We start from the raw sequence: 115,343 nt of genomic DNA on the forward strand, positions 1-115,343 counted from the left end.
TGCTGGCTTAAAAACCGTCAACTTATTCTAGGACGGGACAAATTTTGGGTGCTTAACTTGCCACTATAAGTTTGTTATACATTTTACATTTTCTAAAAAACGGTTTTGCCCAGTCTGATTGTGTCTAATCATACATTGGCCATTGTTGAGAAATAAAGTGAAGGAATCTATTGCAGCTATTTCACGGCCATTTAGTACCTTATTTGAGTTTGGGGCTGATTGTCGGCGTTCTACAGTCAGGCTACTCTTTTTACTGAATACAGTATCAGCTAGTTTTATAGGGCGGCCTTTTAACATTTCTCCAATTAACACTTCTATAGCTTGACGGGACTCTATACTTGGTTGCTCTAACAAAGCTTCTGATAATAGGCCAGTGTCTTTTGTCAAACAGCCGCATAACATCCAAGCTATGACACTGGTTCCTATTATCAAAGTATTAAGTTTCATATTATCAATTTCCAGTATCGGGTTCTTGAATAGGCTCGGTGATCAGTTTGTTTTCAAAGACAATAGACTCTAGGACAGCGTTTGGAGTTTTTATGGAAATACCGCCACCTTCAATGGTTCTTAATCGGCTTGTGACAAGTTGAGTTGATACTGGACATTCGCTCGTTTCTGAGTAATTTAAAGCTGCGGCTAATAGGCTTTCAGACTCATCCCCTAAAAGTTTGCTAAAGTCATCTGATACGCTACAGCCTGGCAGTTCGTCGTCGAAAATTGGAGTTGCAGTAGGTTTGAAGCCATCAGAATATTCTCCAAACTCTTTGGCATTAACCCCTTGAAATTGAATAGTGAAGTAAGTGGTACTGCAGTTGTCTTGTGGATAAAAGCCATACGGTTTGCCGCAGGTTGTGTCACCAATTAATACCACCTCTACATCAACCCCCCTAAGCCCATTAATAACAGCCTCACTTGCTGAACATGTGTTCCCTGTTGTTAATACAAATATCCGAGTTAAATCTAGTGACGGCAAGGTCTCATTCGTAAACTGATAAGTATCCCAGTCAATTTCTCGGGTATAAAAAGGGGTGGCTTGAACTGTGTCACCTGTAACAGGGTTGGTGGTACCAGATTTATCATTGAACTGGGTGGTTTCAAATATTTGGTTATTGGTTTGCGACGCCCCAGCTACCATGTAGGCTAGTTGTGAAGCCATTGCCAATAAGCCACCGCCGTTGTAGCGCATGTCAAGTACTAGCTCATTAACATTGTTGTCTACGAACTCCTGAAAACCATCGATTAGGCCTTGCTGTCCTGAGCTAATAAAAGAATTGAACTGCAGATAACCGATATTTCCCATTGGTGAATCAATAACCTTTACATTCTGCACCGGCTGTAATTCAACGTTAGCTGAGGTTATGTCAACGTTATAGGATTCACCATTTAAAGTAGTAAAAACAAAGTTGTAAGTTTCACCAGAATCTGATGGAAATAAAGCCGCATTTATATCGTCCACTTCCGCTTCTGTGTTTGCGTTTATAAAGTCTATATTATCGATCATTTCTAGTTCATCACCTCTAACAACCCCTGCTAATGCCGCAGGTGAATTAGGCTCCGTATATCTTACAATGAGTCTGCGAGGACTACTGGTCGCTACAAATTCCCAGCTAATACCGTACCCTGATGATACGCCACTTTGGGTTCTTAAATTGTACTCTTCTGTTGATTGAGAGAAGTGAAAGTTATCTTTAAACGAACCGGAAGCGGTTAACTGTTCGGTTCTTAATTGGGTGAAAAATGCATCTACTGTGAATAATGAAGGGTCATTGTCATCCACTTCGTCATACCAGAGATAGGTTTGATTCGTCCAAGACCGTAGCCACATTTTTTCATGCATGCTTGTACCTAATACATCATCAAAGGTATCACCATTACTGTCTGGGCCAGTTCTTGGTGATTCACATAGGTCTTTATATTCAGAGTCATCTAGAAATTGACCGGCTACCCAAGTTGGCTCGTTTGTATCTGAAGTTGCAGTTGAGTTACTCCCCCCACAAGATATAAGGACAACACTGGTGGTAATTGCAATTATAAAAAGTCGCAAACTTTCAAGTTTATTAATCACGTACAAACCTCTCATTGATTATTTTTTGTCTAGTTAGTTATGTTCGCCATATCTATTTTTTGTAACTTTTGGGTAGCCTGCTTACTAGCAGATAAACTTAACTGGGTTGCTAATAATGACAATAAGCAGTATCCAGTAAAATAGTAAAATCCGTCTCCAATTGCTGATAGTGTTTGGCTACTGATGTCTAGTGCGATGCTAAAACCAAATACTGTGAATTGTTCATTTGTTGAGGTGTCTGCATGGTTAGTTGACATAACAGCTAGAAAAATCGCCACCACAAAAACATCTGCCATTGACCATTTACCAATAGCAGCAACCAATCCTAATAATTTTTTTTCTAGCCCAGCATGTTTTACAAAGTAAGCGATGCTAACAAGTAATGTTTTTAGAAGCGGAATGCAGACTGAGAACGCAAAGATCAATGAGGCTACCAAGACTCTGTCGTCTTCCCAAAGTTCTTGTATGCTGGTTGCAATTGACAATTCTTTATCAATTAATGATGAAGTCAGATCTGAGGCTCCAAGGTTAACCATCATTTCCATATTGAATGAAAACATAGTTAACAATACCCCAGGAAAAAACAGCCCAAGTGCAGCAAGGTTCAAGGCAAACCCAAGGTGCTTTCTAATCAAATCTAATACTCTTTAATGCTTTTAGATAGGTATCCTACACTGAAATAAAAATAATTTGCATCAGTATTGTACCTTTAACAGTTAGCTATATTGTTCCAGGTGGTGTGAGGTGTAAATAGGGTGAATAAGTTGTAAGAAAAAGAAATGGCGAACCTGTAGTTACAGAGCTCGCCATTTTTAAGTTGTTTAGAATCTTAATTCTGATTCGATTATTTGGTTACCGGAAAACCGCGGTCACGCATCAAGGCTTCAACTTTTGCATCTCTGCCTCTAAACAAACGATAAGCTTCTTCTGGTGCCATAGCGTTGCGGATAGAGAATAAGTATTTTACTAACTTGTCGCTGACTTCTTTATCGTAAAATCCGCCTGGAGCTTCTGCAAAGGCTTCTGCTGCATCAGAAGTTAATACTTCTGCCCACATATAACCGTAGTAACCAGATGAATAACCCTCGCTAGAAAAAACATGGCCGAATTGTGTACTACGGTGACGCATTACCACCTCTTCAGGCATACCTAATTTAGTTAGTTGCTCTTTTTCAAAAGCCTGAGGTTCAATGGATGCAGGATCTGTGGTGTGATATAGCAAGTCCATTATGGCTGATGCCATATACTCAGTGGTTTTAAAGCCTTCGTTAAAGGTGGCTGCTTTTTTGATCTTTGCAACCAGCTCGGTAGGGATTGGTTTACCTGTTTTATAGTGTACTAAGTAGTTATTGATAACTTCATCTGTGGTTAACCAACGCTCTAACAACTGAGATTGAAATTCGGTGTAGTCGCGGACGCCAGAGTGCGAAGTTGGGTAGGCTACCGTTGCAGATAAAAAGTGTAAAGCATGACCAAACTCATGGAAGTAGGTTTCTGCATCATCCCAAGATATAAGTGTTGGTTCACCCTCTGAGCCTTTTACAAAGTTAGAGTTATTTGATGACAATACCGTTTTATTACCATCAAAAGTAGTATGGCTTCTGTAAGTGGTGGCCCAAGCTCCAGAACGTTTCCCTGGTCTACCAAATGGGTCTAAATACCATAAACCAATATGCTCACCAGTTGTTTTGTCTTTTACTTCCCACACTTTAACGTCTGGATGGAATACAGGCACCGAGCCTTCAGGCACAGCCGTAAATTCAAAGTTAAATAGTCTTCCGGCAACATAAAACATAGCTTCACGGAGTTTATCTAATTGTAAGTATTGTTTAACTTCATCTGAATCTAAGGCGTATTTGGCTTTACGTACTTTTTCAGCGTAATAGCGATAATCCCAAGGTGCGATTTTGATATTTGCACCTTCTGCATCTGCAATCGCTTGCATGTCTGCTACTTCTTCATCAACTCGGGCGATAGCTGCAGGCCAAACTTTTTGCATTAATGCCATGGCATTCTCAGGGTTTTTAGCCATGCGATCTTCTAAGCGCCACTGGGAATAATTATCGTAACCAAGTAGAGCCACACGCTCGTCTCTAAGGGTGAGAATTTTTTTGATGAGTTCATTGTTATCAAACTCATCGCCATTGTTGCCGCGACTGTAATAGGTGCGCCAAACTTTCTCTCTTAACTCTCTTTCGTCTGAATAGGTTAAAAATGGATCCATAGATGAACGAGAATTGGTAATAGCATATTGACCTTCTTTACCACGGTTTGTGGCGGCACTTGCAGCTGCAGAAACTAATGATTCTGATAAACCTGATAGCTGATCTTTTGTTAAATATAAAACATATTTCTCTTCGTCAGCTAATACGTTGTTGGCAAATTGGGTTTGTAACCCCGCCAACTCTTGGTTAATGGCTGCATAACGTAACTTTGCTTCACCTTTTAATGTCGCTCCATTTCTGGCAAAACTACTATAAGTAAGTAAAGTAACTCTTTGTTCTTCTGAGGTGAGAGCTTTTAATTCGTCGCTTTCAAATACAGTTTTTACTCGGGCAAACAATGCCTCATTACCAGTAATCTTAGATCTGAATGCTGACAATACAGGAACCATCTCTTTTTGGATCTTACGAAACTCCGGGCTGTTTAAATTTGAGCTCCAAATCCCCCAATACCTAAATACTCGGCTTAACTCTGAACCTGCCTTTTCTAAAGGAATTATGGTGTTTGTAAAGGTTGCGGGTGCTGGATTATTAACAATGGCGTCTATCTCAGTAAGGTTCAGCGCCATGCCTTCTTCAAGTGCAGGCTTAAGATAAGATAAATCCATTTTGTCAAAAGCCGGTACACCGCCATAAGGGCCTGAGAATTCTGCAAGTAACGGATTGTCGTCTTTGGGGGGCGCTACTTCTACTGTGGTCTTTTTACTACAGGCACTGAGAGCAATTAATACTGCAGCACATGCTAATTTAGTTAGAGGTTTATTCATTATTTTCTGCCGTTTTTAAAATTATAATTGCACCACCGTTATTGTATGAATAATAGAAAAGGTGACGCTTTTTTACGATTTCAGTTTAAGTAAACTCACGCCAAACTACTAGTTAATCGATCTCAGTAAAATGTAGCTGAGCGATTTAAGGTGTGATTATCTGTACTTAAGGTACGCAAAACATACTGTAATTTATTTTAGCTAACTTAAAGTGGATGAAAGTTGAACAATAATTTGGGTGCTACCATGAAAACAGTATTGTTTTGTATCTTTGTGCTAATACCTAAATTGTGTTTTGCAAATATTGAAATGCTTGAACCTACAATTGAGTGGCTATCGGGTTTTGATTCAGAAAACATAGAACTTGGAGTCGATAAGTCAGCAATAAAATTTGCGGGGTGTAATCAAGTTACCTATTCTGCATCGTTCAACCAAGCACTCACTAAAAGTGCATCTCTGGAAATGAGCTTAGGCTATGCCAAAGGTCGACATTCTTGGGGGGTATTCAATCAGAGAGTATCTTTTAAAGAGCTTTCAATCATTCCAAGGTATCAATTTAACCATGATGTTAGTATAGGGGCAGGGGTGACCCTACAAACTTCTACTGAATTTAAGAGCGCTCAGGGTGTACAGCTAGATTTGCCTAAAAACTCAGAATGGTTACTTAATGCAAGAATGAATGGGATGCATAGCAGCCATTATTGGGAAGTGGCCATTGCCAGTCAAACATGGAATGGAAATCAAACCCTTAGTTCAATATTCGACAAAAAAGTCACCAACAACAAGCTAGAATTGCAATATAAAGGATATTTTTAAGCTTGGCGTGAAACTGTTATACCGCGCCGCTAGCCGTGGTTTGAGTAGATAAATGACTAATATCACACAGACTCAACACTGTTAAAACTTTTCCCATCTCTATCTTAGTCACACAGGTATTATGATAGTCAGATAAATATTTAAAAGCTGGATCCTTCTCTAAGTGAGTATTTACTATTTCTCGTAGCACCAAACCATGTGTCATGACTAATATGTCTCCTGAGTGTTCTGCAGAGAACTTGACTATACACTCCCAAGCTTTTGCTACGCGTTCAACAAATTGTTGTTTGGTTTCACCGTTTGGTGGAGCGTAATCTTCAGCGAAAAAATCATCTTCAACGTCGTCATAGGCTTTACCTCGAATGTCACCAAAACTTCGCTCTTGCAGCAGTGGTTCGTAGGTGACTTTGTGAGACTGCAGCTTGAGTAAAGGCTCAATAGTTTGTTTAGTACGTAAGTAGTCACTACATAAAATAGCTTCTATTGGCGTGTCTTTATAAGCTATGGCAAACTCTTGTGCCTGTTGCTGCCCCAAAGTGGAAAGTGGCGTGTCTGGGGTTTGTAAAATTCTATTACGGTTACCGTCAGTTTCACCATGTCGCACAAGATAGATAGCCATAATTTAAGCGAACACCACGGTTTTGTTATCGTGAATAATTACTCTGTCTTCCAAGTGGTAACGTACACCATTAGCTAGGGCTGTTTTTTCACAGTTCTTACCTTTACGCACCATATCTGCAGCCGTATCGCTATGGCTAATACGCATCACTTCTTGCTCAATGATCGGGCCTTCATCTAGATCACTGGTGACATAATGACAGGTAGCCCCTATCAGTTTAACGCCTCGGTTATAGGCTTGCTGATAAGGTTTTGCACCAGCAAATGATGGTAAAAAGCTGTGATGAATATTAATAGCTTTACCTGCTAATTTTTTACATAAGTGATCTGGAATGATTTGCATAAAGCGCGCAAGCACTGTTAAGTCGGCTTTATATGCTTCAATTAAATTTTCTACTTCGGCAAAGGCCGCTTCTTTAGATTGATTTTTGAAGTCTACCCAATGAAAAGGGATATTGTGCCAGTCAGCAAACTGTTTCATTTGCGGATGGTTAGCAATAATGCAAGGTATATCACATTGTAGCTCACCACTATGCCAGCGATGCAAAATATCCATCAAGCAGTGTGATTCATGGCTGGCTAACAACACCACTTTTTGTTTTTGATGTGAATCGGCTATTTTCCAATTCATATTGAATTTTTCAGCGATAGGGGCAAATGCTTGTTTGACACTATCGATACTCATATTAATAGAGTCCGCTTTGATCTCGTGACGCATGAAGAACCGACTGGTTTGTTGGTCGGTGTGATGATTCGCTTCAACTATGGTAGCGTTTTGCTGGGCTAAAAATTGACTTACTGCTGCCACTAACCCCACCTGATCCGGGCAATCAATGACTAATCTAAATGTTTGTTGCATAACTCTTAAAAACCTCGACTTTCTTAACCTGCTATTGTCGCCTGCTATTACTCAGGGGGTAAAGAACAAAAACAGCTATATGAGAATAAATTCAGACTCAGGCCTTAGTTATGTTTGATATCATCCGTCCTAACCTGAGTTTTAGCCTTTCATTATTAATCAAAGAGATGTCACTTGTTGCCTGTTGAACATATTTTACCTGCCTTACATCAGCAATTGATAACAGGTGATGCCATAGTAGTGGCCCCGCCCGGTGCGGGAAAGTCCACTTGCTTACCTTTGTCGTTGCTTAAACTTGAGCAATGTAAAGATAAAAAAATTATCTTGCTACAACCTAGGCGTATTGCCGTTAGAACTATTGCAGCTTATCTGTCTAGCCAATTGGGTGAGGCTGTGGGGCAAACTGTGGGGTATCGGATTCGCGGTGATGTGAAGGTGTCTTCGAATACTCGCCTTGAAATTGTCACCGAAGGTATTTTAACCCGCTTGTTGCAAAGCCAGCCGGAGTTGCCAGATATTGGTTTGATTATATTTGATGAGTTTCATGAACGCAGTGTTCACGCTGATTTCTCGTTAGCTTTGTGTATCGAGGTGCAGCAAGCATTAAGAGATGACTTACGGTTGTTAGTGATGTCGGCTACCCTTGATGTGGCGGCCTTAAATAAATTGCTACCTGAGGCTAAATTGCTGGAGTCTCAAGGTAAAAGTTACCCTGTAGACGTGGTCTATCGAGCAGACAATACTAAGCAACCTTTGTTTGAGAAAATTAGCCGCTTAGTAATAGAGGTTACTCCAAAACACGATTTTGATTGCTTAGTCTTTTTGCCTGGGGTGGCAGATATTAATCAAGCGGCAGCAAAATTACGGAGTCACTTTGGTGCTGAAATAGAGGTATTAACTTTATACTCTGAGTTGCCTAAACAAGAACAGCAAAAGGCCCTGCAGCCCCATCCTGATGACAAGCGTAAAATTATACTCGCCACTAATATTGCTGAAACCAGTTTGACCATCGAGGGCATTCAGGTTGTGGTTGATAGCGGTGTTGAGAAAAAGGCAGTATTTCAGCTTAGCCGTGGCATTACCCACTTACAAAATCAAAACATATCACAGGCCTCGGCAACACAAAGGGCTGGTCGGGCAGGCCGCTTAACTGCGGGCACATGTTATCGATTGTGGAGTAGAGAGTTACACGACAGGTTACCGAAACAATCTACACCAGATATTTTGGTTACTGATATGAGCCAGTTTATTTTAGAAAGTGCCATTTGGGGCAGTACGATTCAAGAATTAGGATTAATCGACCAACCAAGTGAGGCTCAAATAAAGCAGGGCACCGACTTATTGCTGCATTTAGGTGCCCTTGATGCAGGCCTACGGGTGACAGGCCTAGGCAAAGATATACACAAATTAGGCTGTCATGCTGGTGTGGCTAACATGCTACTCAAAAGTGCTGATATTAGTGCATCTCATCAAAGCTTAGCTTGTGCTATTGCTGCTCTTTTAGAGAGTAAAGACCCGCTAAGAGGAGAGACCAGTGCTCAAGTTAGTCAGCGTATTGAATTTATTCACAGGAATCGCTCCCATGCCATATGGCAAACCATTAAGTATTGGCATAAACGAGTAGCTTGCCGAATTGATAATACTTGGCCGTTTTATGATATTGGCTTATTGCTTAGCTTCGCCTTTCCTCAGTGGATTGGCTTTCGTACCAGTGATAAACGCTACTTACTGGCCAATGGCGCAGGTGTACAGCTAAGGGAAGGTGACATTTTAACTAGCCATAAATGGATAGTATTAGGCAGCATGTTTAGTACCGATAAAACTACAGGGGATGCAAAAATCTCTCTAGCTGAAGGCATTTCTTTTGAGCAAATCAAACAACACCATGGCGATCTAATACAGTGGACTGAAAAAGTTACTTGGAATGAGAGCCGAAGCTCTATTGTGGCTGAAAGAATTCAGACTTTAGGTGCCATCACTATTACTAAGCAAAACTTGCCAAAGCCTTCACCTCCAGAGGTCTTAGCCATTTGGAAAGAGGTTATTCAATTAAAAGGGGTGATGAGCCTGCCCTTTGATGACTATGCCCTGCAATTAATACAAAGAGTAAAGCTAGCTAAGAAGGTTATGCCAAAAGTCGATTGGCCAGACTTTACTGAAGAGGGGCTAACTGCATCTCTTCAATCTTGGCTGTTACCTTACATTTCAGAGGTCTATACCTGGCAGCAACTTGGTAAACAAAAGTTTAATGAAATGTTATCATCTATGATGGGTTGGACAACTTTAAATACCCTTAAACAGCTCATGCCTGAAAGATACAAAGTGCCAAGCGGAAGTCATATTCAACTCAATTATTTGACTGATGGTCAAGTGAAAATCTCAGTGCGTATGCAAGAAGTGTATGGTTTGGCAGACACACCTAAAATTGGAAATGGAAGAATCCCGTTAAATCTAGAGCTGTTATCGCCCGCAGGCCGCCCATTACAAACAACACAAGACTTGGCAGGTTTTTGGCAAGGGAGCTACAGAGAAGTACAGAAAGAAATGAAGGGTAGATACCAAAAACATTTTTGGCCAGATGACCCAGCTAATTCCCAAGCGACTACTCGAACAAAAAAGAAAATGAATAATTTAAATTAAGTGCGTTTGGTCTAATTCGAAGCTTAAAAGTGCCTCGATACAAGATTTTATGTATGAATTAAGAGGCTCAGTTTAATGCATGTTTTTATGAAATTTTACCATAGTATAAATCATCGTCTTCAGCAGCTACTTGCTGTGTTCGTCACGAGTTCACTATTAAGTTTTAGTGTTGATGCTTCAGTATTTGATGACGATAGTATCTCCATAGCTGACATGCAAGTGGTTGAGTTTGGCGAGTTTGTTGCTCGGGACGGTGAGCAGTTTGCACTATCGGTTAATGTCTATGGCCAGAATTACATTTTTTTATTAACTGAAAATGAATCTTTAAATCGGCAGACTATTTATCGTAAAAATGCCACTGAGGTGGTGCCCTACTCAGGCAATATAGAGGGGGTAAGTGGTTCATGGGTGAGATTAACTAAAGTTGCTGGTAACTATATTGGCGCGTTTTATGACGGTAATGAACTTTTTTTAATTGATGATGCAGTTAAAGCCAGTGAAATAACAAACAGTAAGGCCCTTTCTAGTCAAGGGTCAGTCGCTTTTATGGCTTCTTCTGTGAGTAACATTGGGCACTGTGATATGGATTTAAGCAAAAATAACGGTGCATTTGATTACTCTGAAATAATGAGCCTTGTTGATGAGGCAGAGCTCGCGAGTGCCACCTTAGCCAGCAGAGAAATACCAATAACCATAGTTGCTGATACCGAGTATGTAGCTACTAGTGGTTCAGATGTTGAAGGTAATATCATTGCGCAAATGAATGTGGTTGATGGCATTTTTAGTGACCAGTTAGGTTTAAGTATGGCTGTCACTGATATTATTATGTTGTCATCTAATGGAACCTTGACCTCCAATAATGCTAGTACCTTAATTGGGAGTTTTAGATCATACGTGGCCAGTGATATTGGTAATCAAGGGCTTACACATTTGTTTACCGGAAAAGAACTTGAGGGTAGTACTGTTGGTATTGCTTATGTAGGTGGAGTTTGTGGGAGTTATGGTGTTGGGGTGACCCAAGCAGGGAGTATGAGCAGTATTGCTTCTTTGGTTGCAGCCCATGAGTTTGGGCATAATTTTAGTGCTCCCCATGATAACGAAAGCGGTTCTGCTTGTGCTGCTACGTCGGGCACGTATTTAATGAACCCTACAATTAATGGTAACGATCAATTTTCAGACTGCAGTTTAGGTATTATTCAGCCCATTGTGGAAGGTGCAAGTTGCATTGTTGATATTACTCCTGTTGCAGATACTCCTCCCACAATTACCTCTAGTGCGAACACCAGTGCCACAATTAATAGTGCCTATGAATATGATAATGATGGACAGTTAGAGTCTATTGGCACCGAGACTATTAGTTATCTGTTAGATTTTGGGCCAGTAGGCATGACTGTGGATCCCAGTGGTTTGGTCAGTTGGACACCTCAAAGTGACCAAGAAGGTGTGCACTCAGTACAAATTACTGCAAGTAACCCATATGGTTCGGGTTCGCAAAATTTTGATGTGGAAGTTGTCGCTCCAGCTGATACTTCGGTAATCAATTTTAATGAGTTTTCTTTGGCTGCATATGGAGGAAATCAAGATATTACTGGGACTGTTTCGGTAACAGACGGTGGTGCAACTCTTATTATGCAAGGCAATAAATGGCAGAAAATTGATATGCCCTATATTGTCACGCAAGACACAATTTTAGAATTTGATTTTCAAAGTACCCAAGAAGGTGAAATTCATGGAATTGGGTTTGATAATAATATCAGCTTAAATGAAAACCAAATTTTCAGGGTATATGGTAGCCAAGACTACGGTAATGTTACATACCAGTACAGTGGTAGTGGGGATATTGAGCACTTTGTGATACCCGTTGGCGATTACTATACTGGCTCAATGACTAATCTTTTCTTTGCCATGGATCATGACGTAAGCAGTCCAACTGGCAATAGTTATTTTAGTAATATTCAAGTATATGAAGCGGGGGAAACCCCCGTTATTGTAGCTCCTAGCATTACCTCTACTCCAAATCTTAGCGCAACCGTAAATACTGCTTACGCTTATGACGAAGACAACACCCTTAGTGCCGATGGTACCGCGATTATTTCTTATGAATTGATAAATGGGCCTAACGGTATGTCTATTAGCCAAGAAGGCTTATTAGTATGGACACCAGATGAAACGCAAGAAGGCCAGCAAGTTGTAGAGGTTAGAGCATCTAACGCCGCAGGAACAGATACTCAAAGCTTTGTGGTGACTGTTCAAGCCGCCCCTGATGAGTCAATTCTTAACTTTAACGACTATCAAATATTAAGTTATGGTGGTAATCAAGATGTAGTGGGTACTGCTTCTTTAGAAGATGGTGGAGCAACACTTAAACTCGAAGGCAACACTTGGAAAAGGATAGATCTAGATGTCCTCTTAACTTCAGATACTGTGTTGGCCTTTGATTTTAAAAGTACCTCACAAGGAGAGCTACATGGTTTTGGTTTTGATAATAATCTTAAGCTTACCGAAAATAGAGTGTTCACTTTATTTGGCACGCAAGATTATGGTTATACCAATTACACCTATACAGGAGATGGCGAATATCAGCATTTCGAAATCCCGGTTGGTGCTTTTTATCGCGGTAACTTTAGTAACCTTTTCTTCATGATGGACCATGATGTTAACAACCCTGATGGCGATAGTTACTTTAAAAATGTGCAATTGATCGATTAGTTACCTTGTGGATATGAGCCTGTTACTTACTTTGAAAGTTAGTAACAGGCTATTTTAATTTGTCACTTATAGGGTGAATTAAAGCAGCAATTTTTTAATAATTTGGATAAGCTAACCACCAAAATTTGTTTTAACTTTTACAAGACCCCTTTCGTAGCAAATGACTAAAACCTCCCAAGCAAAGCCTAAAAAAGCGAGTAAACCTAGAAAACCGGCCATTTCTGTATGGCGAAAACTCAATCCATTTAGGTGGTTTTTTCGGCACTGGGGTAAATTGGTGTTAATTTTTGTGCTGATTATCGGTACTTATGGGGTGTATTTAGACGCGCAAATTAGGCATACCTTTGCGGGGAATAAATGGCAGGTACCAGCGCAAATATATGCTCGTCCTATGCACTTAGCATTGAAGCAAGAAATTAGCATTAAAGAGATTGAAGAAGAATTAAAATTACTTGGCTATCGCAGAGTGACAAGGGCGGATAGCTCTGGTGAGTATCAGATTTTAGGGCAAAAAATTCGCATTCAAAGGCGTATGTTTGATTTCCCCCATGGCACTGAATTTTTACGCAATATCGAAGTTACACTCAATAACGAGCGCATCAGCAAAATTCAAGACTTAGATAGTGGTCGTGCTATCAGCGACTTTTATTTGGAGCCTTGGTTAGTTACTCGATTGGTGAGTAGTGGTCGTGAAGACCGCATGTTAGTGCAAATAGATAATGTCCCGCCTATTCTCACTCAGGCGCTAGTGGCCGTTGAAGATAAAGACTTCTATAAACATTTTGGGGTTGCGCCTTTATCAATTATGCGGGCATTATTGGCTAATATTTCTGCTGGTCGTACGGTACAAGGGGGCAGTACCCTAACTCAACAACTGGTTAAAAACTTGTTTTTGACCCGAGAGCAAACCATTACCCGTAAGATTAAAGAAGCGCTGATGGCGGTTATTATCGATGCCCGTTATAGCAAGGAAGTGATCCTGGAAGCGTATTTGAATGAAGTGTTTTTGGGGCAAAACGGTGATACTGGGGTATATGGATTTGGACTAGCAAGTTACTTTTACTACGATCGCCCATTAAATGAATTAAGTGTTGATGAAGTGGCAACCCTAGTGGGAATTATTAAAGGGCCGTCTTATTACAACCCACGTAAATACCCTGAGCGGGCTGCAGAAAGACGAAATGTTGTATTGAGATTGATGTTAGACGACAACCTCTTGTCTCCAAATGAATATCAAACAGCATTAGATTTACCCATTAATTTAGCGTCCGGAGCAAGTTTAAAGAAAGATAAACACCCAGCATTTATGGATCAAGTTCGAAGAGAGCTTAGACAGGTATTAGATAACCCAGATATTCGCCAATCTGGCTTGAAAGTATTTACAACATTAGACTCAAATGCCCAAGTTAAAGCAGAATTGGCTGTTTCTAAAGGTGTTGCCATTCAAGAAAAGCGCATAGGAAAACGTGATTTTGAAGCTGCTATGGTGGTGTCAGACATCGATACAGGTGAAATTCGCTCAATTGTAGGGGGACGTAATACGGATTATGCGGGTTTTAATCGAGCCTTAGATGCCAAGCGAGCTATAGGCTCTTTGATTAAACCAGTGATTTATTTAACGGCTTTAGAGCTACCCGAAACTTATAATTTAGCGACCCATTTAGCAGACGAGCCCATAAAGTTGAAAAGTACCCATGGTAAAATGTGGGAGCCACAAAATTACGATAAAACGTTCCGAGGACAAGTCCCTTTAGTCACAGCGTTAAGTCGATCCTTAAATGTACCTACAGTGATTTTAGGGATGGAACTAGGATTAGGCACTATTGCCGATACTATATGGCGATTAGGCGTAGAAGAAGAGCTAGACCTCTACCCGGCTTTAACATTGGGCGCAGTTAATTTTTCACCTTTTCAAGTCAACCAAATGTATCAGACCATGGCTAATAATGGGCAATACATACCACTGCATTCTATTACCTCTATTATGTCTCCTAAAAATGATTTACTTTGGAGTTTCGACATCACACCGGAACAAAGGGTAGATGAAAAGGCCACCTACTTACTAAATTATGCATTACATAAAGTGACCTTAGAAGGCACTGCAAAGTCAATTCGAGCTGATTTCCCTAATGTTAATATGGCAGGTAAAACCGGTACTACAGATGACTATCGTGATAGCTGGTTTAGTGGTTTCGATAAAAATATTTTAGTTACCAGCTGGATTGGAAAAGACAACAATGAACCCGTTAACCTAAGTGGCTCAAGTGGGGCCATGCAATTGTTTATTGCTTATCAAAAGCAACAAGAACCTAAATCTTTAGTGAGGCGTTTCCCCAAAGGGCTAGGTATTGCACATTTTGATAAAGAAACTGGAAATTTAAGTCGCGCAGGGTGTACCGATACCTTTAGCGTGCCAGCCATTACAGAGGCATTACCAGCCATCCCTAAAAAGTGTACCGGAGAATCAAGAGTGCCCGAAAAACCAAAAACGCTATGGGAAAAGATCTTTGGAAAATAGCCTACTTGCTAACTTAGACTCGGAATATCAAAAGCTTATGATTAAAAGTTTAGGTTACTTGTCTTGCACCACTATAGATTTAGTCAAGTCGGTTTGACTTTTTTGAATGTCAGAGTGCCTAGGTAAATCCTGAGTTTTGTTGAGGCGTTTTTGAATATAGCCATCTATTGGTGGCGGTTTAGAACATTCTATATTTCCGCCCATAAAACCAAGTATTAAAGCTGCAGTGCCTTTGGTTGCGCCTCCGCAATCAGCTCTCACTTTCAGGCTTTCTTGAAGTTTTTCATCTTCTGTCATAAAGGGGTCTTTCTCTTCAGTATTTATGAAGGGAGAGTTTTTAGATTCTTGATAATTTCGAGAGGCTTGTTCTGCCATTCGCTGATGTTGTTGCTGCTGAAAGTTTCCTAGATGCCTTCTCGCCATGCTAGTAACAGGTTTACTAATTGTGGCTTTAGTTGAATCATTTTTTACTGGGGCAGTCTCTGCTGCTGGCACATTAGTCGTTTCGTTTTTTTCAGGCTTAGTTGCAGGCTCAACTTCTGCTTGTGGCGTTTCAATAACCGGTTCAGGCTTTGGAGCTGAAGGTGGTGGCACTTCTGCTTCTACAATTTTTTCTACATCTCGGGAGTTAACTTTTAGTTGAGAATCTGCGTTTACTGACGGCTTTTCTGCTGATACCGGTAACGGCTCATCAATAGGGGGCTCTTCTACGATAGCGTCAGGCGCAATATCAAATATTATTCTGGCTTGTATAGGTTGAACTTCTGTAATGTTTACTGGTGGGGGAGAAGAAAACATCGCAGACCGTGCAATAATAAAAATTAATATCACATGGGCCAATAGAGAGAAGATTAAAAAGCGGTTTTTCTTCAACACGGTAGGTGCTTTATTTCCTTGAAGTATAATATGAAACCATTGAGCCAATAATAGAGTCGCAAAAGGGTGATTAAGTTCAATTACTTTAGCAAGATCACCTAGCTACAATATGTAGCTAGGGTGAATTTAGGTTATCGACTATTAAATAAAAGTGATGCGAGCAAATTTACGTTTGCCAACTTGAAGTACAACTTGAGCGGCGGCTATAAATCTATGTTTAGTGTCTGCCACCTTTTCACCGTCCATTTTAACTGCGCCTTGCTTAATCATACGCATGGCGTCAGAGGTAGAGCTTACTAATTTGGCATCTTTGAGGGTATTTGCAATCGCTAGACCTTCTGAGCCTAGTTCAAATTCAAATTCTGGCATCTCATCTGGAATAGCATTCTTTTGAAAGCGCTGAATAAATTCATTATGGGCAGCAGCTGCCGCTTCATCGCTATGAAAGCGGGCTATAATCTCTTTCGCCAAGTCAATTTTAATATCTCTAGGATTGGTACCATCAGCGACTTGTTGTTTTAGAGCATCAACTTCTGGTTTAGGTTTGAAGCTAAGCAAATCGTAGTAGCGCCACATTAACACGTCTGAAATTGACATGATTTTTCCAAACATCTCGCTAGGGGCATCGGTGATTCCAATATAATTTCCTAAGGACTTAGACATTTTCTGAACGCCATCTAAACCTTCTAAGAGAGGCATCATCAATACGGTTTGAGGCCTTTGACCTTCTGATTTCTGTAATTCACGGCCCATCAATAGGTTAAACCTTTGATCGGTACCACCAAGTTCTACATCAGATTGTAATGCTACAGAATCCCAACCTTGAACTAACGGGTATAAAAATTCATGTATAGCAATAGGTTGGCCGCCTGCATAGCGTTTTTTAAAGTCATCTCGCTCAAGCATTCGAGCAACCGTTTGGTTTGCAGCTAGCTTAATCATGCCTGCTGCACCTAATTGCTCCATCCATTCTGAGTTAAAGCGAATAGTAGTTTTTGCTGGGTCTAGAATTTTGAAAACTTGTTCTTTATAGGTTTCTGCGTTTGCTAAAACGTCTTCTTTGGTGAGTGGCTTACGGGTGACGTTTTTGCCTGTTGGATCACCAATCATGCCAGTGAAGTCACCAATCAAAAATATCACCTCGTGCCCTAACTGCTGAAAGGTACGTAGTTTGTTGATTAAAACCGTATGACCTAAATGTAAATCTGGTGCTGTGGGATCAAACCCTGCTTTAATTTTTAAAGGCTTGCCTTCTTTTAATTTGGCACTGAGTTCGTCTTCTAATAATATTTCTTCTGCACCGCGCTGGATTTCAACCATTGCATTCTGCCAATCTGACATTTTTGTAACCTTGTAAAGTAATCGGGTGTTTATCTAATCGGTATTTTACTTGTCAAGCCTTAGCAATGAAAGGGCTATAGGTATTATTGCAAATAACATCTTTGTTTTAGAGATATTCTACAATTGAGTAAAATCGAGACTAGCGCTGGAAAATCCAATGTAATCCATATATTCTGTGGTTAAGCTTAAACTGAAATCTTGTCTCTGTGATCACTAAGTCTTTTAAAAATATACCAAAACCCCATAAATGGATGATCTCTTCCATTGCTGCCTTTTTGTGTTTTTTGTTTCTATTTCCATCAGAACCGGTGAGTGCATATAGAAATACTGCATCCACCTTAGAGGTAGGTAAACGTTACGATCTTGCCGTTAATTTTGATAATTTGCCCATCAATGAATTCTCAGGACTTGAAGAGTTAAACGAAGTTCGCTCTTTTACGGTTAAAAAAGGTGACAATCTTGCCATTATCTTTAAGAGAGCTGGGTTAACCCCCCAAGATACCTATCACGTTAGTAAAGCTGGAGATGATGCAAGTAAACTTTTAAGAATGAAACCAGGGCAAAATTTAGATTTAGAAATTGATAAATCAGGAAAGCTGATCTCATTAAAATACCCATATTCAACTACTGACACGCTAGTTATAGAACATGACGCAAATGATAACTTTGTAAGTAAGGTGCAAAGTAAAAAAGTAGATACAAGATTAAATTATGCTCAAGGTGAGATTGTTAGTAGTTTTTGGAATGCTGGCCGTGAAGCGAATTTAAGTGATAATCAGATTATGAGCTTGGCTGGTATTTTTGGCTGGGACATAGATTTTGCTCTAGGTATTAGAGCGGGCGACCAATTTTATGTGACCTTTGAAGAGCATTACATAGATGGTGAGTTTATTGAGAATGGCAATATTGTTGCGGCTCAATTTGTAAATCAAGGTGACTCCTATACCGCAGTGAGATATACCGATGGAAATTATTACACAGCTGAAGGACGTAGTATGCGTAAGAGCTTTTTACGGGCTCCGGTGAACTTTAGGTATATCAGTTCTAATTTTAATCCAAAACGTTTTCACCCTATTCAAAAACGTGTGAGACCTCACAATGGTACCGATTATAGAGCAAGTACTGGCACCCCAGTTGTTGCCTCAGGTGATGGAAAGGTCACGCATTCAGCCTATAACAAGTACAATGGCAATTATGTTTTTATTCAACATCCAAACGGAATCGTCACTAAATATTTGCACTTCTCAAAGCGAAAGGTGAAAAAAGGGCAACGAGTAAAACAAGGACAAGTCATTGGTTTAGTTGGATCAACTGGCATGTCACAAGCTCCGCATTTACATTATGAATTTTTGGTTGCTGGGGTACATAGAAACCCCCGTACAGTGAGCTTGCCAAAAGCCGAACCTATAGCTGCGAAAGAAAAATCAAAGTTTATGGTATTAGCTAACCAAGCTATGACTCAGTTAGACAATAACAAGCGTATTATGCTGTCTATGACCTACTAGAGATTGTTTTTGGTAGTTAGTTTTTGTTAAGTAAGGTGATGGGATTTCGATATTAAAACTGACGGTTATAATTCAAAGTATTCAGTAAAGCATTTATAAAGTTGTGTTCCGCTCAATACTGAAGCCGAAGGAAAGTGTAAAATAGGAATTAAATCGCAAGGGGCCAAAATATCATGTGTTGCTTGGTCATTGTCTAAATTATCTACGTTTAAAACCTTAGCCAATACTTGGCCTTTTGTTATCACTTCTCCTGGTTTTGCCATATACTCCACTATTCCCCCAGCTTGCGTATAGAGTATTTTATAGTCTTTTAAATATACGGCTTTGCGAACAATAGTTTCAGGGGTGCTGGTATCAGCAGGTAAGCAATTTTTAGCGGTTAAGAAAGCCAGAATACTTTTGGCGTCGTATTTCCCTTCTGTAAAATTAACCACCTCTTGGCTTCCCATTTCTAAGGTAAACGCTTCGATTTCAAAGTTAATTGCTTGTTGCCGTTTAGCACTGACTAAATCGGATAATAACCACCAGGGACAAAATGTGGCTTCGTCTAATGCTCCTGAAAAGACCTGAGGGATTAAAATGACGTGTGGGATATTAAATAGTCTTGCAGACTCTTTGGCATATTCAGGCACATAAATATGGCGAGTGGCCACAGGCCCATTATGTAAATCTAATACGTAGTCGGCGTCGAAGGCGAGTTGCTGTAGCTTGAGGTTAAGTCGCTGCGCTAAACCAATTCCCCATGTCTCATTGAGTTTATTTTGTAATTGTTGCTTTATTTGGGAGCGAAACCGTTCTTTAATAGATTGGACTGGTTCCTCGTCATCAATACTCGCTGCAAACTCCTGTATTAACGCTTGGTCGTAGAAGTATCCTCGGTTCCAGTTAGTGCCATTTACGGGATCAAAGCGGCCTAAGGTATACTCCCCAGCCTTAATATTGCTACCTACTGGATTACAATTTGGGACCAATACTATTTCACCATTTAACGGTATGTGTTTGAGGAATTGAATCAGTTGATAAATAACCACATTGCCCTGAACTTCAGCGCCATGAATTGAACTTTGAATATAAACCTTTGGGCCGGGTTGTTCGCCAAGAAAACGATATAAAGGGACGTTCATATTGCGGCCGGAAGCATTTTGTGCCACAACAATATGTTCTTTAATCATTTTATTCATGGGTGATAACTGCTTTGTAGGACTTAATCCAGTAGCTGATAAGTTAAAGTTAAGGTTTTGATTCAGGGAAGTGAGGTGAAATTGAGTTGCGCACACCATTGCCCCACAAAATAGCTTCGTTAAATAGACTGTGTAATAACTTTTGATCAATTTCGAGAATTTTTGAAAGACGAATGACTTTTAACCAGTTTCCACTTTCGAATGCTTTCACTAACAATAAATAAAGCGATAGATCATTTTGACTGCCACATAGGGCATCTTTGACTTCATCTATTAGAGGTAACTTGTCGAGCAATAACTTCATATCTTGGTCAAGCAGTGCATCTATAAGTGAAAATAAGCCTACTAAAAAAGCCGTCGGTGGGTTGTTACCAATATTTTTTTCAATTCCCACTAAATCACAAAATTTAGCGCGAACTAAAGATAAGTGGATAAGCTCAATGGGTTTGTCGTCTGATAGATTGGTTAAGGCTAATAACGCGATGAATTTCTTGATCTCTACTTCGCCCATATAATTTAAAGCGTGGCGTAACGAAGTGATTTTATAACGCTTATTTATCATTGGGTTATTGATAAATCTGAGTAGCATATATGACAGACCTACATCGTGCTCTACTACGCTATTAATACTTTCTATATCGAATGACTCGCTAGAACTTGCCCCCATTAATTCTACTAAGGTAAGTTTTGAAGTTGGGAGGTGTCCTTGTGATACGGATTCTGGACGAGAAAAAAAGTAGCCTTGAAAATAATCGAATCCAATATCTTTATAAATATTGAAGCTTTCTTGGGTTTCTACTTTGTCAGCAATGAGTTGTACGTTCTTGTCTATGAGTTGATGCACATTGCTAGCCAATTTATCGTAATCACCTTGATGGGTATTTATCTTGACCATATCAACAAACTTTAGATAATCCTGGGACTTACTGTCCAACTGATAACCATCTAAAGCGATCTTATAGCCCAAATTTTTTACGTGCTTGCATAGTTCTATCAAACTATCAGATTTATGGCTATTAGCTGCGAGTTCTACCACGACATTTTCGGGATCTAGCGATTTGGGTAGTCCATTAAATAGGGTTTCGGATTGGAAATTGATAAAGGATTTTTTATTACAAGAAATATCATCTAAATCAAGGGTTTGGTATCTTTTGGCTATAAGCTTGTTGGTTGATTCATCTCTTTCTAAATGGGGATAGTAATTATTCTTACCATCCCTAAATAAAAGCTCATAGGCGAAAACACTTTTTTCTTTATCAAGTATTGGTTGTCGAGCTACAAAGGCAAACATGTCGTTCCTATTTGTTTTTATTTTCTATATGAAGCATATTCGATGCTTCTTTAGTAAAAGATTGATCGCAATCATTTTACAAGTAAAAAATTAATTAATACAGTAGCCATTGGTCTTATCGAGAGTATATTTGATCTTAATTATTCTGAGGTACGTAAGTTAAATTGTTATTCTAACTGGGTTAAATTTTAAATGTTTTTAGTTTTCAGTGGGTCGATATAGTGTTTTGTCGACTGGGAAGTTACTTTAGAATTTCTCCGGCATTGGAATTTTTTACGAATTTAACGGTCTATTTACGCGAGCCCTGAAATTAATGATGTAATTGACTATGATTTCAGTCGCAGGGGGCTTTTTTTTTTGATAAAATCGCGAGCTATTGTGCAATTGGAGGTCACTATGAGTACAGATTTACGGGCATTGACATTAACTGTCCCTCAAACAGGTAGTATTGAAACTTACGTTCAAGCGGTAAGTGGTATTAATATGCTATCGGCCGAGGATGAACGTAGTCTTGCTGAGCGTTTACAAGAAGATGGCGACTTACAAGCTGCTAGAAAGCTTATTATGTCTCATCTACGATTTGTGGTGCACATAGCTAAATCTTATTCCGGATATGGGTTGCCACAGGCAGATTTGATTCAAGAAGGTAATATCGGCTTAATGAAAGCGGTTAAACGCTTTGATCCTACTGTAGGTGTCAGGTTGGTATCTTTTGCTGTGCATTGGATCAAAGCTGAAATACACGAATTTGTGTTACGTAACTGGCGTATAGTTAAAGTTGCAACTACTAAAGCACAGCGTAAACTTTTCTTTAACCTACGTAAGAACAAAAAACGTTTAGGTTGGTTTACTCATGCTGAAGTACAAAAGGTAGCTGAAGAGTTAGGTGTGAGCACTAAAGAAGTGCTCCAAATGGAAGCGCGCATGAGCAGCCAAGACCAAGCATTTGACTTGTCAGCTGATGATGACGAAAGCGGAAGTTTTGCTCCGGTTCAGTTTTTAGAAGATAAATCTGCCGATGTAGAAACCGACGTTATTAATGCGGATTGGGATTCTAATGCTTCTGGTAGATTATATGCTGCGATTAAAACTTTAGACGAGCGTAGTCAGCATATCATTCAAACTCGCTGGCTATCTGATGACAAAACCACATTGCAAGATTTAGCTGATAAATACCAAGTATCGGCGGAACGTGTTCGTCAAATAGAAAAGAATGCAATGAAAAAGTTACAAAATGCTATGGCAGCCTAAGCCAAGTATTCAAACATAGCAAAAAGCTCTAATTAATTAGGGCTTTTTTTTACGTTTTTTTTAATATTGCTTATTCAGAAGTAACAGGTTTAGTCGCTACAGGTAAGACCCAAAAGTCACCTATAAATTCTGCCACCGCCTTGTCTCCGTCTAATATTGCTACACTTAATTGTATATGGCATTTCTTGTTTTTAAGTAAGGTTTCAAACCTTCCAGACAAAGATTCAATGTTGCATATGGCTCTAGGCTGCATAGTGATGGGTTTATGATAATGAATATTGCCATCACCTAATACGATTTCACCTTCTAAAGCCTTTTCTTTTAGTTGTAAAAAAATCATACCCCAGCCTGTTAAGGTGGCTAAAGAAAAAATGCTGCCAGCGAACATAGTTCCGTGTAGATTTATATTTTTATTTAGCGATGCTCGGCTTTCTAAAGTACGGCCCGTGTATTGGTGTAACTTGATCCCCATCTGTTCACTAATAGGAATAGTGTCGTGCCAAGTTTCTTGAAGTAATTTACACCACTTAGGGTGTAAGGTGAGTATATTTGGATCAATCAGGCGCTTGACCATTTGTTGCCGCTGCTGCTCTCCTAATTCTTTTGGGGTTTCGCTTTCTATCTCAAAGCCAACGCTTTGAAAAAATGGAATAGAAACCTGAGTGCTATTTGTGACTATACGAACGGCACCTTCAGCTCTTGCTACAGACTCTAATGAAGACACCAGCATACTTGCGAGCCCTTTACCTTGATAGTCTTTTTCAACAGCTACATGCCTCACTTGTGCCTCTTCTGCTGTATTCATATGTACACGTCCAATAGCAATAACCTCTCCCTGACTATTGCGAATTAGTCTGTGCTCACTGACTTGCTCGTATTCGTCTTTTTCTGAGCCTTTTGGGAAATTCCAAGGGGCTCGTAACATTTTCCAACGGAAAGCAAAATACTCTTCGTAGTCCTGTTCGCTAGTGGGGTCTTCAATTTTATACATTTAAGGTTTCCGAGTTTGAGTACCTAAATTTAGGTACCTGATACTAAATGCCAGTCAAGATGCATTCTCTAAACCAGTGGACCATTAAAGCGCAAAAGCTAGCAGGCGGCAAACTATACTTGTAACTGAAATGTTACAGGGCCATCGTTTACTAGCGAAACCTGCATATCAGCTCCAAACTTACCGGTTTCAAATTTGATCTCACTTTGTTTGCACTTATTTACAAAATAATTGTAAAGCTCGAGGCCTCTTTCTGGCGTTGCACCTTTTGAAAAGCTGGGCCGATTGCCACTTTTGGTGTCTGCGACTAAGGTAAATTGAGAGACAATTAGTAACTCGCCTTTTACTTGTTGAATATTTAGGTTCATTTTTCCGTTTTCATCTGAAAACATTCGATAATTCATAACTTTATTAAGAAGTTTGTCTGCTTTATTTTGGTCATCGTCTTTTTCAACGCCTAGTAACACTAGGCTACCCGTACCTATTTCTCCTACAACTTTGCTATCTACTTCAACTTTGGCATGTTTAACTCTTTGAATTAAGGCAATCATGACTGCTCCTTACAAAACTTGAGCATATCTCTGGTTGCTCGACATAACGCTTTTGTGGTGTTTTTCTCGCCAGCGCTATGACCCGCTTCAGGAATAATTGAAAGTTTACTGTTATCTAATGCCTGATGTAGTGAGTAAGCGGACTCTACTTTGCAAACCGTATCGTAGCGACCATGTATGATGTTTATAGGTAGGTCTTTAATTTTAACTGTATTATTTAATATGTGATTTTCAGGAATGAAGCATTGGTGCTTTATGTAATGGCACTCTAACAAGGCTAAGCTAATTGCCCTATGAACGTCGGGTATTAACTGCTCTTCGTTAATTTGGATATGTAATCTACTTATGCGAGCTTCCCACAAAAACCAAGCTTTGATGGCTGCCATCTTTCGTACTTCGTTATTGCTAGTGAAAATATCATAATAAGCATCAGCAATAGATTGGCCGGTTAGCTGTGACTTAATAGGCTTTAAAAATTCATTGTAGAACTCTGGAAATAACTGGGCCGCTCCACCTTTTTTATCCAAGTACCAGCTGTAGTCTTCTTCTCGAGCTAGAAAAATCCCCCTTAATATCAAGCCGATTATGTTTTGAGGTTGTTCGATTGCCACAAGTAAAGCTAATGTTGACCCCCAAGAACCGCCAAATAGCACCCACTTACCTATCTTCAAGTGGCTCTGAATTGCCAGAACATCCTGTACTAATAGTTGACTTGTATTGTGCTCTAAACTGCCAAATGGTAGAGATTTACCGCACCCTCTTTGGTCAAACCCAATGATTCTGTAATGTTCAGGATCAAAAAACTGCCGATAAGTCGCAGATATACCGGCACCTGGGCCACCGTGTAGAAACAAAATAGGGATACCATCGGGGTTTCCTGTTTGTTCGAGGTACAATTGGTGCCCATCAGATACGTCAAACATTTCAGTTTTGTAGGGGGATATTGCTGGAAAAAGTTGCATTGTCTTACATATCTCATTTGTTAATTGCCTGACTTTGCTTTAATTTACTACTTAATTGATAGAATCGTTATTATTTTTATAGGAGTTTTAAAATGGCGGGACAAGGTTCGGGCGGTAATGTTATCGCAGCAATTTGCAATGTGTTTATCGCAGGCTTAGGGCAATTGGTACAAGGTAGAATATTAGCAGCCATCGTTTTTTTCTTATTGGTATGGGTTAATTATGCGCTAGCAGCAACCGGTATTTTGTTTTTTATGGCAGTGTTTGGGTTTATCTTCCATGTTTGGGCAATTATAGACGCAGCGAAATATAAAGGGTGATTATGAAAAAGTTACTTATAGTTCCAATAATATTGACCTTAGCCGCATGTCAAACTGCGCAAAAAGCTTATTATTCGGCTTGGGAAACTGTGGGAGTAGAGAAGCGAGATATTCTTGTCGATCGTGTTGAAGATGCTAAAGAGTCTCAAGAAGACGCACAACAACAGTTTAGCTCTGCATTAGATGAATTCAGCCAGTTAATTAACTTTGACGGTGGCGAGTTTCAGAGCGTTTATGAACAGTTAAAAGATCAATATGAAGCCAGCGAAGAATCGGCAGAAGCGGTTACTAGCCGTATAGATAAAGTTGAAAGTGTTGCTGAAGCACTGTTTGATGAGTGGCTAGAGGAGTTAGAAACCTACACTAACCAAACTTTAAAGCGTGACAGCCAGATGAAGCTTAAAGAAACACAGCGTAATTATAAGTCTTTAGTGAGTGCAATGCGTAAAGCTGAAAGCAAAATGGCTCCTGTTTTGTCTGCATTGAAAGACAATGTTTTGTATCTAAAACATAACTTAAACGCCAGCGCGATAGGTGCTTTGCAAGGTGAGTTTAGTGGGATAAAAAAAGAGATTAATCAATTAGTATCAGAAATGAACACTGCCATTTCTGAATCTAATAAATTTATATCAAGTATTCAGGGAGAGTAGCGCTATCCTATGTTGGGGAAACAGAAGTTTCCTCATCATCTTCAGAGAATTTATCCTCAGACTCTTCACCTAAAAATAATTCTAATACCCTTGTAAATTCAGCCCCGACTAAAATTACTATCCAAGATAGATACACCCATAAAAATAGGATTGGGATTACAGCTAATGCGCCATAAATCACCTGATATGACGGAAAACTAGTGATATAAAACGCAAAGCCCTTTTTACTTAGCTCAAATAAACTAGCTGCCACAAACGCTCCAGCTAGAGCGTGTTTGGCTTCAATTTTCTTGTTCGGTACCAACATATACAAAATAAAAAAAGCACTAATAGACATCAAAAACGGTACAAATTTTAATAAGAAGGTTGTGAACCCAAAGGTGTATTCTTCTGCATAATTAGCTAAACCCACTAAATACGAGCTCACGGCAACACTCGCTCCCATAAGCAGAGGACCTAGGGTAAGCACCATCCAGTAAATGGCTAGTGTGAATACTATAGGTCTCTCACTTTTTGACTGCCAGATGCGATTTAGGGTTTTATCTATATTAGAGATCAACATTAAAGCTACTACCATTAAAGATAAAATCCCTATTGCACCCATGCCAGAAGCATTATTGATGAATTCTGTCATGTAAGTGCTAACTTGGCTTCCAGCTGAGGGAATAAAGCTTTCGAAAATCAGTTCTTCTATCTCACCTCTTGTTTCTGCAAAAGCTGGGAAAGCAGATAAAATAGTAAAAAACACCATGATAAAGGGCACTAAAGACAATAAAGACACATAAGCTAGATGCCCCGCTGACACGGTAATATTGTCTTGTTTAACATGGTTAATAAATAGAGATAAAAATGCCTTACACTGATTGAATAAGGCAATAATATTTGTCTTTGAAATAAAAGTACTAGGCATGATTGGGCTAATCGTTACAGGAATTAACTGTTAGTCTGCTCTAACGCCCAACATATGGCAAATGGCATAACTCAATTCACTACGATTTAATGTATAGAAATGGAAGTTTCGAATGCCTTCTTTAGCTAGTACCTTCACCATATCCATGGCTATACTTGCACCCATTAGGTTACGAGTAGTTTGATCATCTTTATCTAAGCCACCATACATTTTGTGTAACCATTGGGGTACGTGCACATTCGTAAATCCAGCAAAACGTTGTAAGGTTTGATAGTTAGTGACGGGCAAAATGCCTGGCACTATATCTAAATCAATGCCTGCTGCTGCTGCTCGGTCACGAAAACGTAAAAATACTTCTGCATCAAAAAAGAACTGGCTGATAGCTTCGGTGGCTCCGGCATCCGCTTTGCGTTTTAAATTTAGTAAGTCAAATTGTGCATTAGGTGCTTCTGGGTGTTTCTCAGGATAAGCAGCAACAGCAATATCAAAATCAGCGACATCTTTTAGCAAAGTGACTAAATCAGATGCATAAGATTGAGGTTTAGCTATACCTTCTGGTAAGTCTCCTCGAAGAGCAACAATTTTTCGAATACCGCTGTCCCAATAATCTTTAGCTATTTGAATTAGCTCTTCCCGCGAAGCATCAACACAGGTTAAGTGGGGGACCGATTTGATACCTGTTTCTGATTGAATACGCTTTACCACATCATGGGTTCTGTCTCGCTCACCACTATTGGCTCCATAGGTAACCGACATATAGGCAGGCTTTAGAGGCGCTAAACGTTCCACTGACTTCCACAGTGTTTGCTCCATAGATTCAGTTTTAGGAGGGAAGAATTCAAAAGACACATCTATATCTTTTACTTCTGATAATGATTGATTTAATGCATCTATGCCGCGTGCGTACGATACCATTGAGGTACTCCAAATAAATTTAGCCGTTTAGACGTCTAAAGTAAGCTTTGTATGTAAAGCCGTCAAGATGTTTAGCAGTCTATCGTTGACCTTTTCTGCGTAATGTTTAGAATTTCCCCGTATAAGAAAGATAAAACTTGGTAAATTTTAGTAATGGCAGATCCAACAAAGTGGAATGGAGAGTATATCCATCCTTACGCTGAGCATGGAAAAAAAAGTGAATTGGTTAAGAAAGTCACGGTTTCTATTCCTCTCAAAGTACTGAAAGTATTAACCGATGAGCGCACCAGACGTCAGGTGAATAACCTACGGCATGCAACTAACTCTGAGTTATTGTGTGAGGCATTTTTGCATGCCTTTACTGGGCAGCCATTACCCGATGATGAAGATCTTGAGAAAGACAACGCTCAGCGTATTCCGAGAGAGGCAAGGCGTCTAATGCAGGAAATGGGATTGGAGATAGACACTGATAACGATACCGAAGAAGAGTAATACATTGAACAATGTAAAACCTCATTCCACATAAATTTTAAAGTACTGCCTACCTGTGGTGGGTAGTAAGCTTATGCTTGGTAGACTTTACCCATAGTCATATTGTCCTCCTTTAATTAAAGCCTGTTGATAGGCACTGCGAGCGTGAATGGCTTTTACAAAACGGGTTACGTTTGGTAAATCAGCAGCTGCACCTCTTGCTACTGCAGCCTCTAGAGGAAAGCTCATTTGAATATCTGCTCCAGTTAGTTTTTCTCCTGCAAACCATTTGTTTTTAGCCAAATGCTGTTCAATAAACTGCATATTTGTTTTGATTATAGGGCCGTAATAAGCGTCCATAAGCTTATCAGCTATTTTATTGGCTATAATTTTCACAAACCAAGGTTTGGCTTTTTCACGGGCTTTATCAAGTACCAGTTTTGCCACAAGAGGTGGCATTAAGGTACCTTCTGCAAAGTGTAGCCAGTAAATGAATTGCCAGTGTGAAGATGTGCCTGCTGTGGGGTGAGTAAGTTGTTCTTCATCTAATTTTGAACCGTAAGTTGAGATTAGATATTCAATAATCGCCCCTGATTCGGCTACTGTGATGTTGCCATCGGTAATGATGGGGGATTTGCCTAAAGGGTGAACTGATTTTAAAGATGCCGGTGCTAAATTTGTTTCACTGTCTCTCTTATACTGCTGAATTTTATAGTCTAGGTTGAGCTCTTCTAACAACCATAAAATCCGCTGTGAGCGGGAGTTATTTAGATGGTGCAAAGTGATCATTTTAGTTTCCAGTTTAGGCATAGGTTCGTTGTTTATTGCTATGTATACGTACTAAAACTATTTAGGACCAATTTTCCCTAAAAATTGTTATCTATTATTAGGCTTTATGTGTGGCGCTAAGAGTTTAAGAAAACTATTTAAGTCTTACTCCAGCGTTTGTGCCTTTTTTTATCACTTGTTCTTTTACCCATTGCCAAAGTATGGGGTTGGCATCTCCAATGGCACTATTTTTTGCTAATATTTGCTCTATGGTTACATCATGTTCAAGCCAGCTTTGACAGCCATTGTGAATATTTTGAATTACAGGCATGAGTCTATCTATGGCTTTGGCAAATTTAGCTTCTGGAGTGTTTGTATGTTCAAACTCAATCCATAGGTCTAGGTAGGCGGCTCCTTGTTGCTTGGGTAATATTGCAAAGATGCGCTTTGCTGCGGCTAATTCATTTTCGTAGTCATCATGATTTGCATCGTATGCAAATTTGTCACCTGTATCAATCTCTACAATATCGTGTAACAGTAACATTGTGACTACTGTCAAAGCGTCAGTTTTTTGCTCGGCATAAGGCAGTAAAGTTAACGCGAGTAGCGCTATCTGCCAGCTGTGTTCTGCACTATTTTCATAACGATTAACCCCAACAGGCTTTATCTTTCTATCTACATTTTTTAATTGTTCAATTTCAATAATGAAGTGGGTAATTTTTTGAAAGTCTTCTGTCATAGTAGGCTCATTGTGTCCCTTAATAGCTTGGGATTATGCCATTAAATTGGCTGGGTGTTATTTTCCTGATGGATCTAAACTCGTAAATTAAGTCGCAATATGATCTATGTTTGTATTGCTTATGTCACCACTTCAGGGGCCACTATCATATTTTAATGTTCAACATATCGGGGTGAATAATACTTGCTGTACCTCAGATTACTCCGATACCAAGGAACTTACTGCACCTGTTTGTTATGTCAAGCTAAGGTTACCGAAAAATGGTTTTTATAAATAGTGAACTAGACATTGGAAGACTACTTGAAATTAGTCATGAATTTATTCTTAACCTAAAGTTAATCCAAAATAAAACAACAATATGAGGAAATGCTTGTTTATGGTAAATATAGTAAACCTACTCCAAGTTGGGGTGGCTGTTTTGATGTTTCATTTGGTAGTTAAACTTGTACCTTAAGCATTCAATGCAATAAAAAAGCAATAAGGCGCTAGATGTTAAGTATGAAGATAAGGTTGTTAAATCAATTGATTATTAGATTTTTTGTAGTTCTCTTTTGGCTAATCAGTAGCGCTCAAGCTGAAGAAGTGTTTTTTGACGATGAAGTTAACCACATTGACCTTATGAAGAAAATAACTTGGTTGCAGACAGATAAATACGTGCAGTTATCTGATGTTCAAGGTCTTGACAATTGGCAGCAGAATGCAATGCCAAACAAACTGAAAGAAGATAAAAGCTTGTGGGGTACAATTGATTTATACCGCTCTATTTCAAGCGATGAACCCTTTGTTTTTAAAATTGGTAACCCTTTACTTGATTATGTTGACGTATATTTACTGGATGATAAAAATCGAATTTTAAGCTCCTATTTAATGGGAGCAAAACGTGAGTTCTCTAAACGGCCCATTGAACATAGATTGTTCATGGTTCCTATTGACCCTCGTCAGCCGGTTATTAAAGTGTTCTTCAAGGTACGTGACGATGGGCCCATTGTATTTCCGGTAACTCTAAATAAACAATCCAATTTAATTGTTAACGAGCAGCTTTTGTTGTTAGCAACTGGCTTTGTGTGTGGTGGCTTAGCATTATTGGGTGGCTATTTTTTCGCAACCTATATATTTTTACGTAGTCCTGTACGCTATTGGTTTGCTGTATCCAATGCTGTTTTCTTTTTGTTTTTTTTAAACATCAAAGGCATGTTGGGTCAATTTACCGGTTTCACAACTTATATCTCAAATATAAATGCAGCATTATTTGGGGTTTTGTTGATTACTATTGCTAAGGTTACCTTCTCCATCTTAGAAGTCGTACCTACAATATGGCGCCATTCTTTTTATGCTCTTGGGTTTGTGACTGTTGCAATGGCATTTTCGGCAGATACCAATAGTCAAATTATTTTCGCAGTATTAATGTCAGCATTATCTTGTCTGATTATTTTAATTATGGCGTTTATTTATAACAAAAGTGATAAAAAAGTCGCTAATTTAGCTTGTTTGGGGGGGCTTTCGCTTATCGCAATTAGTGGCTTTACTCGCGTTAGTATGTACCTAGCTACCGTACCAATATTTGAATCAGTTTCATTTGTTTTTACCGTATTTATCATACTAGGTATGATATTAATTGCTTTGTCGATAGAAGCGCACGAACGTGTAATCATAAAGCGACATCACTTAAAGCAACAAACAGCTATAACCGATTTGCATCATTACTACGATTTGTTTCAAAATTCTGCAGAAGGCTTGTATGCCTCTAAAGTGGATGGACAACTTGTATCTGTGAACCCTGCAATGTGTAGTTTATTTGGTTATAAAAACTCTAAAGAAATGCTGCTTCGGGTGAACAATGCCGATGAGTTTTATGCTGATTCTTCAGACCGTGAGCTAATACTGGGTGAAATTCATAAAAACGGAAAAGTGATTGGTAAAGAAATTAAAGGTATTCGCAAAGATGGCAGTGAGTTTTGGTTTTCAATATCAGGGCAAATAAAAGAACAAAATGATGAACGTTATTTATTTGGTTCTATCTTTGATGTTACAGCACGTAAACAATCAAATATGAGCCTTAAATATTTAGCCTCACATGATTCGTTAACTGGAGTATTTAATCGTCGCGAGTTCGATACTCGATTACAGAGTGCCTTGCATCAAGCTAGAAGCCATAATACAGATCTAACCTTACTTTATTTAGATTTGGAGCAGATTAAGCAAGTAAATGATACCTGTGGCCATAAAGCAGGTGATCTATTAATTAAGCAGTTGTCTTTAAAGTTGGGCTCTGTGGTTTCAGGCAAAGGCATGTTTGCAAGAGTGGGGGGGGATGAGTTTGCGGTGTTATTAGAAGGTGATGAAGCACCTATGGCCTATTTACTAGCTAATGAACTTCTAAATGTTGTAAAAGAGTTTCGTTTTACTTGGGAAAATAAAGTATTCACGCTAGGGGGGAGTGTGGGGCAAGCACCTTGGCAGCCAAACATTAATACTCCTGAAGAGTTAATGAGTATGGCCGATTCTGCATGTTTTCTAGCCAAGAAGAAGGGTCGTAATCACATTCATACATTCTCTGCTGATGATAAACATATGCAAAGGTACGATAAGGAGTTGTCTTGGGTTTCCAAAATAAACGAGGCCTTACAAAATGAACAGTTTGAATTGTATTACCAGCACTACTTGCCTTTAAGTAAAAAGAACACTGGTCATCAATATGAACTATTACTTAGAATGACCCAATTAGATGGAAAAGCTATTTTACCGGAAGCTTTCTTACCAGCGGCTGAGCGTTATAGTTTGTCTGCTAAAATAGACCGATGGGTAATTGAGTATTATTTCAATTGGCTAACAAAACATCCTGTACACCTAGATGAATTAACCCAAGTTAGTATTAATATAAGTGGTCATTCTATAGGTGATAAGGAATTTAAGTTATTTATTTTAAATGCATTTGAAAAGCATAGTATTCCCTACCATAAAGTAAGCTTCGAAATTACTGAAAGCATGGCCATTGTTAGGATGGAAGAAACCATAGAGTTCATCAATACGTTTCAGAAGTTAGGTTGCGTATTTGCCTTGGATGATTTTGGTAGCGGCATAACGTCATACAATTATTTAAAAAGCTTGCCCATTGACCAAGTAAAAATTAACGGAAGTCTTGTGAAAAATATTTTGGTGGATCCCATTGATTTGGCTATGGTGAATTCTATTCACGACATTACTAAAGCTATGGGTATGGAAACTGTGGCTAAGTTTGTAGAGTCTACTGAGGTGATGGTGGCATTAGGCAAGGCTGGAATTGATTTTGCCCAAGGGTATGGCATTGCTAAGCCTATGCCTCTTTTAGAATTTCAGCAGTACTAATTCTGGCATCATAAAAGTAAAGCTCTTGTAAACAAAGTAATAGTGCCCATATAGACTGGTACTTTTATGCGTGTCATTGACTGATCTATATTGAATACAATTGGATAGATTACATAGAAGTGTAAGTACTGGTTGGTTTATACAAGGTCTAGCCTTTTTGGCGAATATTCTAAGGTATACACACCCAGCAAGTTTTTACCCTATTTGAAGTATGTATAGAAAAATATGACCACTAGTGCCGAAAAGTATCAATATGTAAGTTCCGCAAAATTACCTACTCGTTGGGGCCAATTTACAATTCATGGATTTGAAGAGCTAGATTCTGGTCAAGAGCATGTAGCCTTGTCTTACGGTGAATGGTCGATAGAAGAAGTTATTCCTATGCGTATTCATTCTGAGTGCTTAACTGGCGATGCTTTGTTCAGTACTCGATGTGACTGTGGTGCTCAGCTTGAAAAAGGCTTACAAAATATTGTAAAAAATGGCAAAGGAGTGCTGCTGTATTTACGTCAAGAGGGTCGAGGGATTGGTTTACTTAATAAAATCAAAGCTTACAAATTGCAGGACCAAGGCATGGACACTGTAGAAGCTAATGAGCATTTGGGATTTGACGCAGATTTAAGAGACTACAGCATTTGCCAATTAATGCTGCAGACCCTAAAAGTACAAAATATTAAATTAATGACTAACAACCCTAAAAAGCGTGTGGCCCTAACTCGTATGGGGTTCAATGTAGCCGAACGTGTGCCAATTGACCATGGTGTAACTGATGACAATCGTTATTATATTCAAACTAAAACCGAGAAATTGGGGCACCAATTTACTCCCGAGCAATATATCAAGCGCTAACTAATTTCTTTTGTTTCGTTAATAACAAATTTCAGTCTGTATTCAGTCACTGTTAAGTTTACACAGCGTATAACTACTCTTACGATTTGTTCTGCAATTATTTGTTGAACTCTTAAAAGTCATAAGAGGAAAAGGATATGGGAAATCAAAAAAAGTACCTGCTGATATATTTATGCATTTTATGTGTAGTTGTGGGAAGTCTGGTGCAATTAGCGCAAGCAGATGAACAAGACACATCTTCAGTTAATGAATTAGGTTCCGTCTTAGATCAAGCTGAAGTGGACCAAATGTTGGCACCTATCGCTCTATATCCTGACACTTTGTTATCTCATATTTTGGTTGCATCTACCTATCCTTTAGAAGTGGTTCAAGCTGCTAGGTGGCGCAATGCAAATGATACTTTAGATGCAGAGCAAGCCTTAAATTATGCTGAAACTCAAGACTGGGATCCCAGTGTTCAAGCCCTTGTTCCTTTTAATGATTTATTACAAACTTTAAGTGATGATTTGCAGTGGTTGCAGCGGTTAGGTGAAGCATTCTTGTTTAATGAAGAGCAAGTGTTATCTAGTATTCAAACCTTACGTCAAAAAGCCTATGCCTTAGGCACTTTGAGGGATAATGAATATCTAGATGTGGAGCAGCAAGATAGTGAAATTATTATTCAGCCGGTGCAAAAAGAGGTGGTATATATACCTTATTACGATACTCGAGTGGTATATGGCAGTTGGTGGTGGCATCACAGTCAACCACATAGATGGCATAGGCCTCTCCATAGTGTTTTAGTTTCAGGTTTTTATTGGAGTATTGGTTTTCACATTCGTCCTAGCTTTTATTTTGGTGGCTTCTTTTGGCCTAAACGTCATGTGTTTGCTGATTATAATTATCGCCGTCACTCAACCAAGTATTGGTCACAACATAAAACTAAAAGCCAAAAAGTAAAGATTAGAGATTCACAACGTTGGACTCATAATACTAAACACAGAAGAGGTGTGCAGTATCACAAAAATGGTCAAAAAGTTGTTTATGTTAGTAATAATAAAAATGGTCGTTCTGCGATTGTGAAAGATAATACAGGGAGCAATAAGAATAATAAAAAGCGGACTATCAAATATGAGAACCATTCACAAAAAGAGAAGTCAAATAGTAAGCGCGTTAAAACGGCTTTACAGACTAAAAAAGTACAACAAGATAGCAGTAAAAATTATGCAAAAAGTAAGTACCAGTCACATCAAAAGAAGTCTACGGTAAATCAAACGAATGGTAAGCAGTATACGAGCACAAACAAACAGGTTTTAACTGAAAAAAATAAGCCTAAGTCTCAACAGTATGCCACGTATAAGGCTAGTAAAATTGATAAATCACAGTCTCAAACAGCAAACTATAACCGCCAAAACCAGACTAAATCGACTAAACAAAGTTATAAAACTAGTCGGGCTAACTCGAATCGACAGAACTACAAAGCGCAGAATAAGTCGCGCAATGTGAACAGTCATCGCCAGAGCCGTAATCAGCAAAAACAATAATATTAAAACCCAGTGGCCCACGCTATTATCATTTCAATAGAATGATAATAGCGTGGGCTTTTTTATGAACATAAAAGTAGATGATTTAACCCATCCCCAAATTAAACAGTTATTACAAAAGCATTTAGATGACATGTTTGCCACCTCTCCACGTGAAAGCGTCCATGCCTTAGATTTATCTGGATTACGTCAGTCTAACGTGACCTTTTGGAGTGGTTGGCAAGGAGATGAATTGCTAGGTTGCGGTGCTTTAAAGATATTATCCGCTACACAAGGCGAGATTAAATCAATGCGCACGTCTGAGCATCATGTTCGTAAGGGCGTGGCTTCTAAGATGTTGCAACATATTATTCAACATGCTCAAAGTATTGGGCTACACCAATTAAGTTTAGAGACAGGAGCCCAAGATTTTTTTAAACCAGCTCGTCAGCTATATATCAACCATGGTTTTAAATATTGTGGCCCTTTTGGTGATTACCTTCCTGACCCAAATAGCCAGTTTATGACTTTATTTATTATAGAGTAGACTTTTAGCGCTAGGGACTAAGCTGTTATTTTGATAAAATGCTCCTTATGTCAAGAGTTTGAGTTATAGGTCTTATGAATTTTAAAGGTGGTCACATCCTGTCGGTAAATCAATTTGACCGAGAGGCAATTGAGCAGGTTTTTACTGTTGCACATCAAATGTTGCCCTATGCAAAAAGGCAGAAACGAACCACGGTTTTAGACGGCGCTATTTTGGGAAACCTGTTTTTTGAGCCTAGCACTCGAACTCGAGTGAGCTTTGGCACCGCATTTAATTTATTAGGGGGCGAAGTTCGCGAAACAACAGGTTTAAGTAATTCTGCTTTGGCAAAAGGCGAGTCTTTATATGACACGGCCAGGGTATTAAGTGGTTACTCAGATATCATTGCTATGCGCCATCCAGATACAGGTTCGGTAGCTGAGTTTGCACAGGGAAGCCGTATTCCCGTGATAAATGGTGGTGATGGTGCAAATGAACACCCTACTCAAGCTTTGTTAGATTTGTATACTATTCAAAAAGAGTTACAGGATCATGGTAGTGGTATTGATGGCATGCACATTGCGATGATTGGCGACCTAAAGTACGGACGAACCGTTCATTCTCTTTCTAAATTACTATGCCTGTTTAAAAATGTGCGTTTTACCTTGATTTCGCCAAAAGAGCTGTCGATGCCAGCTGCAATTATTGATGCAATAGAGAATGCCGGCCATCAGTATAAAGTTACTGAGCAGTTTGAGGGCAGCCTAGATGCTGACATTTGCTATCAAACTCGCATTCAAGAGGAGCGTTTTCCATCGCAACAAGAAGCGAATCAATATCGAGGTAAGTTTCGTTTAAATCAACAAATTTACACTAAGCACTTCCAATCAAAAACCGTGATCATGCATCCGCTTCCCCGTGATTCACGAGCAGAAGCCAATGAGTTAGATAACGATCTCAATTTAAACCCTAACTTAGCTATTTTTCGCCAAACCGATAATGGTGTGTTAGTGAGAATGGCCTTATTTGCCTTAACATTGGGGGTCGAAAATATCGTATCTCAGTTTGATCGTGACGTGCATTGGCATGTAAATCCCTAATACCTGAATTAGCAGAAGCTAGTCAATTTTATAAAATTTTAAGAAGACATTATGAACAAATCAGAAAGCTTATTTACTCGTGCCAAAGAACATATTCCTGGTGGAGTAAACTCTCCCGTTAGAGCATTTAAAGCTGTGGGAGGTACCCCGCCTTTTATTAGTAAAGCAGACGGTCCTTACCTATATGATGCTGACGGTAAGCGTTATATCGACTATGTGCAGTCATGGGGACCTATGGTTTTAGGTCACAATAACCCTAAAATTCGTGAAGCGGTTATTGATGCTGCCCAAGATGGCCTGAGTTTTGGTGCGCCCACAGAAATTGAAGTTCAGATGGCTGAAAAGGTTTCTAAACTGGTGCCTTCTATGGAAATGTTACGTATGGTGAACTCTGGTACTGAAGCCACTATGAGTGCCATTAGATTGGCTAGGGGATATACCAATCGAGATAAAATTTTAAAGTTTGAGGGATGTTATCACGGGCATGCAGATGCCTTGTTGGTAAAAGCAGGGTCTGGTGCACTAACTTTAGGTGTACCAAGTTCACCAGGTATTCCAGTAGACTTCGCTAAGCATACTTTGACCATGGAATATAATAACTTGGACTCGGTAGCTGCCGCGTTCAAAGAATATCCTGAAGATATCGCTTGTATTATTGTTGAGCCCGTCGCCGGTAATATGAACTGTATTCCACCAGTGGATGGGTTTTTGGAAGGTTTAAGGGATATTTGTGACAAATATGGTGCGGTACTTATTTTAGATGAAGTGATGACCGGATTCCGTGTTGCAAGAGGCGGCGCTCAAGAAAAATATAATATTAAGCCAGACTTAACCTGTTTAGGTAAAGTGATTGGTGGCGGTATGCCAGTAGGTGCCTTTGGTGGTAAAACTGAAATCATGAAGTGTATCGCACCTGATGGCCCGGTTTATCAAGCCGGAACCTTATCTGGGAACCCAGTTGCTATGGCAGCAGGAATGGCATCTTTGTCAGAAATAGAACAAGATGGCCTATATGAAAAACTAACTGCGACTACTAAAAATTTGGCTGAAGGCTTTAAATCTTTAGCGAACAAATATGGTATTCCGATGTCTGTTAATTACGCAGGTAGCATGTTTGGGCTGTTTTTCACTGATGTTGAGAGGGTCACAAATTATCAACAAGCTATTAGTTGTAATACAGAGCAATTTAATTTGTTTTATCATGGCATGCTAGAAAAAGGTGTTTATCTAGCCCCTGCATCTTACGAAGCAGGCTTTGTATCCGCTATGCATGACGATGATGTAATTGAAGAAACATTAGCGATAGCCGATCAAGTGTTTGCTATGGTTGCAGAGAAGTGCGGATAATATTAAGTTGGATAGTTTTAGATATTTACAGCATCAAATACAAGTGAATCTTATCTAGTGTTAGCGCAAGTTTTACAGCCAATACCATTAGCATTGCTAGGGATTATTGCTATTTACACAATAGTGCTGGTGGTATTACTCAAAAAGATATTGAAAAATAAAGCTGTTAAATTTGCAAGCCCACTTGCTACAAATAAACCATCAGATGCCGCAGACTCTAGTTTTGAAGATAAAGCTGATGAAGCAATGCGTCTCAATCAAACCTTTCGTAAGTTTGTTCCTAAGCAATTCGTAGATCATTTTGCTAAGCACGGCTCTGACACTCTTGAGCTTGGCCGTGCAGATGAAGATGAACTAGCGATTCTATTTTCTGATATCAGAGGTTTTACAGGGCTATCAGAAAATATGACACCTCAGGAGCTGATGAATTTTCTTAATTCTTATTTCTTAAGAATGAATGACCCCATTCATCAAAATAGTGGTTTTATTGATAAGTTTATTGGTGATGCTGTAATGGCCTTGTTCGATAGGCCAGCTGGAACTAATACAGATAAAGCTCAGGATGCAATTCGTGCGGCATTAGGATTACGTGAGGCTATTATTCTGTATAACGAGCATAGAGCGAATTGCGACTATCCGGCTGTTAATATTGGGATTGGGGTGCACTTTGGCCCCGTAATTATTGGCACTGTAGGTTCAGAAGACCGAATGGACACTACTGTAATTGGTGACGCTGTAAATATTGCCTTTAGACTTGAAGCCTTAGCGCCTAAATACTTTACGGATATAGTGGTAAGTGCTGAAACGCTTAAGCAAGCCGATGCAGATGGGGTATTTAAATACAGACTTTTAGATTGGGTAAGAGTTAAAGGAAGACAAACGCCTATTGAAATATATGAAGTGATTGACCATCAAGCTGATGAAGTAAAACAGTTAAAGTTAGCTAATGCTGAGTTTATTAAGCTTGGCATAACTTACCGAAAACTACAGCAATGGGATCAGGCCCAACAATCTTTTCAAAGAGCTATAGAAATTAGTCCCGGTGACACATTAGCAAAACACCATTTATTTCAGTGCGACGTATTAATGAATTCAGACTTACCAAAAGATTGGGATGGTTCTATTCTGCTTTAGCTTAAGGTTAGCAATTTAGACCATAGTTGTTGCCATCGATTCACTTTATCTGTTGAACTTAGGAGTTTTGGGGATATGGTTGTTGGAGGCTGCAACTCGCAGTACTGTTCTAAGACGGTTGCATTGAGGCTAGCTAGCCTATTGTTCTTATGAGTGTATGTGGTAAGCAGAAACGTTTGGCATAATGGAGATCGTAAAAAACTTGCTTGCCCTGAACTTTGTTTGTAACACTTTAATTGAAATTGATTAGATAGGGTGATTTGTCCATGGGGATCCGATAAATACTCAAGTTTTTGAAGTTTACAAAAATCGCAATCGCATACCCTAGGTGAATAATTTGATAAGGTTTTGGGCAGGCTTAATTTGACCTGAACCTCTCCACAAGAGCATTTTCCTGAGTATTCATACATAAGTAATTTTCTTAGTTACTCTTTAGCCTGCTGTTTAATAAAGTTAATTGAAGGAGCAAAAAACGCACCGCCAGTTTCAGCGCTGGTGAAGTCTAGAAACTTGTCATAGTTTCCTTCTTCATCACCAACAATTCTACTTGTGAGTATCTCAGTAAAAGGTTGTGGACTTTTAGCACAGGATACACAATATAAGCCTTGAATTGTCATATCACCGTAGGGCATATTTTGTCTGAGTACCTCACGGTTGTTGCCATACTCATCTTTTAAAGAAGTACGTACTGTATGAGAAAATGGGGCAATGTTATCGCTCTTAAATTCAATATTATCTGCTTTTTTCCGTCCTATAACCTCTTCTTGTTCAGAGACTTCTAGTTGTTGCCATTTCTTCATATTATGCCGGTAACGTTGAACATGGATATAGCTACCACCGGTAAAGTTAAGGTCCTGATCACCTACTAGAGCTACTGAAAATTTACGCATACCTTTTGGGTTTTCAGTACCATCAACAAAGCCTGTTAAATCTCTACCATCTAGATAACGAAAGCCTCTTACTTCTTCATATAAATCCACATGGGGTTGCAGTAATTGAATGACTTCAGCTCCTATGGCATGACAGATATCCATTCGGTCAGCTTTTATTTGTATAAACAGGTCACCCGGTGTAGCTGGTGCATTACGGTCGTCACTATTCGTAATGGGAAATGGGGATAATTCTTGAGGGATTAACCTTGGATACAGCTCATACCAATAGTCTGTTCCAATAGCCACTATGCCTGAGACCATAGCTTCGTAATACTCTTCATCATAGTGAGCAAACAAGGCTAATATCTCAGCGATCTTTTTACGCATGGCTGATGCGTCATCGTCAATAACATTGAGCGTTAAATATAGAGCATGCAGATTCGGCTCTGCACAAATACCTTTTTGAGCCTGAGTCATTAATACGTTCTTACTTGAATAAGCACAAATACCTTTAAAGTGTCGTTATGTGGCTTTGGTTATGCCTATATAGTAATCGTCTGATGAAGGCATTGAAATAGATTGAAATAGAATTGTTATCTTATCTTTACAAATTCGACGTCAACAAAAGCTCACAAACCATAATTGAGCATTATTCATGCTGTTATGGTGCATATTTGTTTTTAAAAGCACAGGTATACCGCTGAAGCCTATATAAGTTCTATTGGTGTGTTATTTGCACAAAATAATATACAAGGAACTGAGAAAGGGTAAACCTTTATGCCAGAAACTATAGAGTTTATAAAAAACCTCATTGATATAACACCCGTTTGGTTATCTTCAATAGTGACCTTTATTTGTGTATTTATGAGCCTTTGGTTGTGTAAACGTATTGTCTTTTTCTATTTAAGCTTTTTAACTAACAAGTCTAAGTTTGCTTTCGACTCTTTGCTATTAGAAGCGGCAGCAAGAGCAACCAGTGTCTTAATTTTTGCTATATCTTTGAAGATAGCGGAGCTTATCCTAAGTAACTATGTTTCACTTTCTGATAGCAAAAGTGATTTATTAAATACCTCTAGCCAAGTGTTATTAATTTTAGCTTTGATTTTATTTATCGATAAGTTTTCCCGTTTAAGTCTGAGTCAATATGAAAGTAGCTCACCCTTTATGAAGACTAGCGGAAGCTTGATACGGGGCACAACTCGGGTTGTGGTTTACTGCATTGGTATTTTAGTTATTCTTAGTACACTGGGTGTTTCTATCACACCTATAGTGGCTTCTCTAGGTATTGGCTCCCTCGCTGTGGCATTAGCATTACAACCTACTTTGGAAAATTTCTTTTCCGGTCTCCAAATGATAGCTGATAAACCTTTAAGGGTAGGGGATTTTGTAGAGTTAGACTCTGGTGAGCAAGGGTTTGTAGAGAAGATTGGCTGGCGGTCAACCTGGATAAAAATGCTGCCTAATAATATTGTGATTATGCCAAATAGTGTTTTAGCTCAATCTAAACTAATCAATTATTATTATCCTGAAAAACAATTATCCGTGCCCGTTGATGTTGGGGTCCATTACGATTCTGACCTGGAGCACGTAGAAAAAGTCACGCTAGAGGTGGCAAGAGAGATTTTACATTCTCATAAATGGGGGGTCCCTGAATATGAAACATTCGTGGTATTTCACACTTTTGATAACTCGAGCATTAACTTTACTGTGATGTTAAGAGCACAAGAGTATTTTAATCGATTCTTTATTAAGTCGGCTTTTATAAAGGCATTACATAAAAGATTCAAGGACGAAGGTATTGTCATACCCTATCCAATTAGTGCGATTAACTTAAGCCAAGAAAACGCTCAACAAGGCATAACAAATCATAACGACACTTAGTGTCGTTATGATTTTAGCTTTATTAGTAACCAGCCGCTTGTCCGTCTTTGCGGCTTTCAGATGCGCCAAAATAAACACCTGTTTCAAGATCACGCATTATGGCTTGATAGCCGCCATAGTTACCTACGCTATCTTGTAAAATATGACCTTTTTGAATCAAGTTACGTCTTACATGAGGGGCAAAACCAGACTCCAAGTGTACCTTACCACTATCGCTCATTTTTGTGCCTGTTGGTTGACTTGAGCCTGAATGTAGCATTCTCGGAGCGTCTCCAGCTTCTTGCAGGTTCATTCCAAAGTCAATCAAGTTGGTAATGATCTGCGCATGCATTTGTGGCTGGGTGCCACCTCCCATTACACCAAAACTTAACCAAGGCTGGCCATTACGAGTCACAAAGGCAGGAATAATAGTATGGAAAGGCCGCTTGTTTGGAGCATAGACATTGTTGTGGCCGGGCTCTAAGCTGAATAACTCTCCTCTATCTTGTAATACAAAACCTAACCCTGTGGGTGTCATACCAGATCCCATGCCACGATAGTTACTTTGAATGAGTGACACCATATTGCCTTCTTTGTCTGCCGTTGTGAGGTAAATAGTGTCACCGTCATTTAAGCCAGCATCGAAACGCTTGGCGGCTTTGTTGTTATCAATTAGCAGACTACGCTTCTTCGCATACTGTTTTGATATTAACTGAGCGACAGGAATGTTATTGAAATTAGGATCTGCATAATATTTTGCTCTATCTTCAAAGGCCAGTTTTTTAGCTTCAACAAAAGTATGAATATACTGCTCTGAGCCATAACCCATGTCTTGGATATCATAGTTTTCTAAAATATTGAGTATTTGTAGCGCCGCTATACCTTGACCATTAGGTGGTAACTCCCAAACATCGTAACCTTTGTAGTTGGCTGAAACAGGTTCAACCCAATCCGATGTGTGGCTGGCTAAATCTTCATAACTTAGAAAACCTCCTTGTTTTTCCATGTAAGCTGCGATTGATTGAGCAATATCTCCTTTGTAAAAAGCATCTCGTCCACCAGTGGCTATTTTTTCATATGTTACGGCTAAGTCTTTATTGGTAAAAATTTGCCCTTTAACAGGTGCTTTACCATTTGGCATATAGGTTTCTTTAAAACCGGGAAATTTGGCAAGTTTGGGAACACTTGACTGCATATAATGGGCAATTAGCTCACTAACAGGAAAGCCATTTTTAGCATACTCAATACTTGGCGAGAGTAAGGTAGTCATAGGTAAATTGCCAAACTTTTGATGTAATTCAAACCAACCATCTACAGCACCAGGAACTGAAACTGGAAGTGGCCCGTATGCTGGTATTTTATCTAATCCTTGTAGCTGAAAATGCTCCAAAGTTAATGATTTAGGGGAGCGACCTGAAGCATTTAATCCATAAAGTTTCATAGTCTTGGCATCCCAAACTATGGCAAATAAATCACCACCTATGCCACTACCAGTTGGTTCTACTAGGCCTAACATTGCATTGGCTGCTATCGCTGCATCAATGGCATTGCCACCCTGTTTGAGTATATCTAAAGCAACCTGAGTGGCTAAAGGTTGGCTAGTTGCCACCATACCATTGGCAGCTATTACTTCAGAGCGAGAAGCAAATGACTCACCTGTCACTCTGTCATATGACCAAGTAGGAAAAACAAAACTCAAGAACACAAAAGAAGTAACAAAGTTGGTAAGGTTCATTAATTAAACTCGTTTAGGTTTGATAGTTTAGGATACATGGATTTCGCAATACTATGTACTTAGTTATTTACAAGCAGAAAAAAGCCCCGCAATTGCGGGGCTATGGCCTTCCTGGCTTAGAGGTTCCGAGGCTTAACTCGGTATCTCTTTAAGGGAGTTTGTAATTGTTATTATCCCATTTTTCTAAAGCTTTCTGATATTAACGACCAGATGTAAAGTCAGGGTAAGCTTCTAAGCCACACTCACTAATGTCTACGCCTTCAAACTCTTCTTCTTCACTGACTCGGATTCCGATAACAGCTTTGATAATTGCCCAAGTGATTAAACTTGTTACAAATACCCATACGAAGATAGTAACAGCACCTAGCAATTGGCCACTGAAAGTAGCTGCATCAGAGTTCGTTACTGGTACTAGTAATAGACCTAGTAGGCCCACTACACCGTGAACAGAGATAGCGCCAACTGGATCATCAATTTTCAATTTATCTAAAGCTAAGATGCTGAATACCACTAGAATTCCACCCATTGCACCAAACAAGGTTGCTTGAAGTGGAGTAGGAGTAGATGGCTCTGCAGTAATTGCAACTAGACCTGCTAATGCACCGTTAAGAGCCATAGTAAGGTCAGCTTTCTTAAATAAGATGCGAGCAAGTAATAAAGCAGCTACTAAACCACCAGCAGCAGCAGCGTTAGTATTCATAAATACTACAGCAACACTATTTGCACTTTCTACAGTAGCTGTAGCTAATACTGAACCACCGTTGAAACCAAACCAACCCATCCATAAGATGAATGTACCTAAAGTGGCTAAAGGTAAGTTTGCACCTGGGATAGCGTTTGCTTTGCCGTCTACATATTTACCCTTACGAGCGCCTAGCAATATTACACCAGCAAGCGCTGCAGCAGCACCAGCCATATGTACGATACCAGAACCTGCAAAGTCAGAGAATCCATTTTCACCTAGGGTATACATTCCGAATACAGATGCACCGCCCCAAGTCCAAGAGCCTTCCATTGGGTAAATGAAACCAGTTAATACAACAGTAAATGCTAAGAAAGCCCAAAGCTTCATACGCTCAGCAACGGCACCAGATACAATAGACATTGCAGTTGCAACGAATACTACCTGGAAGAAGAAATCAGCTGAAGGAGCATAAGTAGCTGGCTCTGCTTCACCTGTTGCGCCGTCACCAGTAATGCCACTTAGGAACCAAGTAAAGTCGTCACCGCCATACATGATTGAATAGCCGCAAACCATATACATGATGCAAGCTATAGAATATAACGCTACGTTTTTAGTTAAAATTTCAGTGGTGTTCTTAGCTCTTACTAAGCCAGCTTCTAGCATAGTAAAACCAGCAGCCATCCACATGACCAACGCACCACATATTAAAAAGTAAAAGGTATCTAGGGCGTAGCCCAACTCAAAAGTAATTTCCACAATCTTCTCCTCAAAATCTAAATGGCTTCGCCATCGGTCTCGCCTGTGCGAATTCGAACGGCATGCTCTAAGTCATAGACGAATACTTTTCCGTCACCAATCTTGCCTGTTTTAGCTGCGCCAACAATAGCTTCAACTAAGCGTTCAACTTGATCATCCTGAACGGCAACTTCAAGTTTTACTTTAGGTAAAAAATCTACTTGATATTCTGCGCCACGGTATAGTTCAGTATGGCCTTTTTGACGCCCAAAGCCTTTAACTTCAGTGACGGTCAAACCATCGATGCCGATTTCAGATATTGCTTCTCGCACATCATCAAGCTTAAAAGGCTTAATGATCGCTGTGACTAGTTTCATGGTGTTACTCCCAGTGTTTTAGTTATATTTTGCAAATGATTGACAAAATTACAACAAATCCTATGCCATAATTTTTTATCATTAAAAACAAAGGATTACATTTACTGATTAATGTTTTGATACATATTGTCGCACTGTTTAAGTGCGATTGTTCCGTGTTGCCTTTGTTTGGTGCTTTAGGTTTTGTGGAGTCATATTTAGACTAGATACATGATGAATATATGGATTTTGCCTTGCTAATTTTTGAAGGTAATTGGAGGTTGATAGAAATGTTTAGTAGGTACTTCTTTGGTAGCACTTAATGTTATTTACGACCTTCCTGTTTTATTAATATATACATATGATTTCATAACGAATTTCTATGTAGTTACGGATATGCTGAGCTAAGCTAAAAAAGGCTTACTCTTAAATAGGTGGTAGATTATGCAGTTTGAAATATCTGAAAACGATGGATTTGCGATTGTAAGTATTGAAGGATCCCTAAACGCTTTAGATTTGCTGTTTATGTTACAAAGCAGTGATTATAAAAGCGTTATTGCAAAGTACGATAAGGTATTAATTGACTACTCAGATATAAGTGGCTCTTCACTTACCATGGAAGATGCGGTTGGTATCACCTTGCTAGGTAAAATGAATTTAGTTAATCAGCAAGATATACATATAGCAGTGGCAGTAAACGAAAATGAGCGAGCTGTGATGGAGAAAGTCACAGCTGAAATATTTTCTAATGGTGACGCTAAAATCACAATCGTAAAATCAAAACAGCAAGGTATCAATATTCTTAATTTACCTAGCTGTTAAATTAGATCATTTTTTTTGATTTTTAATATTCCATACGCGCTTTTTTACAGGTAAATTTAACTGGCTAAGATGCATGTCTAATGCTTCTATGGATATGCGTATTTCCCTTACGGACAACCACAGTGAGTACAAGAGTAGTACTAGGCTACAAGCAAATATTGAGCTTCCTACCGTTTGGTAGTTGGCGTAAATAGCTAGCATAGATAGCACGCACATAAAAAAGGAAGCAATGCCAGCGGCTTGCATATTTTTTATTAATTGAATTCGTTGCCTTAAGTTTTTGATTTGTGCATTAGAGTTTGTGTTTTCTTTTTCTAAATCAAAGTTTCTAATGACGCTTGCAAGTGCTAAAAAACGATTGGTGTAAGCGAGCAACAATAAGGATATTGCTGGGAATAACATAGCAGGTGTAGTGAGTGTAATATCCATTGAAATTTGTTGGTTTCTTTAAGTTGCTAACGTTTCTGTGATTATTATTATTGCTTTAATTTAGAAGGCCTTGCCTAAATCTTCACACATAATAATCACTGTATGTGGGTATATTTAGAAAAATACTGCATTATTTTTCTATTGCTAGCCCTGATTTAACCCAGCCTAATATATCCCCTTCAAGATGATGAATCTTAGAAAAACCATTATCGGATAAAATGCCAGCGGCTTTATTGGCTCTGTACCCAGAGCGACAATACAAAACAATTTCTTTATCTGTAAAACTATGAAACTGGTCTAGGTTGCTAGAAATTTCACTTAAAGGAATATTTATTGCTCTAGGAATATGTCCATCTGCAAATTCTTCTGTGCTGCGTACATCGATTACTATATATGAATAATTTTTATCATTAAGTATTGCAGCTTGACTAAGCTCAATCATGTCAGAAGCTTGTGTAGACAGCCCAAATAAACTTAAAAAACCAAACATAATTTGTTTAACCATCTATATTTCCTAGGTAATTTTATTAACTAGGATACTAATTACACTTAGCCAAAGTGTAAAGTATTTAAGCTATAACAATGGCATTGCAAATAAGGGTAAAAACTAAACTTAGATTAATGAATTTGAGCTGTTGAGTAAGTTAGGAAGTAAAATAGCAAAGCAGCAATCAATGTTACCCAAGTTGCACTGTTAATAATGATTAGTACTCTTTGATTGTCTGCTAAAGTAACTTGTTTTGGCGGCCCGCAGCTTGGCATTCTTATCTTTTTATTATTATAGTAGGCAGGCCCTCCCAAGTTAATGCCCATGGCTGAAGCCGAAATATTCAAGATAAACATTGATAAACTTTTATAGCTTTTTCCTTGAATTAAAGCTGCAGCTCCTAATCTGAGGTTACAGGCCAACATGATACTGCAACAAGTTAGGCATGATGGTACTAGTTGTAATATATTTATTAACCTCCTAGTTGGTCCTCCAAAATATCTAAAACGAATGAGCTTAACATTCCAAGAGTGGCTTAATTCATATAAAACCCTATAGACTAAGGCTCCAACTCCTCCGGCAATAAGGTACCAAAATATAACGGAGCAATATTGGTAACAAAATCGTAATAAAACTGATTCTATATTGGCTTTTACTATACCCATTGGGGATAGTTTTTCAGTTTCACGTAGCACTATGGGGGACAGCATTTGCCGAGCCAGAATTTTCTTCTCAGATCTTAAGGCTTGGTTGATCTTTTGGGTTTGTTTAATAACATACTCAAATTTTAACGCTGTCAAAAGCATGATACTTTCAAAAAATAGCGGGAATTGAGACAGTAAAATAAATACAGCAATAACTGTGCATACAGGGAGTAAAAAGGTTAAGGGGGCTAAAATTCCGGCTATTTGTTGCTGCCGAATTTGCCTTGGTTTAGAGGGCACAACCTTGTTTGCCATGCCTTGAGCCATTAGCTTGAGTAATGTGAGAGGATGATATTTTTCAGGCAAGTATATGAATTTTTCAATTAGTACAACTAACACCAATACCCAATAAGCGAGTAGCTGCTCACTTATTAGTATATCGATTAAATTAGACATAACGACTCTAGTTTACTTCAGAGTTAAAATTGTTTGTATCACAAGCTCTGCTGAGTTTTTAGCCGCTTTTTCTAAATAGGTTTGGAACGAAACCGTCGATGTTTTTCCTGCTATATCTGATAACGAACGTATTACTAAATAGGGAACGCCAAGTAAATGGCAGCTCTGAGCTATAGCGACGCCTTCCATTTCTACGGCACAGGCTGTTGGAAAGTTTTTCCGAATTGTAGCCGCAGCTTGATCACTTCCAACGAATGAATCACCAGTGCAAATTAATCCAAGTTCAACTTGAATGTTAGTCATACTCTTGGCTTGGTTATAAGCTGCATCAACCAGCTTTGTTGCACATTCAAAGTGGGTGGGCATTCCAGCACACTGGCCTATTTCATAACCAAAGTGAGTTAAGTCGGCATCAAAATGTCGTAATTCAGTTGCAATAACAATGTCACCTATACTCAAATGATTGGAAAAGCCGCCAGCCGAACCGGTATTAATGACATAGTCTGGGGAGAATTGCTTGACTAATAATGTGGTGGAAACAGAGGCTGCAACTTTGCCAATACCGCATTTGACGAGCACAACGTCAATGGAGCCAAGTTTGCCTGTATACACTTTTAGGTGGTTTACATGTTGTTCTTTACATTGTTGAAGTGAGTCTTGAAGAAGTGTTATTTCTTCATCCATTGCACCTAATATGGCAATTTTCATAGAGAGGCTTCTGAGTCGTTTTATTTTGAATTAAGTTTATTACGTAAGCGTTTGATTTAAAACATGCAAATAAACAGATTTTATAAATAGTAGTTTTATAACTCTGTTGTTTGGGGTGGGAGTTGAGTTTAGATATTTAGGACGAAATCAATCTAGTAAGCGACAAATAGATTGGCGAATAGCGTTTAAAAACGCTAATGTTAAATAAATGTTAACTAGAGAGGTTGATATGTTTAATATTAGACTTAGTTTGACGCATTATGCTTGTTTGTTATTCGTTTTTGTTTTATTGGGTTGTCAATCTAGGGCAACTCACAATCATCTTGCCGTTACCACAGAAACCCTACTATATGATCAAGGTTTTAAAAGCTTTTCAAATCATAGAGTAGAAACTGAATATGAAATATTTTATCTAGATGAAGACGCCAAAACCTTTGTGCATAACATCATAGGTAACATAGATAACGAGGTTGATCAGGTTGAGGCTCTAGTACATGCTGTATTTGACCGCTCTGAATTAAACCTGCTGTATCAGGCCAATGCCAACACTGTTGCCAATGATACTTTTAAATTGAAAGAAGCAAATTGTTTATCCATGTCGATTATGACCTATGCACTGACTAGGGAGGCCGGCTTTAATGTAGATTTTCAGGAAGTTTTGATTCCTGAGTATTGGACTCGTCGCCAAGGTTATAACCTCCTTAATGGCCATATAAACTTAAAATTCACTCCCCACCTGGATGCTAATGTACTCAATTTAAGAACCCGTAGTTATCAAATAGATTTTGACCCACAACCTTCTAGACGGAGCTTTCCTAAAAAGCTTGTATCTAAAGAGTTGGTAGTTGCCATGTTTTACAATAATAAAGGAGCTGATGCTCTAGTGAAGCAACAATTGCCTTTGGCTTATGCCTATTTTCGTCAAGCAGTATTAAGTGAGCCACTGTTTACTTCTGCTTGGATTAATATGGGGATTTTATATCGTATGGCAGGGTATTTAGAAGGCGCTGAGAAGGTTTACTTGCATGCTCTACAGCAATCCCCTGATAATTTGACTGGTCTGGAAAACTTGGCTTATTTATACAATATTACCGGTAAAGTAGACTCCGCCAATGAGATTATTGCCAAAGTAGAACATAAGCGCGCTATAAATCCCTATTACCACGTAAACTTAGGTGAGCAGGATATAGAGCAACAAAACTGGAAGTTAGCTCTTGGGCACTTTAAAAAAGCACTTATTTTAAATAGGAACATGCACGAGGGATATTTTGGTTTAGCTAGAGTTTATTTTGAAATTGGTGAGCTAGATGAAAGCGAGCGTTATTTGAAACTGGCAAAAAATAAAGCGCTCAATAATCATTATGAAGAAAAGTATCAGAGTAAATTAGATTTTTTAAGCAGTTTGTGACCTTACAAACTGCTTAGTTTTATGTTTAACAACGACTCTAATTCAAGGGCTAGGCGACACCCAACTCTTCTAGCCTCTCTTTTAAATAGCTTTTGGCTGTATATCTATCTGATAAAACCACTTCGGGGTTTGGATGTAAAAATAGAGGCAGTGAAATACGAGCTTTAGTCTGATCGCTTCCTTCTGGGTTTACAACTCTGTGGGTGGTTGATGGGAAATAACCGGCAGAGGCTTCTTGTAACATATCGCCTATATTCACGATAAGATTACCAAAATCGCATGGTACATCAATCCACGAGTCTCCAGTGCCTTTAACTTGTAACCCAGGCTCATTTGCTGACGGTAATATAGTTAGTAGGTTAATATCCTCATGTGCTGCAGCTCTTATCGCATCCGCCTCTTCTGAGCCGTCTAAAGGGGGATAGTGCAAAATACGCAGTAAAGTCTGCTCACTTTCGGTCACCATGCTCGATAGTGACTGGGTGTACTTAGCAGATATCTCAGCCGGCGAGTACTTTTCAACCCAAGCTAATAATTCTGAGGCTAATGCATTGGTATCTCGGTAATAATCTGCTATTTCCTGTTTGAGTGATTCTGGGCATCGTCCCCAAGGGTAAAAATGAAAATACTCTTTGATATCTTTCTTTTTAAAGCCTTTGGCTGTCTCTGATACACTCGTTGGGAAGAAACCATCATGGGTTTCACGGTTGTACAAAAAGTCATTTTTTTCATCAGTATTAAAAAAAGCTTGCCAGTTTTTATATATGCTAGTAACACGCTCTTTGCTTATTGGATGATTTTTTAATACTCCAAAACCAGTTTTGTGTAATGACTCTACAAATAATTTATCGGCATTTGGTGCCTGGTAATCTACAGCTATTAATTCCATGGTTTACTCTCAACTCAAAATCTTTATATATTTACTACAGTTATTTTTTATATGCTTAGATAGAAACCCGCTAAAGCGGCGCTCATTAAGTTTGATAAGGTTGCGGCTAATACTGTTTTTAATCCAAGTTGCGCAATTTCTTTTCGTCTGTTTGGAGCTAACGCTCCTATGCCACCCATCAATATTGCTATTGAAGAGAAGTTAGCAAACCCACACAATGAGAAAATCACAATAGCCTGAGTATGGGGTGACAACTCGGCTTGATACTTAAGGAAGTCTAAATAGGCGACAAATTCATTAACCACCATTTTTTGGCCAATAAAGCTACCCGCTATATTAGCTTCATCCCATGGAACCCCTAAGGCCCAAGCTATAGGTTGAAAAAGGTACCCTAATATAATTTCAAAGCTTAAATCTCCTGCTCCAAACAACCCGCCGGCCCATCCAATTAAGCCATTTAGTAGAGCAATAAGCCCTATAAAAGCCAGCAACATTGCCCCTACATTCAATGCTAAATGTAATCCAGAAGCGGCACCACTTGCAGCAGCATCAAAAATGTTAGCGTACTGGTTATCTTCAGTGGTCTTTTGATCCAGCTCATTTTTAAACTCTTCTGTTTCAGGAATGATGATCTTAGCCATCAACAAGCCACCGGGAGCAGCCATAAAGCTAGCGGCTAATAGGTACTTAATTTCTACGCCCATTCCTGCATAACCCGCCATAACTGAGCCTGCTATAGACGCAAGGCCACCTACCATCACAGCAAACAATTCTGAGCGAGTTAAATTAGGTATAAATGGTTTGATAACCAATGGGGCTTCTGTTTGCCCTACAAATATATTGGCTGCGGCAGACATGGATTCAGGGCGACTAGTCTTTAAGAAAAATTGTAGGAAGCCACCAATCACCCGGATAATGACTGTCATTACCTTCAGGTGATACAGCACTGTTATTAAAGAAGAGAAAAACACAATTACGGGCAACACATTGAACGCAAATATAAAGCCCATTGATTTATTACCCATAGGGCCAAAAATAAAATTAATACCGTCTTGGCTATAACCAATGATGTTTTCTACATATCCAGTTAGAGAGAGTAAAAAGCTAATTCCTGGCGGGAAGTACAACACCAAGGCTCCAATACCTGCTTGAATTGCGAAAGCTCCGCCCACGGTACGCCAATTTATGGATTTTTTGTGTGCAGAGAATAGATAGGCAATAAACAACATTAAGGCAACGCCAATTAGACTAACCATACTTTTTCCTTATTTTTATTATTGTGTAGCATGTAACGGTAAGTTGTTATAACAAACTTTGCTGAATATGTGACTTAATAACATCTAGGGCGATACGATTTTCTCCCCCTTGAGTGACTATGACATCTGCTGTAAAGCGACTTGGTGCAATAAATTGGTGATACATAGGCTTTACCGTCGATTCATATTGTTGAGCTACTGACTCCAGGGTGCGACCTCTTTCAGCAATATCTCTTTTCATTCTACGTAGCAAGCAAATATCTAGTGGGGTATCGACAAATATCTTTATATCAAAAAGAGGTTGCAATGCTTCGTTTGCCAATAACATGATCCCTTCAATTATAATGACAGGTGCAGAAATCAAGGTATCTGTTTTCTCGAGTCTAGTGTGGGTTTTATAGCAATAACTTGGATATTCTATAGACTTCCAATCTTTCAATGCTTTCAAATGTTGAATTAACAATTCATGCTCAAAGGCTTTGGGATGATCGTAATTATTCTTTTCTCGTTCTAGCATTGGAAGATGATCTTGGGAACGGTAATAATGATCTTCACGTAAAACTTGAACTGGTTTACCTTTTTCTGAAAATTCTTTTAGAAGATTTTCGGTAAACAGTGATTTACCAGATCCTGATGCTCCAGAAATGGCAATAACTAAGGGGGCAGACATACCACTCCAGATAATTGAATTAAGACTTATAGAAAGATAACAGCGGAAACGCAAAAAGTCAGCACTTGAAATCCGCTTTCAAGTAACTAATGAGGTAATAGCCTCTGAACTGATTGTTTTTTATTCTATCGATAAATTTATAGTCGTATTTATTTACCAATTATTTCTAAATGCGATGGGTCAAGGTGTTCAAGGGCATAGTTGTGAAGTTTAGATCTAGATCCTTCTCCTTGAGCTTTGGGAGGATAAAATAGCTCTTTTTCGTGGGGCTGATGTAAAAATACAGCATCTAAAGTTGCCCTAATTTCACTCAATGTTTTGTCTAAATTGGTACTGAAGTCTGGACGCTTTCGCTTGGTATGACCAATTTCAATTAGTCTATAAAAATATTTATTTGCTAAAGTTATTATGTCTTCTGGTACATTTTTGCTTTGATTTAGAAGAGGGTTGGGCTCTTTTATACAATACTCTAATAAAGCTACATAAAAACAAAATGGCTTATTGGATAGCTCAACCTTTTTTCCAAATTTTACATTGTTCAAGGTCTTGTCGTGTAGGTTGATGGATAATTTCACAGGTGAGTCAGGGGGCGAAGGCTCACTTAGATTGTTGGCGGCACTATTGGCTTTTGCATAAATTTTATAATTTAGGTAAGTAAAAATTAGAGCTAAAAATAGAGCTATAGGGGTTAGCGTCGTTAAATAGGGCCATTTGAATACCGCTATTGAAACCTCAATTTTTTGACCTGTCGGCGTTAGGGTTGAATTACGTGTTAGATACTCCCCGTCAATATCAATACTGACATTTTGCAGTTTTAATAGTTTTACATTGGAATCTTGTTCAGTTAAGTAAAGATTAAGCTGATCAATGTAACGCTTAACTGATGGGGGGTGGGAAATAGTATTGAATATTGGATTGGCTAAACGAAGTTTGCTGATGTCCAATGCTATTCTTTTCTCTATGTTTAGGGTAAATAGACTGGCTTCATATTGGTGTTGAAAATATTTTGCAGTTGAGTAAGTACCTTGAAACATTATCCATAAAATAAAAAAGTAGCCAGTATATTTGTATGATGCTAACTGTGGTGAAGTCATAATTGAGGCACTTCTATTAATAAACATTCATCGGGTAATGACATATGATTGAAATATTCAGAGCCCATGTTAGGACTCAACATTAATAGTATTTTTTGCATCTCACACACTAAATCTGTGTTTTGGGTATCCATCTTTAAATACCACTTCGCTCCACTTACATTTTCCTGAATTCGGGTAATGTAATTTTGCGAGAACTTTTTACTGTCTTCTTCTTGCCAATAAGATGAAATAATATCCACCTTTCCCGAGGCTAATAATTTACGTAACTCATTGTGATCATTCGCATAAGTAATCTTTACATCCTGTTCAGATAAATCCAAAGATTTTAGCATTCCCTTGGGTATTATGTGGCCAGAGCGGCTGCTGGGATAATCTAATAAACCTAATTTCTTGCCCCATAAATATTGTTTATTGATAATCGGCTTTTCTTTTACTGAAATTAAATAGGCAGAGTAGTTTTGATAAGCCCCAATGACTTTATAACCATATGTTTGATCGGTGGCAAAAGCATTCATTAGATTTTCTTTTACTAAGGCTAAATGTGCTAAGCCTTTACCTATATACTGAATAATATCTTCATCTCTATTGCTCCATCTAACTTCAACGACTCCAAATTGCCGATCGATTACGGGGTCAGAGCATAAAGCGTCAAGTAATAAGTCAGCTTGATATTGATCTTCCACAAGAACAACAAAGCTATCTGCATTTGTTTTTGAAAGAGTATGACAAGAATCTGACTCATTGATGATGACAGGAATCGGCTCTGGAGTATTTACATTTACATAGGCACCTAAACACCACATCAAAATTATGGATAAACTGATCGCAGAAAGAAAAATTGTTTTGTAATATGGTGAAAAAATAGACAAAATTTAGTGGGCTAAGCTTACTTGTTGAGATGCTATTTGTTGATTTCAACAGTTAGTTTTATTTATTGCAATAGGTAAGTTTATTTGTTTGAGTTAAGCTGTTGATTTTTATGTATTAATAAAAAACAAGGTTGAATGATATTAAATGCTTTTTACTTTTTGTAATTTGTTCAGTATAGACGTATGTATTTTAATTAGTAATAAGCTAAAAAAATACGCTAGTACTTATTTTGTACAGGGAGTTTTCAAAATAAAAATAAAAGAATTAATTTAATAAAATAGCAATATTTAGTAGGTACAGTTTCGTTAAGCATACTATATATGCCAAAAAACTTAGAAAACACAAAACTTAGGAAACACACAATGTTTAAGAAAACTAAACTCAATCGCATAGCGATTGCAGTGGCAATGTCTGTTGGCATGTCTTCAGCTGCAATGGCACAAGTTACCTCTTCAGGTATGTCTGGACAGATCGTTGGCCCAAATGGTAATCCAGCTGCAGGAACAGAAGTAAAAGTTACGCACGTTCCAACTGGGACTGTAAAAGTAGTTACTGTTAATTCAGCGGGTACATTTAACTTACGTGGTTTGCGAGTTGGTGGACCTTATACAGTTGAGTTAGACTCAGCGACCTTTGCAGATCAAACTATTAACGACGTTTATTTGGAGTTGGGCGATACATTCAGCATTAATCGTGCTTTAGAAAACGAAGAAAATATTGAACGTATATCTGTTACTGCGTCTCAGTTAAGTAGTACTGCTTTCGGAAAAATAGGCCCTTCTGCTAGTTTTGACCTTTCTACTTTGGAGAATGCTCCTGCAATCAACCGTGATCTTACAGATATAATACGAATTGACCCTCGCGTTTATGTTGATGAAGGCGGAAATGGCGGAATACAGTGCGCAGGTAAGAGTCCTCGCTTCAACAGTTTAACTGTTGATGGTGTGCGTATGAATGACTTGTTTGGTCTTAATTCAAACGGTTACCCAACTGAAAGAATGCCGTTTTCATATGACGCTATTGAAAGTGTTGCGGTAGAAATAGCTCCTTTCGATGTGATTTATGGTGGCTTTTCAGCTTGTAATATAAGTGCGGTGAGTAAGTCTGGAACTAATGAAGTACATGGGTCGGTATTTTATGAGTATGGAAGTAACTCTTTAAGAGGTGATTCTCTTGAAGGTGATACAGTGAACATTGGGGACTATGATCAAAATACCTATGGTTTTACTATTGGTGCACCACTTATTAAAGATAAGCTATTTATTTTTGCTGCCTATGAGAAATTAGACGGTGTAAATCTATTTGACCGCGGAGCTATTGGCTCAGGTGCAGTGAATGAAGTAAATATTACACAAGACGAGCTAGATGAAATAGTACGCATTTCAAACGAACTATATAATTATGATCCAGGCAGTATTCCTACAAGCATGGACCATGAAGATGAAAAGCTTCTTGTGAAACTTGATTGGAACATAAGTGACAAGCACAGAGCATCATTTACTTATAACTATAATGACGGTAATAACTTTACTGAATCTGATGGCGATTCTGACGAATTTGAATTTTCAAACCACTTATATGAACGTGGTGCTGAGATGAAATCTTTGACAGGTGTACTTTACTCAGATTGGACAGATAAATTTACTACTGAAATTCGTTTGTCTCGCACCGAGTTAGATAATCGCCAAAATTCAGTTGGTGGTGATGGCACTCCTGGTGGAAATGATTTTGGTGAAATTCAGATTTATACTGATGATGTTACTGTTTACATCGGTTCTGATGATAGTCGTCAAGCGAATGACTTAGATTGGAATGCAAATAGTCTTATGTTCCGTGGTAATTACTATGCTGACAATGGACATACTTTTACTTTTGGTTATGAGCAGGACTCACTAGACGTATTTAACTTGTTTGTACAACATACCGAGACAGAGATGCGTTTCTATGGTGGTATCGATTCGTTTGAAGCTGGTTTACCAGGGGCTATTTACTACAACTATGCTATATCAGGCGAGTTAGATGATGCGGCGGCCGATTGGGGATACACTAATCATAGTGCATATATGCAAGATGAATTTTATCTGACTGATGACCTCACAGTAGTTGCTGGACTTCGTTACGACTGGACTACTACTTCGGATGCTCCGGCAGAGAATAGTGACTTTGTAGCAGAATATGGTTTTAGCAACTCCACTAACCTTGATGGTGTTGGTTTGTTGCAGCCTCGCGTTGGCTTTAACTATACTCTTAGTGATTCTACAGAAATTCGCGGTGGTTTAGGCTTGTTCTCTGGTGGTAACCCTAACGTTTGGATGTCTAATAACTTCTCTAATACTAATACTACTCAAGTGGGTGCTAGAGGACGTGACCATGGATACACTGATGGTTCACGTAGTTTATTTGATTCAGATATTGTTTGGGTTAATACTGAAGAAGGTGTGACCGCCGGTCCTGGTTACTCTATCCCATCTGAATTGGATGCAGATGTAGATGCTGGGGAAGGTTCTAACTTTGAATTGAACTACCTAGACCCAGATTTTGATATGCCTAGTGAATGGAAGTTGTCTGCTGGGTTAACTCATGAAACAGAGTCTGAATTCATTTTAAGTGCAGATTTACTTGTTTCTTTCAGCAAGAATCAAGCAATGACTTTTGCAGCACAGTTAGAAGAAGCTGGATTCAATGATGAAGGTTACATTCAATACAGTGATGACAAAATGGATGCATTTGTATTGACAAATTCTAACGAAACTTCTGTTTCTTATTCATTGACCGGAACATTAGAGAAGTCATGGGAAAGTGGTGTGCGTTTATTTGCGGGTTATACATATAATCACGCGGAAGACACTCAGCCAATGACAAGCTCAGTTGCATTTTCTAATTATCAGTACAGGGCGTTTACTAACCCTAATGAAGATGTATCTTCACTTTCCGATTGGAATATTGCGCATCGTTTTACAGCCGATTTAAGCTACACAGTTGAATTGTTTGATGGTTTAAATACCCGCTTTAATTTATATGCTGTAGCTCAATCTGGCAGTCCTTACAGCCTGACTCGTGATGACGGAAATAGTATCTTTGGATACACTCCATATATCGATAGTAACAGTGTGTTACCTATCGGTGGAGAGCGAAACGGTGAGGAAGCCCCTTGGTGGTCTAAAGTTGACATTTCAGTTCGTCAAGACATACCAGCTTTCTCTGAGGGCCATACAGCTTCAATCAGTTTTGTTGTAGATAACTTTACTAACATGCTTAATGATAACTGGGGAATCTTAGAGGAGACTAACAGTACTGTTACTATTGGAACTTCTAATCCAGTTTACCGTGATGGTGATGCGTCATTATGGGAAGCCCGTATAGGATTTGATTACAAATTCTAAACTTTAATTAAGTTTTAATAATGTGAAAGCCGACTCATTAGAGTCGGCTTTTTTGTTTTAGGGAGGTATATTGTTAATGTATAAATTGTATTTAGGGTTATTACTAATGTTGTCTTTAGGTGGGTGTGCGGTCACGCAAACGTCTTCAAAATTACGGGTGGCAACCTTTAACGTCAGCATGGAAGCCACAAATTATGTGGAACAAATTGGTGACGTAGAGGGAAATGAGCTCTCTCAGTATTTAATTGCGGGTAATCACCCTCAGATCAAAAATATTGCTGAAATTATTCAAAGGGTTCAGCCTGATATTATTCTATTAAATGAATTTGACTATTTAGCTAGCTCTGAGTCAGATATTAAAGCTTTCTTAGATAATTATTTAGCTTTGTCTCAGAATGACTCAAGCCCTGTTTTTTATCCATATTTCTTTGCCGCACCTGTGAATACAGGCGTTGATTCTGGCGTTGACCTTAACAATGATGGTGTGACTTCAGGTACAAAAGATGATGCCTTTGGATTTGGCCTTTATCCTGGTCACTATGGCATGGTGGTGTTGAGTAAATACCCTATCAAAAAAAGCAATGTACGTACTTTTCAAAAGTTTCTGTGGAAAGATATGCCTGATAATTTGTTAGACACTGTTAAAAATGAAGATGGCACTCATTATTACAGTGAAGAAGCTCAGCAAGTACTGCGCTTATCCTCTAAATCTCACTGGGATATTCCAATTGAGATCAATGGTAATGAGCTACATATTTTAGCAAGCCACCCAACCCCCCCTGTATTTGATGGTCCTGAAAATCGCAATGGTAAGCGAAACCATGATGAGATCCGTTTTTGGCGAGATTATTTATCCACAAAGACAGAATCAAGTTACATTTATGATGATAAAGGTGAGCGAGGGGGCTTTAAAGGAATAAACTTTGTCATAGTTGGTGACTTAAATGCTTCAGCTGATGAAGGAGATGGTCTGAAAAGAGGTATTCAAGGACTGTTAAATCATCCTGACGTAAACGATTCATTCACACCTACAAGCCTAGCTGCAAAGTTACATACCCCCGATAGCACTTTTTCTGCGAGCCATACCGCATTTTGGAGAATGAGAGCGGATTATGTTTTGCCGTCAAATTCATTCAAAATAATTGACAGTGGTGTATTTTGGCCAGACATTGACGACCTTCATTACCGTCTTATTAAGGACAGAAAAAGCTCTTCTGACCATAGACTGGTTTGGGTAGATTTAGAATTTATGTGATTGAGACTAAGGTGTTAGCCTCATACATTTTCAAAAAGCGCTTCAACTCTATCTCGGGTGTCTTCAATGTCATTAACATCAGCGGGTGCGATGAAAATAGTATCGTCACCTGCTATGGTCCCTAACACACCATCTTTTTTACCCAAAGAGTCTAGTAAGCGGGCGATGAGTTGTGCAGCTCCTGGGCTAGTTCTAATAATTACCATTGAATTATTATGTACAACATCTAGTACAAGTTGTTTAAGGGGGCTTTTCGCTGTTGGCATGCCCAATTCTGGAGGCAAGCAATATACCATGTCACCTCTAGCGTTTCGGGTTCGGACTGCGCCAAACTTACTTAGCATGCGGGACACTTTAGATTGGCTGATATTATCAAACTCTTGTGTTTTCAAGGCTTCAACAATATCTCCCTGAGAACCAAAACTTTCAGTTTTCAAAATATCTTTAAATGCTTTAATTAACGCTTCTTGTTTGTTACTTGCCATAAGTCCCTCGATTTTTAGTTAGACTATTTTGCCGTATTGCTTGGGTTTTCGCAATTTGCCCTTATAACAAATACGCGAATAAGAGCATTTTTTGGAACTGTTTGACTCTATTTATTCTTTAGTTGAATAATAATCATCAGCTTATGCATATATTAAAAACTTTCGGTTCCTTGTATAATCATTCGGTTACAAACTGTTAAACAAGAATAAACTTGTATTTCACAACCTCGTTAGCAATATCTTATTGATTGCAACGCAGAAAGTACTTCACAGGAGAGAATCATGAAAATAGCTGTATTAGGTGCAGCCGGCGGTATCGGCCAAGCGTTATCTTTATTGTTAAAAACTCAATTGCCAGCAGGTTCAGAGTTATCTTTGTATGATGTTGCTCCAGTAGTTCCAGGTGTTGCTGTAGATTTAAGTCACATACCAACTGATGTGAAAGTTAAAGGTTATGGCAAAGATGACTTAGCTGATGCATTAACCGGCTGTGACATTGTATTGATACCAGCAGGTGTACCTCGTAAACCAGGTATGGATCGTTCTGACTTGTTTAACATTAACGCTGGCATCGTAAGAAACCTAGTAGACGGCATTGCAGATAATTGCCCTGAAGCTTGCACTTGTATTATCACTAACCCTGTAAATACAACTGTTGCAATTGCTGCAGAAGCTCTTAAAGCTAAAGGTGTTTACAACAAAAATAAATTATTTGGTGTAACAACTCTTGATGTTATCCGTGCCGAAACTTTTGTTGGTGATTTGAAAGGTTTGAACCCAGCTAACTTACATGTACCTGTAATCGGTGGTCATTCTGGTACAACTATCTTACCTCTACTGTCTCAAGTTGAAGGTGTAGAGTTTACTGACGAAGAAGTAGCAAGTCTTACAACTCGTATCCAAAATGCTGGTACTGAAGTCGTTGAAGCTAAAGCAGGTGGCGGTTCTGCAACATTATCTATGGGTCAAGCTGCAGCTCGTTTTTGTTTGTCTCTAGTTGACGCTATGCGTGGCGAAAATGTTGTTGAATATACTTACGTTGAAACCAATAGTGACGACGCGGTATTTTTCTCTCACCCAGTACGTTTAGGTAAAAACGGCGTAGAAGAAATTCTGTCTTACGGTGAGTTAAGTGAGTTTGAAGAAAACGCTAAAGCTTCAATGATTGAAGGCTTACGTAGTGATATTACTTTAGGTGTAGATTTCGTTAAAGGTTAATTAATCTTTAGAAAGAAAAAACCAGCGAGCTCGCTGGTTTTTTTATGCCTTTAATTTAAGTAACTAGGCTGGAACAACTGGATTTCTAGGTACAGTCTTGTTGGTTCTAATAGGGCGAGTTGGCCTAGGTTGCCCCGTTAATTCATTGGTTAATGAATTCTTCCCCTGAGTAGTAGGAGGGCTTAGCTGTTTCAATTGTGGTTTTGGTAGTTTAGTGTAAATACAATCTCGTATATTTGCAGCTGTATAACCAGCCCGTACCTTAATTCTTACATGGGGAATGTGAGCCGCATCTAATGCACCACTTACAAAAAAGTCTCTTTGGCTCTTATAGCCTTCCTTACCTTTTAGGTGTACTAAGTCGATTGCCATTACCGGCGACATATCACTCTTAGAACATAAAACGAAATCTAAATGTTTGCTGCTAGCTCTGGTGGTGGCACTAACACTGGTTTTTCTGTTAGTGCTTTGGCGCACACTTAAAATATCACTCATTTTTACGCGACATAGAATTCTGTATTCGTTGCCAACGGCTTCATCTATTAGAGATAGAAATGTGCGCTCCACAGGAGTAAACAAATTTCCTTTCTTCTGAAATGGAAAAGCAATGCCTGGTTCGTTAAGTTTCATTGCGGCTACTGCTACTATTATCAGTAGCATCATTAATATAATTCCAAGTTCCATGATCTCTCCAAGAGCCAATGTCGGTTTTTTGACAAACGTTTGTTGTTACTTGGATAAGCAAAGAGAGTGCCAATGAATTAGAAACAAATAATGGCACATCTAGAAGCTAGGAGGGTTAAGTAAGGGTTACCTAAATACTTGATTTAACTAAAATATCAACCTGACTTCCGGTGCCGTCTTTAGAAATGATAACTACTTTTTCACCATGCTCATATTGTAAAACGATTCTACCTTTCAACATCTTTTCATCTTCAGCTTCACCAAGCTCTTGAAGATAAAAGTCTTTCGTAGCTTGTTGGCCACTTACGGCGAAGTAAGACAAACTTGCGGGTAATTTAGTGTCAAATAATTGGCAAAATTTCGCGTTTGGATAGAGGGGTAAAGTGTGAAAGTCAGCAGGGCAAATCTTGCTTACAGTTGGAGTAACATGTTTATCTATTGATAGCTCGTCTGCAATTAAATTGCTTGAAGTTACCATCATAAGTAAGCTGGTAGATTTTAGAATATATTTTAACAAACACGTATCTCCTAGGATGTCCTTTTGCTTACTATAGAAGTTCATCAGGTTAGCAGCAAGGCAATTCAGTTGTGTAAAGGTATGCTGGCTGGGCAATGAGTATAATTATGAAAAAACTATGTATAGATTATTTAAGGCTGACTTTGTTTTGTAGTGGTTTATTGATAGGTATTCAGGTACCTGCCGTAGTGGACCAATATGAAAAACGAGTGGATGCGCAATTGACAGAAGCACAGGCTATTCTTGCTGGGTTTCAACAAACTGCAGAACGTTATTTTCAAGGTGATATACAAGCTCTTTTAAAGCATTATGAGTTAAGTGAAGATGCTGTGTTTAGACATGATGCCCAAAATATTCGTTATATCACTGAGCGTGTCAGTTCATTAGAGGCAGAGCAAAATGCCTTGTTACAAAGTGCGATTCACCGTGTGTTTCATGTGTTAGTTACTCCCGAGCGGGAGACATTTAGACAAACCATGGAACAATACAGTTATATGATATTAATTGACCTTCAAGCCCTAGTTTGGGGGGTACTATTTGGGTTTTTAAGTGCCACTTTAGTTGAGGGGATATTACATCTATTTGGGTATTGTGTGATGTGCCTTAGGCCACATAAACATAAGGATAATACGTGATTTTAGAGCAAGCGATATTAGATATTATTCCTGGCAAACAGCAAGAGTTTGAGGATGCGTTTAAACAAGCACAAATCATTGTTTCGTCTATGGGGGGGGTATATTGACCATCAATTACAAAGGTGTCTTGAAAAAGATAATCGTTATTTATTGTTGGTGCGGTGGCAAACTATAGAAGACCATACATTAGGTTTTAGAGGATCTCCTGAGTATCAGCAATGGAAGGCTTTATTACATCATTTTTATGACCCCTTTCCTGAAGTTGAGCATTTTCAGCTTGTACAAGTTTAAAGTCAGAATTGGAGCTGTATTTATTCAATTGACTTTATTAGAAGTAACTTAAGATTGAAGGCTAACGTTAGCCGGTTCAATAAAGTGTTTTCTGTTTTCACTCTAGCCATTTAGGAAAGCATTTATTTTAGTTGTGCATTAACTATTCGTTCGTTTCAGGGTCTCTACTTTGAAGCTTTAGAGGTGCTCGCAATTCTAATGTTAGGACGTTAGAATTAGTGCTAAATTAAGATAAACTGACCTTATTGCTGTTGACCTTAGCGTCACTACTTTCTTCTCGTAGGAATACTTATCAATCAAATGGACTCAACTTTTTTTAAATTAAACTCTTCACAACTAAGTTTTATTCGCCAAGGTCAAAGTGCGGCTAGTTGGGCGGGAATTGTCGTTAAATACCAAAATATTTTTTCTGCCCATGCCGCTGAAAAGTGGCTCCTAGCTGAATCTGACAGCTTTGTGTTTTCAGCATTATTCTATGCGCTTTTGGCTTCAGGAAAGTCAGTGGTATTGCCACAAAATACTCAACCAGAACATATAAAACAGGTGAAGGAATCGGTTGGTGCTAGTGTGGGGCCGGGTAGTATATCGCCTACCTATCTATCCGATTTGGATACCAAGCCAAGCTCAGGGATAACCTTAACTATTCCAGCAGAGTCTGAAGTGTATTTTTATACTTCTGGCTCTACAGGTGTTCCTAAAATTATTGTTAAGCCATTTAAGTTGTTACAAAGAGAGGTGGATGCATTAGAGGCTAAATTTTCTGAGCAAGTTAAAGGAACCGTATTTGTATCAACTGTTCCACATCAGCATATTTACGGCTTGCTCTATAAAATTTTATGGCCTATGAGTAAAGGTCACAGCTTTGTTCCCCAAGGATTTGAATACCCAGAACAAATGGCTAATCAAATTGCACAAGATGATTGTAGAAGTGCGACTATTATATCTAGCCCTGCACAATTGCAGCGAATGGTCGCAGACAACCCCTTACTAGCTGTAAAGGATAAGGTAACCAACATCTTTTCTTCTGGAGGCCCGTTAGATGCAAAGAAAAATTTAGAATTACAAGATGTTTTACAATGCACTCTAATAGAGGTTTTTGGTAGTACAGAAACTGGCGGAATTGGTTGGCGGTGTCGGCAGTCAATTCAAGATGAGGACTGGCATACCTTTAATGAAGTCAATATCTCTTACCAACACAATAGTGATTTATTAGCCATATCTTCATCTTATATTAATGAGCCTATTTTTAATGCAGATGACCGTGTTGAATTAATAGATGCTAGTCGGTTCCGAGTCTTAGGACGAGCTGATAGTGTGGTAAAAATTGAAGAAAAAAGAGTCTCGTTAGATGAAGTGCAAGCAAGGCTAAAACAACACCCATTTGTGGACGATGCGTTTGTGGTGGTAGTTGGTTCAGAGCGGCGCAAGTTGGCAGTGTTAATTGTCTTAAATGATGCAGGGTTAAAGGCCCGTGAAGGGGGTAAAAAAATTGAATTGGATAGGCTATTTAAAGGTTTTTTATCTAACTGGTATGAAGCTGTTTTACTGCCAAAAAAATATAGATATCCAGTTGAATTACCCTATAATGCCAGAGGAAAATTGAGTAGGCGAGAAGCGGAGTCTTATTTTGAGTGAAGATGTATATCATGGAGATATATTAACTAAAGAGTTAGCTGAGGAAGAGGTTAAATTGGAGCTTAAAATTCCAGAGAATCTTTATTATTTTCGAGGTCACTTCCCATCAGCTCCCGTACTCCCTGGTGTCACTTTAACCCATTGGGTAATGGAATACTTAGCAGAATATTTTGATGTTGATCCCGATAAATTTGTGGGCTTAAGCGCATTAAAGTTCCAGATTATCATTCGTCCAAATTATGAGATATCTCTGCATTTAAAAAGAATCAATTCTAGTAAATATTCCTTTAGCTATAGTTCTGTACATGGGCAGCATGCCTCGGGCAAGGTGTTGTTTAAGTGACGTCTCAGTACTGTATTGTGATCCCTAATTATAATCATGGGGATGTGATTGAAGACACTATTGCGAGTCTTATTGAGTTTACACTGCCCATCATTTTAGTGGATGACGGCAGCGAACCTTTGACTCAGAAGGTGCTTTCAAAAATTGATGAAAAATATGCTGAAGTGGTGTTGTTACGTAGAGATAAAAACGGTGGTAAAGGTGCAGCTGTTAATACTGGCCTTGTAAAAGCCTATGAGATGGGTATGACCCATGCTTTGCAAATTGACGCTGACGGACAACATGACTTAGCAGACGTTGACACTATGCTGGCTGAGTCTAGAAGTAATCCCAAAGCGTTAATTAGTGGTAGGCCAATCTACGACGATAGTATTTCAAAAAGCCGTTATTATGGCCGCTTTATCACTCACTTCTGGGTATGGATCGAAACCCTCTCTTTGCAAATAAAAGACTCAATGTGTGGCTTTAGAGTTTACCCATTAGAGGCATATGCAGAGTTAATCAAACAAGTTAAATTGGGAACTCGCATGGACTATGACATTGAAGTTATGGTGCGCTTATTCTGGCAAGGGGTAAATGTAAGGTTTATTGCCACTAAGGTACATTATCCTGAAGGTGGGGTTTCCCACTTTAATGCGCTGCAAGATAATTGGTTAATCTCAAAGATGCATAGCAAACTTTTTTTCGGCATGTTGGTGCGTTTTCCTGCATTGCTTTTTAGACGCAGTAATAGGTAGTCATGGAACAAAATCAACATTGGTCAACACTGAAAGAGCGTGGCAGCATGTTCGGTATTCAATGCCTAGTTTTTATCTACAAGGTCTTTGGCAAAGGGCTTTTTCAAGTATGTTTGTTTCCTGTGATGCTTTATTTTTATTTTACTGGGCGTATTGCAAGGCACGCCATTAAAGATTATTGGATACAATTAGAAACCACTCGTGGCGTCACACCATCTAAAGGTTATAGGTTACATCGCCATGCATTTAAGGTGTTTATTTCCTTCGGATTAGCGATTGTGGATAAGTTCGATGCCTGGTTAGGTAAAATTCATATTGAAGACATTGAAATCATGAATTCTGAGGTTTATAACAAATTAACCTCCAGCCAAGGGGCCGTAATCTTAAGTGCCCACTTAGGTAATATGGAAATATGTCGGGCTATTTTTAGCTCTGGTGAAAATAAGAAAAAACTCAACGTTATTACTTACAACGAGCATGCGCCCTCATTTAATAATTTTCTCAAAAAAATTAATCCAGATGCCGCAATAAATTTTATTCATGTGAATAACTTTGGGCCTGATGACACTATTATGTTGAAACAGAAAATAGATGATGGTGAAGCAGTGGTTATTTTTGCAGACCGTACTTCAGTGAATAACCCAAACAGTGTTAATTTTGCCCCTTTCTTGTCTAAACCTGCACCCATAGCTATTGGGCCCTTTGCCTTAGCTACAATTATGGAATGCCCCGTATTTTTTATGACATGTATAAAAAACTCAGAAAAGGGAAAGTATCAAACTTACATTGAAGAGTTTGCTGAGCCCACTAAAGTGAAGCGAAAAGAGCGTAAAGAGTATTTTCAAATGTTGATGGAAAAGTATACCGATAGATTAGGTTACTATTGTTTACAAGAACCTTATCAATGGAACAACTTTTTTGATTTCTGGCGTGCTAACGAAGCAGAAAACCCTAACCAACCAAAACAAAAAATAGATAAAGCGGGAGTAAGCTAAATGGAGTCAGGCTTGAATAAAGTGTGTTTGGGTTCAAATAAGATCTCTATTGAAGATGTCGTGAGAATTGCAAAGTCTGGTACACAAGTTGTGTTGTCTGAAGATGAGCTTTTTCGGAAAAGAATCGACCAAGGCGTAAAGTTTTTAGATAAATTGCTAGAAGAAGACGGACATATCTACGGGGTTACAACGGGATATGGTGACTCTTGTACCGTAGAAGTACCCTTGACACTGGTTGGTGAATTACCTATTCATTTAACACGGTTTCATGGTTGTGGATTAGGTGAATTTTTTAGTGTTGAAGAAGGCAGAGCAATATTAGCTGCTCGCTTGATATCCCTATCTCAAGGTTTTTCTGGAGTTAGTTGGGACTTACTAAACTTACTCGTGGCTATGTTAAATCAAAACATTATTCCGGTTATCCCTCAAGAGGGTTCTGTGGGGGCAAGTGGCGATCTTACACCTTTATCATATGTAGCGGGAGCCTTGATTGGTGAGCGAGATGTTTACTACCAAGATAAAATAATGCCAAGCTCCGAAGCCTTTAAATTAGCAGGGCTTGCGCCAATTACGCTGCGCCCTAAAGAAGGCTTGGCCATTATGAATGGCACAGCAGTAATGACTGCTTTAGCTTGTCTAGCCTATGACAGAGCCACTTATTTAGCGAAATTAATGGCAAGGATAACAGCCTTATCTAGTTTGGCATTGAAGGGTAATAGCAACCATTTTGACGATATCTTATTTAGTGTGAAGCCTCATCCTGGGCAAAATCAAATTGCTGCGTGGATTCAACAGGATCTCAATCATCACTCTCATCCACGTAATTCACAACGGCTACAAGATAGGTATTCTATTCGTTGCGCCCCCCATATTATTGGTGTGTTGCAGGATAGCCTGCCTTGGTTCCAAAGTATGATCACCAATGAGCTTAATAGCGCTAACGATAATCCCATCATAGATGGAATTGGTGAGCATGTTTTGCACGGTGGGCATTTTTATGGTGGCCATATTGCTATGGCGATGGACTCGCTAAAAAATTGTGTTGCTAACTTAGCTGATCTAGCTGATAGGCAAATTGCCACTATGGTTGATGTAAAAATGAATCATGGTTTGCCTTCTAACTTGTCTGGTGCTAAAGGCGAAAGAAAGTTTATCAATCATGGTTTTAAAGCAATACAGATTGGCTGTTCAGCTTGGACCGCTGAAGCATTAAAGTTAACTATGCCAGCTAGTGTGTTTTCCCGTTCAACCGAATGCCATAACCAAGACAAAGTAAGCATGGGAACCATAGCTGCTAGAGATTGTTTGCGGGTTTTACAATTAACTGAGCAGGTTATTGCAGCTACTTTACTGGCTTCAGTGCAGGGGGTGTGGTTGCGTATTCGAAGTGGAGAGCTTCAAAAGGCGTCATTAACCACAGAAATGACAAGCATGTTAGATGATATTAGTGAGTTCTTTGAGCTCATAGATGAAGACCGTCCTACTGATAAATTGCTACGTCAGACAGTTGAGTTTGTACAACAACAAAAATGGTCTTTATATGAAAGCTAAACCCATAGTTAGCGTTAGCACTGAAATGGAAGTTCAGTTCTATGATGTTGATTCTATGCGGGTGGTTTGGCATGGAAATTATGTTAAATATTTAGAAGCTGCGCGCTGTGAGTTATTAAAGGCTTTTGACTATAACTATCTTGAAATGGAAGCCACTGGCTATATTTGGCCGATTGTAGATATGCGTTTGAAATATGTCGCATCTGCCAAATTGAGTGACTTTATTATCGTAGAGGCTAACCTAGTAGAGTATCAAAGTAGGTTAAAAATAGAATACGTGATCAGAGATAAAGCCACTGACAAGGTATTAAATAAGGCCTATACCATTCAGGTTGCCGTAGATATTACAAATGGTGAGATGTTATTTGAAACGCCCCAATGTGTATTGGAAAAATTATCGCCATATATAAATGAATTATAAAAATAGCTTATGGTTTTAAAGACGGAGTAGGGAATATGAGTAATACAGAAGCCTGTGATGTAGTCATAATAGGAGCTGGTCCAGCTGGTGCTATTGCAGCCGCTATTTTAGCTAATAAAGGTTGGAATACCATAGTCGTAGAGCGTGAGGAGTTTCCTCGCTTTTCAATAGGTGAAAGCCTTTTGCCACATTGTATGGAATTTGTGGAGCAAGCGGGTTTGTTAGATGGGCTGCTTAAACATGCCTCTGAACTGCACTTTCAATATAAAAACGGTGCAGCTTTCTACCGTAAAGGTGAACGTTCAGATTTCAACTTTGAGCAAAAATTCTCTGAAGGGCCAGGTACTACTTTTCAAGTTAAACGAGCAGCATTCGACAAGTTATTAGCAGACGAAGCAGCTAAAACAGGTGCTGACTTTAGATACAAGCAAACTGTTCAATCAGTAACTAATGACGTCGAAGGTGCCTGCTTAGAAGTTAGCACCGAGCAAGGTAGCTACCAGTTAAACGCCAAGTTTATGTTGGATGCCAGCGGTTTTGGGCGGGTGTTACCTCGGATGTTGGACTTAGAGTTACCCAGTAACCTTAGCAACAGAAAAGCAGTATTTACTCACTTTAAAGATAATATCCCTAAGAACGCCAATTTCGACCGTGAAAAAATATTGATCACTGTACACCCTGAAATTGCTGATGTGTGGTATTGGTTAATTCCCTTTTCTGACGGTACCTCAAGTATTGGTGTGGTAGGACGCCCAGAGTGCTTCGACGAGTCTCAAAGTTGTGAGCAGCAGTTACTCAAGTTCATACATGACGACGACAATTTAGGTGAGCTATTAGCCACGGCAGAAGTGTTACAACCAGCCCGAGTGATTGGTGGTTACTCTGCTAGTGTTAAATCCTTGCATGGTCCTAGTTTTGCGTTACTTGGTAATGCTGGAGAATTCTTAGATCCGGTATTTTCATCTGGTGTGACTATAGCTATGCGCTCTGCAGCATCAGCTGCCACACTACTAGATCGTCAATTATCAGGGGAAACTATCGACTGGCAAACTGAGTATGAAGTCCCATTACGTAAGGGAATTGAAGTATTCAAAACCTTTGTTATGTCTTGGTATGACACTAGCTTTCAAAATGTAATTTTTTTCCAAGATGAAGAGTCAGAGGTTAAGCCTATGATCACTTCAATTTTGGCTGGGTACGCTTGGGATGAAACCAACCCTTTTGTGAAAAGCTCAACTCGAGGCATTCGTATGTTAACTAAACTATGTGAGGCAGATTAGTTGTATAACGCGACACCTTTATACATTAATGGTATTGGCTTATGTAATCCGTTAGGTGGCAATGCAGATGAAGTGGCGGCAAATTTATTTGCTGGAACTCAAAGTGGAATGCTATTACGTGAAGATTTACTGCACGAAGGTAAGGTATATGTTGGGCAAGTGACCATAGACTTACCTGAATTAAGCTCGTTTTCAAAACACTTTCAAAGTCGCAATAACCAATTGTTATTACAGGCCTATAAACAAATTGAGCCTCTAGTGAATGAGCTTAAACTACAATTTTCGAGTACTCGATTTGGCATTATATTGGGTACGAGCACTTCTGGCATTGCTCAAGGTGAAGAGGCAATGGGGTATAGACTTGACGCAGAGAGCTTTCCTGATAGCTATGACTATCGTATTCAAGAGTTATCAAACCCTGCTGAGTTTCTGAGTGAATATGCCGAGCTTGATGGATACGTTTCAGTAATTTCAACAGCTTGCTCATCTAGCGCTAAGTCATTTATAACAGCGGCAGAGATGATAAGTGCCGGGTTAATAGACGTCGCTATTGTCGGTGGAGTTGATTCATTATGTGGCATGACAGTAAATGGTTTTAGTGCTTTGGAATCGACATCGGACGGTATTTGTAATCCATCAAGCGTTAACCGTGATGGTATCAATATTGGCGAAGCGGCAGCCTTAGCGGTATTGAGTCGTAAAAAGTCAGCCATTAAGTTTTGCTCGGGTGGTGAATCTAGTGACGCTCATCATATGTCAGCCCCACACCCTGAAGGTGCTGGTGCCAAAGTAGCAATGCAACATGCATTAACTCAGGCGCAGCTTAATCCTGAAGATATTAGTTACATTAATCTACATGGCACAGCTACGCCAAAAAATGATGAGATGGAAGCCATAGCGGTAGCATCTGTTTTTCCCAATGACACTTATGTAAGCTCTACTAAGGGCTGTGTTGGCCATACTTTGGGAGCTGCTGGGGCAACAGAAATCGCCTTTTGTTATTTAGCGTTACAACATCAAAAAATGCCTCCCCATATTTGGGATGGTGAAAAAGACTCTGCTATGCCTGAATTAAATTGGGTCAAAGCAGAAAGCCAAATCGAAGGGGGTTTAAAATATTGTTTAAGTAACTCCTTTGCATTTGGCGGAAATAATGTGAGTTTAATTATAGGTTTAGAACATGAATAAATATGCCATAGAAGATGTGGTGCCACATGCTCACCCTATGATTTTGATTGAACAATTAAAAGAGTTCTGTGAAGACTCTGCTACTTGTTTATTAGAGATTAAAGAACTAAGTAACTTTTATAATCCACAAAAAAAATCGATACCATCTTATGTTGGCTTAGAATATTTAGCTCAAAGCATTGCAGCTTATGCGAATGCCAATAAGGTAGCTGAAGGTGGTGAAGTCGCTCTTGGGTTTTTAGTGAGCGCTCGTAGTTTTAAAGCTGCGGTAAGTGAGTTTAGATTAGGCATGCAGTTAGAAACTAGAGTTACCAAGCTATTTAAAGAAGAAAATGGTTTGAGTGTCTTTGATTGCTCAATAGTTTGCGGTGAAGACAAACTAGTTGAAGCTAAAATTAATGTATACGAACCAGAAAATCCTGATTTATATCTGAAGGAGAATACCTAAAAATGTCTAAAAGGGTAATTGTAACCGGCTCTAGTAAAGGGATTGGTAGGGCAACCGCATTGCGATTAGCAAAAGATGGCTTTGATGTAACCGTACATTGTAAAGGTGACGTTGAGGCTGCCAATAGTGTGGTAGATGAAATCAAAGTCATGGGGCAAGAAAGTTATTGTTTACAATTTGATGTTGCGAATCGTAGCCAAACTAAAGCTGTGTTAGAAAAAGATTTAGAAGATAACGGCGCTTATTACGGCGTGGTATGTAATGCGGGCATTACCCGTGACACTGCTTTTCCTGCTATGACAGAAGACGAGTGGGATGATGTGGTTCATACCAATCTAGATGCTATTTATAATGTTTTACATCCTTTGACTATGCCTATGGTGCGAACTCGAAAAGGAGGGCGCATAGTGACTATGGCTTCTGTTTCTGGAGTAATAGGAAACCGAGGGCAAGTTAATTATAGTGCTTCAAAAGCAGGAGTGATTGGAGCCACTAAAGCTTTAGCTTTAGAATTAGCTAAACGTAAAATAACAGTTAACTGTGTTGCACCTGGTTTAATTGATACAGGCATGACAGATGAGTTACCTATGGATGAAATTATGAAAATGATCCCTTTAAGAAGAGCAGGGCAAGCTGAAGAAGTCGCTGGAGCGGTATCGTTTTTGATGTCTGAAGATGCATCTTATATAAGTCGACAAGTATTGTCTGTAAATGGTGGAATGGCTTGATGAAAAGAGTTGTTGTAACCGGCATGTCATCTATTACTGCTTTAGGTGAAAACTGGGCAAGCTTCGAGTCGGCTCTTAAAAAGAAAAAAAATGCCGTTATTCGTATGCCTGAATGGCAAGACGTAAAAGGGCTGCATTCAGATTTAGCTGCTCCCATCTCTGATTTCTCTGTGCCTGAGCACTACACTCGTAAGAAAACACGCTCAATGGGGCGTCTATCATTAATGGCGACACGTAGCGCTGAGATTGCTCTTGAAGAGAGTCAGTTACTCGGTACTGACGTGTTAACTAATGGTGATACAGGTGTAGCCTATGGGTCATCCATAGGTTCAACTCCTCCCCTTATTGGATTTGGAGATTTGTTAAAGCACCATGACATGTCAGGAATGACTGCTACCAGTTATATCAAAATGATGAACCATACTTCTGCGGTAAATATTGGAGTATTCTTTGGTATAAAAGGCAGAATACATACCACTAGTTCGGCCTGTACTTCAGGCTCTCAAGGGATTGGTTATGCCTATGAAGCAATAAAGTTTGGTAAACAAAAAGTCATGGTTGCTGGTGGCGGTGATGAACTGTGTTTATCTGAAGTAGCAGTATTTGATACCTTGTTTGCCACTAGTACTAAATTAGAGCACCCAGAGTTAACCCCTAGACCATTTGATGTAGATAGAGACGGATTAGTCATTGGTGAAGGAGCGAGTACCCTTATCTTAGAAGAAATGGAACACGCTATCGCCCGTGGCGCGCCGATTTTAGCTGAGGTGGTTGGATTTGGTACTAACTCTGATGGCTTACATGTTACTCAGCCTAATAATGAGACCATGGCAGTATCTATGCGCCTAGCACTTCAAGATGCTGGGCTATCAGCTCAAGATATCGGATATGTCAGCGCTCATGGTACTGCCACAGGCAAAGGAGATATTGCAGAAACACGGGCCACTAGCAGTGTTATGGGAAGCAATATGCCAGTAAGCTCATTAAAAAGTTATTTAGGCCATACTTTAGGGGCATGCGGAGCAATAGAAGCTTGGGCGAGTATCCATATGATGAATAACAATTGGTTTGCACCCACAATTCAGCTAAAGAATGTAGACCCTTTATGCGGCGAGTTAGATTACATTGTTGGTGATGGAGCAGTGATAGAAACTGACTTTGTTATGTCTAATAACTTCGCTTTTGGTGGAATTAATACGTCATTAATTTTTAAACGCACGGTCTGATCACATCAGGTGCTTTAGATGATTTAAATAAAAACGGCCTCTAAAGGCCGTTTTTTTTATAGGTTTTAAAAAAGAGACTTAAAGTCTAACTTCGGTGACGACTCCGTTACCATCAAACTCAACTGCTTGTTTTTTAAATTTATTTAACCAATACATCCAAGTGTTACTTTCCGTTGAAGATGTAGCATGAATAGGTGGGCGTCCCATAGCGAATAAAATGCCTTCTTTGGTCATGCCCACACTAGGTTTACCTGATTTAATGCCTTTTTGATCAAGTGCACTCAAAGAATCAACTTTGCTTTTATCACAGGATGTGCCAATAAAGTTAGAGATGTTTTGTAGTAATGACTCACCCGCTTTTCTAGTGTGCTTGTCCCAAAGGTAAGTGTAAGTTGTGCCGTTATAAATAAACTCAATTTCTTTTTCGCCAATATCTTCAATTTCCACTTTTGAACACATAGGGATCATCATGCCATCTAGCTGATAATTAACCGCGTAAAGTATTTTTCGTTTGTTGTCAGGGTGCAAATTAACTAGAGTTACCAGCGTGGCACCTTCTTTTATTACACTGTTACTGGTATCAGCAGTTGAAGAACAACCTAGGGTGATTGAGCTAATTGCGATAGCTATGGCTAGTATAGATTTGGATTTGGTAAGTAACATCATTTTTAGTCCTTTTAAAGTTTAGTTAGCGTGCCTCTAATATTTCTATACAGAAAGTAACGGCTAGAGTGGCATTATTTAAGTACAGATAAAGATAATAATCTAGTCTGCAATTGTTTCTCCATTTTTGCACACTCTTGCAAAGTCTCAGCAATAGTGTGCAAAGATATGTCTTGGCGCTTTTTACAAAATAACACAGCTTGCATGGCGAACTCTCGCCATTTATCACCAATTTCTGTGGTTAATTTAGAGAGCTCATAAAGTCTCTCATCACCTGTTAATGCTGATGCTTCGTCTAAAAAACTGGCATACATAAACCTGAAACCCGCACCACCTGTGCCAATTTCTTCTTGCATCCGCACTATATTGCCTAAATATAAACGGGTGTACTTCATAGGTTTATGTTCTAGTTTTAGAATTTGTTTGGCAAGGTAATGTATACCTTTAATGCCGAAAAAAGATATGCCTGGAATAGGTAACCCGTACATCATTTTGGCTGTTTTTCTAATGCTTTTATAAATAAGTTCGTTGAAATCAACCTGTTCTTGGTTATCTTCTAAAACATACATTAGCCCTTTTGGTGCTAGGGCACCTTTAGCAAACCTTGCTCGTTTGAGATCGTCTGCTGGACATGTGACAACGTCTTCGAACACAGGATCGCTGATCAAGTAGTCACCCTGGCTGTTTTTCCCATAAACCACTAAGTTATGAGCGTTAAAATGAAAACGCATATCTTCAGGAAAATAAGGTAACCAATATACAGAGGTTTGCAGCCCTACGCAGCGGCCAAGCTTAAGCTCGCTATCTAACGCCTCCATGCCCTTTTCTTGATTTGAAAACTTTTGACTATGAACTGTCATTTTCAATTTTTTAGCGACACCTTTGATAATACTTTTAGGCGGCATGCGATAAGCAATTAATGGCAGCCCATTAATTTTGATAAAGGGTAAATAGGCAAAGGTAAGTGCCGATGCTAGCCCAAAAGCCATGGGTTCACTCATGGAAATGCGCCCTTGATTGCTCAACATATTGGCCACAACACCTGTTTCACAGTGTGATGACTGGCGATGTACGAAGGTGTTTTCCATATTACTCATTATTGTCTTCAATATTGATAAGTTGTCGCATTGATAAAGCAAAAACATCGCAATAAATTTCGAGTTTACGTTGGCTTAATCGATTAAATACTTTTGGTGTTAAATGGCGCTTCACTTGCCATTGAAAAAAACCACTGACTTGGGAAAGGTTTGGAATATCAAAGCGGTGTTTGTGCATGTGATAAGCTAAAGGAGAAAGCTCTCCGGTTTTTACTGCCGCTTTTGCCTCTAATGTCAATTGCTGTAAATCTTCAACAGCCATAGACGTAGCAAAACTCTCTACCTCCCAGCCACTCGATTGAACACCTGTATAGTGGCCTTCTTTATCTGTGGCATACATTAGCTTTTTATGGCCGTCGTAGGTGGGGCTATTGTCTTGGGGCACCTTATCTTCGCGCATGATTACACAACAGTTAATTGAATGAATGCACTGGAAAAACGACCACTTTCAGGAACGTAACAGAGTATCTTTTGGCCGGCTTTTAACTGAGATGAATTAAACAGTTCTTCAAGCATGATAAAAATTGATGCTGAGCCAGTATTCCCTTTTTGAGGTAGGTTGGTAAACCATTTCTCAAAGGGCAATTCGAAGTCAATATTGACCAAGCTTTGATACACTTTGTCTCTGAAATAGTTAGAAGAGTAGTGGGGTACAAAATAATCGTAGTCACTGGTTTTAAGGTCTCGCTTAGCGATAATCTTTTTGAGTGTTTCTTCTACGGTGAACTTAACTATGTTTTCGTTTAACAAGCGTACATCTTGTTTCACCGACATAATTGACTCTTGCTCTCTTTGGGCTCCACTGTAGGTATTCCAACCTTTAAGTTTGCCATCAATTTTTTCAGCACCCGCATACATACAGGCTTCAAGTTGGTTGGCAAAAGAGTAACTGTCTATCCAGTCGATACGTAGAGATAAGCCATCGGTATTAGCTTTATCACTCAGTAATGCGGCACCCGCGCCATCAGATAACATCCAGCGTAAAAAGTCTTTTTCAAAGGCCATTTCAGGGTGGTCGGCTAAGGTATCGATTTTATGTTGATGTTCAGAGTCAAAATTACGAGCATGCATAATGGAAGATGCCACTTCACTGGCCACCACTACACTTTGCTTACTTTCACCTGCTTTTATATTCAAATAGGCATATTTAAGTGCGGTGATGCCACATAGACACACCCCTGAAGTTGAAACGATTTCGCAGGGTGGATTTTTTAACTCACCATGAACCATAGCTGCGTGATTGGGCATTACTTGGTCAGGCATAGATGAAGATGCCACTAGGCTGTCAAATGAGCTTAAATCAGCGTCATCAGCAAACAAACCTCGAACCGCTTCAGCTGCTAATTCTGCGTTGGTGTAATTTTGCTCGCCAGTTTCTGGATCTATGGCGTAATAACGTTGTTTAATGCCGTTACTTCTGAGTATCACAGCGCGGGCACGAGATTTTTTATCTCCGATTAGACCTAGGCGTGTTTCCATCTCATTGTTACTAACAGCTTCGTTCGGAAGGGCTGCAGATAACTTATTAATATAGATGCTGTTTTCCAAATTTTTACTCTCCTGATGGTTCCGCATAGTATTTCTTTTGTGCAACAATTTTTTTTCTAGTCAGGGGTGAAATTAGCTTTTTAAGTAACGCGCTAATAGGTACCACAGTGAGAATCAATAATATTAAAAAGGTTACGTATACCGAAAGCCCAATGGCTCTGCGTTTACTGTCTTGTGGGCCAAGCTTACGTAATATTTTTGACCAAATATTAAAGCTATGGCTGGCGACTCTTTCACTGGCAATCAATTTCTCGTTTATTTTGACGGCACCTAAACCTGCTAACATGCTTTCTTGCACAGGCTCTGGGTTGAACTCTAAGCGTTGCCTTATGGCTTCGCCAAAACGTTTCGCATCAATAATATCTTGCTCGCCCACACCAGCTGGTGGCACCCATGATAAAGGTTTTTTGTTGCCCGTAAGCATCCATAATGGCGTGGCTAAAAAGCTAAAAAATGCACCACAATCATCACTTAACACTACGTTATCTACTAATTTAGCGTTCAGACTTCCAAGTAGGCTTTTTACTTTTTCTTGGGCCATTAACCACATTCCTCGACAACCAATTACGGTCACCACGGGTGTATTGTTAAACAATGCTTTGGCTTGTGCTGATTGTAAAAAAGAAGCAATTGGGATAGATGGCGATAAGAACCAAACTTGATAGGTCAGGATAATTAAATCATATTCATCATATTGTGGTGTGATGGGGGTTAGTTCTACTGGCTCCATCACAACCGTTTCTGGAAAAATACGAAAAAACTTTAAAAAGGGCCACGGAAAAGGAAAGGCTACCTTAGGTTTGATTACGATTGTTTCCATCGAGATTTGTTTAGAATCTTCAAGTGGCTGGCAGATAGAGTCTTTAATTTTAGACAATTGCCCTGTTTGGGTATAACAAATAGTCAGTATTTTACGCATGGATTAGCTGATTGTTCCTTCCTCAGTAAACCAGTATTATACTGAACCATACCTCAATGTGAACTCTTAGTTAATGATGAAAATATCAATTCTTGTAACCAAAATATTCTTATTATGTTTGTTGTTCATGTTAACTCTCTCTACTGCTTTTGCTGTTGATATAAAGGTGCAGGTCACTAGTGAAAAACCTAAACAAGCTCAGTTACATATTGAGCTATATAAGCTTGCTAGCGACTTAGACTTTAAAGAAAGTTGGCAGCATACAGTTGCTATTGCTAACCATGAATTTGAGATGAATGGGAATCAGAATACACAGTTTTTTATATTGAAAAATGTTGAGCTAGGTGAAATGTGCGCCCGTAGTTTTGTGGATGTAAATGGTAATAATAAATTAGATAAAAGCCCTACGGGATTGCCTAAAGAACCCGTTGGTTTTGCTAACAACCCTATTTTAATTTTTGGTGAGCCTTTACCATCTGGGGCTTGTTTTGAGGTTACCCCTATCACAACAGAAATACATATAAAGTTGCAACAGAAAAAGCGCAATAAATCTTAAAACAGAGAGTTAGGCTCCCCAATATCGATAACAAAAGGCGTTGCATTACTAGCATTTCGTATGGCGTCGAAACTAAAATTTTCTATATCAGCGATAGCTGTACTCTCAGCATTTTTCGCTAACAGGGCATAACAATTTCTTTCACTTTGAGTTTCTTGCCACAATAAAATAATGACTCGTTGTGAGGGTTTAGATATTACTTCTATAGAACTGATCAATAAGGCCTTTTCTAGAGCTTGTTTGTCTGCTCCTAAAAATAAATTGCTACCGTGAATATTAAACTCTTTGGCAATGTAAAAATTAGCGGCATTACCAACAGTAGAAACAAAGTCTAAGGGGCGAATAGATTTTCCTGAATGCCCATCAATAATTAATTTTTGAACTAACTCAACTGAAAAGTATGGGGCGCAACTTACAAGTGATGAAGTATCTGGGTTGCTAACCTCTAGCTTTAACTTGGCTACCGCAGCTAGTCCTGCAAGGGTAAAATTATCCATTCTACGCACTGCTACATCAAAATTGGATTTTACTAGTTGCCGTAATTCTTTGTTGTCCATAGAGCGGGGGTGGGTAAAGTGAGCTTGACGAATAATAGTCAACTTCATGCTTGTTCTGCCTTTAAAACGAGGGCTGCATTATTCCCACCGAAGCCACAATGATTGATTAGAATATGTTTGTAAGTATTAAGCTGCCCAGAAACAGGGGCAAAAGGGAGCATAAGATTTTCATCTTGAGTGTCTGGTACAGGTAAATAATGTGTATTTAATAATTCATCCATAAGGGCAATTTCAAGTGCGCCGCATGCTCCAAGTGTATGTCCAATATAGGGTTTGAGCGCAATGATGGGAGGGGGGGGGTCAAAAAATTGTTTCAGGCCATGGTATTCAGAAACATCATTATTGTAAGTTGCCGTGCCGTGTACTTTAACGAGATCGATATCAGTTAGATGCAAGCCTGAGTTTTCCACCGTGTGTTCTAACACGGAATTAATATGACTACCGTCTTCTGCCGTCATAGTTAAACTAGATGTATCACAGGCTGAATATCCACCTAAAACACTAAAGTAGTGTTGGCGCTTAGGTGGCGTCTTACTTAATAGCAGCGCGCCTATTCCTTCTCCTAACATTAAGCCATCTCTTTGGTATTCGAATGGGCTTATTTTGTTCTCTGATATTAAGTCTAAAGAGTGAAAGCCATCGAGGGTGAGGTGATTGTAAAACTCACAACCAATAATAATAACCTGCTTTATATTAGTGTTTTCAAGTAAACCTTTACCATAAAGTAGTGCGTTTATACTTGCCGTACACGCTGTATTAAATACCATATGGCAATGGCTTAACCCAAGTTTACGTTGCAGATGCTCGCTGAGACGATCTATCTTAGGTACCCAAATATCTGGGTCTGGGCTAGGTTTTATTGTACCAATATCTAACGAAGTTGAACCCAACATTAAAGCTGTGTGTTTAAGGTCTTCTTGACTTAAGCCACTTTTATCAATTAATTGACGAGTAACCTTCGTCAGAGTAGTAAACACTCTTGCTTCAGATGAATCGATACTTAAGCTGTGCATACCATAAAAAGGAACATTTTCTTGGTTAGGCATAGCAACTGAAATATTGGGGCGATCATTAAAAGTTAATGAGTCAGTTGCACTATTGCCGCAAGCTGAGTGAGAAACACTAGAGTGAATATAAATTGCCATCTTTATGATTGTTTTACGCTTTGGATGTAATCAACAATACTGGATATTGAATGTAGGTGCTTACGTGATTCTTTTGAGCCCTCTACTTTTATACCAAAATGTTCTTTTAGTACTAACGCTAACTGTAATGCGTCTAATGAATCTAAGCCAACGTTTGACTTTTTTCCAAAGAGTGGCTCATCATCTTCTATATCTTCCCATGACAAATCATCTTCTTTGTCACACTCAACTATTATTAGCTGTTTTAATTGTTTCTTTATCGCATCTAATTCCATAATAAATCCCTAACTTTACGATTAAATAAAAATGACGCCACACCTAAAGATGCCAAGCTGAAAAGGCAAAGTAGCATAATTTGTTGTACTGAATTATTTGCTGTGGTGTAAAACATATTCTGTTTGATTAGTTCGGCGGCCCAATACATAGGAGAAAATTGAGCGACTTCACGCAAGCTTGGTGGCATCACATCCAAGGGCACCATAAAACCACTTAAAGCAGCTAAGATGATGTTTATACCACCGCCGAGTACGATAGCTTGTTCAAAACTTTTCACTAAAGCTGAAAAAATAGCTGCAAAACATACGGCACTAAAACAAATAAATAAGCCCATAGGAATAATATGTAATATTTGGCTGTAGGTTATGGGAGCCGAATCGACCACTAACGGTACTAACCGTAATCCAATGAAAACTAATACTAAGAACTGAGCCAAGCTAATACAGTAAAATGCAGTTAGCTTTGTAAAAAAGTAAGTGTACATGTTGATTGGGAATGTTTTTAGGCGTATTAGTGTGCCGCTTTGTTTTTCATTTACCAAAGTGATGGAAATTGGTAATACGATAAAGAATATTCCAAACACTAACCAAGAGGGAATACTGTAGCTAATAACGGGTAATAAAGATCCTGTTTCAGTTGTTATTAATTCTGATGTATCTGATTGTTTAACAATCTGCTGCATTTGTTGTTCTAAAGGTAAATCAGCATCTAATTCTTCGGTTTCCAGCATGTATAAGTGTAACTTTACTCTAGCAAATGATAATTCTAAGTGTTGCTGAATAATAGTTTGCACAGGGATTGAAGCGTTGGCGCTAAATGTAACAACAAGCAAATTTTTTGCGCGGCTAGTGAATACATTGTCGTTGAAGGTGTGACTGAAGGATAATGTGGCAGTTGCAGAATCTGAAGAGTCAGCGAAGTGATACCCTAACTTAGTCAAATATTGGACGTAGAGCTTTTCATGTTGTTGGGGTTGTTGTTCTACATAAATACTAACTGAGTCAAGCATATCTGACTGACGGCCACTCATGGCAAATGTCATCAGTAACATAAAAGTGACAGGCATGATAAATAACACCGCAATACTGTGCAGGTCACTAAATACCACGCGCAATTCCTTTTTAATGCTCTGCAGTATCATGGGAGCCCATTAACGTAAGATAGTGATCGGTTAGGGAGTTTTGCCCTAACTGCATGCTGTGAATACCGACTTCACTTTGTTGTAGCAATTGCATTATTTGCCAAAGGGTTTCATCTTTTTGTACTTGGCATTCTAAGGTGTTTCTCTGACTAATTTGGCACCCTGTTAGACGTTCGACTTTTCGTTCAATCGCCTTGGTTAAGGTATGTGTAAATGTGACTTTGAGTAATCTGTTACTCTGTATTTTGTCAAATTGAAATGCTTGGCCACCTTTAAGCATATAAATATCATCACAATGTGCTTCAATTTCACTCAGCATATGAGAGGTAAATATGATGGTTTTATGTTGCTTTTTGAGAGACTCGATTAGGGCTAGAATAGCTTTTCTGGATACAGGATCTACCCCTACAGTAGGCTCATCTAAATATAAAACTTGTGGGTCTTTGAGTAATGCAATTGCTAAATTTAAGCGCCTCTTGTAGCCCCCTGATATAGATTTAGACTTTTGTGTGAGTACGTTCTCTAATTGACATTCTTGTATCACTCTTTGGATTGCACTTTGTTGTTGAGCTGAAATGTAACCGCATAGGCTGGCAAAGTATTCAAGATTTTGCATCACGGTAAGTGGAAAATAGAATGCATATTCCTGAGGAACTAAGGCTACGTTTTCTTGAATAAAATGCCTTTGATTTACAATATCTTGTTTATCTTTTGTAAAGGTTATAGCACCAGACGAAGGTTGCAGTAATCCAGAAAGAATTGATAATAGTGTGGATTTCCCGGCACCATTGGGGCCTATGAGTCCCAAACAGATACCTGAAGGTATAATCAATGAAATGCTTTCTAAAGAGAGCCTTTCTGCTTCTTTATATTGATAACTAACATTTTTAACTTCTATATCAATCATATTTTCTTGCATCTATCGCAACGATTTCGTTTTAACAACTAGAATAGAGAAAATCATAGAATGGTCATCGTTATATAGTGGTACTTTGAATATTACTCAGTAATGAGCACTCGTATTCCATTACTTGCATGCCAGAATACGAGGAATATTGTTTAAGGCAGAGTAACTAAAGTCGCTTTTAATGCGACTCCGGCGAGGAACTTTCCGGCGCCACACTCAAACTCTGAACTACTTGAAAACTCCTGGTGCTTATAGTTCGACTTTATATCGATAACGGCATTCATGCCTTTTTTTAAAGCGCTTTCTTGCAGAGCTTTGATTGCAGAAAGTAAAACCCATTCACAGGCTTCTTGGTCTGATTTATTAAACGCATTGGTTTTTTTGCTGGTTGTAACTTCACCCCAAGTATTACTTGGTGTTGCATGGGCTTGACCAGCAAAATATACTGGAACACTCAATAATGCTTGTTTGGCTTTGGTAGAGCTAAGTAGCGGTTCGATTGGAAATTTTACTCTGTCGTCTCTGGCAAATGCGCTTGATGATATTAATAGGCAAGATACCAAGCCAGCTAATAATACTTTCATTGTTAGTCCTTAATAATAAAAATTTAATACTGAGAAACATGATCACAACATTAAATGCCTTGCTATTCAATCATTAATCTAAGGTTTCAATTGTTATTTGGTAATTGTCTAAATGATGAATTAGCTGAGTTATGTGCTTATTTTGTGTAACCGAAAAACTAAGACTCCCGCTTTCGAAAAATTCGCGTTTAGCGCTGTGACCGTTACTTAACAGAACATCAATGCCTATTAGTCCATTTTTTATATCAACTAGGGGCCAATTACAAAGTTGATAGTAGGCGAGTAATTGTTGTGCGGGAATATCTGACATTGCTATGCTTTTGCTAACCACCACTTCATCATTTTGTCGCCAAGTAAGTTGAAATAGTTCAATACCAGATAAGCTAAAACCTACCATTTGAATACTATCTTCAGCTAGTTCGGTTTGTAGCAAAAATTCATGTTGGTTATCTTGCTCTGCCACCTGAAGTTTTTGTAAAGAAGTGTGGCCCACTAGCTCATCTGGCACGGCTTGAATAAAATAGCTGGCCTGTTCGCTGAGTTTTACTTGGTTAGATTGCAGTTTTAATGTATTGCAAGACAATAAACACAGGGTAATAACGAGTAACCCGAAATTAAAAGAATTTGGGCTCATTATTATTGGTTCCGCTTTAAGATTGTCGTTGGCAGGGTGAAGCACAAAGACCACGCTATGATTACCCCTATTAATATAGTTAATCCAAATTGTAAAATCGCGGGGGTACTACTAAATACAAACATGCCAAAGGCAATGCCCGATGTGGCGGCTGATAGGCTTATGGCTTTTATTACATGCTGTTGTTTGCCGTGTTCAATTAAAAACACCACATAATCCACAGCTAAGGCGATGATCAGAATACAAGCTAACAAGTTAAACAAGGTCACATAACCTAAGAGTAAGTGACTCAAAGCTAAAGAGCTCAGTGCTGTGACTATGGGTATGACAGCAAGTTTTAAACCTTGTAAATAACCATATCTTAAGGTCATTAATAATAATAAAGCACCGGCGGCTAGCATCAAAAACAACAGTAAATACTCTCGCAATTTTGCAAGAGCTTCTGAGTATTTTGTTGGTTGGTCAAAGTAATGTACTGGAAAGTCTAATTGCTGTTGCAGAGTTTGTAAAAATTTTGGGTCTATTGGCCCCATGTAACTTAATATGCCTACTTGGTTACCTTCTTTAGCCGTTATTGCTGGGTAGAGTTTAAGTATTGCTTGAGGTAGCTGCTCTATCGTCATGAAACTGTCTGATGAGGCATTGAGGTTTGATACAGACTCAGTCGTCATAAAGTCAGTGATAGGCGTTAATTTTCCTTGTGCTAAACCAAGTTGTAACCACTTAATATTGGCTTGTTGGGTGTTAATTGAAGGCACCCATTGGTCAATACCGAGTAATTCAAATCCCTCATCATTTATCTTATTAATAGCCAGTCTAATTTGCTCAAAGTGCTGCAATATTTGTTGCTGGTTGTCGCCCTTGGTATAAATGAACCTTGGGTATTGTTGATTACCTATAATCTGGCTTACCCGTTTCTCATTGTTAACTAGGTGAGCTGGGCTGCTGTTGAATGCGTTAATGTTATCTTGAAAAAACCAGGTAGGAGCGGCAGCTAAGCAACATAAAATTAGCCCTGCTAATATAACTTTGAAGCCTTGTGGTTGAAACTCTAGTTCATGGATTGGGGGATGAGTTTCAGGCTTACTTTGCCAAGGCCAATGTACTATCAAGGTTAAAGCTGTAATTATGGTGAAGGCTAAGCCTGCAACAATAAAAACAGCGACTTGTTGTAATAAAGGAATGGGTAGCAAAAGTAATAGCAAATAGCTGATAATAGTCGTTCCACCACTGACGAAAATAGCGGGTGCAATATACCCTCTTAACTGTTTATTTCTAAACCCTGTATATTTAGCTGTTAATAGTGTGTGATACCCATAGTCGACAGCGACACCAATCAAGCTTACTGCAAAAACTAACGATAAAATATGGATATTGTCGAATACTAAAGTAAGCGCCAACATACCTGATAGCGATGCACTACCTAGCAATAAGCTTATACAAATTAAAGGTTGGATACTTCTAAAGCTAACAAGGGTTAGTAGTAATACACCTACTATTGATATCCCGCCGAATAGTTGGGTTTCAAAGCTTGCTTGAGATGTTATCGCTGCTGAGTGAAACATTAAACCGCTAGATAGAATCTCCATGTTTGGTGTTTGGTAATGAGCCACTAACTTGTCTAGTTGCGCTATGGTAGCTACCACTGTATCTAATTGAATCGCTGCTTGGTTAAAGTTTAAAAATAATGGGTAATACCTTTTATTTTCATGCTCTATATAGGTAAACCCTTGATCTTGTTGCCACCGATTAATAGAGGATTTATCTGCAAACCAATCTGCAACATTAAGAAGAGGCGCTTTATTAATTGTTAATGATACTAGCGGGTTTGAAGGGGCACTCATTAGACCCATGTAATTGTCTACTATGTGGGAATAATCGTTGTTATTCTTGGCTTTAGTGGCAGCTTGGCTCAAAAAAGCTAAAGGGTAACTGGAATAAATATTGGCTAACTCATTCACATCAAAGTCTTTGCTAGGTTCAGAGCTAGCTGTTTGAACTAGCCCTGTAGCTAATAGCTGTTCTGCAATTTTTGTTAAAGTTGTTTTAGACTCTTGATGTTCTTGGTGCTGAATAAGCAATAATCCCTTGGTTTTAAAAGGCTCTGCAGCGGCTTTAGTGAGGTCATTCATTTCATCACCTAGGTCTAATACATTGAGTATATTGGCGTCAAAAGTAATGCCTCCAGAAGCTGATTTATAAACCAATGCGCTGGCCATTAGGCTAGTTAGTATTACCCAGAGGGTGATGATTAAGCGATTATTTGAAAACGCTATCACTGGGTTATTGACCTTTTTCTTTGGGGTGAGTGTTTGCCTCTAAGTATATATTAGTTACGTTTCCATTAGATTCATGCAGGATTATCTGTTGCAAAGCTTGTTCGGTGATTACTAAATCTAAGGTCTGCATAACACTGGATACTTTGGGAGCAATAGGATCTAGGGTTAACCCTTTACTATTTTCCGAAATTTTAAAATATTGAGTTAACTTTTGAGGATCTCCACTAAAAACTGGTAGTAACATGGCGCTAAAATTGGCATCAGTCGTAAGCATTTTAAAACTACCGTCCGCTTGCTTTTCTGAAACACCATCTTGGTTGATAAGTAGAAAATTGTTGACCGGTTTAAGGGTATTCCATACTAAGCCTGTTTCAGGTGAGTAATGGTATTTACCTTGGGTAACAAAAGGTCGACTTAAAGCTGCTAAGTGTTTTTCTTGGATAAAATTACCCTGAATGTGCTTTTGGTTGGCCCAAGGAAGTTCAAAGCCATGCAATATCGGGCAATGTAAGGTAAATAAAAAAAGTAATGGTGAGAAAAAATGCCGCATTTATATTCCCTTTTCAAGCCTAGAAACTTTAGTGCTTATGTTTTACGGTTTGTCTAATTAACCACTCTGATGCGCCTAGTATGCCCATCAAAATATAAGATATGATGCCATTGTATAGAGTCCAAATTTCAATGTCGCTATACAAAGCTGTGTAAAACGAAATACATGCATTCAGTATGAAAAAAACGCACCATACCTTGGTAAAAAAGCGGGTATAGCTAACGCCATAGTCTGAAAGATTTTTCTTTTTAATGCGTGCAAAACGTTCAATTACAGTGGGGGGATAAATTAAAGAATAGGTAAATATTGAGAAAAACATTAAGCTCATGGCGACGGGGTAAAATTTAATACCGTAGTCAGAATTAGAAATCAATGAAAACAATAATAATGTCAGTACTCCACCAAATACCAGCTTGAAATGCTTATGTTTACGGGAGCTAGATTTATCTAATACAAATCGTAGAGTTAACAATAAAATGAGTAAAGCCGAGACAATACTAGGGTTACAGTATTTAAGGCCAAAATAAGCAATTATTGGATACAGTACAGCCAGAACAGTTAATAGAATAGGCAATTTATGAACTCGCTGAGTCTAGTTGAAAAGCTAGCATTTTAATCTAGGACTAGTATCGAATAAGTGTGTCTTAAGATTCATGTTGCTCATAAACTTTATTAAACTGTGCAAAGTCTTCTCTGTAAGTTTGCTGGATATCTCTAGTTAATTGACGTACCGACTTACTGATAGTTTCAGCTGGGTAATTACTGGTATCTACTTCGTCTAAAATCACTAATTTCATATGAATCTTTCTATCTGGGACTTTGTACCAAGGCAAGCCTTTTGTAAGTGCTGGTGGTGTTACTTCTATTAACACTCGCTGAAAATTTTTCTCACAACGCAATGCGATATTGGCTGCACCTCTTTTAAAATCAAAATCTGCACCGGGCAAGGTTCGGGTTCCTTCAGGGAATATAATCAGGTTACAGCCTTTTTCCAATGAGGTTTTACAATCTGTTATCAAATCTTCTGGATCGGCATTGCTGATGTAACCTGTATTTTTGATGATTCCTCTAGTAAAAACATTCTGTAAAAGTGTCTGTTTAACTATGCAGTCGGCGTTTTTGACTATGGATATCAATACCACCACGTCGATAAGAGAAGGGTGATTGGCAATAATTATTTTTCCTTTGACCCTTTTTAAGGCTTCTACCCCCTTAGTGTCGACTTTTGTAACCCCCACCACATACATTAGCCAGACAAAACTTTTAAAAGTTAGATGTACCGCATAGCGGCAGGCTTGTTTGCGTTTTTCTTCATTATTTTTATATCGGATCCTATAAAAAGGTAACCATAATGTAGCAATGATTATGCCCCCAATACCAAAAACAGCGAAGCAAAAGCCAGTGCCAAATAATCGCCAAATTTTACTTAAAAATATAATCACAATATCTATTACTTACTCTTTTGGACCTTTGCTATATGGATGAAGCCAGCTCTGCTGCTTGGCGTATTGCTAACATTGCGTCCAAATTTTTAACTTGTTTGGCGCCACCAATATGGTGATAAGGTATAGTTAAATTCTGATAATCAACGCTGGTGTCACTCTTTTGCCCAGCGCAAATAATAACGGTATCTGCTTCAAGAACAAACTCTTTACCTCTGCTCTCCAAAGCTAAGCCCTTAGCACTAACCTCACGGTAGTGTATTTTTGTTAGAGTCTTAATGTTTTTTCGCTTAAATTCTTCTCTGTGTATCCAAACCGTAGTTTGCCCAAGGCCTGTACCTGGCTTACGAACGGATCTTTGCAACATGGTAATATTGGATGTTAGTTGAGGTACTGCTGGTATGTCTTTTTTCCCGCCCCTAATTTGATTACTTAAGTCAATTCCCCAATGTTTTGCAAAAATGTCACTTTGTTCATTTAAAGACAAATGCTCGATTTCTGGTGTAGTGAGCTTAGTGACTACGTCAAAGGCAATTCCCCCCGAGCCTACAATTGCAATCTTAGTTCCCAATGCTTGTGGCTGCTCGATTATATCAATGTAACTTAAGACATTCGCATCTTCAGAAATAGGTATATCCAATTTTTGAGCTTGAGTGCCGGTTGCAATAACTACCTCATCAAAGCTATTTAATTCTGCGGTATTTACAAGGGTGTTTAGTTTCAGTTCAACCTTATTTTTATTAATGGAGACCTTTAAATAACGAAGAAACTCTTTAAATTCAGCCTTACCCGGAATGTTTGCCGCTAAATTTAATTGGCCACCTAGTTTTTCTGATGCCTCGAAAAGTGTCACTTTATGGCCTCGTTGCGAGGCATAAATAGAGAACATGGCGCCTGCTGGGCCAGCACCCACAACAGCGATATGTTTTGATATTACCGTTGGGGGAAATGTCAGAGTGGTTTCAAATGCAGCTCTTGGATTCACTAAACAACTGGCAACTTTTCCTTTAAAGATGGGGTCAAGGCAGGCTTGATTACAAGCAATACAGGTGTTGATTGTATGTGCCTCATCATTTTTTGCCTTTTCTACAAAATGACTATCGGCTAGAAATGGCCTTGCCATAGAAACCATGTCAGCTTCATCATTTTTTAATATCGCTTCCGCTACCTCTGGTGTATTTATGCGGTTACACGCCACGATTGGTATATTAATGTGTTGCTTAACTGCTGCAGTGATGGACCTAAATGCTGCTCTAGGCACAACACTCGCAATAGTTGGGATCCTCGCTTCATGCCAGCCAATACCGCTATTAATTATATTTACGCCTGCTTTTTCAAGGGCAAGAGCAAGCTGTATTACTTCTTCAATGTTATTGCCATCGTTTACTAAATCTAGAATTGAAAGCCTAAAAATAACAATAAAGTTATTACCAAGTCTTTTTCTTATGCGGTGAACTATTTCTAAGGGAAAACGAATTCTATTCTCAAAGCTGCCGCCCCAGCCATCGGTCCGTATATTGGTATGTAAGCATAAAAATTGATTAATCAAATAGCCTTCAGAGCCCATGATTTCTACACCATCGTACCCTGCCAGTTTTGAAAGTTCTGCACAGTTTACAAAGTCTTCAATCTGCTGTTCGATTTCCGTTTCATCTAAGGCGTGAGGAGTAAAAGGGACGATTGGACCTTGCAATGCGCTAGGTGCCACTAGCTTGTTGTGGTAGCCATAACGACCTGCATGTAATATTTGTAAGCATATCTTAGTGGGGTATTGGTGTACTGTATCTACCACTAGTTTATGTTCTGGAATTTGCTTTTTGCTTGCTAAGATAGCTCGTTTAGGCGCTAAAATTCCTGAGCTATTGGGCGATACTCCACCAGTAATGATTAGACCCACGCCGCCAGCGGCTCGCTGCGCATAAAATGCAGCCAGTCGTTTGAAACCATCAGGCTGCTCTTCTAAATTAGTATGCATTGAACCCATAATGATTCTATTGCTAAGAGTCGTAAAACCTAAGCTTAGCGGTGAGAGAATATTGGGATAAGGCATAGAGGGATGATCTAGAGTTGAGACTTTTGTTAGCCTAGTTTAACATGAATTTTTGGTTTTTTAAGTTGCAATCTAAATGAAAGAAGTGGGTAAATTCAATACAATAGATGGCTTTTTAACTGAAAGTACCTATCTATTCTATTGCGATATACAAACATGCACTGTGCAAAATCAAAAAATTTTCTCACGCTTAAACTCTGAAGATTGCGAGCGGTTTGTGAGATTTAAGAAACCTTTGCGCAAGTATCAGTTTGGTATAGCCCGTTGTTTAGTGAAACAGGTGTTGTTTGAGTATTTCCATATTCCCCTAGAGCATCAATATACACTTACGGATTACTGTGAGTGGCGGGTAATAGACACAAACAGAAAGTTTTATATTTCTATAAGCCATAGTAAAAATATAGTGGTGGTGGCTATATCATTACAGAAACAACCTATAGGCGTAGATATTGAGTTTCAAAAAGAGCGAAATTTCCTTGAGTTAATTAATAGTTTGGGATCAGAAAATGAAAGAGTTTTATTCCAAAAAAATCCCGATAAAAAACGAATGTTTTATCAATTATGGACAGCAAAAGAAGCCTATATAAAAGCCTTTCAAATGACCTTAAGTGAGCTGACTAAAGTAGATTTATCGGCGTTAAGTAATAATGAGGATGACCAAGAGTGGCAGATACAGGAGTACACGCTTGAAGAAAATTCATATTTTATGTGTTTGCTCGCTCATAAAGGAATAAGCGTAACGCTTCAAAAGGTTATTCTGAATTGAATGTTTGATCCTATATGTACGAGCTCGTAGAATAGCTGCCCCAAAAACTAGGAGTATTATAAATGGAATTGGCGTTTCAAATTGCCAAGTGCGTTGCTTGGGCCCCCGGGGTAGAAACTGAGCAAGAGTGGTGTTTATGGCAGGCTGAAAAACATGATTTTTCATCCGATATTTCTTTGCCAGCTTTAAAAGCCATCCCAGCCATGCAAAGACGCCGACTAAGCCCTTTTGCAAAGGTTAGTCTACATTGTGCTTTGGAAGCGAGTGACCATCGACAAGGAGATTTACCTTGTGTGTTTTCATCTCGTCATGGAGACTTAAACCGCACTACCAAACTCATTGAAAATGTTGCAGCAAAAGAAGATTTATCTCCTACTCAATTTGGTTTATCTGTGCACAATGCCGTTTCTGGTTTATATAGTATTTACACTAAAAATCAGGCGCCTATTTCAGCTATTGCCTCTGGAAAGACCAGCTTTATGGCTGGTTTAGTGGATAGTGTGGTGAAATTACATGTAAACCAACTAGACCACATTTTATATGTATATACAGATTTAAGCGTACCTGATTGTTATTCGGGTTACCTTGATACTAACGAGTCTATTGGTATTGGTTTATTGATTCAGGCTAGTGCATTTCAAGGTGAAGGGTTTAAGTTAAGCAGTGCAACAACTAATCATGCAGTCTTGATGGGTATACAATCTTTAGACTTTCTTAACTTCTATTATGGTGATGCAATAAGCTGGAATACTCCTGTAAATAAACAGACTTGGACATTAACAAAAAACTAGGGCAAAAACTTTGCCAGTCAAAGCACATCGCCACTTTATGATAAGTTGCTAATGCTAAATTGATTGGTATTATTGGCCTCATTAAAGTTATTCGAATGAAGTTATAAAAGGAAGTGAAATGAGTGATCTTATCCTTGAGATAAAAAACCTGATCATTGATGCGTTAGATTTGGAAGATGTCACCCCTGATGATATTGAAGATGAGGCACCATTATTTGTAGATGGCCTAGGCCTTGATTCTATAGATGCGTTAGAGCTAGGTGTTGCCATTAAAAAAGCCTATAAGGTAAAAATTGATGGTAATACTGAAGAGAGTAAAAAGTACTTCTATTCAGTTAAAAGTTTACACGACTTTGTTTTAAAAGCTCAAAACTAGGATAGAAATACTCATGAATTCAGAACAAATATTATCAATGGTGAAAACCATTTTAGTTGAAGAGTTTGAGATTGAAGAATCCGATATAGTGCCTGAAGCTAATATATACCAAGATTTAGATATCGATAGCATAGATGTAGTGGATTTAGTGGTTCGGCTTAGAACTGAAACCGGCAAAGTTATTGAGCCAGAAAATTTTAAGCAGGTTCGTACTATTGGTGATTTAACCAGTGCTTTAAGCACTATGATGAATGATTAACGAATTGGTTTTAGCCTAAGATATCTATGAATAAGACCCTAACACTGGACATTGTCTCTGATGTGTCATGCCCTTGGTGCATAATTGGCTACAAAGCTCTAGAACAGGCCCTAACTAACCTTTCTTCAGAAATTGATGCCACTATTACTTGGCAGCCTTTTGAATTAAACCCTCACATGGCCCCTGAAGGACAGGAAATAACAGAGCACATCACTCAAAAATATGGCATTAGTGTTGAGCAAGCGGCTGAAAATCGTGAAGCTATTGTGCAGCGTGGCTTATCCGTTGGATACGAGTTTGGTGAACGCCGCGGTGGAGGCATGATTTATAATACATTTGATGCCCACCGTTTACTGCATTGGGCAGAAGAGCTTGGGCGAGAGAAACAAATGGAATTAAAATTAGCCCTGTTTGATTTGTATTTTAAAGAAAACGGTAACCCAAGTGACTTTGAGCAATTATTAATTGTGGTTGATAAAGTGGGGTTAGATGTTGCAGAAGCCAAAGCTATTTTACACTCAGATAAATTTATGGCAGAAGTGCGAAAGCAACAACAGCATTATCAGGCAGCGGGCATCAGTTCAGTCCCCGCGGTGATTGTGAATAATAAACATCTCATCAGTGGTGGACAACCAGTTGAAATATTCGAAAAGGCTTTAAAGCAAATAGCAGACGAAGAATAGTTCTTTATCCTTATGCATAAACTAAAAAAGGATGTAAGCCAAAACTTACATCCTTTTTTGTTAACCGCTATATAGCTATTAGTTACACACCTAAATAATCCATAATGCCTTCGGCAGCTACACGGCCTTCGTCAATGGCCGTTACCACTAAGTCTGATCCACGTACCATATCTCCACCTGAGAAAATCTTAGGGTTTGATGTCTGAAAAGCATACTTGCCATTTCTTGGAGCCCGTACACGACCTTTTTCATCCAATACAATCCCAAAGTCAGCAAACCAATTTGCTGGGCTAGGTTGAAAGCCAAAAGCTATAATAACGGCGTCGGCTTCTAGTAGATGTTCAGAACCTTCGATAACAACAGGACGGCGACGGCCTTCAGCGTCGGGCTGACCCATTTCGGTTTTCACCATAGTCACACCTATGGTTTTACCATTTTCATCAACTGCTATATCTAATGGCATTAAGTTAAACTCAAATTCTACGCCTTCTTCTCTTGCATTAACTACTTCACGGCGTGAGCCAGGCATACTGGCTTCATCACGACGATAAGCACAGGTTACTTTAGTCGCGCCTTGACGGATTGAAGTACGAACACAATCCATAGTGGTATCACCACCACCTAACACAACGACTTTTTTATCTTTCATGTCTACAAAGTCGCTTGGATCTTTTTCAAGGCCAATATGACGGTTAATATTAGCAATCAAGAAAGGAAGTGCTTCGTAAACACCCGGTGCTTTTTCGTTATCAAAACCACCTTGCATAGGCTTATATGTGCCCATTCCTAGGAAAACTGCATCATACTCATCTAGTAGTTTTTGGAATGGAATGTCTTTACCTACCTCGGTATTTAAAACAAACTCTATACCCATCTCAGTGAAAATTTCGTGACGTAAATCGAGCACTTCTTTTTCTAACTTGAAAGCTGGAATACCAAACGTTAATAAGCCACCAATTTTTTCGTATTTGTCAAAAACAACAGGTTTAACACCATTACGGATCAGAATATCAGCACAGCCAAGACCAGCAGGGCCTGCGCCTACAATAGCAACCTTTTTATCTGTTGCTACAACGCCAGACATGTCAGGTCTCCAACCTTGTTTAAAGGCTGTGTCCGTAATGTACTTTTCGATACTACCTATAGTCACCGCCCCAAAATCTTCGTTCAGGGTACACGCCCCTTCACACAACCGGTCCTGAGGACAAACTCGACCACAAACCTCTGGAAGGGTATTGGTTTTGCTAGAAAGCTCAGCCGCTTCAAATATACGCCCTTCGTTGGCTAGGCTTAGCCACTGAGGTATATAATTGTGTACCGGACATTTCCATTCACAATAAGGGTTTCCACAATCAAGACAACGGTCAGCCTGACCCGCTACTTGCGTATCACTCATTGGTTGATAAATTTCAGCAAATTCTTCACGCCTGATGTGAGAGGGCTTTTTAGGTGGATCGATACGCTCTACATCAACAAATTGGTATACATTCTTCGACATGTGATACCCCTTATTGCACTTGAACACGAAGTTCGGCAGTTGACCGACTTATGTGTCCGAGTAAGTTCTTAACATCACTGGTTTTCGGTTTAACCAGTCTGAATTTAGGTAAATAACTTGCAAAATTACTTAGGATATTATGAGCATGTTGACTGCCCGTCGCTTCGTAATGCTTGTTAATTAAACCGCGTAAATGCTCGGTTAGAATGGCTCTATCTACAATAGATAGCATCTCAACTAATTCACCATTTACACGTTGCTCAATATCGTCTTGTTCATCCAGTATATAAGCAAAACCGCCGGTCATACCCGCACCAAAGTTAACACCTGTACGGCCAAGTACTGCAACTATTCCGCCTGTCATGTATTCACAGCCATTATCGCCAATACCTTCAACAACCGCTATGGCTCCTGAGTTTCGAACTGCAAAACGTTCACCTGCTAAACCTGCGGCATATAACTTACCGCCTGTCGCACCATATAAACATGTGTTACCTGCAATCACACTTTCGTTAGACTTGAAAGTTGAGCTTGTCGGTGGGTGAATGATTAACTTACCTCCGGCCATACCTTTACCAACATAATCGTTAGCATCGCCAGCAATTTTCATCACTAAGCCGCCTGCATTCCACACACCAAAACTTTGGCCAGCGGTACCAGTGAAATTTAATTTGATAGGGTACTCATCCATGCCTTTGTTACCATGATGCTGAGCAATCAGACCAGACAATATAGCACCCACTGAACGGTCAGTATTACGAATATCGTAATTGAAGGTGCCGCCTTTTTTACTTTCAACTGCTTGACGTACATCATTTAGCAGTTGTTGGTTTAGGTCACCTTTATCAATTGGGTCGTTAGTCGCTTGGTTACAGAACAATTTAGTGTGATCGCCTGCTTCTGGCTTCGTCAAAATAGGGCTTAAATCTAATTTACTCTGTTTTGCAGTGACACCATCTAACATTTCTAGCAGGTCGGTACGTCCAATTAACTCATCTAATTTACGAACACCCATAGATGCCATGATTTCACGTACTTCTTGGGCTACAAACTTAAAGTAGTTCATTACCATTTCTGGCAAACCTATAAAGTAGTTATCACGTAGGTTTTCGTCTTGAGTTGCCACACCTGTCGCACAGTTGTTCAAGTGACAAATACGTAAATATTTACAACCTAAAGCAACCATGGGGCCTGTTCCGAATCCGAAGCTTTCAGCCCCTAAAATTGCGCCTTTTATAATATCTAAGCCTGTTTTTAAACCACCATCTGTTTGAACTCGTACTTTATGGCGAAGACCGTTACTGACTAAGGCTTGTTGAGTTTCAGCCAAGCCTAATTCCCAAGGGCTACCTGCATATTTAACCGAAGTTAACGGGCTTGCACCTGTTCCGCCGTCGTATCCAGAAATGGTAATTAGGTCAGCATAAGCCTTAGCAACACCACAAGCGATAGTTCCTACACCAGGTTCTGATACTAATTTCACAGAAATAAGTGCTGTTGGATTCACTTGTTTCAGGTCAAAAATTAACTGAGCCAAATCTTCGATAGAATAAATATCATGATGAGGTGGTGGAGAAATCAAGGTTACACCTGGAACTGAGTGGCGCAATTCAGCTATATACTGGTTGACTTTATCACCGGGTAATTGACCACCTTCTCCAGGTTTAGCACCTTGAGCAACTTTAATTTGTAGTACTTTTGCATTGACCAAGTAATGAGGCGTCACACCAAAGCGGCCAGATGCAATTTGTTTGATGTTTGAATTACGTTCGTTACCAAAACGTTTTGGATCTTCTCCACCTTCACCTGAGTTAGAGTTACCTCCTAAACGGTTCATGGCTATAGCGAGGGCTTCATGAGCTTCGGGGCTAAGCGCTCCAATTGACATGGCCGCTGTATCAAAACGTGGATATAAGTTTTCAGCTGGTTCAACCTCATCAATTGAAATAGCTTCAGTTGCAGGTGTTAAAGCCAAAAGGTCACGTAAACAAGCGATTGGGCGTTCGTTAACTAATTCACTGTACTTCTGATAGTCCTCATAATTTCCACTGACAACCGCTTTTTGCAGGGTAGTCACCACATCTGGATTATATGAGTGGTATTCACCACCGTGTACATACTTCAATAAACCGCCATGAGAAAGAGGTTTACGTTTAAGCCAAGCTACTCGGTTTAAGTTAATTTGATCTTGTTGGAAATCATCAAACCCCGCACCTTGTATGCGACTAGGGACACCTTTAAAGCAGGTTTCCATTACGGAATCGTTGATACCAATAGCTTCAAATAACTTGGAGCAACGATAACTGGCAATGGTTGAAATCCCCATTTTAGACATGATTTTATACAAGCCTTTATTAATACCTTTACGGTAATTAATAATGGCTTGCATGGGGGGGATATCTAATTGATTAGCTTCACACATTTGTTCAATGGTTTCATATGCAAGGAATGGATAAATAGCCGTTGCACCTAAACCTAATAATACAGCGTAATGATGTGGGTCTCTAACTGATGCGGTTTCAACAACGATGTTAGCATCACAGCGCAGTCCTTTATCAACTAAGCGTTTCTGCACTGCTCCTACAGCCATTGCGGCAGGGATAGGAATGCGGTTTGCTTTAATCGCTCGGTCAGACAAAATAACAAATGCTGCACGCTTGTGTGAAACTAAATGCTCTACTTCATTACATACTCTGCTGATCGCTTTTTTGAGGCCTTCATCTGGGTTGTAATTCAGCTCTACAAATTCAGTGTAGTAATGCTCTGGATCGTACTCACGAAGTTGTTTTAAATCGGTGTAAACCATAACGGGTGAGTCAAACAACACACGATCTGCATAGCCAGATGTTTCTGTAAATACTGACTTTTCACGGCCAATACAGGTAGCCAACGACATAACGTGATTTTCACGCAAAGGATCAATTGGTGGGTTAGTTACCTGTGCAAACTGCTGTCTGAAATAATCATAAATTGTACGGCTTTTACTAGAAAGAACAGCCATAGGTGTGTCATCACCCATAGAGCCTGTCGCTTCTTGACCATCTTTAGCAAGCACTTTGATGACTTGCTCCATCTCCTCAAAGCTAATATTAAATTGCTTGTAATAGGTGTTCATCATTTCATCGTCAAACATTCGTTTGCCGATTTCTGGAGCTTCACATTCTTCTATCGGAGTAAGGCGGCGAATGCTGTGGTCTAGCCATTCTTTATAAGGATGGCGATTTTTTAAATCATCATCAATTTCGTTAGAGCGCCAAATCCTTCCTGACTCGGTGTCTATTGCTAACATTTCACCTGGTGCAACACGGCCTTTTTCAACAACTTCAGATGGCTTGTAATCCCAAATGCCGACTTCTGAAGCAAGTGTAATTAATCCATCTTTAGTAATCACATAACGGGCAGGGCGCAATCCATTACGGTCTAGATTACAAGCTGCATGACGGCCATTAGTCAAAACTATACCGGCTGGACCATCCCAAGGCTCCATGTGCATTGAGTTAAACTCGTAGAAGGCTTTAAGATCTTCATCCATGGTTTTGTTATTTTGATATGCGGGTGGCACAAGTAAACGCATAGCACGGAATAAATCCATACCGCCAGCTAAAAATAGCTCAAGCATATTATCTAATGAAGACGAATCTGAGCCTACCTCATTTACAAAGGGAGCTGCGTCAGCGAGATCTGGAAGTAGTGGTGTTTTAAACTTACCTGTGCGAGCTCTAGCCCAGTCTCTATTGCCACGAATAGTGTTAATTTCACCATTATGAGCTAAGTATCTAAACGGCTGTGCTAATGGCCAGCGAGGTAAAGTGTTGGTAGAAAAACGTTGATGAAATACGCATATGGCAGATTTCATATTCTGGTCAGCTAAGTCTAGATAAAACTTAGGTAAATCGCCGGCCATTACCAAGCCTTTGTAGACGGTAACTAAGCTCGATAGGCTAGCAATATAAAATTCTTCATCTTCGGCTAAGCGCTTTTCAGTGCGGCGGCGAGCCATGAATAATCGACGTTCTAAGTCTTGAGAGCGCCATCCTGGAGGGCCATTCACAAATACTTGTTCAATTTGTGGTACGCAAGAAGCGGCCAAATCACCTAATATCGCTTTGTCGGTTGGGACTACACGCCACCCAACAATGCTTAAGGTTTCTTTTTCTAATTCTTCAGTTAATACGGCACGAGCAGCTTCGGCTAATGTGGTATCTTGATTTAAGAAAATTACACCAACACCGTATTTATGACTTAAATGCCAACCGTTATCTATTGCAACTTGTTGGAAAAAAGCATCGGGTTTTTGCATTAACAGACCGCAGCCATCTCCGGTAATGCCATCGGCAGCGATACCGCCTCGATGTTGCATACGGTCAAGTCCTTCAATCGCAGTACTGACTAATCTATGACTAGGCTCACCTTGAGTGTGGGCAATTAGGCCAAATCCACAATTATCTTTCGAATCATTCGGATGATATAAACTCATAATGTTCACTCCTTCAATATTCGACTGGGCAGAAATTTGTATATTTATACTGCCAATTATAAATGCAAAGCACGAGCAGGATATGAAACGTCCTCATACTTCTAGTGCTTACTTTATGCTGTATTTGTTCTTGGGGATACCAGTCGAGTATCGAATATTTATCTTAAGCAGGAGGTACAAAATACCGAGTATCATTTTATAAATCAATTATCATCTAATCGGGAATTTATTATTTTTGTGAATTTAATGTTCTAAATTCTTTTTAATATATAAAAAACAAAAAGATAGGGTGTTTTTTTGGCTTAGTTATATGCTATATAAAAATGTTCGTTTTTGGGTGTTTTTGTTATCAAATAGCGATGTTTTAGGAATTTAGTTAGTTATATATTATTTATTTTTTAGATATTTATTTAAAAAAAATGAATTTTTAATCAATTTCATTGTCCTTCATCGTTATTTAACGAGCGCGGAATTATGATCCTTTTAACATTCTTGTTAGCATGTCAGGAACACATAAAGAATTATTTCTAATTTGAGACTTCAAAATATGCCAGAATCCACTTCCGTTGAACCTTGGGCAATTCGATTTGCACAACTAATTAGACGTTTTGGAGCTATAAAAGCCGCCACTATATTTGTTATTTTTACATTGCTTTTCAATTTTGCAGGTTCTTATTACATCAGAATATGGATAGGAAATCCTGTCCATGCTGAAGATTTCATTAGTGCGACTTTATTAACTCTGCTGAGTGCCCCATGGGTGCTTTGGTACTTTTTCCAGTTAGTTAAAAAACTAGAGCAATCTAGGGCTAGTTTGGCAGGTGCAGTGGAAGAGCTAGAGCGTTTACGTAAAGATGATGAAATACTCAATCGCACCTTACAAAATAATATTAAGCAACTAAATCATGAAATTGAACAACGCAAACAAGCCCAACTAGAGCGTGAAAGCGTATTTAGTGATTTAGAACGGGAAATTGAAGATAAATCAGATAAAGAGCAACAGGCGTTACGTTTGTCTACTTTGCTACGCTCTATTATCGATGCCTCGCCAGATTTAGTTTATTACCGAAATGAAGAAGGTCGGTTTGCGGGGTGTAACCGTGTCGCTGAGCAAATGACAGGTAAAACTGAACAAGAGTTAATAGGCTTAACCCCCCATGAGGTTTACGACGAAGAGTTAGCCAGGCAAGTTGTAGCAAGTGATCATAAGGTACTTGATAACAACGAAAGTATTACCGAAGAGTTATGGTTACGTTTTGCTGATGGACGTCGTGGCTATTTTGAAATGCGTAAGGTGCCGTTTTACGGAGATGGTAACGTGCGCTTAGGGCTTTTGGCTTTTGGTCGTGATATTACTGAACGTAAAAAAGCTGAGAACCTGGTAGCAAAAGCCAGTAAAGATAAAACCGCCTTCATTGCCACTATCAGTCATGAATTACGTACGCCTTTAAATGGCATAGTTGGTTTAAGTCGAATGTTACGTGATACCAACCTTACCAGTGAGCAATTTGCTTGGGTAAGTACGATTTATGCCAGTGGTATAACTTTAGGTAATATTTTTAACGATATCATTGACTTAGATCGTCTAGACCGGGATAGATTAGAGTTATCTCTAAAAACTGTTTCATTGAACGATTTTACTTCTGAACTTGGCAGTATTATTGAATTATTAGCTGACGATAAAGAACTTACGTTTGTGGCTAAAGTTTACGATCCATTGCCTGCATTGGTCGAAGTAGACGGCACTCGCCTGAGACAAATATTATGGAACCTCTTGTTTAATGCCGTTAAGTTTACTCAAAAAGGTACAGTGTCTTTAGAAGTTAAAGCTGAGCCTATTGATGCTGAAACTAGCAAGGTTACCTTTCATGTTCGCGATACAGGGGTAGGGATCCCTCAGAAAGAATTAGATAAAATCTTTGCTATGTATTACCAAGTTGATTTACCAGAACATCAAAGTGCTACAGGTACAGGAATTGGCTTGGCTATCTGCCAAGAAATGGTGTCACTAATGAATGGTAAAATTAGTGTAAGTAGCGAAATTGGAAAGGGAACGTGTTTCACTGTTGAGTTGCCTCTAGCAATCAGCAAAAAACCTATTCAGGTCGAGTCTTTAAAAGTCACAGGGTTACAAATTCTACTGGTTGAAGATATTGAATTGAATGTCATGGTGGCTAAAGCTCTATTAGAAAAATTAGGCCAATATGTCGATGTTGCCATGACAGGTAAAGAGGCTATCGATAAAGCTAGAAATAAAGAGTATGACCTAATTTTATTAGATATTCAGCTGCCAGATATGAATGGTTTTGAAGTGGCTAATGTACTTCACGAAGAGTCGTTAGTAGAGCAAACTAGTATAGTTGCGTTAACGGCAAATGTGATTAAAACCCGCCAAGAATATTTAGAAAACGGTATGGATGATGTTATCGCTAAGCCTGTTAAAAAGAGCCGTATTATTGAGGTCTTTAATAGCCTTTTCTGTGAACAGCCGATTGAGCCACACCAACCTAGAGAAGAGCCAAAGAGAGAGGAGCTAAATACATTTTTAGACTTAGAGTTATTACAAATGTTAGTGGATACTATAGGTCATGAAATGGTCCGCACCAGTGTGAAAGTCTTCCAAGAAAACATGCCAGAATATATGGATATTTTACAACTTAGCTTGAGTGCCGATGAAAAAGATGAAGTCTGCTCTCAAGCCCATAAAATTAAAGGGGCAGCAGGTTCGGTTGGTTTAGCTAGAGTGCAAAAAATAGCAAACGAAATTCAGCAAGGGGATCATCCTGCATGGTGGCAAAATGTGCACGATTGGGTTGATCAACTTAATCAAGCGGCAGAGCAAGATATGCAAAAGCTAGACAATTGGTTGAGTAAACAAGATATAGATGATTAATTTTGTATGCTTGGAGCAGGAGTGTTTTTAGAAGAGGGCTAATGCCCTCTTTTTTATTGCAATAGTAAAGCTGATCTATGCTAATTAGGTTTACTAACGTTTAGCTTTCGCTAATATCACCAACAAAATACCACCAAGTATAACGGTAGTTGAAATAGCCAAGTGCATATCTATTGGTTCATTCACTAACAGGATACCACCGGCTGCAGCCCAAATTGGTACAGATAATTGACATACGGCAGCAATACTAGGGGCCAAATTGGGTAACACTAGATACCAGATAGCATAACCTACACCTGATGCCAAAGCGCCTGATGCAATTGTATATACCCAGCCCATTGGGGTTATTGATAATCCAGAGTTTACTAAAATAAACGCTAACCCCAATAAACTAATTGGCATAAGGCGTAGAAAATTACTCGCAGTGTCATAAAGAGGCTGCTTTGACTTTGAGCCAACTATGCTATAAAACCCCCATGCGACGCCTGCAATAGCCATTAATATACAGCCTACTAGGCTCGGTTTTTCTAATTCAGGTAGTACAAAATATACAAACCCAGCCACTGACAATAACACCCCAATATGCTCTTGTAAGCCCATGCGAGAGCCATTTAGCCAAGCTTTGAACAACATAGTGAACTGCACACAGGCAAATAGTATTAAAGCCCCTGTAGCTGTGCCTAAGGATACATAGGCGTAAGAAAACCCGGCGGCATAGATAAACAAATACAAAGCTCCAGCGTAACTACCATAGTTAGTCATTTGTGTGAGCTTTATTTTATTTTGAAGGAGAATGATAACTGCCAACACAAGGGAGGCAGAAATTAAACGAATTACTGTAAAATCTAAAGGGGGGACTTGCTCCGAATTAAGAGCAAGGCGGCAAAATACTGAGTTTGCAGCAAACGCGAATAATGCAATTAGCGTAAGTGGTATCGTTTTTGTGGTGTTCATTTATACCTACATTAATAACCAAGTAGCCGTTCCTAGAAAGGCGAAAATACCTACTACATCGGTTATAGTTGTTAGAATTACACTACCGGCTAGGGCAGGATCTATTTTTAATTTTTTCATGATCATGGGTAAAGTCACGCCGGCTAGACCAGCGGCGATCATATTAATCATCATTGCAAAAGCTATGACAGCTCCTAACATGAAATCTTGCTTCCAAATTGCTATGACTGACGCTATGAGTACGGCCCAAATAATGCCATTAAAAAAGCCAATGGCTAATTCTTTGCTAATCAACCATCTTGCATTAGCAGAGCTAACATGGCCCAGCGCCATCCCCCTAATGACTAAGGTTAAGGTCTGATTGCCTGCCACACCGCCCATACTAGGTACGATAGTGTTTAGAATAGCTAGCACAGCTAATTGGCTTAAGGTTGCTTCAAACATATCACTGACTGCAGCAGCCATTAATGCCGTAAATAAATTTACGCCCAACCAAATAGAACGGCGCTGAGTACTTTTTATTACAGGGGCAAAGGTATCTTCTTCATCATCTAAACCTGCCATGCTCATCATAGAATGCTCAGCGTCTTCACGAATGATATCAACCACATCATCTATGGTAATTCGACCTACCAGTTGATTGTTTTTATCCACTACCGGTGCTGACAGCCAATCATAACGTTCAAAAAGGTTAGCGACTTCGCCATCATCCATGTCCACAGGTATGGCTTCGGAATCTTTGATTAAGTCTTCTACGGGTGTATCGGGAGCGGCAGTAATTAGTTTGGTAATGGCAACGCCACCCATTAGTTTATCTTCGCGATTTACCACATATAGGGTATCTGTATGTTCAGGAATATTCCCCTTTAAACGCAAATACCTAAGGACTACATCAACATTTATTTTAGGCCTGAGCGTAATGGTATCTGTATTCATGATAAAGCCAGCAGTATCTTCACCATATGACAAACCTAATTCCGCTCTCTGCCTATCTTGTTCGTCCATGGCGGCTAAAATATCTTGAGATACAGCTTCTGGAAGGCCTCGCAAGGTATCAACAAGATCATCGGTATCCATTTCTTCTAATAGGTCAGATGCCATGTCGGGTTGCATGGTATCTATAATGCCATTACGCACATCTTCGGCTAACTCTTCTAGTACATCACTATGTAAATCTGAGGAGATGAGTTGCCATATGTCTAAGCGGTTTCGACTTGGACTTGATTCCAATAGCAAAGCAATATCACAAGGTTGCAAACGCTGTAATAGTTTTGTGGCTAAATCGTTGTTCCCTTCTTGCAGTGCTTCATTGATTGCATGTCTTTGGCTACGAACGCTTTTGGATTCAAAGGTATCTGGCATAGTTGATTTAAAATTCCCCAATGTAGAAGGTTGAAAGGACAGGCTGAAAATAAAGCGGCTCTGTAATAAATAGTTTAATTGATGAAGGTGTTCTGGTCAGCTGATATTTACGTTCTTTTCAAGTCAATTTGATGAACCTGACTAACTTTAGGTAAGATAAGAAAAACCTTGAGCAAAATAGTCGGGAGGGCGCAGCCTTATCATCACTTCTAATTTAAATTCACTCGCCATTCTTCTTTTTTATGTCTCTTTATTTTTTGTATCAGAAGCCATGGGAGATGAAGCATCGAAAATTAATAAAAGTGTCAATGCTTTTGTTGCCCAGGATCCTGTTTCATTAGCCCAGTGGTATCATTTAGATTCAAACATCTTGGATGAAACACGCGAGATAGGCGTTTATCTTCCTCCTTCTTATAAAGAGCAACCAGATAAAGATTACCCGGTTATATATCTACTAGATGGAGATAAAACCAATTTACTTGGGATGAGTGCAATCGTGGAGTCTTTGAGTACTGATGCACTTGAAAAACAAGTTCCTGAGTTTATTGTTATAGCTATCCCTAATACTCATAGAGCCAGAGACTTAACTCCTACGGCTACGGATTTAATTTTTAAAGGTAAGGTATTAGCTAAAATTGAAGGCAGTGGTGGTGCTGACATTTTCCTAAACTTTTTAGAAACAGAGCTACTTCCAAAGATTGATTACACCTTTCGAACTACTGAGACCAAAGTATTGGTAGGAATGTCTTTTGGCGGTTTATTTGCTGGCCATGTTTTGCTTCATCGCCCTAAATTATTTTCCCATTATCTATTGGCCGACGCTACCTATGTTTGGGATGATAATTACTTGAACCGTATGCTGCATAAGTCTAAAAATCTATCTTCACACAAAGTAAAGGTATTTATGGCTTTAGCAAATAATGACCATATAGGGGCACATGGTGTTGCCAATCTAGCTTGGGGTAATGAGTTTTTTGATAATTTACAATCTCAAAGTAATGACACTTTTAATGTCTCGAAGCGCTATTTCCCAAATGAGCGACATGGTACTGTGATGATGTTGGCTTGGTATCACGGCTTAATAGCTTTATTTAAAAAATCACCTTAATTCTATTTGTCTTCGGGGAGTTCTACTACTTCTTTTAACTCACTGACTTTATGCTTAAGCTGATCAATTTCTGCCTCAATAAGTTTGTGTTTTTCTTTTTCAGCATAAACTAGGCTTTCCTTTAGCTGTTCAATTTTTTGCAGCATATCGAGTTTCTCTACTTCAATCTGCTGGGCTTGTTCAGCCTTATCAAACACCACATCTTCCGCTGTGGATTCACTTTTAACTTTTTTGAATGCTGGAGAGTGGGCTATTACCCTTTTAGCATCAGGACCAGCATGCTGACTAACAAAATTAGGAGACATAATTTCAATGTCGTTATCATGCAAACAATCTAACACATGGCGATGAAAATTTGAGCGTGCGGTTAATAGATTTTTAATTTCGACCAATAAACCACTTACTTTGTAGCTAACTGAAAAGTCACCTAATTGGGTTACATGAACAAATGGATCTTCCAAACCGCATTGCTCAGCTGCTTGCATAAGTAACTCATCGATTCGGCTATGATGTAAATCGTAACCTAATGATAATTCGACCGATATAATAGTTCCAGAGCGGCGAACAACACTCACTGCTTTATTAATCAACATACTATTGGGGATAGACACTAGCTCGCGAGATTCAGTTTGCACCTCACAGTCAAATAAACCTAATTCAGTGACACGACCGAAGGTTTCGTCAATACGAATAAAGTCTCCAGTACGAAAGGGCTGTGTGAAGCGCATTAAAGAGCCAGCTACTAAATTGCCAAAAATAGTAGTTGATGAAAATGCTAATAACCCAGACAAAACCAAACCAATCAAACTTAGGATTTGTAACTCTAAGTTTTCTTTCAAGGGTAATGAGATGACTACACAAATCAAACCCACAAGCATCAATAACAAGAGCACTAGTTGGCGGGTGAAGATGTTTTCATCACCTGTATGTTTGAGCTTATTGAACATGAATTTTTGGCTTAACCAAGTCATACAGCCAAAAAAGCATAGGGTTACCAATACAGGTACCCAATCCATCAATAAATTATCACTCAAATCCATAGTATCTCAGTCTTTCAATAGGAAGTTATTGCTTAAAATGCATCTTATCACCTTGCTATCGTGTATCTAGATAATTACCAATGAATTTGCTCCAGTACCATATATAAACAATCATCCATGGCAGCTTTCTCTGGATATTCGGCTATAGAAAAGCCAAGTTTACTATAAGCATTGATGGCTTTTGTGTTGTCTGAAAAAACAAATAGTGAGCAGGATTCAGTGTTTAAATCAGTCTTACCTAAGGTGATTAATTGCTTTATTAGGTGGGCGGCAATGGCTTTTCCTCGAAATTTTGGGTTAACCACTAACCTTGCTAAGTGGCATTTTCCAAGCTTAAGGTAATATTGCCCAAATGCTAAAAATTCTTGTTCTTTAGACATCAACGCAAATGAATTTAAGGTATTGATATTTAAATCGCGTTTAAAATTAACTAAATTAAATGGGTAACTAAAATTAGGGCCTGCCCATGTCTTTAGTTCATCTTCATCTTTAAACCAAGACATTAATTCAATAGTATTTTCTTCAGAAACATGGGTTAAATACATAATCAGCCAATGGTTAGGTCAACTAAAATTAAGGTAGTTAGGAGTAGTAATTATGATTTCCAACCTTGTAACCAAACTTCTCGGTTTTTAAGCTGAGTCCAATCAATACTTTCAGATCGTTTTGATAAGATTGCTTCGATTAGGCAATGTATGAGGTTGCCATTTTCATCAAACTCTACCTCTGTAATCAAGAAGTGTTTTTCTTTGTTTCTAGGCTTAACTGCAGTCCACTTACTATTGAGCAACTTTCTAGGATTAAGATTCATTACTTTAGATTTCCAATTACCTCTCCAATTAACAGGTGAGAAATTATACGTTTATTCATCTTCATTAAAACAAGTGGCGACTAATACCTCCACAGCATCGAGGGCCTCTTTAGCATCTTTACCTTCGCTCACAAATCTAATTTCTTTACCTTGGTTTCCTTCGAGCATCATTAGGCCTAATACACTATTCGCTGAGGCTGTTTTCTCGCCTAAATGCAGGGTGATTTCTGCATCGAATTTATTGGTAAGTTGCACAAGTTGTGTGGCTGCTCTTGCATGTAATCCCAACTTATTCACTATAAGTAGGTTTTTTTCAAATGTAGGCATAGCTGGTTTTCTCCAACTTAACGATTAAGCTCACGATGTCTTATTTGAACATCTGGGTGAGAGTCGGTAAAGGTCTTGGCTAGCATTTCTGCTACATAAACTGAACGATGTTGGCCGCCAGTACATCCAATAGCAATAGTAACGTAACTGCGGTTATTACGTTCTAAATGAGGTAACCAAGTAGATATCAGGTTTTGAATTTGCCAAATAAATTTAGTGACGATTGGTTGTGACCCCAAAAATATTTGTACAGGGGCATCCAAACCTGTGAGGTGTTTAAGGTCTGGTTCCCAATGTGGGTTGGGGAGAAAACGCCCATCAAACATATAGTCAGCGTCTTTTGGGGTACCGTGTTTAAATCCAAAAGATTCAAATACTAAGACCAATCTAGAGCTTTTTTTACCTAAGATTCTTTCTCTTACTAGTTCAGCCAGCTGATGTATTGATAGTTGGTCTGTATCTAAATATAAATCGGCTCGTTCTGCTATTGGGGCAAGCAATTGGCTTTCAGCCTGAATAGCTGCAGATAACGATTTATTTTGCTTTGAAAGAGGGTGCAAGCGCCTAGTTTCACTAAAACGCTTTATTAGAATGTCATCACTGGCATCTAAATAAAGAATCGTCATATTCCAAGATGGTGGTAAGTAGTTGAGTATTTCTACTAATTCATTTGGGTCTTTAGGTAAGTTTCGTACATCAATACTTACAGCAACTTGATCATATTCATCAACTACAGTGTGAATTAAGGTGGGCAGTAGATTAACTGGGATGTTGTCTACACAGTAATAGCCTAAGTCTTCTAGGGAACGTAACACTACTGATTTACCTGAACCCGAACGGCCACTGATGATGATAAGTTTCATTATACTATAGCCTTGAATAGTTCTTCATCTGAGGTTGCAGAACGCATCTTTTTTAAGGTTTCTTTGTTAGTGAGTTTTGCGGCTATCGCCGATAAGGTTCCTAAGTGTTCAGAAGCTTTTTCGGTTGGAACTAAAATCGCAAAAAACACATCGACAGGAGCGTTATCTATGGCTTCATAATCGATAGGAGTTTCACTAGTCACAACTATGGCAATGACTTCTTCGAGGTTTTCAAGTCGCCCATGGGGTAAAGCAATACCATTACCAATTCCTGTGCTGCCCATTTTTTCTCGGCACATTAGGCTAGATAAAATGGTGGCCTGATCAATCTCTAATATGTGCTGAGTAGCAATATCACTGATACGTTCCAGAATTCTTTTTTTACTTGCACCCTGAACTGCACATATGGTGCAGTCAGGGTGAAGGATATCTTTAATTTCCATTAGCACATTCTAATTATTGTCACGAATTTTAGATTAGTGGCGTTGTTGCTTTTCCTTGTACTTTAACACCTGTCGATCGAGTTTATCTATTAATCCATCAATTGCTGCATACATATCTGTATGTTCTGAAGTGGCAAAGACCTCAGTACCACTGAGATGTAATGTGGCTTCGGCTTTTTGGCTAAGTTTTTCTACATTTAAAATCACGTGTACATTATTAATGTGATCAAAATGTCGTTCTAATTTAGTGAATTTTGTGTCTACGTAGTCCCTCAAAGAATCTGTAATATCTACATGATGACCGGTAAGGTTAATTTGCATATCGCCTTTTCCTTCTTTAATTCGCCTATAACAGGCTCTTACGTTGATTTGACGGGGGGATCATTAATGATTCCCGGTATTTTGCGATTGTTCGCCGTGCCACCATAATTCCTTGGTCGGCCAACAATTGAGCAATTTTACTATCACTTAATGGTTTACTGGGCATTTCTGCTGCGACTAACTTCTTAATTAAAGCGCGTATAGCAGTAGAAGAACATTCGCCACCTGTTTCTGTGGCAACGTGGCTTGAGAAGAAGTATTTAAGCTCAAATATGCCGCGGGGAGTGTGCATATATTTTTGAGTAGTTACCCGTGAAATGGTGGATTCATGCATGTCGACCATTTCGGCCACATCGTTTAATACCATAGGTTTCATCATTTCAGGGCCATGTTCAAAAAAGCCCATTTGTTGTTGTACTATACAGTTAGATACTTTCAGTAAGGTGTCGTTACGGCTTTCAACGCTTTTAATGAACCACTTGGCTTCCTGTAGGTGAGATCGTATAAACTGGCTGTCAGATGAGCTTTTGACACTTTTACTCATGGCTGCATATTGCTGATTGACATTGAGCTTTGGCAAACTGTCTGGATTGAGCTCTACTGTCCAACGACCGTTCTTTTTGGCTACCGATACATCTGGAATAACGTACTCTGACTCACCTGTTACTATGGCTGTGCCTGGTCTTGGGTTCAGGGTTTGTAATAAACGCATAGCTTCACGTAATTCGTCTTCTTTCATGCGAGTCTTACGCATTAAGGTACGATAATCTTTACTACCGATTAAATCACAGTAATCAGCAATCAACATTTTAGCTTCTTCTAGCCAAGGTGTGTCTGGTGCAAATTGTCTTAGTTGAATTAGCAGACATTCCTGTGCGCTACGTGCTCCAGACCCAATTGGGTCAAACATCTGGATACGCTTAAGTACAACTTCAACTTCATCTAGTTCAATTTCTTCGTCATCCATACTTGCAAGTACTTCCTCAGTACTAATAGTTAGATAACCAGCTTCGTCTATGGAGTCGATAATTGCCATGGCTATAGCTATGTCGGTTTCACTAAAGTGAGTTAAGCGCATTTGCCACAATAAATGATCTTGAATATTGTCTGTGGTTTCCCCTTGGAATATTTGATCGTCGTCGCTTATGGAGCCTGAGCTCGAAGAAGACGATGAAGGTGCTGGAGCAGATGATGCGCTGAGATACTCGTCCCAAGTGCTGTCTAGGGGCAAATCTTCTGGGATGTCATTATTTTGTAGGGCATCGCCAGCTTCTACACTGTCAACGTTTACATCTTGTTGCTCGGCTGCTTTCTCAGCGCTATCAGCGGAGTGATTCGTCTCAAGAGCTTTATCGCCATTGGAGCTTTCGGGTTGCTCATCAACCTCAAGTAGTGGATTAGAATCAAGAGCTTCTTGAATTTCCGTCTGTAAATCCAAAGTAGACAGTTGCAACAGCTTAATGGCTTGCTGCAGCTGAGGTGTCATTGTGAGCTGTTGGCTAAATTTTAACTGTAAAGAGGGTTTCATTCACTTCTTATATTTAATGTAATGTATTTATCAGCCGCGTTAATTAATGTGTTAACTATAGCCTGAATTGCTCACCTAGGTATACATCTCTTACACGTTGATTACTTAAAACTTCTTCCGCCGTACCCGACGCAATTAATTCTCCGTGACTAACAATGTAAGCTTTTTCGCATACATCTAAGGTTTCTCGCACATTGTGGTCTGTTATTAATACACCTAAACCACGATCTCGTAAATGTTGAATTATGACTTTAATATCGTTAACTGATATAGGATCAACACCTGCAAAGGGTTCATCCAGTAAGATGAAGTCTGGATCAGCCGCTAAGGCTCTAGCTATTTCAACTCGCCGCCTTTCACCACCAGATAGGCTCATACCTAAACTATTACGAATGTGATTGATATTAAACTCGTCGAGTAGAGCATCCGCTTGTTGTTCTCTTTGTTCTTTAGATAATTCTTTGCGAGTTTGTAGTATCGCCATTAAGTTTTGAAATACGGTTAACTTTCTAAAGATTGAGGCTTCTTGTGGAAGGTAACCTATACCTTGCCTAGCTCGAACATGCATGGGTTGCAGGGTTAATTCTTGTTGATCTATGTATATATCACCTTTGTCCAAAGGGACTAAGCCTACAATCATATAAAAAGTAGTGGTTTTTCCGGCACCGTTTGGTCCTAACAATCCCACTATTTGTCCCGTCGATACTTCAAGGCTTACATCTCTTACCACTTGGCGAGATTTGTATGACTTTGCTAAATGGCTAGCTTTTAATAGGGCCATTAAGGTTGTTTATCCTGCTGTTTTTTCGTTTTAGTTTTTTCTTTAGTGACAGGTTGAAAGGTTGTGATTACAGGTACACTTCCTTTCTCATCACCTTGAGCAATAATTTGTTCAAGTTCCATATTGAACACGATAGACTCGCCTTTTACGCTACTTGCGTTTTGTTCTATTTCGGCGCCACCAGATAAGGATAAAGCTCTGGTTTCTCTTTGATATTCAATTCTGTTTGCCTTGGCAGTAACTATACTGCCATCTTCTTGTTGTTGCGAATATTGGGCAGGTTTACCTTTGGCAATGAATATTTCTTTACCATCGCCGGCGCTTGCATCTATTTCTAACTCATCCGCTTTTAATTCTAAAGTACCTTGCTTGATGACAACATTGCCTTCATGAAATGCTTTTTTAGCTATACCGTCTGCTTGCTGGTACAAAGAAGACAACTCAATCTTCTGATTAAAGTCATCCTTGCCGGCTAGACACTGCGCCGAGAATATCGATGCCGCTATAAAGCTAGCGAGATGCAGAAGGTTGATAAACGGTTTTGACATGATTAAGTAGCTCGTATCTTTGGGTTTCTAGGTTTGCGGTAAAGCCATTACTATTAATGACATAATTTGGACCAACAATTTCTACAGCTTGATCTGAATACATGGTTTTGTCGGTTAAATTGACTTCAATAAAATTAGTACGAATAGTTTGCACATATCCTTCTTTATTTAAACTTGTCACTCTTACATCTGTTTCGAATTGTAGTCTTTGATCCTCGTATAGCGTCCCTTCTTTTGCGTCGACTTGCCAAGAATGTAACGTTTGGGCATATAACAAATAACTTGGTTGCTTAAATAGTGTGAAGCCTAATAAGTCATAGTTTTCCATTTTTTCTGCATAGACTTGGTGATTAATTTGACCGGATTTATCATATAGCGTGCTTTTCATTTTTTGTGCTTGGTAGTTGGGGATCCAAGCTTCTTCAGTTTCCGGTAAATTTTGTTGTTTATCTTCTTTCAACCAACTAGGTAAGACGAGCCCCAAAGCTAAGCTAAACAACACTAAAATACATACAGTCAAACGACTCATACACTAGCGCCATGAATATTGGTGAGTTGTCCTTTAGTTAATAGGATTAAATCGCATATCTCTCTCACCGCACCAAATCCGCCTTTGGTGCGTGTTACGTAATGGGCCTTATTTGCAACTAATGGGTGGCCATCATTAACACAAACATTAAGCTTGGCAGTGTTAAACATACCTAGGTCAGGCATGTCGTCACCAATTGCGACTGTTTCGTCAGCAGTAATTGATAACTCTTTTTGCAACGCTTCTAGTGCAGGTTGTTTATCTTCACAGCCCTGCAATATATGTGTAACCCCTAACGCTGTCATTCTGTTTTCAACCATCTTTGAGCGGCGTCCGGTAATGACAACTACATGAATACCTACATTTAAGAGTGCTTTGACACCATAGCCATCACGGGTATGAAAAGCTTTTAACTCTTCACCGTTTTGTCCCATGTAAATACGTCCATCGGAGAAAACGCCGTCGACATCACAGGCTAGTAATTTTATGGTAGACAGTTGCTCAAATAGTTGACTATTTAATTGTCCGTATGGGGTATCAATAGCCATGATTAAATTATTCCTGCTTGAAGCAACAGTTGCATATTAATAGCTCCCACTGGTTTATCATCTGAGTCGATTACAAATAATGAGTTAATTTTATGTTGTTGCATTAATTTTAGTACTTGGGCTGCTAACATCTCTGATGATGCTGTAATACTATTCTTGGTCATGATGTCTTTTATCTGCACCCGATGTACGTCTATTCTATCGTCTAATACACGTCTAAGGTCGCCATCTGTGAAAATGCCGAGTAATTTTCCAGCATTATCTACTACTCCCGCCATACCTAGAGCTTTTTTAGAAATTTCTAATAACACTGTACTTAAAGTCTGCTCTGGCGACACTAAAGGTAAGGCTTCTTCTTTTACCATGATATCGTCAAGCTTCAATAACAACCGTTTCCCTAAAGAGCCACCCGGGTGAGACATGGCGAAGTCTTCAGAAGTAAACCCTCTTGCATCTAATAAAGCAACAGCTAGAGCGTCACCCATAACTAGGGTAGCTGTGGTGCTAGAAGTAGGAGCTAGGCCAAGAGAGCAGGCTTCTTTTTCGACCTTTACGCAAAGTTTAACATCGGCATATTTGCCTAAGGTACTATTCACATTGGCTGTCATAGCAATAATTGTTACACCGAGGCGCTTTACCACTGGGACTAAAGCTAATAGTTCTGCAGTTTCTCCAGAGTTAGAAATAGTTAACAGTATGTCTTGCTCAGTCAGCATGCCCAAGTCGCCATGGTTGGCCTCAGCTGGATGCATAAAAAAGGCAGGGGTTCCAGTACTGGCGAGGGTAGCTGATATTTTATGACCAATATGACCGGATTTACCCATACCCGACACTATTACTTTACCCTTGCAGCTCATAATAAGCTCACATGCTTTAGTAAAGTCATCATCAATATATTGAGTCAATTGCTCAATAGCTTGAGTTTCAATTTCTAATACTCGTAGCGCAGATTTTTTAAACTTTGTCATGTCTATGATTAACTAAACAATAAAAATTGATAAGCACCAAAACAAGCCAGTAAGCATAAACCTTCCACCCGGTTAATTCGTCTGGAGCCTCTAAAATTAAAACTAAATATTATCAGCAAAACAGTTAACCCAAGCATAACGTATCCATCTCTACTGGCTGCATTACTGTCTATTGTTCCAGGGGAAATCAGGCCAGGCATTGCGAGTACCGCTAAAATATTAAATATGTTTGAACCAATGATATTACCTAAGGCCAGATCGTCTTCATTTTTGAGCACCCCTGCAATACAGGCTGCTAGTTCTGGTAAGCTAGTGCCTATCGCAATAATAGTGAGACCAATCACTAATTCACTTAAACCGAAATATCTAGCTATGATTTCAGC

111 protein-coding genes (1 of these 111 running past the window's edge) are annotated in these 115,343 nt (G+C 39.0%); 43 read left to right on the top strand and 68 right to left on the bottom strand.

Annotation, left to right across the window (positions count from 1 at the left end; all coding sequences use genetic code 11):
• Positions 1-63: 63 nt before the first annotated feature.
• The 4 genes from EOK74_RS14115 to EOK74_RS14130 form a co-directional block, all read right to left on the bottom strand.
• Positions 64-447 carry a hypothetical protein gene (locus EOK74_RS14115; RefSeq protein WP_133470672.1) on the bottom strand — a complete coding sequence of 128 codons (384 nt, stop codon included), beginning with the start codon at positions 445-447 and terminating at the stop codon, positions 64-66.
• A gap of 4 nt (positions 448-451) precedes the next feature.
• Positions 452-2,080 (bottom strand): S41 family peptidase, encoded by a 1,629-nt coding sequence (locus EOK74_RS14120; RefSeq protein WP_133470673.1) that lies wholly within the window; start codon positions 2,078-2,080, stop codon positions 452-454.
• A 14-nt stretch (positions 2,081-2,094) separates the two neighbouring features.
• Positions 2,095-2,700 carry a paraquat-inducible protein A gene (locus tag EOK74_RS14125; protein ID WP_133470674.1) on the bottom strand — a complete coding sequence of 202 codons (606 nt, stop codon included), beginning with the start codon at positions 2,698-2,700 and terminating at the stop codon, positions 2,095-2,097.
• A 209-nt stretch (positions 2,701-2,909) separates the two neighbouring features.
• A complete protein-coding gene (locus EOK74_RS14130; RefSeq protein WP_133470675.1) occupies positions 2,910-5,054 on the bottom strand; it encodes a M3 family metallopeptidase in 2,145 nt (714 codons plus the stop codon).
• 246 nt (positions 5,055-5,300) lie between these two features.
• Here EOK74_RS14130 and EOK74_RS14135 point away from each other — a divergent pair, with 246 nt between their 5' ends.
• Positions 5,301-5,870 carry a hypothetical protein gene (locus tag EOK74_RS14135; protein WP_166638777.1) on the top strand — a complete coding sequence of 190 codons (570 nt, stop codon included), beginning with the start codon at positions 5,301-5,303 and terminating at the stop codon, positions 5,868-5,870.
• A 16-nt stretch (positions 5,871-5,886) separates the two neighbouring features.
• Here the strand turns inward: EOK74_RS14135 and EOK74_RS14140 are convergent, their stop codons facing one another.
• The gene (locus EOK74_RS14140; RefSeq protein ID WP_133470676.1) at positions 5,887-6,489 is read right to left on the bottom strand and encodes a histidine phosphatase family protein; all 603 of its coding nucleotides are present in this window, start codon (positions 6,487-6,489) and stop codon (positions 5,887-5,889) included.
• 3 nt (positions 6,490-6,492) lie between these two features.
• Positions 6,493-7,347, bottom strand: a complete 855-nt coding sequence (gene purU / locus EOK74_RS14145) for a formyltetrahydrofolate deformylase (RefSeq protein ID WP_133470677.1) — start codon at positions 7,345-7,347, stop codon at positions 6,493-6,495.
• Positions 7,348-7,521: 174 nt separating this feature from the next.
• On the opposite strand from purU, the gene hrpB reads away from it, so the two are divergent.
• From hrpB to mrcB, 3 genes are all read left to right on the top strand, one after another.
• On the top strand, positions 7,522-9,987 hold the full coding sequence (gene hrpB, locus EOK74_RS14150) for an ATP-dependent helicase HrpB (protein WP_133470678.1): 2,466 nt from the start codon (positions 7,522-7,524) through the stop codon (positions 9,985-9,987).
• Between the two features lie 87 nt (positions 9,988-10,074).
• The gene (locus EOK74_RS14155; protein ID WP_166638778.1) at positions 10,075-12,696 is read left to right on the top strand and encodes a M12 family metallo-peptidase; all 2,622 of its coding nucleotides are present in this window, start codon (positions 10,075-10,077) and stop codon (positions 12,694-12,696) included.
• A 160-nt stretch (positions 12,697-12,856) separates the two neighbouring features.
• Positions 12,857-15,214, top strand: a complete 2,358-nt coding sequence (gene mrcB / locus EOK74_RS14160) for a penicillin-binding protein 1B (RefSeq protein ID WP_133470680.1) — start codon at positions 12,857-12,859, stop codon at positions 15,212-15,214.
• A 54-nt stretch (positions 15,215-15,268) separates the two neighbouring features.
• Here the strand turns inward: mrcB and EOK74_RS14165 are convergent, their stop codons facing one another.
• Both EOK74_RS14165 and tyrS read right to left on the bottom strand, forming a co-directional pair.
• A complete protein-coding gene (locus EOK74_RS14165; protein WP_133470681.1) occupies positions 15,269-16,090 on the bottom strand; it encodes a hypothetical protein in 822 nt (273 codons plus the stop codon).
• 141 nt (positions 16,091-16,231) lie between these two features.
• Entirely contained in the window at positions 16,232-17,431 is a 1,200-nt protein-coding gene (gene tyrS, locus EOK74_RS14170; RefSeq protein WP_133470682.1) for a tyrosine--tRNA ligase, read from the bottom strand.
• A gap of 206 nt (positions 17,432-17,637) precedes the next feature.
• Between tyrS and EOK74_RS14175 the strand changes: the two genes are divergently transcribed.
• The gene (locus EOK74_RS14175; RefSeq protein ID WP_133470683.1) at positions 17,638-18,936 is read left to right on the top strand and encodes a peptidoglycan DD-metalloendopeptidase family protein; all 1,299 of its coding nucleotides are present in this window, start codon (positions 17,638-17,640) and stop codon (positions 18,934-18,936) included.
• A gap of 65 nt (positions 18,937-19,001) precedes the next feature.
• Here EOK74_RS14175 and EOK74_RS14180 read toward each other — a convergent pair whose 3' ends face one another.
• Complete coding sequence (locus EOK74_RS14180; RefSeq protein WP_133470684.1) at positions 19,002-20,117, bottom strand: M14 family metallopeptidase; 1,116 nt, start codon at positions 20,115-20,117, stop codon at positions 19,002-19,004.
• A gap of 49 nt (positions 20,118-20,166) precedes the next feature.
• Entirely contained in the window at positions 20,167-21,408 is a 1,242-nt protein-coding gene (locus EOK74_RS14185) for an EAL and HDOD domain-containing protein (RefSeq protein WP_133470685.1), read from the bottom strand.
• Between the two features lie 396 nt (positions 21,409-21,804).
• On the opposite strand from EOK74_RS14185, the gene rpoH reads away from it, so the two are divergent.
• Positions 21,805-22,659, top strand: a complete 855-nt coding sequence (rpoH, locus tag EOK74_RS14190) for an RNA polymerase sigma factor RpoH (RefSeq protein WP_133470686.1) — start codon at positions 21,805-21,807, stop codon at positions 22,657-22,659.
• 70 nt (positions 22,660-22,729) lie between these two features.
• On the opposite strand, the gene EOK74_RS14195 is transcribed toward rpoH, so the two are convergent.
• From EOK74_RS14195 to pip, 3 genes are all read right to left on the bottom strand, one after another.
• The gene (locus EOK74_RS14195; RefSeq protein ID WP_133470687.1) at positions 22,730-23,650 is read right to left on the bottom strand and encodes a bifunctional GNAT family N-acetyltransferase/hotdog fold thioesterase; all 921 of its coding nucleotides are present in this window, start codon (positions 23,648-23,650) and stop codon (positions 22,730-22,732) included.
• A gap of 113 nt (positions 23,651-23,763) precedes the next feature.
• On the bottom strand, positions 23,764-24,201 hold the full coding sequence (gene dtd / locus EOK74_RS14200; RefSeq protein WP_133470688.1) for a D-aminoacyl-tRNA deacylase: 438 nt from the start codon (positions 24,199-24,201) through the stop codon (positions 23,764-23,766).
• On the bottom strand, positions 24,198-25,163 hold the full coding sequence (gene pip / locus EOK74_RS14205; protein WP_133470689.1) for a prolyl aminopeptidase: 966 nt from the start codon (positions 25,161-25,163) through the stop codon (positions 24,198-24,200). Before pip ends, dtd begins: the two co-directional genes overlap by 4 nt.
• Before the next feature lie 92 nt (positions 25,164-25,255).
• Here pip and EOK74_RS14210 point away from each other — a divergent pair, with 92 nt between their 5' ends.
• Positions 25,256-25,483 (top strand): hypothetical protein, encoded by a 228-nt coding sequence (locus EOK74_RS14210; RefSeq protein WP_133470690.1) that lies wholly within the window; start codon positions 25,256-25,258, stop codon positions 25,481-25,483.
• A gap of 2 nt (positions 25,484-25,485) precedes the next feature.
• A complete protein-coding gene (locus EOK74_RS14215) occupies positions 25,486-26,133 on the top strand; it encodes a DUF2959 domain-containing protein (protein ID WP_133470691.1) in 648 nt (215 codons plus the stop codon).
• 7 nt (positions 26,134-26,140) lie between these two features.
• Here the strand turns inward: EOK74_RS14215 and EOK74_RS14220 are convergent, their stop codons facing one another.
• Both EOK74_RS14220 and metF read right to left on the bottom strand, forming a co-directional pair.
• Positions 26,141-27,043: a virulence factor BrkB family protein gene (locus tag EOK74_RS14220; protein WP_133470692.1), complete on the bottom strand. Its 903-nt coding sequence runs from the start codon at positions 27,041-27,043 to the stop codon at positions 26,141-26,143.
• 30 nt (positions 27,044-27,073) lie between these two features.
• Positions 27,074-27,958 carry a methylenetetrahydrofolate reductase gene (metF, locus tag EOK74_RS14225; protein ID WP_133470693.1) on the bottom strand — a complete coding sequence of 295 codons (885 nt, stop codon included), beginning with the start codon at positions 27,956-27,958 and terminating at the stop codon, positions 27,074-27,076.
• Positions 27,959-28,111: 153 nt separating this feature from the next.
• On the opposite strand from metF, the gene metJ reads away from it, so the two are divergent.
• A complete protein-coding gene (gene metJ, locus EOK74_RS14230; protein WP_133470694.1) occupies positions 28,112-28,450 on the top strand; it encodes a met regulon transcriptional regulator MetJ in 339 nt (112 codons plus the stop codon).
• 87 nt (positions 28,451-28,537) lie between these two features.
• Here the strand turns inward: metJ and EOK74_RS14235 are convergent, their stop codons facing one another.
• The gene (locus EOK74_RS14235; RefSeq protein WP_133470695.1) at positions 28,538-29,218 is read right to left on the bottom strand and encodes a glutathione S-transferase; all 681 of its coding nucleotides are present in this window, start codon (positions 29,216-29,218) and stop codon (positions 28,538-28,540) included.
• A gap of 133 nt (positions 29,219-29,351) precedes the next feature.
• Positions 29,352-29,936 carry an HD domain-containing protein gene (locus tag EOK74_RS14240; protein WP_133470696.1) on the bottom strand — a complete coding sequence of 195 codons (585 nt, stop codon included), beginning with the start codon at positions 29,934-29,936 and terminating at the stop codon, positions 29,352-29,354.
• 498 nt (positions 29,937-30,434) lie between these two features.
• Here EOK74_RS14240 and EOK74_RS14245 point away from each other — a divergent pair, with 498 nt between their 5' ends.
• The 7 genes from EOK74_RS14245 to EOK74_RS14275 all read left to right on the top strand — a co-directional run bounded on the left by EOK74_RS14245 (position 30,435) and on the right by EOK74_RS14275 (position 39,739).
• Positions 30,435-33,281 (top strand): EAL domain-containing protein, encoded by a 2,847-nt coding sequence (locus EOK74_RS14245; protein WP_133470697.1) that lies wholly within the window; start codon positions 30,435-30,437, stop codon positions 33,279-33,281.
• A gap of 225 nt (positions 33,282-33,506) precedes the next feature.
• Positions 33,507-34,130: a GTP cyclohydrolase II gene (gene ribA, locus EOK74_RS14250; RefSeq protein WP_133470698.1), complete on the top strand. Its 624-nt coding sequence runs from the start codon at positions 33,507-33,509 to the stop codon at positions 34,128-34,130.
• 137 nt (positions 34,131-34,267) lie between these two features.
• Positions 34,268-35,653 (top strand): DUF3300 domain-containing protein, encoded by a 1,386-nt coding sequence (locus EOK74_RS14255; RefSeq protein ID WP_133470699.1) that lies wholly within the window; start codon positions 34,268-34,270, stop codon positions 35,651-35,653.
• Positions 35,654-35,717: 64 nt separating this feature from the next.
• Entirely contained in the window at positions 35,718-36,179 is a 462-nt protein-coding gene (locus EOK74_RS14260; RefSeq protein ID WP_133470700.1) for a GNAT family N-acetyltransferase, read from the top strand.
• A gap of 74 nt (positions 36,180-36,253) precedes the next feature.
• On the top strand, positions 36,254-37,258 hold the full coding sequence (locus tag EOK74_RS14265) for an aspartate carbamoyltransferase (protein WP_133470701.1): 1,005 nt from the start codon (positions 36,254-36,256) through the stop codon (positions 37,256-37,258).
• A 51-nt stretch (positions 37,259-37,309) separates the two neighbouring features.
• A complete protein-coding gene (gene hemL / locus EOK74_RS14270) occupies positions 37,310-38,605 on the top strand; it encodes a glutamate-1-semialdehyde 2,1-aminomutase (RefSeq protein ID WP_133470702.1) in 1,296 nt (431 codons plus the stop codon).
• A 57-nt stretch (positions 38,606-38,662) separates the two neighbouring features.
• Entirely contained in the window at positions 38,663-39,739 is a 1,077-nt protein-coding gene (locus EOK74_RS14275) for an adenylate/guanylate cyclase domain-containing protein (RefSeq protein ID WP_133470703.1), read from the top strand.
• Positions 39,740-40,164: 425 nt separating this feature from the next.
• Here the strand turns inward: EOK74_RS14275 and EOK74_RS14280 are convergent, their stop codons facing one another.
• Positions 40,165-41,088, bottom strand: a complete 924-nt coding sequence (locus tag EOK74_RS14280) for a Dyp-type peroxidase (RefSeq protein ID WP_133470704.1) — start codon at positions 41,086-41,088, stop codon at positions 40,165-40,167.
• Positions 41,089-41,388: 300 nt separating this feature from the next.
• Between EOK74_RS14280 and EOK74_RS14285 the strand changes: the two genes are divergently transcribed.
• Positions 41,389-42,492 carry a mechanosensitive ion channel family protein gene (locus EOK74_RS14285; protein WP_133470705.1) on the top strand — a complete coding sequence of 368 codons (1,104 nt, stop codon included), beginning with the start codon at positions 41,389-41,391 and terminating at the stop codon, positions 42,490-42,492.
• A gap of 22 nt (positions 42,493-42,514) precedes the next feature.
• Here EOK74_RS14285 and ggt read toward each other — a convergent pair whose 3' ends face one another.
• The 3 genes from ggt to glnK all read right to left on the bottom strand — a co-directional run bounded on the left by ggt (position 42,515) and on the right by glnK (position 46,003).
• Positions 42,515-44,206 (bottom strand): gamma-glutamyltransferase, encoded by a 1,692-nt coding sequence (gene ggt, locus EOK74_RS14290; RefSeq protein WP_133470706.1) that lies wholly within the window; start codon positions 44,204-44,206, stop codon positions 42,515-42,517.
• Positions 44,207-44,405: 199 nt separating this feature from the next.
• Complete coding sequence (locus tag EOK74_RS14295) at positions 44,406-45,647, bottom strand: ammonium transporter (protein ID WP_133470707.1); 1,242 nt, start codon at positions 45,645-45,647, stop codon at positions 44,406-44,408.
• A 17-nt stretch (positions 45,648-45,664) separates the two neighbouring features.
• Positions 45,665-46,003 carry a P-II family nitrogen regulator gene (glnK, locus tag EOK74_RS14300; protein ID WP_006992692.1) on the bottom strand — a complete coding sequence of 113 codons (339 nt, stop codon included), beginning with the start codon at positions 46,001-46,003 and terminating at the stop codon, positions 45,665-45,667.
• A 423-nt stretch (positions 46,004-46,426) separates the two neighbouring features.
• Between glnK and EOK74_RS14305 the strand changes: the two genes are divergently transcribed.
• Complete coding sequence (locus EOK74_RS14305; RefSeq protein WP_133470708.1) at positions 46,427-46,804, top strand: hypothetical protein; 378 nt, start codon at positions 46,427-46,429, stop codon at positions 46,802-46,804.
• A 6-nt stretch (positions 46,805-46,810) separates the two neighbouring features.
• Here EOK74_RS14305 and EOK74_RS14310 read toward each other — a convergent pair whose 3' ends face one another.
• The 4 genes from EOK74_RS14310 to EOK74_RS14325 form a co-directional block, all read right to left on the bottom strand.
• Complete coding sequence (locus EOK74_RS14310; protein ID WP_133470709.1) at positions 46,811-47,233, bottom strand: DUF2721 domain-containing protein; 423 nt, start codon at positions 47,231-47,233, stop codon at positions 46,811-46,813.
• 130 nt (positions 47,234-47,363) lie between these two features.
• Positions 47,364-47,738 (bottom strand): rhodanese-like domain-containing protein, encoded by a 375-nt coding sequence (locus tag EOK74_RS14315; RefSeq protein ID WP_133470710.1) that lies wholly within the window; start codon positions 47,736-47,738, stop codon positions 47,364-47,366.
• Between the two features lie 113 nt (positions 47,739-47,851).
• Positions 47,852-48,820 (bottom strand): cobalamin biosynthesis protein CobD/CbiB, encoded by a 969-nt coding sequence (locus tag EOK74_RS14320; RefSeq protein WP_133470711.1) that lies wholly within the window; start codon positions 48,818-48,820, stop codon positions 47,852-47,854.
• Between the two features lie 12 nt (positions 48,821-48,832).
• Complete coding sequence (locus EOK74_RS14325; RefSeq protein WP_133470712.1) at positions 48,833-49,528, bottom strand: 5'-methylthioadenosine/adenosylhomocysteine nucleosidase; 696 nt, start codon at positions 49,526-49,528, stop codon at positions 48,833-48,835.
• 229 nt (positions 49,529-49,757) lie between these two features.
• On the opposite strand from EOK74_RS14325, the gene EOK74_RS14330 reads away from it, so the two are divergent.
• Positions 49,758-50,936, top strand: a complete 1,179-nt coding sequence (locus EOK74_RS14330; protein WP_133470713.1) for a tetratricopeptide repeat protein — start codon at positions 49,758-49,760, stop codon at positions 50,934-50,936.
• 49 nt (positions 50,937-50,985) lie between these two features.
• Here the strand turns inward: EOK74_RS14330 and EOK74_RS14335 are convergent, their stop codons facing one another.
• The 5 genes from EOK74_RS14335 to EOK74_RS14355 all read right to left on the bottom strand — a co-directional run bounded on the left by EOK74_RS14335 (position 50,986) and on the right by EOK74_RS14355 (position 55,717).
• Positions 50,986-51,825 carry a 2OG-Fe(II) oxygenase family protein gene (locus EOK74_RS14335; protein ID WP_133470714.1) on the bottom strand — a complete coding sequence of 280 codons (840 nt, stop codon included), beginning with the start codon at positions 51,823-51,825 and terminating at the stop codon, positions 50,986-50,988.
• Between the two features lie 47 nt (positions 51,826-51,872).
• Positions 51,873-53,081, bottom strand: a complete 1,209-nt coding sequence (locus EOK74_RS14340) for a NupC/NupG family nucleoside CNT transporter (RefSeq protein WP_133470715.1) — start codon at positions 53,079-53,081, stop codon at positions 51,873-51,875.
• A gap of 46 nt (positions 53,082-53,127) precedes the next feature.
• Positions 53,128-53,751, bottom strand: coding sequence for a uridine kinase (udk, locus tag EOK74_RS14345; RefSeq protein WP_133470716.1), 624 nt, complete (start codon positions 53,749-53,751; stop codon positions 53,128-53,130).
• Between the two features lie 149 nt (positions 53,752-53,900).
• Positions 53,901-54,845 carry a hypothetical protein gene (locus tag EOK74_RS14350; RefSeq protein WP_133470717.1) on the bottom strand — a complete coding sequence of 315 codons (945 nt, stop codon included), beginning with the start codon at positions 54,843-54,845 and terminating at the stop codon, positions 53,901-53,903.
• On the bottom strand, positions 54,842-55,717 hold the full coding sequence (locus EOK74_RS14355; protein WP_239024123.1) for a PhnD/SsuA/transferrin family substrate-binding protein: 876 nt from the start codon (positions 55,715-55,717) through the stop codon (positions 54,842-54,844). Before EOK74_RS14355 ends, EOK74_RS14350 begins: the two co-directional genes overlap by 4 nt.
• Before the next feature lie 363 nt (positions 55,718-56,080).
• Between EOK74_RS14355 and EOK74_RS14360 the strand changes: the two genes are divergently transcribed.
• Together EOK74_RS14360 and EOK74_RS14365 are read left to right on the top strand one after the other, a co-directional pair.
• The gene (locus tag EOK74_RS14360) at positions 56,081-59,101 is read left to right on the top strand and encodes a TonB-dependent receptor (RefSeq protein ID WP_133470718.1); all 3,021 of its coding nucleotides are present in this window, start codon (positions 56,081-56,083) and stop codon (positions 59,099-59,101) included.
• A gap of 76 nt (positions 59,102-59,177) precedes the next feature.
• Positions 59,178-60,356, top strand: coding sequence for an endonuclease/exonuclease/phosphatase family protein (locus EOK74_RS14365; RefSeq protein WP_133470719.1), 1,179 nt, complete (start codon positions 59,178-59,180; stop codon positions 60,354-60,356).
• A 20-nt stretch (positions 60,357-60,376) separates the two neighbouring features.
• Here EOK74_RS14365 and argR read toward each other — a convergent pair whose 3' ends face one another.
• Positions 60,377-60,841 (bottom strand): transcriptional regulator ArgR, encoded by a 465-nt coding sequence (argR, locus tag EOK74_RS14370; RefSeq protein ID WP_133470720.1) that lies wholly within the window; start codon positions 60,839-60,841, stop codon positions 60,377-60,379.
• 282 nt (positions 60,842-61,123) lie between these two features.
• Here argR and mdh point away from each other — a divergent pair, with 282 nt between their 5' ends.
• Entirely contained in the window at positions 61,124-62,059 is a 936-nt protein-coding gene (gene mdh / locus EOK74_RS14375; protein ID WP_133470721.1) for a malate dehydrogenase, read from the top strand.
• A gap of 63 nt (positions 62,060-62,122) precedes the next feature.
• Here the strand turns inward: mdh and EOK74_RS14380 are convergent, their stop codons facing one another.
• Positions 62,123-62,743, bottom strand: a complete 621-nt coding sequence (locus EOK74_RS14380) for a DUF2726 domain-containing protein (RefSeq protein WP_133470722.1) — start codon at positions 62,741-62,743, stop codon at positions 62,123-62,125.
• Positions 62,744-62,873: 130 nt separating this feature from the next.
• Complete coding sequence (locus EOK74_RS14385; RefSeq protein WP_239024124.1) at positions 62,874-63,260, bottom strand: hypothetical protein; 387 nt, start codon at positions 63,258-63,260, stop codon at positions 62,874-62,876.
• A gap of 107 nt (positions 63,261-63,367) precedes the next feature.
• Between EOK74_RS14385 and EOK74_RS14390 the strand changes: the two genes are divergently transcribed.
• The 13 genes from EOK74_RS14390 to EOK74_RS14450 all read left to right on the top strand — a co-directional run bounded on the left by EOK74_RS14390 (position 63,368) and on the right by EOK74_RS14450 (position 74,738).
• Positions 63,368-63,895 carry a DUF2937 family protein gene (locus EOK74_RS14390; protein WP_133470723.1) on the top strand — a complete coding sequence of 176 codons (528 nt, stop codon included), beginning with the start codon at positions 63,368-63,370 and terminating at the stop codon, positions 63,893-63,895.
• A gap of 54 nt (positions 63,896-63,949) precedes the next feature.
• Complete coding sequence (locus EOK74_RS14395; RefSeq protein ID WP_239024125.1) at positions 63,950-64,186, top strand: antibiotic biosynthesis monooxygenase family protein; 237 nt, start codon at positions 63,950-63,952, stop codon at positions 64,184-64,186.
• A 300-nt stretch (positions 64,187-64,486) separates the two neighbouring features.
• Positions 64,487-65,821 carry an AMP-binding protein gene (locus tag EOK74_RS14400; protein ID WP_133470724.1) on the top strand — a complete coding sequence of 445 codons (1,335 nt, stop codon included), beginning with the start codon at positions 64,487-64,489 and terminating at the stop codon, positions 65,819-65,821.
• On the top strand, positions 65,814-66,164 hold the full coding sequence (locus EOK74_RS14405; protein WP_133470725.1) for an ApeI family dehydratase: 351 nt from the start codon (positions 65,814-65,816) through the stop codon (positions 66,162-66,164). Before EOK74_RS14400 ends, EOK74_RS14405 begins: the two co-directional genes overlap by 8 nt.
• Positions 66,161-66,901 carry a glycosyltransferase family 2 protein gene (locus tag EOK74_RS14410; protein WP_133470726.1) on the top strand — a complete coding sequence of 247 codons (741 nt, stop codon included), beginning with the start codon at positions 66,161-66,163 and terminating at the stop codon, positions 66,899-66,901. Before EOK74_RS14405 ends, EOK74_RS14410 begins: the two co-directional genes overlap by 4 nt.
• A gap of 2 nt (positions 66,902-66,903) precedes the next feature.
• Complete coding sequence (locus tag EOK74_RS14415) at positions 66,904-67,896, top strand: LpxL/LpxP family acyltransferase (RefSeq protein ID WP_133470727.1); 993 nt, start codon at positions 66,904-66,906, stop codon at positions 67,894-67,896.
• Complete coding sequence (locus tag EOK74_RS14420) at positions 67,897-69,447, top strand: HAL/PAL/TAL family ammonia-lyase (RefSeq protein WP_133470728.1); 1,551 nt, start codon at positions 67,897-67,899, stop codon at positions 69,445-69,447.
• Positions 69,437-69,868: an acyl-CoA thioesterase gene (locus tag EOK74_RS14425; protein ID WP_133470729.1), complete on the top strand. Its 432-nt coding sequence runs from the start codon at positions 69,437-69,439 to the stop codon at positions 69,866-69,868. Before EOK74_RS14420 ends, EOK74_RS14425 begins: the two co-directional genes overlap by 11 nt.
• 35 nt (positions 69,869-69,903) lie before the next feature.
• Positions 69,904-71,148: an NAD(P)/FAD-dependent oxidoreductase gene (locus EOK74_RS14430; RefSeq protein WP_133470730.1), complete on the top strand. Its 1,245-nt coding sequence runs from the start codon at positions 69,904-69,906 to the stop codon at positions 71,146-71,148.
• Positions 71,149-72,336 (top strand): beta-ketoacyl-[acyl-carrier-protein] synthase family protein, encoded by a 1,188-nt coding sequence (locus EOK74_RS14435; RefSeq protein ID WP_133470731.1) that lies wholly within the window; start codon positions 71,149-71,151, stop codon positions 72,334-72,336.
• The gene (locus EOK74_RS14440; RefSeq protein ID WP_133470732.1) at positions 72,329-72,784 is read left to right on the top strand and encodes a hotdog family protein; all 456 of its coding nucleotides are present in this window, start codon (positions 72,329-72,331) and stop codon (positions 72,782-72,784) included. The genes EOK74_RS14435 and EOK74_RS14440 overlap by 8 nt, the downstream gene beginning before the upstream one ends.
• Before the next feature lie 2 nt (positions 72,785-72,786).
• Entirely contained in the window at positions 72,787-73,512 is a 726-nt protein-coding gene (gene fabG, locus EOK74_RS14445) for a 3-oxoacyl-ACP reductase FabG (protein WP_133470733.1), read from the top strand.
• Entirely contained in the window at positions 73,512-74,738 is a 1,227-nt protein-coding gene (locus EOK74_RS14450) for a beta-ketoacyl-ACP synthase (protein WP_133470734.1), read from the top strand. The genes fabG and EOK74_RS14450 overlap by 1 nt, the downstream gene beginning before the upstream one ends.
• A gap of 78 nt (positions 74,739-74,816) precedes the next feature.
• Here EOK74_RS14450 and bamE read toward each other — a convergent pair whose 3' ends face one another.
• From bamE to EOK74_RS14475, 5 genes are all read right to left on the bottom strand, one after another.
• Entirely contained in the window at positions 74,817-75,404 is a 588-nt protein-coding gene (bamE, locus tag EOK74_RS14455; RefSeq protein ID WP_133470735.1) for an outer membrane protein assembly factor BamE domain-containing protein, read from the bottom strand.
• Between the two features lie 71 nt (positions 75,405-75,475).
• The gene (gene darH, locus EOK74_RS14460) at positions 75,476-76,489 is read right to left on the bottom strand and encodes a BtrH-related acyltransferase DarH (protein ID WP_239024126.1); all 1,014 of its coding nucleotides are present in this window, start codon (positions 76,487-76,489) and stop codon (positions 75,476-75,478) included.
• Position 76,490: 1 nt separating this feature from the next.
• Complete coding sequence (locus tag EOK74_RS14465; RefSeq protein WP_133470737.1) at positions 76,491-76,898, bottom strand: DarG family dialkylresorcinol biosynthesis protein; 408 nt, start codon at positions 76,896-76,898, stop codon at positions 76,491-76,493.
• Between the two features lie 2 nt (positions 76,899-76,900).
• Entirely contained in the window at positions 76,901-78,046 is a 1,146-nt protein-coding gene (locus EOK74_RS14470; protein WP_133470738.1) for a beta-ketoacyl-ACP synthase III, read from the bottom strand.
• A 4-nt stretch (positions 78,047-78,050) separates the two neighbouring features.
• Complete coding sequence (locus EOK74_RS14475; protein WP_133470739.1) at positions 78,051-78,965, bottom strand: dialkylrecorsinol condensing enzyme; 915 nt, start codon at positions 78,963-78,965, stop codon at positions 78,051-78,053.
• Between the two features lie 127 nt (positions 78,966-79,092).
• Here EOK74_RS14475 and EOK74_RS14480 point away from each other — a divergent pair, with 127 nt between their 5' ends.
• Positions 79,093-79,521, top strand: a complete 429-nt coding sequence (locus EOK74_RS14480) for a DUF2141 domain-containing protein (protein ID WP_166638779.1) — start codon at positions 79,093-79,095, stop codon at positions 79,519-79,521.
• Here the strand turns inward: EOK74_RS14480 and EOK74_RS14485 are convergent.
• From EOK74_RS14485 to EOK74_RS14540, 12 genes are all read right to left on the bottom strand, one after another.
• Positions 79,518-80,126, bottom strand: coding sequence for a hypothetical protein (locus EOK74_RS14485; protein WP_133470741.1), 609 nt, complete (start codon positions 80,124-80,126; stop codon positions 79,518-79,520). The two genes, EOK74_RS14480 and EOK74_RS14485, sit on opposite strands and share 4 nt — an antisense overlap.
• Positions 80,123-81,223 (bottom strand): beta-ketoacyl synthase N-terminal-like domain-containing protein, encoded by a 1,101-nt coding sequence (locus EOK74_RS14490; protein WP_133470742.1) that lies wholly within the window; start codon positions 81,221-81,223, stop codon positions 80,123-80,125. Before EOK74_RS14490 ends, EOK74_RS14485 begins: the two co-directional genes overlap by 4 nt.
• A gap of 2 nt (positions 81,224-81,225) precedes the next feature.
• The gene (locus EOK74_RS14495) at positions 81,226-81,498 is read right to left on the bottom strand and encodes a phosphopantetheine-binding protein (RefSeq protein WP_133470743.1); all 273 of its coding nucleotides are present in this window, start codon (positions 81,496-81,498) and stop codon (positions 81,226-81,228) included.
• Positions 81,489-82,607, bottom strand: a complete 1,119-nt coding sequence (locus EOK74_RS14500) for an ABC transporter permease (protein ID WP_166638780.1) — start codon at positions 82,605-82,607, stop codon at positions 81,489-81,491. The genes EOK74_RS14495 and EOK74_RS14500 overlap by 10 nt, the downstream gene beginning before the upstream one ends.
• A gap of 13 nt (positions 82,608-82,620) precedes the next feature.
• Positions 82,621-83,547, bottom strand: a complete 927-nt coding sequence (locus EOK74_RS14505) for an ABC transporter ATP-binding protein (protein WP_166638781.1) — start codon at positions 83,545-83,547, stop codon at positions 82,621-82,623.
• A gap of 152 nt (positions 83,548-83,699) precedes the next feature.
• Positions 83,700-84,131, bottom strand: coding sequence for an excinuclease ABC subunit A (locus EOK74_RS14510; protein ID WP_133470746.1), 432 nt, complete (start codon positions 84,129-84,131; stop codon positions 83,700-83,702).
• 73 nt (positions 84,132-84,204) lie between these two features.
• Positions 84,205-84,765 carry a DUF3261 domain-containing protein gene (locus EOK74_RS14515; RefSeq protein ID WP_133470747.1) on the bottom strand — a complete coding sequence of 187 codons (561 nt, stop codon included), beginning with the start codon at positions 84,763-84,765 and terminating at the stop codon, positions 84,205-84,207.
• 2 nt (positions 84,766-84,767) lie between these two features.
• Positions 84,768-87,044, bottom strand: coding sequence for an MMPL family transporter (locus EOK74_RS14520; protein WP_133470748.1), 2,277 nt, complete (start codon positions 87,042-87,044; stop codon positions 84,768-84,770).
• 4 nt (positions 87,045-87,048) lie between these two features.
• Positions 87,049-87,594, bottom strand: a complete 546-nt coding sequence (locus EOK74_RS14525) for an outer membrane lipoprotein carrier protein LolA (protein WP_133470749.1) — start codon at positions 87,592-87,594, stop codon at positions 87,049-87,051.
• A gap of 28 nt (positions 87,595-87,622) precedes the next feature.
• On the bottom strand, positions 87,623-88,168 hold the full coding sequence (locus tag EOK74_RS14530) for a COG4648 family protein (RefSeq protein ID WP_133470750.1): 546 nt from the start codon (positions 88,166-88,168) through the stop codon (positions 87,623-87,625).
• A gap of 70 nt (positions 88,169-88,238) precedes the next feature.
• Positions 88,239-89,036, bottom strand: coding sequence for a lysophospholipid acyltransferase family protein (locus tag EOK74_RS14535; RefSeq protein WP_133470751.1), 798 nt, complete (start codon positions 89,034-89,036; stop codon positions 88,239-88,241).
• 31 nt (positions 89,037-89,067) lie between these two features.
• Positions 89,068-91,086 (bottom strand): oxidoreductase, encoded by a 2,019-nt coding sequence (locus EOK74_RS14540; RefSeq protein ID WP_133470752.1) that lies wholly within the window; start codon positions 91,084-91,086, stop codon positions 89,068-89,070.
• Between the two features lie 76 nt (positions 91,087-91,162).
• On the opposite strand from EOK74_RS14540, the gene EOK74_RS14545 reads away from it, so the two are divergent.
• The 5 genes from EOK74_RS14545 (at position 91,163) to EOK74_RS14565 (ending at position 93,961) form a co-directional block, all read left to right on the top strand.
• Positions 91,163-91,852, top strand: coding sequence for a 4'-phosphopantetheinyl transferase family protein (locus EOK74_RS14545; RefSeq protein ID WP_133470753.1), 690 nt, complete (start codon positions 91,163-91,165; stop codon positions 91,850-91,852).
• Between the two features lie 62 nt (positions 91,853-91,914).
• A complete protein-coding gene (locus EOK74_RS14550) occupies positions 91,915-92,643 on the top strand; it encodes a beta-ketoacyl synthase chain length factor (RefSeq protein ID WP_133470754.1) in 729 nt (242 codons plus the stop codon).
• A gap of 118 nt (positions 92,644-92,761) precedes the next feature.
• Positions 92,762-93,019 carry a phosphopantetheine-binding protein gene (locus tag EOK74_RS14555; protein ID WP_133470755.1) on the top strand — a complete coding sequence of 86 codons (258 nt, stop codon included), beginning with the start codon at positions 92,762-92,764 and terminating at the stop codon, positions 93,017-93,019.
• Between the two features lie 13 nt (positions 93,020-93,032).
• Positions 93,033-93,278 carry an acyl carrier protein gene (locus tag EOK74_RS14560; protein ID WP_133470756.1) on the top strand — a complete coding sequence of 82 codons (246 nt, stop codon included), beginning with the start codon at positions 93,033-93,035 and terminating at the stop codon, positions 93,276-93,278.
• A gap of 26 nt (positions 93,279-93,304) precedes the next feature.
• On the top strand, positions 93,305-93,961 hold the full coding sequence (locus EOK74_RS14565) for a DsbA family oxidoreductase (protein ID WP_133470757.1): 657 nt from the start codon (positions 93,305-93,307) through the stop codon (positions 93,959-93,961).
• A gap of 82 nt (positions 93,962-94,043) precedes the next feature.
• Here EOK74_RS14565 and EOK74_RS14570 read toward each other — a convergent pair whose 3' ends face one another.
• Together EOK74_RS14570 and gltB are read right to left on the bottom strand one after the other, a co-directional pair.
• Entirely contained in the window at positions 94,044-95,459 is a 1,416-nt protein-coding gene (locus EOK74_RS14570; protein ID WP_133470758.1) for an FAD-dependent oxidoreductase, read from the bottom strand.
• Positions 95,460-95,469: 10 nt separating this feature from the next.
• Positions 95,470-99,936, bottom strand: a complete 4,467-nt coding sequence (gene gltB, locus EOK74_RS14575; protein ID WP_133470759.1) for a glutamate synthase large subunit — start codon at positions 99,934-99,936, stop codon at positions 95,470-95,472.
• 547 nt (positions 99,937-100,483) lie between these two features.
• Between gltB and arcB the strand changes: the two genes are divergently transcribed.
• Complete coding sequence (gene arcB / locus EOK74_RS14580; RefSeq protein WP_133470760.1) at positions 100,484-102,829, top strand: aerobic respiration two-component sensor histidine kinase ArcB; 2,346 nt, start codon at positions 100,484-100,486, stop codon at positions 102,827-102,829.
• A gap of 93 nt (positions 102,830-102,922) precedes the next feature.
• Here the strand turns inward: arcB and EOK74_RS14585 are convergent, their stop codons facing one another.
• Both EOK74_RS14585 and mgtE read right to left on the bottom strand, forming a co-directional pair.
• Positions 102,923-103,783 (bottom strand): DMT family transporter, encoded by an 861-nt coding sequence (locus EOK74_RS14585; RefSeq protein ID WP_133470761.1) that lies wholly within the window; start codon positions 103,781-103,783, stop codon positions 102,923-102,925.
• Positions 103,784-103,789: 6 nt separating this feature from the next.
• Complete coding sequence (gene mgtE, locus EOK74_RS14590) at positions 103,790-105,145, bottom strand: magnesium transporter (RefSeq protein ID WP_133470762.1); 1,356 nt, start codon at positions 105,143-105,145, stop codon at positions 103,790-103,792.
• A 271-nt stretch (positions 105,146-105,416) separates the two neighbouring features.
• Between mgtE and EOK74_RS14595 the strand changes: the two genes are divergently transcribed.
• Positions 105,417-106,253: an alpha/beta hydrolase gene (locus EOK74_RS14595; protein ID WP_133470763.1), complete on the top strand. Its 837-nt coding sequence runs from the start codon at positions 105,417-105,419 to the stop codon at positions 106,251-106,253.
• Positions 106,254-106,255: 2 nt separating this feature from the next.
• On the opposite strand, the gene EOK74_RS14600 is transcribed toward EOK74_RS14595, so the two are convergent.
• From EOK74_RS14600 to EOK74_RS14665, 14 genes are all read right to left on the bottom strand, one after another.
• Positions 106,256-107,293, bottom strand: coding sequence for a mechanosensitive ion channel family protein (locus EOK74_RS14600; protein ID WP_133470764.1), 1,038 nt, complete (start codon positions 107,291-107,293; stop codon positions 106,256-106,258).
• A 74-nt stretch (positions 107,294-107,367) separates the two neighbouring features.
• The gene (locus EOK74_RS14605) at positions 107,368-107,838 is read right to left on the bottom strand and encodes a GNAT family N-acetyltransferase (RefSeq protein ID WP_133470765.1); all 471 of its coding nucleotides are present in this window, start codon (positions 107,836-107,838) and stop codon (positions 107,368-107,370) included.
• Positions 107,839-107,888: 50 nt separating this feature from the next.
• Positions 107,889-108,104 (bottom strand): TIGR02450 family Trp-rich protein, encoded by a 216-nt coding sequence (locus tag EOK74_RS14610; protein ID WP_133470766.1) that lies wholly within the window; start codon positions 108,102-108,104, stop codon positions 107,889-107,891.
• 51 nt (positions 108,105-108,155) lie between these two features.
• On the bottom strand, positions 108,156-108,431 hold the full coding sequence (locus EOK74_RS14615) for an HPr family phosphocarrier protein (RefSeq protein ID WP_133470767.1): 276 nt from the start codon (positions 108,429-108,431) through the stop codon (positions 108,156-108,158).
• Between the two features lie 17 nt (positions 108,432-108,448).
• Positions 108,449-109,294 (bottom strand): RNase adapter RapZ, encoded by an 846-nt coding sequence (rapZ, locus tag EOK74_RS14620; protein WP_133470768.1) that lies wholly within the window; start codon positions 109,292-109,294, stop codon positions 108,449-108,451.
• Positions 109,294-109,737, bottom strand: a complete 444-nt coding sequence (gene ptsN / locus EOK74_RS14625) for a PTS IIA-like nitrogen regulatory protein PtsN (protein ID WP_133470769.1) — start codon at positions 109,735-109,737, stop codon at positions 109,294-109,296. The genes rapZ and ptsN overlap by 1 nt, the downstream gene beginning before the upstream one ends.
• Positions 109,738-109,770: 33 nt before the next feature.
• On the bottom strand, positions 109,771-110,058 hold the full coding sequence (gene hpf, locus EOK74_RS14630) for a ribosome hibernation promoting factor (protein WP_133470770.1): 288 nt from the start codon (positions 110,056-110,058) through the stop codon (positions 109,771-109,773).
• A 25-nt stretch (positions 110,059-110,083) separates the two neighbouring features.
• Complete coding sequence (locus tag EOK74_RS14635) at positions 110,084-111,586, bottom strand: RNA polymerase factor sigma-54 (RefSeq protein ID WP_133470771.1); 1,503 nt, start codon at positions 111,584-111,586, stop codon at positions 110,084-110,086.
• 55 nt (positions 111,587-111,641) lie between these two features.
• Positions 111,642-112,367 carry an LPS export ABC transporter ATP-binding protein gene (lptB, locus tag EOK74_RS14640; protein ID WP_133470772.1) on the bottom strand — a complete coding sequence of 242 codons (726 nt, stop codon included), beginning with the start codon at positions 112,365-112,367 and terminating at the stop codon, positions 111,642-111,644.
• Positions 112,367-112,915 (bottom strand): lipopolysaccharide transport periplasmic protein LptA, encoded by a 549-nt coding sequence (gene lptA / locus EOK74_RS14645; protein WP_133470773.1) that lies wholly within the window; start codon positions 112,913-112,915, stop codon positions 112,367-112,369. The genes lptB and lptA overlap by 1 nt, the downstream gene beginning before the upstream one ends.
• Positions 112,878-113,444, bottom strand: a complete 567-nt coding sequence (gene lptC / locus EOK74_RS14650) for an LPS export ABC transporter periplasmic protein LptC (RefSeq protein ID WP_133470774.1) — start codon at positions 113,442-113,444, stop codon at positions 112,878-112,880. Before lptC ends, lptA begins: the two co-directional genes overlap by 38 nt.
• Positions 113,441-113,992: a 3-deoxy-manno-octulosonate-8-phosphatase KdsC gene (kdsC, locus tag EOK74_RS14655; protein ID WP_166638782.1), complete on the bottom strand. Its 552-nt coding sequence runs from the start codon at positions 113,990-113,992 to the stop codon at positions 113,441-113,443. Before kdsC ends, lptC begins: the two co-directional genes overlap by 4 nt.
• Before the next feature lie 2 nt (positions 113,993-113,994).
• Positions 113,995-114,960, bottom strand: a complete 966-nt coding sequence (locus EOK74_RS14660) for a KpsF/GutQ family sugar-phosphate isomerase (RefSeq protein ID WP_133470776.1) — start codon at positions 114,958-114,960, stop codon at positions 113,995-113,997.
• Positions 114,961-114,968: 8 nt separating this feature from the next.
• Positions 114,969-115,343 carry the 3' portion of a calcium/sodium antiporter gene (locus EOK74_RS14665; protein WP_133470777.1) on the bottom strand. 582 nt of this gene lie beyond the right edge of the window, so 375 of the gene's 957 nt are visible here — the last part of the coding sequence; its start codon lies beyond the right edge, outside the window; it ends in the stop codon at positions 114,969-114,971.

The sequence above is a fragment of the Paraglaciecola marina genome, assembly GCF_004360155.1.
GTDB classification, from domain to species: Bacteria; Pseudomonadota; Gammaproteobacteria; order Enterobacterales; family Alteromonadaceae; genus Paraglaciecola; species Paraglaciecola marina.

What these genes read in the sequence shown, in the direction of transcription:
- EOK74_RS14390 (WP_133470723.1), top strand. Translation starts at nt 63,368, where the DNA reads ATGAAAAAACTATGTATAGATTATTTAAGGCTGACTTTGTTTTGTAGT.
- EOK74_RS14330 (WP_133470713.1), top strand. Translation starts at nt 49,758, where the DNA reads ATGTTTAATATTAGACTTAGTTTGACGCATTATGCTTGTTTGTTATTC.
- EOK74_RS14400 (WP_133470724.1), top strand. Translation starts at nt 64,487, where the DNA reads ATGGACTCAACTTTTTTTAAATTAAACTCTTCACAACTAAGTTTTATT.
- EOK74_RS14280 (WP_133470704.1), bottom strand. Translation starts at nt 41,088, where the DNA reads ATGACTCAGGCTCAAAAAGGTATTTGTGCAGAGCCGAATCTGCATGCT.
- EOK74_RS14365 (WP_133470719.1), top strand. Translation starts at nt 59,178, where the DNA reads ATGTATAAATTGTATTTAGGGTTATTACTAATGTTGTCTTTAGGTGGG.
- EOK74_RS14475 (WP_133470739.1), bottom strand. Translation starts at nt 78,965, where the DNA reads ATGCGTAAAATACTGACTATTTGTTATACCCAAACAGGGCAATTGTCT.
- EOK74_RS14570 (WP_133470758.1), bottom strand. Translation starts at nt 95,459, where the DNA reads ATGTCGAAGAATGTATACCAATTTGTTGATGTAGAGCGTATCGATCCA.
- EOK74_RS14605 (WP_133470765.1), bottom strand. Translation starts at nt 107,838, where the DNA reads ATGTATTTAACCCATGTTTCTGAAGAAAATACTATTGAATTAATGTCT.
- EOK74_RS14380 (WP_133470722.1), bottom strand. Translation starts at nt 62,743, where the DNA reads ATGGAACTTGGAATTATATTAATGATGCTACTGATAATAGTAGCAGTA.
- EOK74_RS14285 (WP_133470705.1), top strand. Translation starts at nt 41,389, where the DNA reads ATGCCAGAAACTATAGAGTTTATAAAAAACCTCATTGATATAACACCC.
- ribA (WP_133470698.1), top strand. Translation starts at nt 33,507, where the DNA reads ATGACCACTAGTGCCGAAAAGTATCAATATGTAAGTTCCGCAAAATTA.
- EOK74_RS14235 (WP_133470695.1), bottom strand. Translation starts at nt 29,218, where the DNA reads ATGATCACTTTGCACCATCTAAATAACTCCCGCTCACAGCGGATTTTA.
- EOK74_RS14350 (WP_133470717.1), bottom strand. Translation starts at nt 54,845, where the DNA reads ATGACTTCACCACAGTTAGCATCATACAAATATACTGGCTACTTTTTT.
- EOK74_RS14515 (WP_133470747.1), bottom strand. Translation starts at nt 84,765, where the DNA reads ATGAGCCCAAATTCTTTTAATTTCGGGTTACTCGTTATTACCCTGTGT.
- mgtE (WP_133470762.1), bottom strand. Translation starts at nt 105,145, where the DNA reads ATGCCAGATACCTTTGAATCCAAAAGCGTTCGTAGCCAAAGACATGCA.
- EOK74_RS14155 (WP_166638778.1), top strand. Translation starts at nt 10,075, where the DNA reads ATGAAATTTTACCATAGTATAAATCATCGTCTTCAGCAGCTACTTGCT.
- EOK74_RS14495 (WP_133470743.1), bottom strand. Translation starts at nt 81,498, where the DNA reads ATGGAATTAGATGCGATAAAGAAACAATTAAAACAGCTAATAATAGTT.
- ggt (WP_133470706.1), bottom strand. Translation starts at nt 44,206, where the DNA reads ATGAACCTTACCAACTTTGTTACTTCTTTTGTGTTCTTGAGTTTTGTT.
- EOK74_RS14325 (WP_133470712.1), bottom strand. Translation starts at nt 49,528, where the DNA reads ATGAAAATTGCCATATTAGGTGCAATGGATGAAGAAATAACACTTCTT.
- EOK74_RS14480 (WP_166638779.1), top strand. Translation starts at nt 79,093, where the DNA reads ATGTTAACTCTCTCTACTGCTTTTGCTGTTGATATAAAGGTGCAGGTC.
- fabG (WP_133470733.1), top strand. Translation starts at nt 72,787, where the DNA reads ATGTCTAAAAGGGTAATTGTAACCGGCTCTAGTAAAGGGATTGGTAGG.
- EOK74_RS14215 (WP_133470691.1), top strand. Translation starts at nt 25,486, where the DNA reads ATGAAAAAGTTACTTATAGTTCCAATAATATTGACCTTAGCCGCATGT.
- dtd (WP_133470688.1), bottom strand. Translation starts at nt 24,201, where the DNA reads ATGATTGCCTTAATTCAAAGAGTTAAACATGCCAAAGTTGAAGTAGAT.
- EOK74_RS14335 (WP_133470714.1), bottom strand. Translation starts at nt 51,825, where the DNA reads ATGGAATTAATAGCTGTAGATTACCAGGCACCAAATGCCGATAAATTA.
- EOK74_RS14120 (WP_133470673.1), bottom strand. Translation starts at nt 2,080, where the DNA reads ATGAGAGGTTTGTACGTGATTAATAAACTTGAAAGTTTGCGACTTTTT.
- EOK74_RS14555 (WP_133470755.1), top strand. Translation starts at nt 92,762, where the DNA reads ATGAGTGATCTTATCCTTGAGATAAAAAACCTGATCATTGATGCGTTA.
- EOK74_RS14490 (WP_133470742.1), bottom strand. Translation starts at nt 81,223, where the DNA reads ATGGCAATTTATATTCACTCTAGTGTTTCTCACTCAGCTTGCGGCAAT.
- EOK74_RS14660 (WP_133470776.1), bottom strand. Translation starts at nt 114,960, where the DNA reads ATGACAAAGTTTAAAAAATCTGCGCTACGAGTATTAGAAATTGAAACT.
- EOK74_RS14180 (WP_133470684.1), bottom strand. Translation starts at nt 20,117, where the DNA reads ATGAATAAAATGATTAAAGAACATATTGTTGTGGCACAAAATGCTTCC.
- EOK74_RS14265 (WP_133470701.1), top strand. Translation starts at nt 36,254, where the DNA reads ATGAATTTTAAAGGTGGTCACATCCTGTCGGTAAATCAATTTGACCGA.
- lptA (WP_133470773.1), bottom strand. Translation starts at nt 112,915, where the DNA reads ATGTCAAAACCGTTTATCAACCTTCTGCATCTCGCTAGCTTTATAGCG.
- EOK74_RS14360 (WP_133470718.1), top strand. Translation starts at nt 56,081, where the DNA reads ATGTTTAAGAAAACTAAACTCAATCGCATAGCGATTGCAGTGGCAATG.
- ptsN (WP_133470769.1), bottom strand. Translation starts at nt 109,737, where the DNA reads ATGGAAATTAAAGATATCCTTCACCCTGACTGCACCATATGTGCAGTT.
- EOK74_RS14135 (WP_166638777.1), top strand. Translation starts at nt 5,301, where the DNA reads ATGAAAACAGTATTGTTTTGTATCTTTGTGCTAATACCTAAATTGTGT.
- EOK74_RS14485 (WP_133470741.1), bottom strand. Translation starts at nt 80,126, where the DNA reads ATGAAGTTGACTATTATTCGTCAAGCTCACTTTACCCACCCCCGCTCT.
- argR (WP_133470720.1), bottom strand. Translation starts at nt 60,841, where the DNA reads ATGGCAAGTAACAAACAAGAAGCGTTAATTAAAGCATTTAAAGATATT.
- udk (WP_133470716.1), bottom strand. Translation starts at nt 53,751, where the DNA reads ATGTCTGCCCCCTTAGTTATTGCCATTTCTGGAGCATCAGGATCTGGT.
- arcB (WP_133470760.1), top strand. Translation starts at nt 100,484, where the DNA reads ATGCCAGAATCCACTTCCGTTGAACCTTGGGCAATTCGATTTGCACAA.
- tyrS (WP_133470682.1), bottom strand. Translation starts at nt 17,431, where the DNA reads ATGTCAGATTGGCAGAATGCAATGGTTGAAATCCAGCGCGGTGCAGAA.
- purU (WP_133470677.1), bottom strand. Translation starts at nt 7,347, where the DNA reads ATGCAACAAACATTTAGATTAGTCATTGATTGCCCGGATCAGGTGGGG.
- EOK74_RS14115 (WP_133470672.1), bottom strand. Translation starts at nt 447, where the DNA reads ATGAAACTTAATACTTTGATAATAGGAACCAGTGTCATAGCTTGGATG.
- gltB (WP_133470759.1), bottom strand. Translation starts at nt 99,936, where the DNA reads ATGAGTTTATATCATCCGAATGATTCGAAAGATAATTGTGGATTTGGC.
- hpf (WP_133470770.1), bottom strand. Translation starts at nt 110,058, where the DNA reads ATGCAAATTAACCTTACCGGTCATCATGTAGATATTACAGATTCTTTG.
- lptC (WP_133470774.1), bottom strand. Translation starts at nt 113,444, where the DNA reads ATGAGTCGTTTGACTGTATGTATTTTAGTGTTGTTTAGCTTAGCTTTG.
- rpoH (WP_133470686.1), top strand. Translation starts at nt 21,805, where the DNA reads ATGAGTACAGATTTACGGGCATTGACATTAACTGTCCCTCAAACAGGT.
- glnK (WP_006992692.1), bottom strand. Translation starts at nt 46,003, where the DNA reads ATGAAACTAGTCACAGCGATCATTAAGCCTTTTAAGCTTGATGATGTG.
- mdh (WP_133470721.1), top strand. Translation starts at nt 61,124, where the DNA reads ATGAAAATAGCTGTATTAGGTGCAGCCGGCGGTATCGGCCAAGCGTTA.
- hemL (WP_133470702.1), top strand. Translation starts at nt 37,310, where the DNA reads ATGAACAAATCAGAAAGCTTATTTACTCGTGCCAAAGAACATATTCCT.
- EOK74_RS14635 (WP_133470771.1), bottom strand. Translation starts at nt 111,586, where the DNA reads ATGAAACCCTCTTTACAGTTAAAATTTAGCCAACAGCTCACAATGACA.
- EOK74_RS14210 (WP_133470690.1), top strand. Translation starts at nt 25,256, where the DNA reads ATGGCGGGACAAGGTTCGGGCGGTAATGTTATCGCAGCAATTTGCAAT.
- EOK74_RS14260 (WP_133470700.1), top strand. Translation starts at nt 35,718, where the DNA reads ATGAACATAAAAGTAGATGATTTAACCCATCCCCAAATTAAACAGTTA.
- EOK74_RS14130 (WP_133470675.1), bottom strand. Translation starts at nt 5,054, where the DNA reads ATGAATAAACCTCTAACTAAATTAGCATGTGCTGCAGTATTAATTGCT.
- EOK74_RS14315 (WP_133470710.1), bottom strand. Translation starts at nt 47,738, where the DNA reads ATGGTTAAACAAATTATGTTTGGTTTTTTAAGTTTATTTGGGCTGTCT.
- EOK74_RS14560 (WP_133470756.1), top strand. Translation starts at nt 93,033, where the DNA reads ATGAATTCAGAACAAATATTATCAATGGTGAAAACCATTTTAGTTGAA.
- lptB (WP_133470772.1), bottom strand. Translation starts at nt 112,367, where the DNA reads ATGGCCCTATTAAAAGCTAGCCATTTAGCAAAGTCATACAAATCTCGC.
- EOK74_RS14245 (WP_133470697.1), top strand. Translation starts at nt 30,435, where the DNA reads ATGAAGATAAGGTTGTTAAATCAATTGATTATTAGATTTTTTGTAGTT.
- EOK74_RS14340 (WP_133470715.1), bottom strand. Translation starts at nt 53,081, where the DNA reads ATGGTTAGTCTAATTGGCGTTGCCTTAATGTTGTTTATTGCCTATCTA.
- EOK74_RS14610 (WP_133470766.1), bottom strand. Translation starts at nt 108,104, where the DNA reads ATGAATCTTAATCCTAGAAAGTTGCTCAATAGTAAGTGGACTGCAGTT.
- EOK74_RS14615 (WP_133470767.1), bottom strand. Translation starts at nt 108,431, where the DNA reads ATGCCTACATTTGAAAAAAACCTACTTATAGTGAATAAGTTGGGATTA.
- EOK74_RS14195 (WP_133470687.1), bottom strand. Translation starts at nt 23,650, where the DNA reads ATGTATAAAATTGAAGACCCCACTAGCGAACAGGACTACGAAGAGTAT.
- EOK74_RS14420 (WP_133470728.1), top strand. Translation starts at nt 67,897, where the DNA reads ATGGAGTCAGGCTTGAATAAAGTGTGTTTGGGTTCAAATAAGATCTCT.
- EOK74_RS14305 (WP_133470708.1), top strand. Translation starts at nt 46,427, where the DNA reads ATGCAGTTTGAAATATCTGAAAACGATGGATTTGCGATTGTAAGTATT.
- EOK74_RS14395 (WP_239024125.1), top strand. Translation starts at nt 63,950, where the DNA reads ATGCGTTTAAACAAGCACAAATCATTGTTTCGTCTATGGGGGGGGTAT.
- EOK74_RS14565 (WP_133470757.1), top strand. Translation starts at nt 93,305, where the DNA reads ATGAATAAGACCCTAACACTGGACATTGTCTCTGATGTGTCATGCCCT.
- EOK74_RS14545 (WP_133470753.1), top strand. Translation starts at nt 91,163, where the DNA reads ATGAAAGAAGTGGGTAAATTCAATACAATAGATGGCTTTTTAACTGAA.
- EOK74_RS14525 (WP_133470749.1), bottom strand. Translation starts at nt 87,594, where the DNA reads ATGCGGCATTTTTTCTCACCATTACTTTTTTTATTTACCTTACATTGC.
- EOK74_RS14310 (WP_133470709.1), bottom strand. Translation starts at nt 47,233, where the DNA reads ATGGATATTACACTCACTACACCTGCTATGTTATTCCCAGCAATATCC.
- EOK74_RS14600 (WP_133470764.1), bottom strand. Translation starts at nt 107,293, where the DNA reads ATGGATTTGAGTGATAATTTATTGATGGATTGGGTACCTGTATTGGTA.
- EOK74_RS14585 (WP_133470761.1), bottom strand. Translation starts at nt 103,783, where the DNA reads ATGAACACCACAAAAACGATACCACTTACGCTAATTGCATTATTCGCG.
- EOK74_RS14595 (WP_133470763.1), top strand. Translation starts at nt 105,417, where the DNA reads ATGGGAGATGAAGCATCGAAAATTAATAAAAGTGTCAATGCTTTTGTT.
- EOK74_RS14320 (WP_133470711.1), bottom strand. Translation starts at nt 48,820, where the DNA reads ATGTCTAATTTAATCGATATACTAATAAGTGAGCAGCTACTCGCTTAT.
- EOK74_RS14510 (WP_133470746.1), bottom strand. Translation starts at nt 84,131, where the DNA reads ATGAAAGTATTATTAGCTGGCTTGGTATCTTGCCTATTAATATCATCA.
- kdsC (WP_166638782.1), bottom strand. Translation starts at nt 113,992, where the DNA reads ATGGCTATTGATACCCCATACGGACAATTAAATAGTCAACTATTTGAG.
- EOK74_RS14185 (WP_133470685.1), bottom strand. Translation starts at nt 21,408, where the DNA reads ATGTTTGCCTTTGTAGCTCGACAACCAATACTTGATAAAGAAAAAAGT.
- metF (WP_133470693.1), bottom strand. Translation starts at nt 27,958, where the DNA reads ATGGTATCGTACGCACGCGGCATAGATGCATTAAATCAATCATTATCA.
- EOK74_RS14255 (WP_133470699.1), top strand. Translation starts at nt 34,268, where the DNA reads ATGGGAAATCAAAAAAAGTACCTGCTGATATATTTATGCATTTTATGT.
- pip (WP_133470689.1), bottom strand. Translation starts at nt 25,163, where the DNA reads ATGCAACTTTTTCCAGCAATATCCCCCTACAAAACTGAAATGTTTGAC.
- rapZ (WP_133470768.1), bottom strand. Translation starts at nt 109,294, where the DNA reads ATGAAACTTATCATCATCAGTGGCCGTTCGGGTTCAGGTAAATCAGTA.
- EOK74_RS14430 (WP_133470730.1), top strand. Translation starts at nt 69,904, where the DNA reads ATGAGTAATACAGAAGCCTGTGATGTAGTCATAATAGGAGCTGGTCCA.
- EOK74_RS14465 (WP_133470737.1), bottom strand. Translation starts at nt 76,898, where the DNA reads ATGCGCGAAGATAAGGTGCCCCAAGACAATAGCCCCACCTACGACGGC.
- bamE (WP_133470735.1), bottom strand. Translation starts at nt 75,404, where the DNA reads ATGATGTTACTTACCAAATCCAAATCTATACTAGCCATAGCTATCGCA.
- darH (WP_239024126.1), bottom strand. Translation starts at nt 76,489, where the DNA reads ATGGAAAACACCTTCGTACATCGCCAGTCATCACACTGTGAAACAGGT.
- EOK74_RS14140 (WP_133470676.1), bottom strand. Translation starts at nt 6,489, where the DNA reads ATGGCTATCTATCTTGTGCGACATGGTGAAACTGACGGTAACCGTAAT.
- EOK74_RS14425 (WP_133470729.1), top strand. Translation starts at nt 69,437, where the DNA reads ATGAAAGCTAAACCCATAGTTAGCGTTAGCACTGAAATGGAAGTTCAG.
- EOK74_RS14550 (WP_133470754.1), top strand. Translation starts at nt 91,915, where the DNA reads ATGGAATTGGCGTTTCAAATTGCCAAGTGCGTTGCTTGGGCCCCCGGG.
- EOK74_RS14505 (WP_166638781.1), bottom strand. Translation starts at nt 83,547, where the DNA reads ATGATTGATATAGAAGTTAAAAATGTTAGTTATCAATATAAAGAAGCA.
- EOK74_RS14220 (WP_133470692.1), bottom strand. Translation starts at nt 27,043, where the DNA reads ATGCCTAGTACTTTTATTTCAAAGACAAATATTATTGCCTTATTCAAT.
- EOK74_RS14440 (WP_133470732.1), top strand. Translation starts at nt 72,329, where the DNA reads ATGAATAAATATGCCATAGAAGATGTGGTGCCACATGCTCACCCTATG.
- mrcB (WP_133470680.1), top strand. Translation starts at nt 12,857, where the DNA reads ATGACTAAAACCTCCCAAGCAAAGCCTAAAAAAGCGAGTAAACCTAGA.
- EOK74_RS14450 (WP_133470734.1), top strand. Translation starts at nt 73,512, where the DNA reads ATGAAAAGAGTTGTTGTAACCGGCATGTCATCTATTACTGCTTTAGGT.
- metJ (WP_133470694.1), top strand. Translation starts at nt 28,112, where the DNA reads ATGGCAGATCCAACAAAGTGGAATGGAGAGTATATCCATCCTTACGCT.
- EOK74_RS14415 (WP_133470727.1), top strand. Translation starts at nt 66,904, where the DNA reads ATGGAACAAAATCAACATTGGTCAACACTGAAAGAGCGTGGCAGCATG.
- EOK74_RS14540 (WP_133470752.1), bottom strand. Translation starts at nt 91,086, where the DNA reads ATGCCTTATCCCAATATTCTCTCACCGCTAAGCTTAGGTTTTACGACT.
- EOK74_RS14240 (WP_133470696.1), bottom strand. Translation starts at nt 29,936, where the DNA reads ATGACAGAAGACTTTCAAAAAATTACCCACTTCATTATTGAAATTGAA.